The sequence below is a fragment of the Rothia santali genome (assembly GCF_024199905.1).
Classification (GTDB): Bacteria; Actinomycetota; Actinomycetes; order Actinomycetales; family Micrococcaceae; genus Rothia; species Rothia santali.
Genome location: NZ_JANAFB010000002.1, coordinates 57,672 through 170,719, shown reverse-complemented (window position 1 = coordinate 170,719; position 113,048 = coordinate 57,672). Strand labels below are relative to the sequence as shown.

Below are 113,048 nucleotides of genomic sequence, written 5' to 3'. Positions count from 1 at the left end.
CGGCGCGCTCCCGCCACGCCGAGGGCTCGCCGATGCGCGCCCCCGAGCAGATCACGGCCAGGCCGGCGAGGGCCTCGCCGTCGGCCAGCGCGAGCTCGAGGCCCACGGCACCGCCCACCGAGACGCCCGCGTAGTAGTACTGCGCGCTCGGGGTTCCGCGCTCGGCCTGGATGCGCCGCGCCAGCCCGGCCACGGCCTCCGCCAGGTCCGCGACCGAGAAGTTGTCCTCGGCCGGGGCGGCCCGCCCGTGGCCGGGCAGCTCCCAGCCCACGACCTCGTAGTTCTCGCCGAGGTCCTCCGCGGCCGCGGACCACAGCGCCGTGACCGAGGTCCCGAGCGAGGGCCCCACGATCAGCAGCGGGCGGTGCTCCTGGTGCGCGTGGTCGCCGGCCCGGCGCCCGGAGAGGGAGACTGCCAGGAGTGTGGGTGCTGTCATCGTTCATTCACCTCTCGGGTGGTCGAAGGGGTCGGTGAGCGGGTCTCGTGGTCTACGGCGCGGACGACCCGCCAGTCCCGCGCCGCGCGCCGGGCCATCGGGGCGGCCTCGCCGGGCCCGGGTCCCCGCCGGACGGGCCGTGGTCCGCGAGGTTCCGCCGCATCGCCTCGGGGTGCACCTCGAGGCCACCGGCCAGCTCGCGGGTCAGGCTCGCCGCGATCACGCCGTGCCGGGCCACCGAGCGCAGCGGCTCCCATTCCAGGTGCCACGCGAGGTCCGGCCGCTCCTCGACGGCGAGGGCCCCCGCCTGGGCCAGCGTCCCCAGCGCGGCGCCGGCGCTCACGCCCGAGCGCCGGATCAGCACCGACAGCACGGGATTGCGCTTGTGCGGCATCGCGGAGGACCCGCCCGGCCTCGCGCCGCCGGCTCGGACAGCTCGGCGATCTCCGCCCGCGCGGACAGCACGACGTCGCCGGCGATCCGCGCGCACGCCTGCGCGGCCTCCGCCAGCGCCTCGGCCAGGCGCTGCACCGGACCGCGCCGGGTGTGCCAGACCCCGAGCCCCTCGCCCGCCAGTCCCAGCTCCTCCCCAGGCGGCCCCCAGCCGCTCGGCGAGCTCCCGGGGCCGACGCCGTCGGGCCGCCCCACTCGCCGAGGGCCGCGAGGGTCCCGGCGGCCCCGCCCAGCGAGTACGGCGCCGCCGCGCGCCCTCCGGAGCCGGGGCACGCCGCCGGTGAGCCCCGCGAGCCACGTCCCCGCGCGGGCCCCGAAGCTCGTGGGCAGCGCCGGCTGGGCCAGGGTGCGGGCCAGCAGCGGCGTGCCCGCGTGCTCCTCGGCGAGCACCGCCAGGGCGTCCCCCGCCTCGAGCAGGTCCCCCAGCACGCGATCCAGCGCCCGGGCACACAGGCCCATGAGCGCTGTGTCCATGACGTCCTGGCTGGTCAGGCCCCGATGGACGAGCGGCCTCCAGGCGGGGTCGCCCCCGGCGGCGGCGTCCCCGACGCGCTCGCGCATCTCCTGGACCAGCCCGATCACGGGGTTGCCCCCGCCCTCGGCAGCGGCGGCCAGGCGCGCGGCGTCGTAGTCGCGGCCGGTTCCCAACCGGTCCGCGGCGGCGGCCGCCGTGCCCGGGTCGATCGCGCCGGCCGCCCCCTGGGCGCGGATCCACGCGGCCTCGGTCTCGACCAGGCGGTCGAGGAGGGCGGCCGGGCCCACGACGTCGTGCGCGCGCTGCCCGCCGGGCGTGAGCAGGTCGGTGAACGGCACCGCGCCTACCTCCCGAACCCGTAACGCGACTGGCCGGGGTAGGTCAGGAAGACGGTCTCGTCCTCGCCCTGCAGGCGCACGTCGAAGCGCAGCGAGCCGTCCGGCTCGCGCTCGGCCACCAGGGTGCGGCGCCGGTCCTCCGGCAGCCCGCTCAGGACCGGGTCCGCCCGCAGCGCCTCCGCGTCCCCGGGCAGGTAGATCCGCGTGAAGAGGCGGTCCAGCAGCCCGCGGGCGAAGACCGTGAGCAGGAGGTACGGGGCGCCGCCCGGCGCGGCGGGACCGGGCTCCAGGGTCGTGAAGTCGTAGCGGCCGGCCCGGTCCACGGCCGCCCGGCCGAAGCCGGTGAAGGTGTAGCCGTCCCGCAGCAGCGAGCCGGGGGCCTGGGGCACCCGCCCGTGCTCGTCGGCTTGCCAGATCTCGAGGAGGCAGTCCGGGACGGGGTCCCCGGCGCCGTCGTACACGACGCCGTGCAGCCGCACCGCCCGCGGGTCGGCGCGGTCCACCAGGGCCTCACCGCCCTCGTAGGGCAGGGCGTAGCCGTAGAACGGGCCGATGGTCTGGCCCGGGGTGGGCGTCAGGTCGGCGGGCGGGTCGGCCACGGGGCGGCCGGTGCTGACGGGGGTCGGGGCCTGCGCGCGGCTCATCGCTCCTCCTCGGGCTCGGTCCAGGTGCGGTTGCTGCCGCCGAGCACGATGTCCCAGCGGTAGCCCAGCAGCCACTCGTGCTCGGAGACGTCGTGGTCGTACTCCGCGACCAGGCGCCCGCGGGCGCTCTCGTCGACGATCGAGCGGTAGATGGGGTCCAGCGAGAACAGCGGGTCCCCGGGGAAGTACATCTGGGTGATGATCCGCTGCGTGAAGTCGGTCCCGAACAGCGAGAAGTGGATGTGCGCGGGCCGCCACGCGTTGCGGTGGTTCTTCCACGGATACGGCCCCGGCTTGATCGTGGTGAACTCGTAGGAGCCGTCCTGCCCGGTCAGGCAGCGTCCGACGCCGGTGAAGTTCGGGTCGATCGGCGCGGGGTGCTGGTCCCGCTTGTGGATGTAGCGGCCGGCGGCGTTGGCCTGCCACACCTCGACGAGCTGTCCGCGCACCGGGCGGCCGGCGGAGTCCAGGATGCGGCCGCGCACCTTGATGCGCTCGCCGATGGGCTCTCCCCCGCCCTGGATGGTCAGGTCCGCCTCGAGCTCCCCGACGTCGCGGTGCCCGAAGGCCGGCGAGGACAGCTCGATCAGCTCGGGGTCCACGTGGTGCGGGTCCTTGGTAGGGTGCCGCAGGACCGAGCTGCGGTAGGGGGCGTAGTCGAGGCGGGGACCGTCCTCGCGCCTCGCGGAGGCCGCGTACTCGCGCTGGACGCGGTCCATCTCCTCGCTCAGCCGCGCCTGCGAGTCGGCGGCGGCGTCGGACGAGGCGACGGGGCCCGACGCCGTCCCGGCCGGCGCTGCGGCCGGGCCCGGGCCCCGACCCTCGCCGAGGGTCTCGGTGGCGGATGACATGTGACGGCTCCTTCCGTGGGCCCTGCTCGCCGGGTGCGCCTGCGGGGAAGGTGCGATGCGGCCCTGCGTCGCTCGGTTCTGACTGCGTGAGGGGACACGCCGGATGTGACGTGGCCCATGTCGACCTTACCCACGGACATGTTCGCCTGTTGAATTCTTGTTCGGGATGCGAACCGGGGTGACGCGGGCGGCGCCTGTCGGGGCCGCCGGCGTCGGGCTTTAAACGCCGACGGGCCGGCTCCCCTCACCAGGAGGGGAGCCGGCCCGTCGGGGTCCGGCGTGTCAGCGGCAGGGTGCCGCCGGGACGCTAGTTGTTGCTGCCGAAGTCGTAGTCATCCAGCGGGATGGCCTGGAACTCGGCGGCCACGGAGGCGTCGTTCTCGGCCGCGTAGCTGAAGTCGCCGAACCCGGTGGTGTTGGCGTACAGCTTCTCGCGGGCCTCGTCCGTCGGCTCGACCTCGAGGTTGTTGTACCGATCGAGGCCGGTGCCGGCCGGGATGAGCTTGCCGATGATGACGTTCTCCTTGAGGCCCACCAGCGGGTCCGACTTGCCCTCCATCGCGGCCTGGGTCAGGACGCGGGTGGTCTCCTGGAAGGAGGCCGCGGAGAGCCACGAGTCGGTCGCGAGCGAGGCCTTGGTGATGCCCATGAGCTCCGGGCGTCCGGCGGCCGGGCGCTGCTGGGTGGTCAGCGCCTTCTTGTTGGCCTGCTGGAACTGCACGGTCTCCACGAGCTCGCCCGGGAGCAGCTCGGTGTCGCCCGACTCGATGACGGTGATCCGGCGCGTCATCTGACGCACGATGACCTCCACGTGCTTGTCGTGGATGCCCACGCCCTGCGAGCGGTAGACGGTCTGGACCTCGTCCACGAGGTGCTTCTGCGCCTCGCGGGGGCCGCGGATGCGCAGCACCTCCTTCGGGTCCACCGCGCCCGAGACCAGCTGCTGGCCGACCTCGACGGTGTCGCCGTCCTCCACCAGCAGACGCGAACGCCGCAGCACCTGGTAGGCGATGGGCTCGTCGTCCTTGTTGTCGGGGGTCACGACGACCTTGAGGGCCTTGTCGGTGTCCTCGATGCTGACCCGGCCGGCGATCTCCGAGATCGGCGCGACGCCCTTGGGCGTGCGGGCCTCGAAGAGCTCCTGGATACGGGGCAGACCCTGGGTGATGTCGTCCGCGGACGCCACACCGCCGGTGTGGAAGGTCCGCATGGTCAGCTGCGTGCCGGGCTCGCCGATGGACTGCGCGGCGATGATGCCCACGGCCTCGCCGATGTCCACCAGGTTGCCGGAGGCCATCGAGCGGCCGTAGCACTTGGCGCAGACGCCGACGGCGGACTCGCAGGTCAGGACCGAGCGGACCCGGACCTGGTGCACGCCGCCCTCGTACATGCGGCGGATCACGGCGTCGGAGACGTCCGTGCCGGCCTCGGCCAGCACGTTGCCCTCGGCGTCCTTGACGTCCACCGCGAGCACGCGACCGTGGATCGAGTTGTCCACGTCCTCGTGCATCGAGACCGTGCCGGTGTCGGCGTCGATCTGGACCAGGTCCAGGTTCAGGCCGCGGCGGGTCGCGCAGTCGAGCTCGCGCACGATCACGTCCTGCGAGACGTCCACCAGACGACGGGTCAGGTAGCCCGAGTTGGCGGTACGCAGCGCGGTGTCGGCCAGGCCCTTACGGGCACCGTGGGTCGCGATGAAGTACTCCAGCACCGACAGGCCCTCGCGGTAGGAGGACTTGATCGGGCGGGGCATGATCTCACCGCGGGTGTTGGCCACCAGGCCGCGGATGCCCGCGATCTGACGGACCTGCATCCAGTTGCCGCGGGCCCCCGAGGAGACCATGCGGTTGATGGTGTTCAGGTCGGTGAGGTTCTCGCGCATCGCCTCGGCCACCTCGTCGGTCGCCTTGGTCCAGATGTCGATCAGCTCGGAGCGGCGCTCCTCGTCGTCGATCAGGCCCAGCTCGTACTGGCCCTGGATCTCGGACGCCTGGTGCTCGTAGCCCTCCATGATGGCCGGCTTCTGCGGCGGGGTCGCGATGTCGGTGACCGCGACGGTCACGCCCGAGCGCGAGGCCCAGTAGAAGCCGGTGTCCTTGAGGTTGTCCAGGGTGCGGGCGACCTCGACCATGGGGTAGTTCTCCGCCAGGTCGTTGACCAGCGAGCCGAGGCCCTTCTTGTCCGCCACGCCGCCGTACCACGGGTAGTCCGCGGGCAGGGTCTGGTTGAACAGGACCTGGCCCAGGGTGCAGTCGACGAGCACCGGCTGGCCGGGCTCCCAGCCCTCCGGCGCCTCCCAGCCCGCGGGGGGCGTGAAGTCGTCGAGCTCGATCCGGACCTTGGCGTTCAGGTGGATTTCGCGGCGGTCGAGGGCCATGAGGGCCTCGGCCAGCGAGGAGAACGCCCGCCCCTCGCCGTCGGCGCCCTCGCGCACGGTGGTGAGGTGGTACAGGCCGATGATCATGTCCTGGGACGGGACCGCCACGGGGCGGCCGTCCGAGGGCTTGAGGATGTTGTTCGAGGACAGCATCAGCACGCGCGCCTCGGCCTGGGCCTCGGGGCTCAGGGGCAGGTGGACCGCCATCTGGTCGCCGTCGAAGTCGGCGTTGAACGCCGAGCAGACGAGCGGGTGCAGCTGGATGGCCTTGCCCTCGACGAGCTGCGGCTCGAAGGCCTGGATGCCCAGGCGGTGCAGGGTGGGCGCGCGGTTGAGCAGCACGGGGTGCTCCGTGATGATCTCCTCCAGCACGTCCCAGACCTGCGGGCGGAACCGCTCGACCATGCGCTTGGCCGACTTGATGTTCTGCGCATGGTTGAGGTCCACGAGGCGCTTCATCACGAACGGCTTGAACAGCTCCAGCGCCATCTGCTTGGGCAGGCCGCACTGGTGCATCTTCAGCTGGGGGCCGACGACGATCACGGAACGACCCGAGTAGTCGACGCGCTTGCCCAGCAGGTTCTGACGGAAGCGGCCCTGCTTGCCCTTGAGCATGTCGGACAGCGACTTCAGCGGGCGGTTGCCCGGACCGGTGACCGGGCGGCCGCGGCGGCCGTTGTCGAACAGCGAGTCCACGGCCTCCTGCAGCATCCGCTTCTCGTTGTTCACGATGATCTCGGGCGCGCCGAGGTCCAGCAGCCGCTTGAGGCGGTTGTTGCGGTTGATCACGCGGCGGTACAGGTCGTTGAGGTCCGACGTCGCGAAGCGGCCGCCGTCGAGCTGGACCATCGGGCGCAGCTCCGGCGGGATCACCGGGACGGCGTCGAGGACCATGCCCAGCGGCGAGTTGTCCGTGGTCAGGAACGCGTTGATGACCTTCAGGCGCTTCAGGGCGCGGGTCTTGCGCTGGCCCTTGCCGGTCTGGAGGACCTCCTTCAGCGACTCGGCCTCGGCGGCCATGTCGAAGTTCTCGAGGCGCCTCTTGATGGACTCCGCGCCCATCGAGCCCTCGAAGTACATGCCGAAGCGGTCGACCATGGAGCGGTACAGCGCCTCGTCGCCCTCGAGGTCGGAGACCTTGAGGTTCTTGAAGCGGTCGAAGACCTGGTCCAGGTGGGCGACCTCGGCGTCCACGCGCTTGCGCACCTGGGCCATCTGGCGCTCGGCCGAGTCGCGCAGCTTGCGCTTCTCCGCGGCCTTGCCGCCCTCGGACTCGATGCGCGCCAGCTCCTGCTCGGTCTCCCGGGCGATCGCGGCGATGTCGGCGTCGCGCTCCGACTCCAGGGAGCGCTTGTCCTTGTCGTGAGCGGCCTGCAGGTTCGGCAGGTCGTCGTGGCGCGCCTCCTCGTCGACCCACGTGATCATGTAGGCGGCGAAGTAGATGATCTTCTCGAGATCCTTGGGCGCGAGGTCCAGCAGGTAGCCCAGGCGCGAGGGGACGCCCTTGAAGTACCAGATGTGGGTCACGGGCGCGGCCAGCTCGATGTGGCCCATGCGCTCGCGGCGCACCTTGGCGCGGGTCACCTCGACGCCGCAGCGCTCGCAGATGATGCCCTTGAAGCGGACGCGCTTGTACTTGCCGCAGTAGCACTCCCAATCGCGAGTGGGTCCGAAGATCCGCTCGTCGAAGAGGCCTTCCTTCTCCGGCTTCAGGGTGCGGTAGTTGATGGTCTCAGGCTTCTTGACCTCGCCGTAGGACCAGTTACGGATGTCTTCAGCGGTGGCCAGGCCGATCCGCATCAATCCAAGTGAAGATTCGTTGGACATGGGGTCCTTTTCTCTTGAAAAAACGTATGAAGGATCTGGGGTGGACGAGGGGTTCAGACTTCCTCCACCGAGCTGGGCTCGGCGTGGGAGAGGTCGATCCCCAGCTCGTCGGCAGCCCGGAATCCTTCTTCATCCGAGTCGCGCATCTCGATCGCGTGCCCGTCGCTCGAGAGGACCTCGACGTTCAGGCAGAGCGACTGCATCTCCTTGATGAGCACCTTGAAGGACTCGGGGACACCCGGCTCGGGGATGTTGTCGCCCTTCACGATGGCCTCGTAGACCTTGACGCGTCCGTGGACGTCGTCGGACTTGATGGTCAGGATCTCCTGCAGGGTGTAGGCGGCGCCGTACGCCTCCAGGGCCCAGACCTCCATCTCGCCGAAGCGCTGACCGCCGAACTGCGCCTTACCGCCCAGCGGCTGCTGGGTGATCATCGAGTACGGGCCGGTCGAACGCGCGTGGATCTTGTCGTCGACCAGGTGGTGCAGCTTCAGGATGTACTGGTAGCCCACCGAGATCGGCTCGGGGAACGGCTCGCCGGAGCGGCCGTCGAACAGCTGGGCCTTGCCCGTGCTGTTGATCAGGCGCTCGTCGTCGCGGTTCAGGTTGGTGTGGTCCAGGAGGTCGAAGATCTCCTGCTCCTCGGCGCCGTCGAACACCGGGGTGGCGACCTTGGTGGGGCCGGACTCCTTCGGGAAGTTCGGGAGCTTGTCGAGCCACTCGGGCTCACCCTCGATCTTCCAGCCCTGCTTGGCCAGCCAGCCGGTGTGGACCTCGAGCACCTGCCCGATGTTCATGCGGCCGGGCACGCCCAGCGGGTTGAGGATGACGTCCACCGGGGTGCCGTCGGCCATGAAGGGCATGTCCTCGACCGGGAGGATCTTGGAGATGACGCCCTTGTTGCCGTGGCGGCCGGCGAGCTTGTCGCCGTCGGTGATCTTGCGCTTCTGGGCCACGTAGACGCGGACCAGCTGGTTCACGCCGGGGGGCATGTCCTCGTCGTCCTGCTCGCGGTCGAAGACGCGGACGCCGATGACGGTGCCGGACTCGCCGTGGGGAACCTTCAGGGAGGTGTCACGCACCTCGCGGGACTTCTCGCCGAAGATCGCGCGCAGCAAGCGCTCCTCCGGGGTCAGCTCGGTCTCGCCCTTGGGGGTGACCTTGCCGACCAGGATGTCCCCGGCCTCGACCTCGGCGCCGATGTGGATGATGCCGCGCTCGTCGAGGGCCGAGAGGACCTCCTCGGAGACGTTCGGGATGTCCCGGGTGATCTCCTCGGCGCCCAGCTTGGTGTCGCGGGCGTCGATCTCGTGCTCCTCGATGTGGATCGAGGTCAGCACGTCCTCGGAGACCATCCGCTGCGAGAGGATGATCGCGTCCTCGTAGTTGAGGCCCTCCCAGGACATGTACGCCACGAGGAGGTTCTTGCCCAGGGCCAGCTCGCCCTCGTCCGTGGACGGGCCGTCGGCCAGCAGGGAGCGGTCCTCGACGCGCTGCCCCTCGGAGACCACGACGCGGTGGTTGTAGCAGTTGCCCGGGTTGGAGCGCTGGAACTTGGCGATCGGGTACGAGGTGGTGGTGCCGTCGTCGTTGGCCACCACGACCAGGTCGGCCGAGACCTCGGTGACCACGCCGGCCTTGCGGGCCAGGACGGAGTCGCCGGAGTCCAGGGCGGCGTAGCCCTCCATGCCGGTGCCCACCACGGGGGACTCGGACTGGAGCAGCGGGACCGCCTGGCGCTGCATGTTGGCGCCCATGAGCGCGCGGTTGGCGTCGTCGTGCTCGAGGTACGGGATCAGCGAGGTCGCGACCGACACCATCTGGCGCGGGGAGACGTCCATGTACTGCACGTCGTCGGCGGCCTTGACCTCGGCCTCGCCGGAGCCGTCGGAGGCACGGCAGAGCACGCCGTCCTCCGCGAAGCGCTGGTCCTCGGTCAGCGGCGCGTTGGCCTGCGCGATGACCGAGCCCTTCTCGTCGTCGGCGGTCAGGTACACGACCTTGTCGGTGACCTTGCCGCCCTCGACGACCCGGTAGGGGGTCTCGATGAAGCCGAAGGGGTTGATGCGGCCGAAGGTCGCCAGCGAGCCGATGAGGCCGATGTTGGGGCCTTCGGGGGACTCGATGGGGCACATGCGGCCGTAGTGGGACGGGTGCACGTCGCGGACCTCCATGCCCGCGCGGTCGCGGGAGAGGCCGCCGGGGCCCAGCGCGGACAGGCGGCGCTTGTGCGTCAGCCCGGCCAGCGGGTTGTTCTGGTCCATGAACTGCGAGAGCTGCGAGGTCCCGAAGAACTCCTTGATCGACGCCACGACGGGGCGGATGTTGATCAGGGTCTGCGGGGTGATCGCCTCGACGTCCTGGGTGGTCATGCGCTCGCGCACGACGCGCTCCATGCGGGACAGGCCGGTGCGGATCTGGTTCTCGATCAGCTCACCCACCGCGCGGATGCGGCGGTTGCCGAAGTGGTCGATGTCGTCGGTGTCGACGCGGATGTCGGTCTCGACGCCGTCGCGCACGCCCTTGATGGACTCGCCGCCGGCGTGCAGGGTCACCAGGTAGCGGATCATCGCGACGATGTCCTCCTGCGTCAGCACGGAGGAGTCGTTGTCGCCGAGCGGCTTGTCGATGCCCAGCTTGCGGTTGATCTTGTACCGGCCGACCTTGGCCAGGTCGTAGCGCTTCGGGGTGAAGTACATGTTGTCGAGCAGCGCCTGCGCGGCGTCGACCGTCGGGGGCTCGCCCGGACGCAGCTTCTTGTAGATGTCGATCAGGGCGTCGTCGCGGGTCTCGACGGCGTCCTTCTCGAGGGTCGCGCGGACCGAGTCGAACTCGCCGAACTCCTCGAGGATCTTCGCCTCGGTCCAGCCCATGGCCTTGAGCAGCACGGTGACGGACTGCTTGCGCTTGCGGTCGAGGCGGACGCCGACCTGGTCGCGCTTGTCGATCTCGAGCTCGAACCACGCGCCGCGGGAGGGGATGATGCGCGCGGAGTAGATGTCCTTGTCCGAGGTGCGGTCGGCGGACTTCTCGAAGTATGCGCCCGGGGAGCGGACCAGCTGGGAGACGACGACGCGCTCGGAGCCGTTGATCACGAACGTGCCGGACTCGGTCATGAGCGGGAAGTCGCCCATGAACACGGTCTGCTGCTTGATCTCGCCGGTCTCGTTGTTCATGAACTCGGCCTTGACATACAGCGGGGCGGAGTAGGTCGCGTCGCGATCCTTGCACTCCTCCATCGTGTACTTCGGGTCCGCGAACTCGGGCTCGGAGAAGGACAGGGACATGGTGCCCTGGAAGTCCTCGATGGGCGAGATCTCCTCGAAGATCTCGGCGAGGCCGGCGACGGTGGACACGGAGGTGTCACCGGTCTCGGCGGCCTCGACCACCCGCTGGGCCCAGCGCTCGTTGCCGATCAGCCGATCGAAGCTGTCGGTCTGCAGCGCGAGCAGGTTGGGCACGCTCAGGGGCTCGTGAATCTTTGCGAATGAGATGCGGGACGCGGAACCCTCGGGGAGGTTTCCGGCCGCGCTAGCGGCGTCGTAATTAGAGGTGCTCGAGGCGACCAAGATATGGATCCTTCCACGTAACGTGTGTGTACACGGGCTAGCCCGGATCCGGTTGTCGACTCACGCCACGGCCGACCTCTCTTCAGCACGCACGGGGGCCGCGAGGGCGGGAGGGTGCGTGGGAGTCGGTGGTCTGCTGGCCTGGAAACGTGAGCTGGATCCATCAGTTGTACCCACCGCTATATGAAGGCACAAAGAGTTAGGGAAAGCGCAAATATTCACGGTACACCACCGGACGCGCGTTGTCCACAGGGCGCAGAGCAGGACGGGGCGTCCGTCGGAGCGCGGCCCGCGGCCTCAGCACTCGACGACGTTGACGGCCAGCCCGCCGCGTGAGGTCTCCTTGTAGCGGGAGGACATGTCCGCCCCGGTCTGCCTCATGGTCTCGATCACCTGGTCCAACGATACCCTATGCTCGCCGTCGCCGCGCAGCGCGATCTTCGCGGCGTTCACGGCCTTGGCGGCGGCCATCGCGTTGCGCTCGATGCACGGGATCTGCACGAGCCCGCCCACCGGGTCGCACGTGAGCCCCAGGTTGTGCTCCATCGCGATCTCCGCCGCGTTCTCGACCTGCTGGTTGCTCCCGCCCATGACCTGCGCGAGCCCGGCGGCCGCCATCGACGACGCGCTGCCCACCTCGCCCTGGCAGCCGACCTCCGCCCCGGAGATCGAGGCCCGCTTCTTGTAGAGCGCGCCCACCGCCGCCGAGGCGAGGAAGAAGTCGACGACGGCGCGCGCCTTGGCCACCCGCCCCGCCGTCCGCATGCCCGGGAGGTAGTTCATCGCGTAGTGCAGCACCGCCGGCAGGATCCCCGCCGCGCCGTTGGTCGGCGCGGTGACGACCCGGCCGCCGAACGCGTTCTCCTCGTTGACCGCGAGCGCGATGAGGTTGACCCAGTCGATCGCGTACTCGGCCGACTTCCCGGCGTCCTCCCGGAGCAGGTCGCGGTGCCACTGCCCGGCGCGGCAGCGGACCTTGAGCTCGCCGGGCAGGTAGCCGATCCGGTCCAGCGAGGAGCCGATGCACTCCCGCATGACCCGGTAGATGGTCAGGATCCCCTCCTCGACCTCCTGCTCGGAGCGGGCCGTGAGCTCGTTCTCGAGCTTGAGCCGGGCGATCGAGATGCCCGCCTCGGTGGCCCGGGAGACCAGCTGCTCGGCGGAGTCGTAGGGGTGCGGGACGTCGAGGAGGCTGTCGCCCGACGCCGCCTCCTCGCCCTCCTCGATGACGAACCCGCCGCCCACGGAATAGTAGGTCCGCTCGTCGAGGACCGCTCCCCCGGCGTCGAGGGCCCTGAACCTCACGGCGTTGGTGTGCCGCTCGAGCACGGTCAGGGGGCGCAGGGTCATGGAGGTCTCGCAGAGCTCGACCTCGGGGCCGGTGACCCCGGCCCCGGCCTCGGCGGTCCCGCCGGTGCGCGCCCGGCCGGCCAGGACGAGCCGCCCGGTGGCCTGGTTCCGCGCCATCTGACGCTCGGCCGCGGCCACGTCGATGGTCTCCGGCTCCCACCCGGCGAGGCCCTTGACGACGGCCGCCATGGTGCCGTGCCCGGCGCCCGTGGCGGCCAGCGAGCCGTAGAGGTCGACGCCGAGGTCGGCGACCCGCGCCAGCGACCCGGCCTCGATCAGCTCGGCGACGAAGCGGTTGGCGGCCCGCATGGGACCGACGGTGTGGGAGCTCGAGGGCCCCACGCCGATGCTGAACAGGTCGAAGACGCTGATGTCGGTGGCGTTCATGTCTCGGCCCTCCCGGGGAACGGTGGTGGCGTGGTGCGGTGTGCTGGAGGCGGGGCGTCGCGGTGGGGGTGGTGTGGGTGAGGGTGACGCGGCGGATCGAGAGCGGGGCCCCGGCCGATCTCGGGTGCGGTCCGGGGCCCCGGCGTCGTCAGCGCCCCGGCCGGTAGAACGGCAGGGGAACGACCTCGAACTCGGCGGCGCGACCGCGAATCTCGACGGGCAGCACGAGCCCCGGCTCGGCGAAGCGCCTCTCGACCAGCGCCATCGCGACGGGGTGCCCCAGCGTCGGCGAGGGGATCCCCGAGGTCACGACGCCGACCGCGCGCCGGCCACCCCGTTCCCCCGAGGGATCCGTGTCCGCCGGCTCCAGCAGCACCGCGCCGGCGCGAGCGGGCCGCTTGCCCAGCCCGCGCAGCCCGACCAGGGTCCGCGCGCCGGGATCCCCTGCGGCCTCCAGGGCGGCGGCCAGTGCCTCCCGCCCCACGAACGCCCCCTTGGCCTTCAGCGCGGCGCCCACCATGCGCTCGAGCCCCGCCTCGCACGGCGAGACGTCCGGGCCGAGCTCGTGCCCGTACAGCGGCATGCCCGCCTCGAGCCGCAGGGAGTCCCGGGCCGCGAGCCCCGCGGGCACGACGCCGTCGGCCTCGCCGGCCTCCGCGAGCGCCCGCCACAGCCCCTCGGCCTCCCCGGCGGGCAGGTACAGCTCGAAGCCGTCCTCGCCGGTGTAACCGGTGCGGGCCAGCAGGACCTCGTGGCCGGCGACCCGGGCGGGGGCCGCCGCGTAGTACCGCAGCCCGGACAGCTCGGAGCCGCCGTCCGCCAGGTGCAGCTCCTCGAGCACGCGGCCCAGGACCGCGGCCGCGACCGGGCCCTGCAGGGCGATCAGCGCCGTCGTCCCCGACTCGTCGCGGACCGAGGCCTCGAAGCCCCCGCCGCGCACGGTCAGCTCCCGGAGCACCGCCCCGGCGTTGGCGGCGTTGGGGACCACGAGGAACTCCCGCTCCCCGAGCCGGTAGGTGATGAGGTCGTCGACGATCCCGCCGCGGGCGTCGGCCATGACCGAGTACTTGGCCCGACCCACGGCCAGGCCGCCGAAGGAGGAGACCAGGGCGTGGTCCAGCAGGGCGCTCGCCTCGGGGCCCGTCACCCGGATCTCACCCATGTGGGACAGGTCGAACAGGCCCGCGGCGGAGCGCACCGCGCGGTGCTCGGCGACGTCGTTCCCGTACTTCAGCGGCATGTCCCAGCCGCCGAAGTCGGTGAAGACCGCGGCCAGCTCCTCGTGGACGCCGTGCAGGGACGTGCGGCGCGCCGCCGCGGTCTCGGTGGTCTCCGCGCTCATGCCCGGTCCTCGCTTCCGGCGGTCGCGCCCGCCTCGTTCTCGATGTCGAAGGCGGACAGGGGCGGGCACTCGCAGACGAGGTTCCGGTCCCCCGCCGTGCCGTCGATCCGTCCCACCGCGGGCCAGTACTTGGCGCGGCGCAGACCGGGCACGGGGTAGGCGGCCTGGGAGCGCGGGTAGGCCCGGTCCCACTCGTCGGCCGCGAGCACCTCCGCGGTGTGGGGGGCCCGCCGCAGGACGGACTCCTCGGCGGCGACCCTCCCCTCGGAGACCTCGGTCATCTCCGCGTGGATCGCGGCCATCGCCTCGACGAACCGGTCCAGCTCGGCCAGGTCCTCGGACTCGGTCGGCTCGACCATGAGGGTGCCCGGGACGGGGAAGGCCAGGGTCGGGGCGTGGAAGCCGAAGTCCATGAGCCGCTTGCATACGTCCTCGGCGGTGATGCCGGAGGCCTTGGTCAGCGGGCGCAGGTCCAGGATGCACTCGTGGGCCACGAGGCCCGAGGGCCCGGTGTAGAGGATCGGGAAGTACGGATCCAGGCGCGTGGCCAGGTAGTTCGCGTTGAGGATCGCGGTGCGCGAGGCCTGCGCGAGCCCCTCCGGGCCCATCATGGCGAGGTACATCCAGGTGATCGGGAGGACCCCGGCGGAGCCGAACATGGCCTGCGAGACCGCCCCCGTGCCCTCCGCCACCGGGTCGGCGGGGAGGTACGGGCGCAGGTGCTCCCCGACCGCCACGGGCCCGACGCCGGGGCCGCCGCCGCCGTGCGGGATGCAGAAGGTCTTGTGCAGGTTCAGGTGCGAGACGTCGCCGCCGAACTCGCCCGGCCGGGCGAGCCCCACGAGCGCGTTGAGGTTGGCCCCGTCCAGGTAGACCTGGCCGCCCGCCTCGTGGACCATGCGGCAGACCTCGGCGACGTCGCCCTCGAAGACGCCGTGCGTGGAGGGGTAGGTGATCATGATGCCGGCGACCTCCTCGCCGTACTTCTCGATCTTGGCGGCCAGGTCCTCCAGCAGGATCGACCCGTCCTCGGCGGTCGCGACCGCCACGACCTTCAGCGCCGCCAGGACCGCCGACGCCGCGTTGGTCCCGTGCGCGGAGGCCGGGATCAGCACGATCCGGCGCTGCTCGTCGCCGCGGTCCCGGTGGTAGTCCCGGATGGCCAGCAGGCCGGCGTACTCGCCCTGGGAGCCCGCGTTGGGCTGGAGCGAGACGGCGGCGTAGCCGGTGATCGCGGAGAGCCAGCCCTCGAGGTCCCCGATCAGCTCGGCCCAGCCCTCCGCCTGGTCCGCCGGGACCAGCGGGTGGATGCCGGCGAACTCGGGCCAGGAGATCGGCTCGAGCTCGGCCGCCGCGTTGAGCTTCATGGTGCATGAGCCCAGCGGGATCATGGTGCGGTCCAGGGCGAGGTCCTTATCCGAGAGCTCGCGGAGGTAGCGCATCATCGAGGTCTCGGAGCGGTGGGAGTGGAAGATCGGGTGGCTCAGGTACTCGTCCTCGCGCCGCAGCTCGGCGGGGATCGCGAAGCGCTCCGGGGCGGCGTCGGCGGCCTGGGCGGCGGTGTCGCCGGTGTGGGCGTCATCGTCGGCCGCCGGGGCCGCCTCGAAGGCCCGCAGCACCGCGGCCACGTGCTCGTCCGTGTGGGGCTCGCCGATCGAGACGCCGACCGTGTCCGCGTCCACCCGGCGCAGGTTGATGCCCTCCTCCAGCGCCCGGGCGAGCACCCGGTCCGCGCCGCCCGGCACCCGGACGGTCACGGTGTCGAAGAAGCGCTCGTGGAGCAGCTCGAGGCCGGCGTCGGCGAGGCCGGCCGCGAGGCGGGCGGCCCGGGCGTGGACGTCCTCGGCGATGCGCCGCAGCCCCTCCGGCCCGTGGTAGACCGCGTAGGCCCCGGCCACCACGGCCAGCAGGGCCTGGGCGGTGCAGATGTTCGACGTCGCCTTCTCGCGGCGGATGTGCTGCTCGCGGGTCTGCAGCGCCAGGCGGTAGGCGGGCCGGCCCGAGCTGTCGGTCGAGACGCCCACGAGGCGTCCGGGCAGCGAGCGCTCCATGCCCTGACGCACGGCGATGAACGCGGCGTGCGGGCCGCCGTAGAACAGCGGCACGCCGAAGCGCTGGGAGCTGCCGACCGCGACGTCGGCCCCCAGCGATCCCGGCGAGGGGATCAGGGTGAGCGCCAGGGGGTCGGTGGCCACGGTGACCAGCGCGCCCGCCTCCCGCGCGGCCTCGGCCACGGGGGCGACGTCGATCAGCTCGCCGTCCGCCCCGATCTGGGCCAGCAGGACGCCGAACAGCGGCTGCTCGGGCAGGCCCCCGGAGAAGTCGGTGACGACCGCCTCGAGGTCCAGCGCCGCGAGCCGGCCGCGGACGACGTTGAGCGTCTGCGGGAGCAGCCGGGAGTCGACCGCGACCGCGCCGCCCTTGACCTTGCGGTTGGAGCGGTGCATGAGCAGCACCGCCTCGGCGGCGCAGGTCGCCTCGTCGAGCATCGAGGCGTTGGCGATGTCCAGGCCGGTCAGGTCCATGATCGCGTTCTGGAAGTTCAGGAGGGCCTCGAGGCGGCCCTGGGAGATCTCCGGCTGGTAGGGCGTGTAGGAGGTGTACCAGCCCGGGGACTCGAGGATGTTGCGGCGCAGCACCGCCGGGGTGGCCGTCTCGTGGTAGCCCTGGCCGATCATCTGGACGGCGGGCCGGTTGCGGGCGGCGATCCGCCGGATCCGCTCGAGGGCCTCGCCCTCGGACAGGGCGCGGGGCAGGCCCCGGAACTCGGCCTGCTCGTGCGGCGTGATGGAGGCGGGCACCGCGGCGTCGACGAGCTCGGTCAGGCTCGGGTGGCCGATGGCCTCGAGCATGGCGGCGACGTCGTCGGGACGGGGACCGATGTGACGGTCGAGGAAGGGCATCTGTTCTCCGGCGAAGGTGGGCTGTCCTCCCCACTCTGTACGTGACCTGAGAGTTTCGGGAGCGGACGAACGGGTCCGCGCCCTTGCCCCTTCGGCGGGACCACGGGGCCCCTTTCCAGAGTCGCCTGGCGTGACGGTTCGTGGGCCTGAGAGTTTCCCGGGGAGGGTTTGCTCCTTCGGCGCCCGGCTGACCGGGGCTCTCCCGCCGCGCGTGATCGGCTGCACCTCTTAGTGTGCCACATCGCACGCCGGCGGTCTGCAGCCCGCACGACCCGGCCGCCCAGCCATCGGGACCCGGCCCGCTTGCCCCGGACGATGGCCGACCTGGCCCGGACGACGGGATGTGCAGGGGACCGCACCGATGTGACGCCGCGAAGACGTCACATGTCGACATATGACCGTTGAGGCCGGTGTCTCGTTATGTAACAGCAACACTTCCGGGGCGTCCGCCGTCCCCGTACCCTCGAGACGGCCATGTCCACCGCAGAAGCGAGAGCCACGATGACCACCCAGACCATCGGCGCGCACACCGCCCGCCTCCCCCGCGACTACGACGCCCTGCGCGAGCGCTTCGCCCCCCTCTTCGAGGAGGCGGCCGAGGGCGCGCTGCGGCGCGAGCTCGAGCGGGAGCTCCCCCACGCCGAGATCCGGGCGCTCGACGCCGCCGGGTTCGGCGCCCTCCGCGTCCCGGCCGATCACGGGGGCCCGGAGGTCAGCATCGAGACCTTCGCCCGCCTCCTGATCGACCTCGCCGAGGCCGACTCCAACATCGCCCACGTCTACCGCTCCCACTCCGGCTTCGTGGAGTCCCTGCGCTTCCAGCCGCGCGAGGTCCAGGAGGAGTGGTACCCCCGCGTGCTCGCGGGCGAGACCGTGGGCAACGCCTCGACCGAGCGGGGCGGCAACCGCCTCGGCACGCTCAACACCGTGCTGACCCGCGGCGAGGACGGCGGCTGGCGCATCACCGGCGAGAAGTACTACACGACCGGGACCATCTTCTGCGACCACACCCGCGTCTCCGCGGCCCTGGACGGGCAGGACGGGCGGCGCTTCGCCGTCGTCGCGGTCGACGCCCCCGGGGTGACCGTGGCCGACGACTGGGACGGCTTCGGCCAGAAGCTGACCGGCACCGGGACCACCACGTTCGAGGACGTCGCCGTCGGGCCCCGCGCGGTGCTCGACCGCGTGACCGGCTCCCCCGAGGCGATCCACGAGGCGGCGTTCTTCCAGCTCGTGCTGCTCGCGGTCATGGCCGGCATCGCCCGGGCCGCCCGGCGCGACGCCGCCGCGACCATCGCCCGCCGCGCGCGCACCTTCAACACCGGGTCGGGCCTGCCCTTCCGCGAGGACCCGCTGATCCAGGAGGCCACCGGCCGGATCGCCGCCAAGGCCTTCGCCGCCGAGGCGACGGTGCTCGCGGTCGCCCGCGCCCAGGACGCCGGGCTGCGCGCCGCGGTGGAGTCCGGCGCGGCGTCGTGGGACTTCCTCGCCGAGCCGGACTTCGCCGCCCGGATCCCCGAGGCCCTGCACCAGAGCGAGATCGCCGTGGAGCACGCCCAGGTCACGGTCCCGGACCTCGCCCTCGACGCCGCCCAGGAGCTCTTCCTGACCGTCGGCGCCTCCGCGGTGTCCCGGGGCAAGGCCCTGGACCGGCACTGGCGCAACGCCCAGACCGTGGCCACCCACAACCCCATCGCCTTCCGCGCCCGCGCGCTGGGCGACTACTGGATCAACGGCACGCTCCCCGAGGGCCTCAACGCCATCGGCGACGCGACGCCCTCCGCCCCCTCCTCACCCCGACAGGACGCCTGAGATGAGCGAGAACACCCTCACCGAGAACCGGCCGCCCGCCAACGCGGCCGAGGCGAAGCGCTCGAGCCCCGTCCGGGTCCTCGGCAGCGCCTTCGCCGGCACCACCATCGAGTGGTACGACTTCTACCTCTATGGGATCGCCGCCGCGATCATCTTCAACAACCAGTACTTCCACTCCTCCTCGCCGCTCGTGGCCCTGCTGGCCTCGTTCGCCACGCTGGCCGTGGGCGTCGTCGTGCGCCCGATCGGGGGCATCCTCGCCGGGCACATCGGCGACCGGGTGGGCCGCAAGGTGCTGCTGGTCGGCTCGCTGCTGACGATGGGGATCTCCTCGACCCTGATCGGGGCCCTGCCGAACTACGACGCGATCGGCATCCTGGCGCCCGTCGGGCTCGTCGTGCTGCGCGTGTTCCAGGGCCTGTCCGCCGGCGCGGAGTGGGGCGGCTCGGCCCTGCTGAGCGTGGAGCACGCCCCGCCCCGCCGCAGGGGCTTCTTCGGCTCCTTCACCCAGATCGGCTCCGCCGGCGGCATGCTGCTCGCGACCGGCTCCTACGCCATCGTCCAGGCGGCGTTCACCGACGAGCAGTTCGCGGCCTTCGGCTGGCGGCTGCCCTTCCTCGCCTCCGGCCTGCTCGTGGCGGTCGCCCTCGTCATCCGGCTGGGGGTGACCGACGCCCGGGAGTTCAAGGACGTCAAGGAGGCCGGGGCCGTCAAGCGCGCGCCCGTGATCAGCGTGATCAAGGACCACCCGCGGGCCCTGCTCGTCACGATCTTCCTGCGCGTGGCCCAGAACGGCATCTACTACCTCGTGACCGTGTACCTGCTGACCTACCTCAAGGAGACGCAGGGCGGCTCGGGGTCGGTGCTGACCGCCGTCATGATCGCCTCCGCGATCGGGCTGTTCTCGGGTCCCGTGTGGGGGCTGATCTCGGACAGGGTCGGGCGGCGCCCGGTCTCGCTGTTCGGGTACGTCGCGATCGGCGTGTTCGGCTGGCTGATCTTCATCGCCGCCGACGCCGGCGCGTTCTCGGTCATGCCGCTGATCATCGTCCTCGGCCTGGTCTTCGCCCACGACTCCGTGTACGGCCCGCAGGCCGCGTGGTTCGCCGAGCAGTTCCCGGTCGAGGTCCGCTACTCGGGCGTGAGCATGGGGTACCAGATCGGCACGCTCGTGGGCGGCGGCCTCATGCCCTTCATCGCGACCCTGCTGTACGCGTGGGGCGGGGAGACGCCGTGGCTCATCGTGGCCTACCTCTCCGTCCTGGTGGTGATCTCCGTGATCGCGGCGCTGCTCGCCGTGGACCCCGCCCGCGCCGAGGCGCGGGCCGCGGCGGCCACCCGGCCCGGTGCGGAGACCTCCCCGGCCGACGCCGCCGCTGCCGGACCCGTCGCCGCCGCGGCCGAGCCCGCCGGCGTCGCCACCGCGCCGTCCGACCAGACCGAACCGACCCCCCAGGAGAACCGATGACCCGCCCGATGCTGCTCAACGCCTTCGACATGCTCGTGCCCGTCCACCAGTCCCCCGGGCTGTGGCGGCACCCCGAGTCCGGCGTCGAGAGGTTCGACCGGCTCGACTACTGGATCGACCTCGCCGAGACGCTCGAGGACGGCGGCTTCGCCTCGCTCTTCCTCGCCGACATCCCCGGCATCTACGACGTCTACGGCGGCGACGAGGCGGCCTCCGCCCGGGGCGGGGTCCAGTTCCCGCTGCTGGACCCCCTGGTGGTCATCCCGGCGATGGCCCGGGCCACCCGCTCGCTCGGCTTCGGGGTCACGGCCTCGGTGACCTACGAGCAGCCCTACCTGCTCGCCCGCACGCTGAGCACCCTGGACCACTTCACCGAGGGCCGCGTGGCCTGGAACATCGTGACCAGCTACCAGGACTCGGCGGCCCGCAACCTCGGCATGTCGGGGCAGATCCCCCACGACGAGCGCTACGACCGCGCGGACGAGTACATGGAGGTCATGTACAAGCTGCTGGAGGGCTCGATCGACGACGACGCCGTGCGGGCCGACCGCGAGGCCAACGTCTTCGTCGACCCCGCCAAGGTCCGGCCGATCGAGCACGAGGGCCGCTGGTTCTCCGTCCCGGGCGCCGCCCTGACCCACCCCGGCCCGCAGCGCACCCCGCTGCTCTTCCAGGCCGGCGCGTCCAAGCGCGGCCAGCAGTTCGCGACCGACCACGCCGAGGCGATCTTCTTCTCCGGGGGCACCCCGGAGCTGGTGCGCCGCTGGGTGGACGGCGTCCGCGACTCCGTGGAGGCCGCGGGGCGCCCGCGCGATGCGGTCAAGATCTTTTCGCTGGCCACCGTGGTGGTCGCCGAGACCGACGAGGAGGCGCAGCGGCGCCTGGAGGAGTACCACGAGCTCGTGGACACCGAGTCGGCGCTGGCGCTGTTCGGCGGCTGGACCGGCATCGACCTCTCCGGCGCGGATCCGGACTCGACCCTGGAGTACGTGGCGACCGAGGCGAACCAGTCCGCGCTGGCGACCTTCACGACGCTCTCCGGCGGCAAGAAGTGGACCGTGCGCGACCTCGCGGAGTTCGTGGCCATCGGCGGCCGCGGACCGGTCATCGTCGGCTCGCCGGAGACCGTGGCCGACGAGCTCGAGCGCTGGCAGGAGGAGGCCGGCGTCGACGGCTTCAACCTCTCGGCCGCGGTGCGCCCGGCGGACCTCGAGCGCTTCGCCCGGCTGGTCTCCCCCGAGCTGCGCCGCCGCGGCCTGCTGCCCGAGGCCGAGGAAGGCACGACGCTGCGCGAGCGGCTGACCGGCGCGGGGCCGCACCTGCCCGCCGACCACCGCGGCGCCTCCTACCGGCGCGCCGCGGCCGGCCGGCGCGGGCGCTAGGGGACGTCCCCCTCCCGCCGCAGGGTGCGCAAGGGCCCGCCTCGGATGATCCGGGGCGGGCCCTTTCGTCTGCGCCGGCTCCCTGCCGGCAGCGCGGTTCCGGGCGCCGCGGTTCCGGCTCAGTCAACCCGGGTCCGCGAACCCGGTGGCCGCGGACAACGGGTACGGCGAAGAATGGGCGCGGCGGTTCCGGGCGCCGTGGGCAACGTGACGCCGACGGCGTCGTGCGCCGCGGTACGGGCCGGGACCCCGCGGCGTCGTGCGCCTTAAACGGGAGGAGGCTCCCCCACCGACCGGTGGGAGAGCCTCCGAACCAAAGATTTCCGGAAGGGAAATTACTTGAGGTTGACGGTAGCGCCCGCGCCCTCGAGCTGCTCCTTGGCCTTCTCGGCGTCCTCCTTGGAGGCACCCTCGAGAACCGGCTTGGGAGCGCCGTCGACCAGGTCCTTGGCCTCCTTGAGGCCGAGGGAGGTGATGGCACGGACTTCCTTGATCACTGCGATCTTCTTGTCGCCGGCGGCCTCGAGGACGACGTCGAACTCGGTCTGCTCCTCCTCGGCGGCGGCCTCGCCACCACCGGCGGCGGGGGCGGCAGCGGCGGCAACCGGAGCGGCGGCGGTGACGTCGAAGGTCTCCTCGAAGGCCTTGACGAAGTCGGACAGCTCGATCAGGGACAGTTCCTTGAAGGCCTCGATCAGTTCATCGGTGGTCAGCTTAGCCATGTGCTTGGCTCCTTCTCATGTCTTGTTGCAGCGGTTGGTCCTGCAACGGATCTTGGTCTCCTGGCCCCGGGCGGGATCCAGGCGCAACGGTTGCCCGTTGCCGGCATCGAACGAGTCGAATGCCTTAGGCGGCGGATTCTCCACCCTGCTCCTCGACCTTCGCGCGCAGGGCCTCTGCGGTGCGGACGGTCTTGGACATGGGTGCCTGGAACAGCGATGCGGCCTTGGAGAGGGCGCCCTTTGCGGCACCCGCGACCTTGGACAGCAGCACTTCGCGAGATTCAAGATCCGCAAGCTTTTCGATGTCAGCTGCATTCAGGGGGCTGTCTCCGAAGAAACCGCTCTTGATGATCAGCTGGGGGTTCGCCTTGGCGAAGTCACGCAGGCTCTTGGCCGCCTCTACCGGCTCGCCGGTGATGAAGGCGACGGCCGAGGGGCCCTGGAGGTCGTCGAGGTTCAGGCCCTTGACGCCGGCTTCCCTGGCCGCGATAGCGGTCAGCGTGTTCTTCACCACGGCATATTCGGCGTTCTCACCGAGGGAACGGCGCAGCTCCATGAGCTTCGCCACGGTGAGACCACGATACTCAGTCAAAACAGCAGCGTTCGAGTTGGAGAAGAGATCCTTCAACTCGGCTACAGCGGCTGCCTTTTCCGGTGTCGCCATGGTACTCCTTCCGGTCTGATTGCCGGGCGCCCAGGAGGCCACAAAAAAGGCCCCGCGCAGGAGGCGGGGCACGTCTGGGCTCGACGCGCAGAAGATGCGCGGAGATGTCCCATGGGTGTCACGTTCGCCTGCGCTGGCCGTTCCTGAGGAACTCTTACGGCGGATCAGCACGACCCGAGGGACATGCGAAACCTACGACCGGCGGTCTTTGGTGACTCCAGTAAACCACACGGGCCCGGCCGGCCCCAAGTCCGCGGCCGGGAGTGGGAGGCGGATCACACGGGCTCGGCGGCTCGACCCGGCGCCGGAGGCTCGCGGGGGCGGCTCGCACCGCCCGGACCGCCGGGCGGCCCTCCCCCGCCCGGCCCCGAATCCCGGAGCCCCGGGGCCGCCCCGCTCGGACACGACGGAGCCCCCGCCCCGAGCCGCAGCTCGGGACGGGGGCTCCGCGCGCCGTGGGCGCGTGACTACTCCGCGGAGGCGGGGTCCATCGGGATGCCGGGGCCGAAGGTGGTGGCCAGGGTCATCTTCGAGATGTAGCGGCCCTTCGAGGACGAGGGCTTGAGGCGGACGATCTCCTCCACGGCGGCGCGGAAGTTCTCCTCGAGCTGTGCGGCGTCGAAGGAGGACTTGCCGATGATGAAGTGGAGGTTGGCGTTGCGGTCGACGCGGAAGTCGATCTTGCCGCCCTTGATGTCGCCCACGGCCTTGGTGACGTCCATGGTCACGGTGCCGGTCTTGGGGTTCGGCATGAGGTTGCGGGGGCCGAGGACCTTGCCCAGGCGGCCGACCTTGCCCATCATGTCCGGGGTGGCCACGGCGGCGTCGAAGTCGACCCAGCCGTCGGCGACCTTGGCGATGAGCTCGTCCGAGCCGACGTAGTCGGCGCCGGCGGCCTCGGCCGCGGCGGCCTTCTCACCCTGGGCGAAGACGACCACGCGGGCGGTCTTGCCGGTGCCGTTGGGCAGGTTCACGGTGCCGCGGACCATCTGGTCGGCCTTGCGGGGGTCCACCGAGAGTCGCAGGGCGACCTCGACGGTGGCGTCGGCCTTGGAGGCGTTGATCTCCTTCGCGAGGGCGATCGCCTCGGAGGCGCCGTAGAGGCGGTTCTCGTCGATCTTCTCTGCGGCTGCCCGGTACGCTTTGCTGCGCTGTGCCATCTGCTGATTTCTCCTTGTGCAGTTGTGGTCTGTCGGATCGCGCTGGATCCTGCCACGCACCCGCCGAAGGGCGGGAGGCCCGCTCGGTGCGGGACTTGTACGGAATGTGCTGGTTGCGAGGGGCCCCGGGGCTACTCGCTGATGGTGATGCCCATGGACCGGACGGTGCCGGCGATGATCTTGGAGGCGGCCTCGACGCTGTTGGAGTTGAGGTCCGGCATCTTGGTCTCGGCGATCTCGCGGATCTGGTCTGGCGTGATGGAGCCGACCTTCTGGGTGTGGGGAACGCCCGAGCCCTTGGCGACGCCGGCGGCCTTCTTGATCAGCTCCGCGGCGGGCGGGGTCTTGGTGATGAAGGTGAAGGAACGGTCCTCGTAGACGGTGATCTCGACGGGGACGACGTTGCCGCGCATGGACTCGGTGGCCGCGTTGTAGGCCTTGCAGAACTCCATGATGTTGACGCCGTGCTGACCGAGCGCGGGGCCGACGGGCGGGGCCGGGTTAGCGGCACCTGCCTGGATCTGCAGCTTGATGAGGCCTGAGACCTTTTTCTTCTTGGGAGCCAATGTGGGTCCTTTTCGTGACGGTGCTGACCGTCGCACAGGAGCGTGCGACGGCGGGTGGCCACCGTGGCGCGGTGGCCGCGCGAGTGCCCGCCAAAGCTGAGCGAGCACACGCGACGTCCATCTTAGTCCCCCGGCCGGGCACGCCGCCACCCGAGGGGATCAACCTCACGCCCGGGCCGGGCGGCGAAGGGCCGGGGGGGGTCGATCTCGCCCTCGGGCCGTGCGGGCGAAGGGCCCCGAGGAACGGCGAACGGCGCGCCGGACCGAGGGGTCCGGCGCGCCGTGCGTGGCGGGGTCCCGGGCACGCGCCCGGGAGCCCGTCAGATCTTGGTGACCTGGTTGAAGCTCAGGGTCACGGGCGTCTCACGCTCGAAGAGCGAGACGAGCACGACCAGCTGCTGGGCCTCGGGCTTGATCTCGGAGATCGTGGCGGGGAGGGTCTCGAACGGGCCCTCCTTGACGATCACGGACTCGCCGATCTCGAAGCCGACGTTGAGCTGCGGGGCGACGGCCTCGGGGATCGGCTCGCCGGCCTCCTTGGCGGCTTCAACCTGCTCGGCCTCGAAGACCGGGGCGAGCATGTCCACGACCTCGTCGAGGCGCAGCGGGACCGGGTTGTAGGCGTCCTGCCCCACGAAGCCGGTGACGCCCGGCGTGTGGCGAACGACGCCCCACGACTCGTCGGTCAGGTTCATCCGGACCAGCACGTAGCCGGGGATGCGGACGCGGCGCACGGTCTTGCGCTGCGCGTTCTTGATCTCCACGACCTCCTCCATGGGGACCTGGATCTCGAAGAGGTCGTCCTCCATGTTCATCGACTGCGCGCGCGTCTGGAGGTTGGTCTTCACCCGGTTCTCGTAGCCGGCGTAGGTGTGGATGACGTACCAGTCACCCTCCTGGCGACGCAGCTTGGAGCGGAACTCCTGGAGGGGGTCGACCTCCTCCTCGGGCTCCGCGGGGGTGCCCTCGGAAGCTTCGTCCGAGTCCTCGGCGTCCTCGTCCGAGTCCTCGGACTCTTCATCCGACGCCTCGGCGGAGGCCTGGACCTCCTCGAGGGTCTCCTCCACCGTGTCCTCGAAGCCCGCGTCGTCGCCGATCTCGGACTGCTCGGAGTCCTCCTGGGCGGAGGAGACGAGCTCGGACTCGGTCTGCTCGAAGCCGGACCCGGCGGTCCGCTCGGCGGCCTCGGCCTGTGCGATCTGCTCGGAGTCGTCCGCGGGGATCTCCACGACCTGCTCGGAATCGTCGGAGGGGAGCTGCGCGTCGTGGTTCTCGAGTTCCTGCTCGGGCACTGTTCCTGCTTTCTCGTGGCATCGACGTCGGCGGGCCGACGACGTGCTCACGCGGAGATCGGTTGGATGACGTGGGCGGGTCCCGCTACTGCGGCCCCGCGGTTCCGTTGCCGAAGAGCCAGAAGGCGCCCTGCCCGAAGACGAAGTCGAGGGCGGAGATCAGCAGCAGCATGAACGCCACGAACACCAGGACGATGATCACGTAGTTGGTGAGCTCGCGTCGGGTGGGGGTGACGACCTTCTTGAGCTCGCCGATCACCTCGCGCAGGAAGGTGAGGATCCGACCGAAGAAGCCCTTCTCGCGAGCTGCCCGCTCGCCGGCGGCTTCCGGTACTGCGGCTCTTGCCATCTCGGTTCCGCCCCTTTCCTCGACGATCGACGAGCACCTCGACTGCTGTTCACGGGCCCGGGGGCGCCGTGAGGGGAAATTCTGCAGGGCAGACAGGACTCGAACCTGCAACCTGCGGTTTTGGAGACCGCTGCGCTACCAATTGCGCCACTGCCCTTCGGCAACCTGTGAGTCGCCGCCCCACTGTTCAGATCCCGAGCCGCTTCAAGGCGCACTCGATCACTGGGTTGTGAGCACCGGGAACTACTGTAGCGGCTCCGCTCGCACGACGCAACGCGACGCCCGGGAGGGAGCCGGGAGCGTCCGCGCCCTCTCTCCGGGAGCGGGCCGAGGACCCCCGCCCCCGGCGATCCGTCCTAGGCTTCCGAGACCTCCGCCACCTAGGATTGACCGGGGGGCCAGCTCCCCCGCCGCCCACCGCCCGAGACGCCCCAGAGAAGAGAGACCATGACCTCCCACGAGCGCATCTCCGCCCGCATCGCAGCCATCGCCCCCTCGGCCACCCTGGCCGTCGACTCCAAGGCCAAGGCCCTCAAGGCGGCGGGGCGCCCCGTGATCGGGTTCGGCGCCGGCGAGCCGGACTTCTCGACCCCCGGCTACATCGTCGACGCCGCCCGCGAGGCGCTCGAGGACCCCGCCAACTTCCGCTACACCCCGGCCGCGGGCCTGCCCGAGCTGCGCGCCGCCATCGCCGAGAAGACCCGTCGGGACTCCGGCTACGACGTCGAGCCCTCGCAGGTCCTGGTGACCAACGGCGGCAAGCAGGCGGTCTACGAGGCGTTCGCGACCGTCATCGACGAGGGCGACGAGGTCCTCCTGCCCGCCCCCTACTGGACCACCTACCCCGAGGCGATCCGGTTGGCCGGCGGCGTCCCGGTCGAGGTCTTCGCCGGGTCCGAGCTGGAGTACAAGGTGACCGTGGACCTGCTGGAGGAGGCCTTCACGGAGCGGACCAAGGCCCTGATCTTCGTCTCCCCCTCCAATCCCACCGGCGCCGTCTACTCGCCCGAGGAGACCGCGGCCATCGGCCGGTGGGCCGCGGAGAAGGGCGTCTTCGTCATCACCGACGAGATCTACGAGCACCTGACCTACGACGGCACGCCCTTCACCTCGATCGCCACGGCCGTGCCCGAGCTGGGCGATCGGGTGATCGTGCTCAACGGCGTCGCCAAGACCTACGCGATGACCGGGTGGCGCGTGGGCTGGATGATCGCCGCGGCCGACGTCCTGAAGGCCGCCGCCAACCTGCAGTCGCACCTGAGCTCCAACGTCAACAACGTCGCCCAGCGCGCGGCGATCGCGGCCGTCTCCGGCTCCATGGACGCCGTCGAGGAGATGAAGGTCGCCTTCGACCGGCGCCGCCGCGCCATCGTCGAGGGGCTCAACGCGATCGAGGGCGTGCACTGCCCGACGCCGGAGGGCGCCTTCTACGTCTACCCGGACGTGACCGGGCTGATCGGCAGCACCGTCTCGGGCCGCCGCATCGACTCCTCCCAGGACCTCGCCGAGGTGATCCTGGAGGAGGCCGAGGTCGCGGTGGTCCCGGGCGAGGCCTTCGGCCCCTCGGGCTACCTCCGGCTCTCCTACGCGCTGGCCGACGACGACCTGCGGGAGGGCGTCGAGCGGATCCAGCGCCTGCTCGCGACGGCGCAGCGCTGACGGACGAAACCCTCGGGAACACACACGATCCCACGGCCCCGCAGGGTAGGATGGGAACCCAGATTCCCGCCCGACCAGACCACCGTGATCAAGCTAGGAGAAGGCCGAGATGAAGATCGGACTGCTGACCAGTGGGGGCGACTGCCCCGGGCTCAACGCCGTCATCCGGGGCGCCGTGCTCAACGGCGTCAAGACCTACGATGACGAGTTCGTCGGCTTCCGGGACGGGTGGCGCGGCGTCGTCGAGGGCGACGTCATGGACCTCCCCCGCACCAAGGTGCGCGGCCTCGCCCGGACCGGGGGGACGATCCTGGGCACCTCCCGGACCAATCCCTTCGACGGGCCGCACGGCGGGCCGGAGAACATCTCGATCGTGCTGGAGCGCCACCACATCGACGCGATCGTCGCGATCGGCGGCGAGGGCACGCTGGCCGGGGCCAAGCGGCTCGCCGACGCCGGCCTGCCGGTCGTGGGCGTGCCCAAGACCATCGACAACGACCTCCAGGCCACCGACTACACCTTCGGCTTCGACACCGCGGTCTCGATCGCGACCGACGCGATGGACCGCCTGCGCACCACGGGCGAGTCCCACCACCGCTGCATGGTCGCCGAAGTCATGGGGCGGCACGTCGGCTGGATCGCGCTGCACTCGGGGATGTCGGCCGGCGCGCACGCCGTGCTGATCCCGGAGCAGAGGGTCCCGATGAGCCAGGTCGCCGAGTGGGTCAAGGAGGTGCACGACCGCGGGCGCGCGCCGCTGGTGGTCGTCGCGGAGGGGTTCATCCCCGAGGGGTTCGACGAGGTGCTGCACGAGAAGGGCACCGAGAAGGACGGCCGGCCCCGGCTCGGCGGGATCGGTGAGTACGTGACCGAGGAGATCGAGCGGCTGACCGGCATCGAGACCCGCAACACCACGCTGGGGCACATCCAGCGCGGCGGGGCCCCCACGGGGTTCGACCGCGTGCTGGCCACCCGCTTCGGCATGGCCGTGGTGGACATGATCCACGACAAGGAGTGGGGCCGGATGGTCGCGCTGAAGGGCACCGACGTCGTGCGCGTGGACTTCTCCGAGGCGCTGAACAACCTGAAGCAGGTCCCGCAGCACCGCTGGGACGAGGCCAAGGTCCTCTTCGGCCGCTGACCGGGGCGGTTCCCGCGGCGGGCCCAGCCCCGGACGGTGGCGGGCCAGCGCGGCCGGGAGCCCAGATCCGGCGGGGAGGGCCCGCAGGACCTCTCCCCGCCCGCCCCTTCCGGCTCAGCGCAGGAAGTCCGCCCGGTTCCGGCGGCCCGCGGCCTGCCCGGCGTCGGGCTCCACGATCACGGTCTGCGCCGCGGCATACTCGATCGCTGCGGGGGCGCCCTCGGCGTCACGGGTCTCGGCCTGCGCGGAGTCCCCGCCGTCGTCGAGGACGGTGAGCTGGGCACCGGGGTCCACCGAGCGCTTGACGACCGCGAGCGCGATGGGACCGGCCTCGTGGTGCTGGGCCACGCTGGTCACCCGCCCGACCGTCCGCTCCCCGAGCCGCACGGCCGAGCCGCGGGCCGGGATCGTGTGCTCCGAGCCGTCGAGGTCCAGGAAGACCAGGCGGCGCGGCGGGTGCCCGAGGTTGTGCACGCGGGCCACCGTCTCCTGCCCCTTGTAGCAGCCCTTGGCCAGGTGCACCGCCGTGCGCAGCAGGTCCAGCTCGTGGGGGATGGTGCGCTCGTCGACCTCGGTCGCGACGCGCGGGCGCCACGCCTCGATGCGCAGGGCCTCCGCGGCCCACACGCCCGACCAGCGCAGCCCGAGCCCGGGCAGCCGGTCCCGGGGCACGACCGCCTCGAACCAGGCGTGGCCCTCCCCCGGATGATCCGGCCCCGAGTAGGCGATTCCCCCCTCGACGACCCCCGGCCACGGGTCGCGCCACACCGGGCACGCCAGGTCCGGGCCCAGCGCCTCGGCGAGGTCCCGGCCGGAGCCGATCACCGCGAACTCGTCGCTGACGTTGGCCACCTCGACCCGGAGCATGAAGCGCATGGAGTCGAGGAACGCCGCGAGCGGCTCCGCCTGCCCGGCCTCGACGATCAGCCACAGCCGGTCCTCCCCCACGATCACGTGCGGGGCGTAGTCGATCCGCCCCTGCACGGTCAGCAGGGTGGTCTCGGCCGAGGCGCCGGCGGGCAGCCCGGTGATCACCTGCGAGGAGAGCGTGGTGAGCCAGGACGCGCGGTCCTCCCCGGCGATGGTCACGATCTCCCGGTGCGAGAGGTCCACGGCCGCGGGGGCGCCGCCGTCGTCGCGGGCCAGGGCGCGCTGCTCCTTGACCGGGTCGCCGTAGTGCGCGGCCACGCCGGCGTCGGGCGCAGCGGCCTCGACCGCGCCGTGCAGGCCCAGCAGCGGGGAGCGGCGGCTCACGAGCCCTCCACCCTCCGCAGGCGCGCCGAGGCGTGGGAGCCCATGCCCTGGCCCATGGCCGACATGTCCCAGGCCCACATGAGCTCGCCGTTGACGAGGCCGTACATGCGCGAGGCGGCCGCGTACTCCTTGGCGCCCGAGCTGCGCATCACGGCGTCGGTGGCCATCTGGATCCGGGGCCCCTCGATGACGCCGACGTACATCTCGCTGATGCCGCCGGGGTGGTCGATGTTCGCGATCATCTCGAAGCCGCCCTCCTCGCGGCGCAGCTTCTCGACGTCCTCCGCGGAGGTCATGACGGGCACGACGTCGGCGGGCAGCAGCCCCGGCCCCGGGTCGCCGTCCTCGAGCGGGCGGTCTAGCTGCCAGAACCCGGTCTCCACGGAGAGCGGGCGGGTCTGGTTGCCCTCCTCGTCGAGGAGGTACGACTCGGCGCGGTACTCGAGGTACGGGAGGCCGTTCTGGCGGAAGGAGACGATCTGGCCGAACTGGCGCTCCTCCTGCTCGCCGTAGCCGAGCACGCCCACCCCCTCCCACTCGCCGAGCAGCCAGGCGAAGGGCACGAGTTCGGGGGTCAGGTTCGCGGGGATCTCAATAGGCATGACCCCATCTTAAAACACCGAGAGCCCGGGCATCCATGCCCAGGCTCTCGGCGAACGGTCGATGAGGCTACTTCTGACCCTTGAACAGACGCGCCACGACCACGGCCGCGGACCCCGCGATGGCCAGGCTGGCGATGCCCAGCAGGGACAGGTAGAAGATTTCCAGAGCGATGATCATGGCCTTAACGTAGCACGGCCAGGAGGAAGAACGTCCCCGCGTAGCCGAGGGTCCCGAAAAAGGCCACGGGCGTGACGCCGAGGGTGATCGCGCCCCGTCGCGGACCGTCCCGCGGGCCGGCCCAGATCATCCGCCCGCCCACGAACCCGATGCACGCGGCGATGATCAGGCCGGTCCCCCACACCACGGCGTCGGCGCTGGTCTCGGAGTGCACGACGGCCATGCCGATCCACCCCGAGGAGCTCACGGAGGCCAGCACGCCGGCGGTCGCGGCGATGACCGACTCGAGCCGCCCCCGCGCGCCCTCCCCGCGCGCCAGCTCGACGATGAAGCACAGCAGCACGCCCACGGCCACCACCGCCGGCAGCAGGTACAGCAGCCGGTCGATGGAGAAGACGTACACGACGACGCAGCTCAGCAGCCCGCAGCCGGCGATGAGGCAGGTGTGGGACACGACCCGCTTCTGGTCCCGCAGCGCGGCCGCGCCCGACGCCGCGGGCCACCCCCAGGCGATCGTCAGGACCATGACCACGGTGACGACCAGCGAGACCTCGGGCGAGAGGACGGCCCCGGTCAGCGAGAGCACGAGCGCGACGACGCTCGAGAGCGCCACGAGCGCGTAGCGCTCCCTCCCGTGCGTCCCGACGCGGCTCAGCGCGCGTTCGCGGCCCTCCCCTGGGGTGGCTTCCATGTTCCTCCGTGCGATCGGCTGCCCCGCCGGTGCCCGGCGCGTCCCGGCGCGTCGTCTCCGCGGCCTGATCCTGTCAGTCTAACCGGGCGGGCCCGGAGCGCGGATCTCGCTGCGCCGGCGTGCCCCGGCCTCCCCGGCCCCGGGTGCCGCACGCCATATACTGTCCCTCAGGCACCGGCGCCGCCCGAATACAGCACGCCCGTGCCCGTCATGGGCCGGCCGGCACGCCACACCCCGGAGGTAGTACGTGGTCCACATCCTGATGCTCAGCGACACCGCCGACGAGGCTGCCGAGGTGCTGCCCTCGCTCGAGCTGCTGACGCATCGGATCAGCGCGCAGCCCGCCGCGATCAAGGCGGAGGCCGTGCGGGCGCTGGAGGCCGACGTCGTGCTCCTCGACGCCCGCCAGGCCCTCGTGACCGCCAAGAACACCGCCCAGCTGCTGCGCGCCGCGGGCGTCCACCTGCCGCTGATCGCGGTCGTGGGCGAGGGCGGGCTGGCCGCCGTCTCGGCCCACTGGTCGATCACCGACTTCATCCTGAGCACCGCCGGGCCGGCCGAGCTGGACGCCCGGCTGCGCTTCGCGGGCGAGCGCACCGAGGACGAGCCGGAACGCGAGGCCGTCATCCGCTCCGGCGCCGTGAGCATCGACGAGGCCTCCTACGTCGCGCGGGTCAACGGGAACCCGCTGAACCTCACCTTCAAGGAGTTCGAGCTGCTGAAGTTCCTCGCCCAGAACTCGGGCCGGGTCTTCACGCGGGTCCAGCTGCTCTCGGAGGTCTGGGGGTACGACTACTACGGCGGCACGCGCACGGTCGATGTGCACATCCGGCGGCTGCGGGCCAAGCTCGGCAACGACCACGAGCAGCTCATCACGACCGTCCGCAACGTCGGCTACAGCTTCGCCGCCGGCTCCTCTTGAGGCTCCGGCGCCGCGGCCCGTGCCTCGCGGCCCGCGGACGACGCCGGCCGGTCGCGCAGGCTGTGGACGGCGGGGCGGGTCCGCGCCCGTCGTCCACCGCCATGCCCCGCGCCGGCCTCGCACGGGGTCGGGCGGGCCGCGCGGATTGTTAGAGTGTGGGAGAGGTGCGCGGGGCGCTGTCAGGCCCCGCTCCGGTGAGAGGAGACGGACATGACGGTGGAGCAGACGCAGCACGACTCCTCGACGCGCTTCCACGTGGAGGAGTCCCGGCCGACCCCGGGGCTCGTCGAGCGCGTGGAGCGGATCGCGCGGGCGGCCCAGTCGCACGACGGCGCGGCCCCGCTGTCCGAGCAGAGCCTCGTGGAGCTGCGCCGCGCCGCGGGCGAGGAGGGCACCGGGCTCCTCCTGGTGACCGCGTCCGAGGAGGGCGAGCTGGTCGGCGCCGCGGTCGCCACCGCGCCGCCGTCGGAGGAGGCCGCCGGGACGCTCGAGGCGGTCGTGGCCCCCGGGGCCCGCGGCCACGGCGTCGGGCGGGCCCTGCTGGGGTTCGCGCTGGGCGAGCACGGCCTGGGGGCCGAGCTGCCCCGGTACCGGGCGTGGGTGCACGGCACCGGCGTCGTCGGGGACAGCGACGAGTACTCGGCGCCGCTGGCCGCCGTCGCGCTGGCCCGGGACTTCCGCTTCACCTCGGTCCGCGAGCTCTGGAAGATGCGGCTGGAGCTGACCAACCAGGCCCGGGAGGAGCTCGCCCGCCAGGCCGCGCAGCACTCCCCCAAGGGCCCGGTGCGCCTGCGCACCTTCGAGGAGGCCGACGCCGGGGCCTGGATCGCCCTGAACGCCGAGGCCTTCGCCGACCACCCCGAGCAGGGGCAGCTGACGCTGGAGGACCTCTCCGCCCGCCGCGCCGAGGACTGGTTCCGGCCCGAGGGGTTCTTCCTGGCGGAGTCCGAGCGGGACTCCACCGGCAAGCCCGCGCTGCTGGGGTTCCACTGGACCAAGATCGAGGCCGAGCAGCCCGCCGGCGAGCGCGAGGGCGAGGTCTACGCCGTCGGCGTCTCCCCGGACGCCCAGGGCACGGGTCTGGGCCGGTCCCTCACGCTCACGGGCATGGACTACCTGGCGCGCCTGGGCCTGGACGGCTCGGAGGACCCGCTGCGGGCGATCGTGCTCTACGTCGACGCGGACAACAGCGCCGCGGTGGGCCTGTACCGTTCGCTGGGCTTCAAGCCCTGGGACGTCGACACCATGTACGCCCCCTCCCCCGAGAACGCGGCGGAGGAGGCCGACCGGCAGTCCCAGCAGCAGCACAACCTGACCCAGCCCGCCGTGACCACCAGCATCGCCAAGATCGAGCGGGCCGACACCCGCGGCGACCGCATCGAGGCCCCGGAGAAGGTCCAGACCCCGCTGCTGCAGGGCGACTTCGGCCCCGAGCGGTTCCTGGACCGCGAGTCCTCGTGGCTCGACTTCAACACCCGCGTCCTGGAGCTGGCCGAGGACCCTGACCAGTACCTGCTGGAGCGCCTGAACTTCCTCTCGATCGTGGCCTCCAACCTCGACGAGTTCTTCATGGTCCGGGTGGCCGGCCTGAAGCGGCGCATCGCGACCGGCATCGCGGTCCCCTCCGCCTCGGGGCTGACGCCCGAGGAGCAGATGGACCTCATCAGCTCCTCGGCCCACCGGCTGCAGGAGCGCCACGCGCGCGTCTTCCACGACCAGGTCCGGCCGGCCCTCGCAGAGGAGGGGCTGCTGATGGTCGAGTGGGGCGACCTCGAGGCCGAGGCCCGAGAGCGGCTGTCCGAGCAGTTCACCCGCGAGCTGTTCCCCGTGCTGACCCCGCTGGCGGTGGACCCCGCGCACCCCTTCCCGTACATCTCGGGGCTGTCGCTGAACCTCGCGGTCATCGTCCGCAACCCGCAGTCGGGCAAGGAGCTTTTCGCCCGCATCAAGGTCCCGGACCAGCTTGACCGGATGGTCTCGGTGGACGGGAGCCGCGCGACCAACTCGCCCTCCCGCACGGCCCGCTTCATCCCGCTCGAGGAGATCATCTCCCAGCACCTGCACCTGCTCTTCCCGGGCATGGACGTCGTCGAGCACCACCTCTTCCGGGTCACCCGCAACGAGGACCTGGAGGTGGAGGAGGACGACGCCGAGAACCTCCTCCAGGCGCTCGAGAAGGAGCTGCTGCGGCGCCGGTTCGGCCCCCCGGTGCGGCTCGAGGTCGAGGACACCATCAACCCGGCGATCCTGGACCTGCTGGTCTCGGAGCTGCGCATCCACGAGGACGAGGTCTACCGGCTCCCCGCCCCGCTGGACCTGCGCGGCATGTCCAACATCGTCGACGCCAACCGGCCCCGGCTGCACTTCCGGAAGTTCGTGGCCCACACCTCCCGCTTCCTGAACTCGGCCGAGACCGCCAATGCCGCCGACGTCTTCGGCGCGACCCGCGAGCGCGACGTCCTGCTGCACCACCCGTACGACTCCTTCGCGACCAGCGTCCTGGCGTTCCTGGAGCAGGCGGCCGCGGACCCCGCGGTGCAGGCCATCAAGCAGACCCTGTACCGCACCTCGGGCGACTCCCCGATCGTGGACGCGCTGATCGAGGCGGCCGAGTCCGGCAAGCAGGTGCTGGCCGTCGTGGAGATCAAGGCCCGCTTCGACGAGCAGGCGAACATCTCCTGGGCGCGCAAGCTCGAGGAGGCCGGGGTGCACGTGGTCTACGGCATCGTGGGCCTGAAGACGCACTGCAAGATCTCGCTCGTGGTCCGCCGCGAGGCCGACGGGCTGCGGCGCTACTGCCACCTGGGCACGGGCAACTACCACCCCTCGACCGCGCGCTTCTACGAGGACCTGGGCCTGCTGACCTGTGACCCGGTCATCGCCGAGGACGTCTCGCGGCTGTTCAACCAGCTCTCCGGGTACGCCCCGAAGACGAACTACGAGACGCTGCTGGTCGCCCCGCGCTCGCTGCGCTCCGGACTGATCGACCGGATCAACCGGGAGATCGCGCACCAGCGCGCGGGGCTCGACGCCCGCATCCAGATCAAGTGCAACTCGATGGTCGACGAGGCGATCATCGACTCGCTGTACCGGGCCTCGCAGTCGGGGGTCGAGGTCAACGTCGTCGTGCGCGGGATCTGCGCGCTGCGGCCCGGGATCCCCGGGCTGTCGGAGAACATCACGGTCCGCTCCGTGCTGGGGCGCTTCCTCGAGCACTCGCGGGCGTTCACGTTCGAGAACGGGGGCAAGCCCGTGGCCTACATCGGCTCGGCGGACATGATGCACCGCAACCTTGACCGGCGGGTCGAGGCGCTGGTGCGCATCAAGGACCCGGTGCACATCGACTACCTGCGCCGGATGTTCGACCTGTACGTCTCCGACGAGTCCTCCACCTGGCACCTCGCGAGCGACGGCGAGTGGAAGCGCCACTCCCGGGCCGCCGACGGCTCCCCGCTGCGCGACGTCCAGTCCTCCTACCTCGCCGCCCGCGCGCAGACCAGCTCCTCCTCCCGCTCCTGATCCGTCCGCGCCCCGCCGCCCCGACCCGGGCGCCGGTGCGCGTGCGCCGCCTCTTCCCCGCTCCCGTCCCCGCTCCTCCTGCGTCGAAGGATCCCACGCCCATGTCTCACTCTCAGGACGCCCGGCCGCCCATCGTGGCCGCCGGCGCGATCTGCTGGCGCGAACGCGACGGCGGGATCGAGGTGCTGATCATCCACCGCCCCAAGTACGACGACTGGTCCTGGCCCAAGGGCAAGCAGGATCGCGGCGAGTCGGTCCCGGAGACGGCCGTGCGCGAGCTCCAGGAGGAGGTGGGGCTCCGCGTGACGCTCGGCCCGCCCCTGGCCACGACCACCTACTCGATCTCGCGGCGGCGCAAGGACGTCTATTACTGGGCCGCCCACGTGGACCCCCTCGCGGAGGCCGAACCCGACGGCGGCGAGGTGGACCGCCTGGAGTGGGTCAAGCCCTCTCGCGCCCGGGCCCTGCTCACCAATCCCACGGACGCGGCGCCGCTGGATCGCCTGCTCGAGCTGCGGGAGGCCAAGGACCTGCGCACCCGGCAGATCATCGTGGTGCGCCACGCCAAGGCCAAGCCGCGCTCCTCGTGGTCCCGCGCCGAGGGCGAGCGTCCCCTCGCCGCGACCGGCAAGCGGCAGGCGGTCGCCGTGGGTCGGCTGCTCGCGTGCTGGCGGCCCGCCCGCGTCATCTCCAGCCCGTGGATCCGGTGCATGCAGACCGTGGCCGGCTACGCCCAGAAGTACTCCGTGCCGGTCAAGGAGAAGAACCGGCTCACGGAGGCCGCGCACGGCCGGAAGCCGGAGAAGGTCGCCCGGCTCGTCCACTCGCTCTTCGACTCGAGCCACTCGGTGGTGCTGTGCACCCACCGCCCCGTCCTGCCCACGGTCCTGGAGGCCCTAGGGCGGCACTGCCCCAAGCAGCTGCGCGCCCAGCTGCCCTCGAAGGACCCGTACCTCAGCCCCGGTGAGATGATCGTCCTGAACGTGAGTCTCAAGCACCGGGACCGCGTCATCTCGATAGAACAGGTCAAGCCCTTTGACGACTGAACCGATCCCCACCCCGTACGAGGACCTGCTGCGCGACATCCTGGCCACCGGCCACCGGCGCACCGACCGCACCGGCACCGGCACCGTGGGCGTGTTCGGGCGGCAGCTGCGCTTCGACCTGTCCTCCTCCTTCCCCCTGCTGACGACCAAGCGCGTGCACTTCAAGTCCGTCGCGATCGAGCTGCTGTGGTTCCTCCGCGGCGGCTCCAACGTGCGCTGGCTCCAGGAGCGCGGCGTGAGCATCTGGGACGAGTGGGCGGACGAGAACGGCGACCTGGGGCCGGTCTACGGGGTCCAGTGGCGCTCCTGGCCGCGGCCCGAGGGGGGCAGCATCGACCAGCTCGCCCGCGTCATCGACTCGCTGCGCGAGCGGCCCGACTCCCGTCGGCACATCGTGACCGCCTGGAACCCTGCGGAGGTCGAGCAGATGGCGCTGCCGCCCTGCCACGCCCTGTTCCAGTTCCACGTCGAGCCCGTCGAGGACGGCCCGGACCGCCTCTCCTGCCAGCTCTACCAGCGCTCGGCCGACATGTTCCTCGGGGTTCCCTTCAACATCGCCTCTTACGCGCTGCTCACGACGCTGGTGGCCGACCAGGTGGGCATGGTCCCCGGCGAGTTCGTGTGGACCGGCGGGGACTGCCATATCTACGAGAACCACCTGGAACAGGTCCGCCTGCAGCTGAGCCGCGAGCCGAGGCCGTACCCCTCGCTGCGGGTCGCGCACCGGGACTCCATCGACGCCTACGAGTACGAGGACTTCGAGGTCCTCGGCTACGACCCCCACCCCACGATCAAGGCGCCGATCGCGGTATGAGCGGCGCACGGGACGAGGAGACGGCCGGGACCGCTATCGGCGCCGACCGGGACGAGCGGAGCGGCGGCGTCGGCCCCCACGGGGGCACCGCGGGCGCGGCCTCCAGCGACCCCGGTGACCGCGGTCCCGAGCTAGCGGCCATCTGGGCCGAGGCCCGGGACCGCGTCATCGGCTCCGAGGGGACGATGCCGTGGCACGTCCCCGAGGACATGGCGCTGTTCAAGCGCGAGACCACGGGCTTCCCGGTCGTCATGGGCCGCGCGACGTGGGAGTCCTTCCCCGAGCGGTTCCGCCCGCTCCCCCACCGGACCAACATCGTGCTCAGCCGCGGCGCCCCGGAGGAGGGCGAGGAGCGCGGGGGCGCGTGGTGGTTCCGGTCGCTCGACGCCGCCCTGGAGCTGGCGGCCCGCTCGCCCGGCGGAACCGAGCGGATCTGGATCATCGGCGGGGCGAGTCTGTACGAGAGGGTGCTCGACGCCGTCGGCCTCCCCGCGGTGCGCGGCGGCCGGCTCTCCCGCGTGCTGCTCACCCGGCTCGACGCCGCCGTGCCCGGCGACCGGAGGGCGCCCGCCCTGGGCGAGGAGTGGTCAGCGCGCCCGGTGGGCTCCGGCGTGGACGAGCGGGCGCGCCTCGCCGGCGACGACGGCGCCCTGACGCCGCACCCCGTCCCCTACCGCTTCCTGGACGTCCGCCGGGGCCGCTGAGACCCGCGCGGCGCCGGCCCCGGGCCCGGCCGCCGGCAACGGACTCGGCCGTCCGCTTCGCGCCCGGTAGACTGACGCGTATGACTTTCAGCCGTTCAGATGCAGTGGGTTTTGTCGGTTGGCGCGGCATGGTGGGCTCCGTGCTCATGAAGCGCCTCGAGGACGAGGGCGACTTCTCGGGGATCACCCCCGTGTTCTTCTCGACCTCCAACGCCGGCGGCGAGGCCCCGACCTTCGCGGGCGTCGAGGCGGGCGGCACGCTGAAGGACGCCCACGACCTCGACGCGCTCTGCGAGCTGCCCATCATCGTCACCACCCAGGGCGGCGACTACACCCAGGCGGTGCACCCCGAGCTGCGCCGCCGGGGCTGGGACGGCCTCTGGATCGACGCCGCCTCCACCCTCCGCCAGAACGACGACGCCCTGATCGTCCTCGACCCGGTCAACCGCGACGTCATCGACCGCGGCCTCGAGGCGGGCGTCAAGGACTTCGTGGGCGGCAACTGCACCGTCTCCTGCCTGCTGATGGGCCTGGGCGGCCTGTTCCGCCGCGGCCTGGTCGAATGGGGCACGGCCATGACCTATCAGGCGGCCTCCGGCGGCGGCGCCCGGCACATGCGCGAGGTCCTCAAGGGCTTCCGCGACATCTCCGGCGGCGTCTCCACCGAGCTGCAGGACCCCGCCTCCGCGATCCTGGAGATCGACCGCAAGGTCCTGGAGCTCCAGCGCTCCGGGGACCTGGACACCGCGCAGTTCGAGGTGCCCCTGGCCGGCTCGCTGATCCCCTGGATCGACTCCGACCTCGGCAACGGCCAGTCCCGCGAGGAGTGGAAGGCCGACGCGGAGACCAACAAGATCCTGGGCCTCGAGGGCGCCGATCGTGTGATCATGGACGGCCTGTGCGTGCGCATCGCGACCATGCGCTCGCACGCCCAGGCGCTGACGCTGAAGCTCACCGAGGACCTGCCGGTCGAGGAGATCGAGCGGATCATCGACGAGGACAACGAGTGGGCCACCGTGGTGCCCAACACCAAGGAGGCCACCGCCCGGGGGCTGACGCCGGTGGCGTCGTCGGGAAGCCTGCAGATCCCGGTGGGGCGCATCCGCAAGCTCGCCATGGGGCCCGAGTACATCTCGGCCTTCACCGTCGGCGACCAGCTGCTGTGGGGCGCCGCCGAGCCGGTGCGCCGCATGCTCAAGATTGCGACCGGGACGCTCTAGGGGCCCCCGATGACCGAGCAGAGCCCCCGGCCGCTTCCCGTCGACCTCACGGAGGAGGGAGCGGTGCGGGGGTTCTTCGCCGTCGACCCGCGCTCCGACGTCCCGCCGTACTCGCAGCTGCGGCGCCGGGTCATCGAGGCCAGGGGGCGGGGGACGCTCGCCCCCGGCACCCGGCTCCCGCCGGTGCGCCGCCTGGCCATCTGGCTGGACCTGGCGCCCAACACGGTGGCGAAGGCCTACCGGGAGCTCGAGGCGGCCGGCGTGATCGAGACGCGGGGCCGCTCCGGAAGCTTCGTGCGCGCCGCCTCCGACGCCGAGGAGCGGGCCCTGGCGCTGACCCGCGAGTACCTGAAGACGCTGCGCGGGCTGGGCCTGACCGCCCGGGAGGGCCGATCCCTGCTGGACCGCGTGCTCGAGGAGGACGCCCCGGGATGACCCGGGACGGGGCGACGGCTGGCGCCCCGGAGTGGGCCGGCCACCGGCCTCTGGAAGGGCTGCCCGCCGGCCTCTGCAGGGTTCCCCGCCGCGCTCCGGACGGGCTGCCGCCGCACCGCGACAGCCCAGCCGTCGGCCTACGCGCGCCAGCCGCCCGGCCCCGGCGACGCACGCGCTGCGGGGCAGGACCAGGACCCTGCCGCGGGGGCGGTGCGGGGCGCAGCTGTGCCTGCTGTGGAAGCGCGCCTTGAGGAGGTCGTGGTGCTGGCGCCGGGCGATGCGGGCCCCCGCGCGCTCGGCCCTCAGGCACGCCTTGCGCTCCCGGCGCCCCTGCCGCCGGCGCCGGTAGGCGTGCCACACCGCGAGCACCCGGCCCTTGGCCCACTGGTTGAAGCGGTGGACCAGCGGATACTCGGTGGCCAGGACGCCCAGCCCGAGGAAGATCGCGAGCCAGCCCGGCCCCGGCGTCACCAGCATGACGACGCCGGCCAGCACGATCACGCCCCCGACGAGCGTCACGAGGACCTTGTGGATCACGCGCAGGACGGGATGACGGTGGGTGAACGCCTTGAACCGGCCCAGGAGGCGGTGCAGCCGCCCCTCGCGCTGGCCCTCTTCGATCTCGGCCTGTAGGCCCACCGGCACCTCCATCTGCCCTCGCGGCGTCACGTGTCCTGCCATTCTACGGGCCGACGGACGGCGCGTATATGGCCTGCCCCACGCGCGGGCGGGACCCGCAGGGAATTGCCAGCTAGAGCTCCGTGCCCAGCAGCACGGGCTCGGCCTCGAGGCGCACGCCGAAGGCCTCCTGCACGCCGTCGCGCACGGTGCGGGCGATTGCGAGCACGTCCCCCGCACTCGCTCCCCCGCGGTTGGTCACCGCCAGGGTGTGCTTGGTCGACAGCGAGGACCGCCCGCCCGCGATCCGGCTCGACTCGCCCCCGAGGCCGAAGCCCTTGGTGAAGCCGGCGTGCTGGATCAGCCACGCCGCCGAGAGCTTGATCTTCGAGGCGTCCACCTCGCCCGTCGGGTCCAGCACCGGGTAGCGCGGGGCGTCCTCGGGCACGGAGCCGGCCTCCTCGGCCGGGATGATCGGGTTGGTGAAGAAGGAGCCGGTGCTGAAGGTGTCCCGGTCGCCCGGGTCCAGGACCATCCCCTTGCCCGCCCGGAGCCCGAGCACCGCGCGGCGCACCTCGGCGGCCGGGGCCCGCTCGCCCACCTCGACGCCCAGGGTGCGGGCCAGCTCGGCGTAGCGCACGGGGGCGGAGTCGGCCCGGCGGGCCAGCGCGAACTCGACCTCGAGCACGACGAAGCGCGGGGAGGAGCCCAGGGACTCCCGCTTCAGGAGCGAGTCCCGGTAGGAGAACTCGAGGTCCTCGCGCCCGAGCTCGACCCGGCGCCCCTCGCGGCGGTCGAAGGCGATGACGCGGGTCAGCAGCTGGGAGACCTCGGTGCCGTACGCGCCGACGTTCTGGACCGGCGTCGCACCCGTGGTCCCCGGGATGCCGGAGAGGGTCTCCAAGCCGGAGAGGCCCGACTCGACGGCGCGCGCCACCAGCTCGTCCCACGGCTCGCCGGCCGCGACCCGCATCAGGGCCTCCCGCCCGCCGGGGCGGTCGGCGACCTCGACGCCGCGCGAGAGCACGTGCACCACGGTCCCGGCGAAGCCCTCGTCGCCGATCAGGAGGTTGGAGCCGCCGCCCAGCACGAGGAGGGGCTCGCCCGCGGCGTCGGCGCGGGCGACGGCGTCCACGACGGCGTCGGAGCTCTCCGCGGCCACGTAGGAGGCGGCGGGGCCGCCCACGCCGAGGGTGGTCAGGTCGCTCAGAAGGGTCTCAGTCACGGCATCCAGTGTACGGGAGCGCGCGGGGGCCTCTCCACGCGGCTCAGGCGCCCGCGCGGGGCGGCGGGGCCGGTTCAGACCTCTTCGCCGGGCAGCGGCCCCCGCAGGTTCGGCTCGCCGCCGTCCCGCTCCGCGGAGCGCGGCCGGCGCTTCGGCGCGGCCAGCTGCGGCACGAGGAACAGCGACGAGACCACCAGCACCAGGACCACCGCCAGGCCGTTCCGGACCCCCAGCGCCTCCCCGAGCAGCCCCAGCAGCGGCGGCCCGCCGAGGAACGCGCCGTAGCCGATGGTCGAGACCACCGAGACGCGCGCGGAGGCGCGCACGGGATCGTCCGCGGCGGCCGACATCCCGACCGGGAAGCCCAGCGCCGCGCCCACGCCCCAGACGAAGACCGCGATCAGGCCGAGCCACAGCCACGGCGAGAGCACGAACACCGCGAGCCCCACGATGGCCAGCGAGCAGGCGACGCGCATGACCGCGACCCGCCCGTAGGCGTTCAGCACCCCGGTGCCCAGCAACCGGCCCGTGGTCATGGCCGTGACGAACAGCCCGTAGCCGATGGCGCCCACCGAGGCGGGAGCGTCGTAGCCGTCGGTCAGGGCCAGGGCGACCCAGTCGTTCGCGGCGCCCTCGGCGAGCGCCATGCCCAGCACGAAGAGGCCGATGAGCACGGTCCGCCGCTCCCGCCAGGCGTGGCGCACCGAGTACGGCCCGCCGCCCTGGTCCACGATGGCCAGCAGGCCGGTGGTGGTGGTCCGGACGTCCCCGCCCTCGTGCCGGGTGAACCGCATGGACACCACGACCAGCGCGATGACGACGACGTACACCCCGGCCATGTGGGCGAACACCGAGACGCCGAGCGCGGTCATGACCGTGCCCACCACCGAGCCCAGCACGGTCCCCACCGAGAAGCAGCCGTGCATCAGCGGCATGCGCTGCTTCCCCAGGGCCCGCTCGACGCCGGCGCCCTGGACGTTGGCCGCCACGGAGTAGGTGGCCTGGCCCAGGCCGAACAGGCCCAGCCCGACACCTGAGACCACCACCGAGTGCAGCAGCGTGACCCCGGCGGCGAGGCCGAAGCCGCCCGCCATCATGAACGCGAAGGTCACCCAGATCGTCCGCTGCGCGCCGAGCCGCATGACCACCGGCCCGGAGGCGGAGACGGAGAGGAACGCGCCGACCGTCTGGGCCAGCAGCAGCAGGCCGAGCGGGCCGGCGGAGAGCCCCAGCTCCCCCGCGATGGCCGGCACCCGGACCAGCCACGCGGAGATGGACAGGCCGCTGGCCAGGTAGATGCCCAGGACGGCGAGCAGCCAGGCGCGGTCGGAGATGCGCGAGGTCTTCATGGGGTCTCGTTTCGGCTCGGCGGCGGGTGCGGGGTGCGAGTGGGCGGGGCCGCCGGGGCCCCTCACGACGACGTGCCGACCTCCCGGACCCCGCCGGCCGGGGTCGCGCTGGAGATCGGCACGTCGTCGCGTCGTCTCGGTCTCCGCGAGGCAGCGCCCTGCGCCGCGGTGGGTCCCTCAGGGGTGAGGGCCGATGCTCACATTCTTCCGCAGATCCCTCAGATCCGCACCACCGCCTGGGCCTTGACGAGCACCTTCTGGTCCTTGCCGGACTCGTCGGGGGCGGTGACGGCCAGGTCCACGCGCACCGTGGACGCCTCGGCGTCGAGGGCCCCGATCGTGCCGGTGACCGTGATCGCGGTGCCGCCGGTGTCCGGGGCGGCGTCGTCCTGCGCGTCCGGGACGGGCACGGGCTTGGTGAAGCGCGTCTGGTAGTCCAGGATCGCGCCGGGGTCCCCGATCCAGTCGGTCACGAGCTGGACCGCCGCGCCCATCGTGAACATGCCGTGAGCGATGACGCCCGGCAGTCCGACGGCGCGGGCGAACCGCTCGTTCCAGTGGATGGGGTTGAAGTCCCCGCTGGCGCCGGCGTAGCGCACCAGGTCGGCCCGGGTCACCTCGATGCGGCGGGTGCCGATGCCCTGGCCCTTCTCGAGCTCTGCGAAGGTCACGGTCATGGCTACTCCTCCCCCCGCACGAGCAGGGACGACACGGCGGTGGCGACGGGCTCCCCGGCGGCGTCCGCGATCTCCTCGCGGGTGGTGATCATGGCGCCGGCGCCCAGGGCGCGGACGGCGTCAACGTGGACGACGGCGGTGAGCTCGTCGCCGGCCACGATGGGGCGGTGGTGGGTGAAGCGCTGGTCCGCGTGGACCACGCGCGAGAAGTCGATCCCGGCCGTGGGGTCCTGGATCAGCTCCGCGTCGGCGGCCTGCGCGACGACGATCGCGAAGGTGGGCGGGGCGACCAGGTCCGCGTGGCCGAGCGCGCGGGCGGCGTCGACGTCGTGGTGCGCGGGCGCCTGGGCCTTGACGGCGCGGGCGAACTCGCGGATCTTCTCGCGGGAGACGACGTAGACCGGGGCGCCCTCGTACAGGCGCCCGGCCAGGTCCTCCGCGACGCTCTGGGATGCTGTCATGGCTCTCCTTGGCAGGTGGAAGGTGGCTGCGGCGGGTCGGGCTCCGCGCGCGGCGGGGCCCGACGCCGTCCCCAGCCTACCGGCGGACGGGCGGCTCGCCGGCGCGCTCGATCGCGCGGGCGGACCGGCTGTACAGGGCGATCCCGGCCGCGACCGAGACGTTGAGCGACTCCGCGCCCGGGATCATCGGGATCGCGGCGGTGCGCCCGACGGTCGAGGCGATCTCCTCGGACAGGCCGGTCTTCTCGGCGCCGAACACCAGGGCCAGGTCGGCGGGTTCCGCCGAGACGTCCCGGACCTCGCGCTCCCCTCGCCGTCGAGCGCCACGACGCCGCGCCCCCCGCCGGCCAGGAGGTTCTTGGCCTGCTCGCGGGTCGCGAGCGCGATCGGCAGGGAGAAGACGTACCCGCGGCTGGCGCGGACGAGCCTGCGGTCGGCGATGCTGGTCAGGCCGCTGTCCACGAGGATCAGGCCGGCCGCGCCGAAGGCGTAGGCGCTGCGGACGATCGCGCCGATGTTGCCGACGATCGTGACGCCGTCGAGCACGACGACGTCGCCCTCCCGCCCGTACACCCCGCCGGGCCGCAGCGGCCGGGGCGCCCGCGCGATCCCGAAGAGCCGGGGGCGCTTCTCGCTCTTGAAGACCTCCGAGGCCAGCGAGGTGCCGAGCAGGCGCACCGGGACGCCCTTCTCGCGGCACAGCCGCGCGACCTCGTCCGGGACCGGGGCTGTCTCCAGGGCGTAGACCTCGAGGAGCTCGACGCCGGCGCGCAGGCTCTGCAGGACCGGCTCCTCGTCCTCCACCAGGATGGTGCGCGGGGCCGTCCGCGAGGGCTTCGCGACGTCGACGATGCGCTGCACGCCGGGGTCCCCGCGGTCGGTGATCGTTTCGTAGGTTTCCATCTGCGCATCCTATCAACGAGGGGCGGGGCGGCCTGCGGGTCCCGGCGGCTCCGGGGAGGCCGTGAGCGGGCGGCTGAGCGCCTCGCCGGGGGCTGGGCGCGGCGGGGAGCTGCGCGACGTCCCGGAGGTCCTCCAGCGGCCTCTGCCGGGCCGCAGCGCGGACCGTGGACGAGGCCGCGGCCTGGGGATCGGAGGTCACTCCCCCGGGAGTCGGGCCCCGGGGATCGGAGGTCACTCCCCCGGGAATCGGGCCCCGGGAACCGGAGGCCACACCCCCGGGAATCGGGCCCCGGGAACCAAATCCCACGGCCCGGGCCCCCGGGCCGAGACCCGGTCTTAAACGAGAAATCCCGCCTGACGGGCCGGGCCCATCAGACGGGATGTTCGGTAGCGGTGGACGGGCTCGATCCGTCGACCTCACGATTATGAGTCGTGCGCTCTAACCAGCTGAGCTACACCGCCGTGACATGGAGGGCCCGCATCAGGAGTGAACCTGACACGGACCCTCAGCATGAGAGCCCCGACCGGGAATCGATCCCGGGACCTCCATCTTACCAAGATGGCGCTCTACCACTGAGCTATCGGGGCAACGACATAAAACTATACAGACCCTTGCCGGAACCGACAAATCCGCACAGCGTGTCGCTGATCACTCGCGTGATCGGGGGCGGAGCGGGGTCCTAGAACTTCCGGAACCCGCCGCCGCGACCACCCCGGGGACCCCGGTCGTCGCGGTTGCCGCGGTAGCCGCCGCGGTCTCCCCCGCGGTCGTCGCGGAAGCCCCCACGGTCACCGCGGTCGTCGCGGTTGCCCCGGAAGCCTCCACGGCCGCCCTGGCCGCCGCGGAAGCCCCCGCGGTCGTCACGGCCGCCGCGGTCGCGGTCGCCGCCCCGGTAGCCGCCGCCGCGGCCGCCCTGGTAGCCCCCGCGCCCTGGCCGCCGCTGCGCCCGCCGCGGTCGGCCTCGATGCGGATCGGCGAGCCGTTGATCTGGATGTCGCGCAGCGCGCCCAGGTCGAGGCCCTCCGGGAGGTCCACGAGCGAGAACCCGCCGCGGATGTCGATGTTGCCGACCTCGGAGCCGTTCAGGCCGCCCTCGTTGGTCAGCGCGCCGACGATCGAGCCCGGGGAGACCCGCTGGTCGTGGCCCACCTGGATCTTGTAGGTCGACAGGCCCTCGTCCTGGCGCTTGCGGCCGCCGCGGCCGCGGTCGTCACGGCCCCGGTCGTCCCGCCCGCGGTCGTCGCGGTCGCGGGTGCGCTTGGGCTTCTCCGGCAGCTCCTCCGCGAGGAACGAGCGGCCGTCCTGGGCGATCACGGCGATGGCCGCGGCGATGTCCTCGGCCGGCACGTTGTGCTCGGTCTGGTACTCCTCGACCAGGCCCTTGAACAGCGAGAGGTCGTGGCTCTCGATGGTCTCGGTGATCTGCTCCGCGAACTTCTGCAGGCGCGTGGTGTTCACGTCGTCGGCGGTGGGCATGTGCATCTGCTCGACCTGCTGGCGCGTGGCCTTCTCGATCTGGCGCAGCATGTACTTCTCGCGCGGGGTCATGAACAGGATGGCCTCGCCGTCGCGGCCCGCGCGGCCGGTGCGGCCGATGCGGTGGACGTAGGACTCGGTGTCGTGCGGGATGTCGAAGTTCACGACCAGGGAGATGCGCTCGACGTCGAGGCCGCGGGCGGCGACGTCGGTCGCGACGAGGATGTCGATGCGGCCCTCGCGGAGCGACTCGACGGTGCGCTCGCGCAGGTTCTGCGGGATGTCGCCGTTGATGGCCGCCGCGGTGAAGCCGCGGGCGCGCAGCTTCTCGGCGATCTCCTCGGTCTCCTTCTTGGTCCGCACGAAGGCGATGACGCCGTCGTACTGCTCGACCTCGAGGACGCGGGTCATGGCCTCCAGCTTGTGCGAGTGCATGACCTGCATGTAGCGCTGCCGGATGTTCGACGCCGTGGTCGTCTTGGACTTCACGCGCACCTCGACCGGGTCGTTGAGGTACTGCTCGGCCAGGTGGCGGATGGACTTGGGCATGGTCGCCGAGAACAGCGCGACCTGCTTGTCGCCGGGGGTCTGGGCGAGGATCTGCTCGACGTCCTCGGCGAAGCCCATGCGCAGCATCTCGTCGGCCTCGTCCAGCACCAGGTGCTTCAGCTGGGACAGGTCCAGCGAGCCGCGCTTGAGGTGGTCGATGACGCGCCCGGGGGTGCCGACGACGACCTGGGCGCCGCGGCGCAGGCCGGCCAGCTGCGGGCCGTAGGGCGAGCCGCCGTAGACGGGCAGCACGGTGAAGTCGTCCATGTGCTTGGCGTACGAGGAGAACGCCTCGCCGACCTGCAGGGCCAGCTCGCGGGTCGGGGCCAGCACGAGGACCTGGGTGGTCTGGGAGACGCCGTGGACGTCCGCGAGCTCGGCGAGCTGGGACAGGGCGGGCACCGCGAAGGCCGCGGTCTTGCCGGTGCCGGTCTGGGCGAGGCCGACGACGTCGCGCCCCTCCAGCAGCAGCGGGATGGTCTCGGCCTGGATGGGGGACGGCTTCTCGTAGCCGATCTCCTGCAGGGCGGACAGCACGCGGCCGTCGATGCCGAGATCGGTGAACTTGGGGCCCTCCTCGGTCTCCGAGGGGGCGTTTTCGGGCAGGGCGGAGTTGGTTTCGGTCACCATGGGTCCTTTGCACATCGGGGTGATCACGCGCCGAGTGTTCTCGGCGGCGGACGCCGGTGTATCCCCTGTGAACTGCCCGCTATGCGGCCCGTCGGGACGGGCCTTCATCTCCTCTGTGGGCGCACCCCTCCCGCGGATCGATCCGGTGGGAGGTTGAAAGGCGGTGGTGCGCGCTGCGGCGAGCTCGACACTTCTGATGTAACGGCCGGGTCCCTGAGGCGGGACTGACTCGGCACAAAACGGGGAATCCCGGTGACAGCCATCCTACCGCACGCGACCCGGGATTCCGGGCCGACGTGATGCACTCCTCAGCCGCCCGACGCCGCGCGGCCCGCGGCACGGGGCCCGGGACGGCCGCTCACCCCTCGCGCGCCAGCACCGTCATGCCGCCCTCGCGGAAGCGCAGTGCGTAGTCCGCGCCGTACTTGCGCTGGGCGTACGCGGCCGGGTCGGCCGGCCCGCTGCCGCCCCAGGTGGACCCGTCGACGTCGAGGACGACGTAGTCGGGCGCGGGGTCGCCGTCGTTGCCGATCCACAGCACGCGGTGCTCCGGCACCAGGTCGGTGATGAGGGAGAGGTCGCTGGCCACCAGCGTCCCGGCCGGCACCTGGGCCAGGGCGCGTCGCTGCGCCTCGACGCCGGCGGGCAGGGGCCGGCCGGTCTGGGCCAGCGTCCCGGGCAGCGGGGAGCTCGGCAAGAGGACGAGGGCCACGGCGAGGGCGAGCAGGGGCCCCGCCGCGGTCAGGGAGTTCCAGGCCCGGGCCGCCCTCGCGGCCGCGCCGCTCCCCCGCGTCCCCCGCACCCGGCGGGCTGCCCCGCGGGCCTCGGAGCGCCGCGCGCGCAGCACGGCGTCGAACACGGCCGCGAAGACGACCGGCATGACCACGAGATTGTAGTGCCAGGTGGGCTCCCAGTACCCCGGCTCCCCCGAGAGGAACCGCCAGGCGACGGTGGGCAGCGCCGCGAGGACCAGCGGCGAGCGCAGCAGCACCCCGGCCCCCGTCGCGACGATCAGGCCGAGGGTCTGGGCCTTCTGCCACGGGTAGAGCATCAGCGCCAGCGAGCGCAGCGGGTCCGCGAGCGCCGCGCCGAGGTCCACGCGGTCGCCGTAGTCGAAGGTCCCGCCCGGATTCAGCGCGGGGAGCACGAGCAGGATGGCCACCAGCGTCCACCCCACGCCCCACAGGCCCAGCAGCAGCCCGGGCACGACGCCGGGCCGCCCCGCCTCCCAGCGCCGGCCGGGCCCGCCCCGGGCGGCGGTGCACGCGATCAGGAGCCCGATGAGGGCGGCGGTCACCCCGAGGTCCTCCTTGACGAACACGAGCGGCGCGGCCCACAGCGCGGCCGCCCGGAAGCGCCGCAGCGCGAGCAGGCACAGGGAGGCGGCCAGCAGCGGCACCGCGAAGGCCACCTCGTGGAACTGGACCCGCACCGCCTCGAGCACGCCGAAGCTCAGCGCGCAGGCCAGCCCCAGCGCGGCCCCGCGCACCGGGCCGACCCAGCGGGAGCCGAACCAGGCCAGAATGCCCGCCCCCGCGCCCAGCAGGAGGTCTTGCACGGCCATGACCGCCAGCGGCGAGGGCCAGACGGCGTACACCGGGCCCAGCAGGACCAGGATCGGGTGGAAGTGGTCCCCCAGCAGGTTGAACCCGTAGCCCTTGACGTCCACGACGGGCGCCGAGAGGCTCGCGTACGCCTTGGCCAGCTGGGTGAAGATCGCCAGGTCCCAGGAGGGGGTCTCCATGCGGTTCAGCTGCACGGCGGAGAACCAGAGGTAGACGGCCGCGGCCGCGGCGCCCACCGCGAGCGCGATGAGGGCGGCCGGGCGGCGGCCGAGCACCGGGCGGGGCGAGGCGTCCTCGGCGGCGGCGCTCCGTCCGCTGTCCGCGGGGGCGGTGACTGGCATGGGGGCCTCTCGTCGGTCTCTGGGGCGGGCGCCGGGGTCCGCGGGCGGGCCCTGGGCCTCGCGGCGGGCACGGCCGGCCCGCGCGCGGGCGTGAGACGATGGGGCCATGCCCTCGTCGTACCTGGCGGAACGCGTCCTGGAGCCGCAGGAGCCCCTCGACCTCGCGCTGACCCTCTCCGTGGTCCAGCGGGGTGCGTCCGACCCCACCCTACGCATCGAATCGGTCGGCGCGGCGACGCGCGTGCACGTCGCGGCGCGCGTCGGCGAGGTCTCGGGCGGCGGCGTCGCGGCCGTGCTGGAGCAGCGCGGCGCCTCGGGCATCTCTGGTCCGGCGGGCTCCCGCTTCCGGGCCCCCATCCGGGTGCGCGCCTGGGGCCCGGAGGCGGCCGACGTCGAGGCCTTCCTCCGCGCCGTCCCCGCCCTGGTGGGGCTGCACGACGACTGGGCGCCCTTCACCGGCTCGGAGGCCTACCAGCTGATCCCCGCCGGCGCCCGGGCCGGGTTCCGACGCCGCCCGGGCCTGCGGCTGCCCTCCACCGGACAGATCATCAAGCAGACCATCAGCGCGATCTTCGAGCAGCGCGTCACGGTCGGCGAGGCCATCGGCGCCTGGCAGCGCCTGTCCCGCCGCCACGGCGACCCGGTCCCCGAGCCGCCCGCCGGGATGCCCGGCCTGCCGGAGGACATGCGGGTGTTTCCCCGCCCCGAGGCGTGGCTGTCCATCCCCTCGTGGGAGTGGCACCGGCACGGCGTCGACATCCACCGGACGACCTCGGTGCGGCGGCTGACGGAGCTCGCCCCCTCGCTGAGCCGCTACGGGGAGGGGGCCTCCCCCGCCGAGCTGGCGCGGGCGCTCGCGGGGGTGCCCGGCGTCGGGCCCTGGACCATCGCCGAGGCGATGCAGCGCTCCCACGGGCTGCCGGACGCGGTGAGCGTGGGCGACTACCACCTGGCCCACCGCATCTGCGTGGCCCTGGAGGGCCGGCGGGGCGACGACGACCGGATGCTGGAGCTCCTGGCCCCCTGGCGCGGCAACCGCCAGCGCGTGGTCCGGATCCTGCTGCTCGCGGGGGCCCGGGACCAACGCAAAGGACCGCGGCTGGCCCCCAGGGCGCACCGGCTCATCTGAGCGGTGCGTCCCTCGGGGGTCGGCCGCGGCCCTGGGGTCCGCGTGCGGCGAGGCGCCGCTGGTGCGCGGGGCCGGGGTCGGCCCCGCCCGGGGTGCCGGGCTAGGCCTGGCCGGGGGCGGGAGCCTCGCCGTCCTCTGCCTTGGCCTTGGCCTCCGCCTCGGCCTGGGCGATCTGCTCGCGCACCTCGTCCATGTCCAGCGCCTTGACGGCGTCGATGACCTGGTCCAGCTGCTCGCCGTTGAGGGCGCCCGGCTGGGCGAAGACCAGGGTCTGCTCGCGGAAGGCCATGAGCGTGGGGATCGAGGAGATCCCTGCGGCGGCCGCGAGCTGCTGCTGGTCCTCGGTGTCGACCTTGCCGAAGACGACGTTCTCGTGCTTCTCGGAGGCCTCCTCGAAGACCGGCCCGAACTGCTTGCACGGTCCGCACCACTCGGCCCAGAAGTCGACGAGGACGACGTCGTTGCTCTCGATCGTTTGGTTCAGGTTCTCTTGGGTCAGTTCCAGAGTTGACATGCACCACACCTTACCGAGCGCGCCCGCGGCGTCCCAAGGTTTTTCACGCTCAGCTCAGAGGGCGGACGCTGCCGGCTCCTCCGTGGGATGCTTCCGCAGCCTCGGCACGATGAAGATCGGCAGCAGCGCCAGCGCCCCGGCGAAGAGGAAGGCGTAGCGCGCACCCGTTCCCGCGGTCCCGGTCACGGCGATGCCGATCGAGAACGCGGTCAGCAACAGCGCCGTCCCGGTCGCGCCCGCCAGCTGCATCACGGTGTTGACGATCGCCGAGCCGTGCGAGTAGAGGCGCTGCGGCAGGGCGCCGAGCGAGTGGGTCATGAGGGCCGTCATGAGCATGGCCATGCCGGTGCAGAAGGTCATGTGCCAGCCGATCATGCCCGCGAGGGGGGTCTCCCCCGTCATCGAGGCGAAGCCGAACAGCGCCGTGGGCAGGAGGATCGCCCCCGGGATCACCAGCGGGCGCGGCCCGAAGCGGTCGTAGACCCGGCCGAAGATCGAGGAGAGCGTCGCCTGCAGGAGACCGCCCGGCAGCAGGGCCAGGCCCACCGCCAGGACCTCGAAGCCCCGCCCGTTCTGCAGGTAGAGGGGCAGGACCACGATCGAGCCGAGCGCGGTGGCCATCCCGATCGCCAGGACGAGCACGCCGCGGCGGAAGACCGGGATGCCCAGCGGCTCGAGGCTCAGCAGCGGCCCGCGACCCTCGCGGTCCAGCCGGTTCTGGCGGCGGATGAACAGCACGAGGAAGACGACGCCCGCCACGAGCCCCACGGCCGGCACGAGGTTCCCCTCGGCCAGCTGGGAGGCGCTCGAGAGCCCGTAGACGAGGCTGCCGAAGCCGACGACGGACAGCGGGATGCTCACGACGTCGAGCCTCCCGCTCCCCGCGGCCTCGGAGCGGCCCAGGCCGACGTAGCCGATCACCAGCGTCAGCACGGCCAGCGGCAGGATCACGCCGAAGACCATCCGCCAGCTGAAGGAGTGCATGACGACGCCGGAGACGGTGGGCCCGATCGCGGGCGCGACCGATATGACGACGCCGATCAGGCCCATGACCGACCCGCGGTGGGAGACGGGCACCAGGTTGAGCGTGGTGGTCATGAGCAGCGGCAGCACGATCGCCGTCCCGCTGGCCTGGATCACCCGGGCGAGCAGCAGCACCACGAACCCGGGCGCGACGGCGGCCAGGCCGGTCCCGACGATGAACAGCAGCAGGGCCGTGACGAACAGGGTGCGGGCGCTGAAGCGTCGGAGCAGGTACCCGGTGGTCGGGATGACCACCGCCATGGTGAGGAGGAAGCCGGTGGTCAGCCAGCCGCCGGTGGTCTCGTCGATCTCGAAGTCCGCCAGGATGGAGGGCAGCGCGACGGAGAGCACGGTCTCGTTGAGGATCATGATCAGCCCGGCGAAGGCCAGCGAGCCGATGATCGCGGTGAGCCGCCCGCGGGTCGGTGCGGCGGGGGCCGCGGGCCGGGCCGCGGCGGGCGGGGGGGGTCGGGGTCACGGGGCGGGTACCTCCTGGGGTCGGGGCCGGCGAGGCCGGCGTGGCGGGGCGTTCCTCCGCGGGCACGTGCGGGGTCATCCCGGTGCGAATAGAAAAATGCCGCGGGACCTGATCGGTCCCGCGGCATGTGCTCGGTGGCAGATGAGGGATTCGAACCCCCGTAGGCAGTGCCAGCTGATTTACAGTCAGCCCCCTTTGGCCGCTCGGGTAATCTGCCGAGCGTCCCGCCGGACCCTCGTGAGAGACGGTCCCGACAGAACTTCGCCCCCGCGAACGGGAGCGGGTTCAACAGTACCCAAGACCCGCCGCAAAGTACAAACCATGCCCGCGCACGGGGGCCGGATGTGGCCAAGCCCACCTCGGAAGGGACTGCGGTCCGGCGATCACCCCGCCTGCTCCGCGAGCAGCCGCGCCTCGATCCGCTCGAGGAAGCGCTGCAGCTGCTCCTCGCTGATCTCGCCGCGGTCCAGCGCCCCCTGGAGGTCGCCGCGGACGCCGTCCCGGCGCGCGACGAGGTCCGGCCGCACCAGCTCGTCCGCCTCCGCGGGCGCCGCGGCGGGCGGCGTCGGGAGCGTGGAGGACTGCAGCATCATCAGATCGGCGTCGGCACGGAAGTCACCAGCGGGAAGAGTGGTGTTGGTCTTCATGGTTCCCATCTTGGTCGGCCCACCTGGGAAGCGGGAGAGAATGAGGTCACATTTCCATTAAGATTTCGCGGCGAGACGTCGACGCCGCCCGCCCGGCCGAGCGGCCGCGCGTGCCCTAAGCTGAGGAGCGATCCAGCACCACGAACGACCCGAAGGGAGAGCACAATGGCCAGCGAATCGTCATTCGACATCGTGAGCAAGGTGGACAAGCAGGAGGTCTCCAACGCCCTGAACCAGGCGTCCAAGGAGGTCGAGCAGCGCTACGACTTCCGCGGCGTCGGGGCCTCGATCGACTACTCCGGGGAGAAGATCCTCATCAAGGCCAACTCGGAGGAGAGGGCCCGGGCCGTCCTGGACGTCTTCGAGTCCAAGCTCGTCAAGCGCGGCATCTCGCTGAAGTCCCTCGACGCCGGGGACCCCTACGCCTCCGGCAAGGAGTACCGGATCGAGTCCTCCATCAAGGAGGGCATCGAGCAGGACCAGGCGAAGAAGATCTCCAAGCTGATCCGCGACGAGGCGGGCAAGGGCGTCAAGGCCACCATCCAGGGCGACGAGCTGCGGGTCTCCTCGAAGTCCCGCGACGACCTGCAGGACGTCATCGCCCTGCTCAAGGGCGCCGACCTCGAGGTCGACCTGCAGTTCGTCAACTACCGCTAGGAGGGGCCCCCGGGGGCACGGCGGTCCGCTCGCGCGGGCCGGCGGTCCCGGTGGCGCTCCGGGCAGTCCCCGGCGTCGTCCGCCGAGGGACGCGAGAGGCGAGGCACGCGGCAGGGCCCGCACCCGGGGGCCGGGTGCGGGCCCTGCCGCGTGGTGGGGGCGTCCCGCGGACGTTCCGCCGGCGGTCGGGGCCCTCCGGCGAGCGCGTCCCGCGGACGGGCGGCGGTCCGGTCAGTAGGCGCCGGGCTCCGGGGCGTTGCCGCCGTAGCCGGCCATGCTCTCCAGCCGCGCGATCCGCTTCTCCATCGGCGGGTGGGTGGAGAACAGGCTCTTGAGCTGCCCCGCCCGGAACGGGCTGGCGATCATCATGTGCGAGGCGTTGACGACCTTCTGGTTCTCGGGGTTCATGGGCGCCTGCTGGGTGCCCATCTGCAGCTTGCGCAGGGCGGAGGCGAGGGCCAGCGGGTCGTCGGTGAGCTGGGCGCCGTCCTGGTCGGCGTCGTACTCGCGGGTGCGGCTGATCGCGAACTGGATGATCATGGCGGCGAACGGGGCCAGCAGGGCCACCAGGATGGCCGCGAAGGGGTTGCCGCCGCGGTCGCGGGAGCCGCCGAAGAAGAACGCGAACTGGGCGACCGAGGTGATGACGCCCGCGATCGCGGCGGAGACCGAGGAGGTCAGGATGTCGCGGTTGTAGACGTGCATCAGCTCGTGGCCGAGGACCCCCCGCAGCTCGCGCTCGTTGAGCAGCTGGAGGATGCCCTCGGTGCAGCACACCGCGGCGTTCTGGGGGTTGCGCCCGGTCGCGAAGGCGTTGGGCGACATCGTGGGGGCGATGTAGAGGCGGGGCATGGGCTTGCCGGCCTTCGCGGAGAGCTCCTCGACGATGCGGTACATGCCGGGGGCCTGCTCGCGGGAGACCGGCTGGGCGTTCATCGCGCGGATCGCGATCTTGTCGCTGTTCCAGTACCCGTAGGCCGTGGAGACGATGCCGATGATCGCGAAGATCCACAGGAACGCGCTGCTCCGGCTGCCGGCGGCCAGGACGCCGCCGATCGCGAGCAGGACGGCCCACATCCCACCGAACAGCAGCACGGTCTTGAGCCCGTTGTAGTGGTTGTGCATAGTCGGTGCATCTCTCCTCGTGCCCTGAGCAGGGCGCAGCATTCTCGCGGGCGGACCGGCGGGACACCGGAAGCGCCGTTGCCTCCACTGTAAAGTAACAGGATCACGGGACGATCTCGATGCCCTTTCAGCAGACTGAGAGGAGCCTCGGAACATACCGGGCGACGGGATCTCGCCGAGCCGGGCCCACTCGCGACCGCCGTCCGCGGAGCCGGTCCGACGAGCGGCGGGACGCCGCGCCGACGGAATCGGGGCCTGCGGATATGGAGACCTGAATCTTACCATTTACCCCTCCCGCGGATCCGGAACGTCGCGCCGGACGGGGACACCGGGGTGAGGCGCGGGGCCCCGCCTCCCGAACGTTATTGTGAATACCTCAGAATAACTGTACGATGTTAGGCATGACTTCCCTGACTCCAGAGACGACGAATCCGCACGGGGGCCCCTCCCTCGAGGCGATGTCTGCCGTCTGGTCCGGAGAGCTCCGCTCGCACGGCCGGCGGGTGACCAAGCAGCGCCTCGCGGTGCTGGCCGCCGTGCACGGGCACCAGCACTCGACCGCCGAGGAGATCGTGCGGCACGTCCGCGAGGACCTGCCGACCATCACGGTGCAGTCGATCTACGTGGTCCTCGCCGACCTCACCGCCATTGAGATGCTGCGCAAGTTCCAGCCCCCGGGCACCCCGGGCCTGTACGAGACGCGCACGGACGACAACCACCACCACGCCTTCTGCATCCGCTGCGGCCGCGTGGAGGACGTCGACTGCTCGGTGGGAGAGGCCCCCTGCCTCACCCCCAGCGAGTCCCACGGCATGACGGTGCTGAGCGCGGACATCGTCTACCGGGCCATCTGTGCCGAGTGCGCGGCCCGGGAGGGCGGTGCGGCGCAGGACGCCCCCGGATCGGCCGTCGGCGCCCCCTAGCGGGCCGCCCCCAGATTCCCGGCCCCCTCGCGGGCCGGGCCATCCCCAGTAGTCACACATCACACGACTAAGGAGACACCCATGACCGAGTTCGACCCGAAGCGGCCGTCGACCACCGAGGTCGGCGCACCCCGCGAGTCCGACGCCCACTCGCTGTCGCTGGGCCCCAACGGCCCGCTCATGCTGCACGACGTCGCCCTCGTCCAGAAGCTCGCGCGCTTCGACCGCGAGCGCATCCCCGAGCGCTCCCCGCACGCCAAGGGCTCCGGCGCCTTCGGCGAGTTCGAGGTCACCGAGGACGTCAGCAAGTACACCAAGGCCAAGCTGTTCCAGCCGGGCACCAAGACCCCGATGCTGGCCCGCTTCTCCACCGTCGCCGGCGAGCTCGGCTCCCCCGACACCTGGCGCGACGTCCGCGGCTTCTCGCTGAAGTTCTACACCCAGGACGGCAACTTCGACGTCGTCGGCAACAACACCCCGGTGTTCTTCGTCCGCGACCCCATGAAGTTCGCCGACTTCATCCACTCGCAGAAGCGCACCCCGGACTCCGGCCTGCGCGACGCCAACATGCAGTGGGACTTCTGGACCCTCTCCCCCGAGTCCTCGCACCAGGTCTCCTACCTCATGGGCGACCGCGGCTTGCCGAAGACCTGGCGGAACATGAACGGCTACTCCTCGCACACCTACCAGTGGGACAACGAGGACGGCGAGCGCTTCTGGGTGAAGTACCACTTCATCACCGAGCAGGGCATGGAGTACCTGACCAACGACGAGGCCGAGCAGCTGGCCGGCTCCGACGGGGACTACCACCGCCGCGACCTCTTCGACTCGATCAAGAAGGGCGACTTCCCCTCCTGGAGCGTCGAGGTCCAGATCATGCCCTACGAGGACGCGAAGGACTACCGCTTCAACCCCTTCGACCTCACCAAGGTCTGGTCCAAGAAGGACTACCCGCGGATCAAGGTCGGCCGGTTCACCCTGAACCAGAACCCGGTCAACCACTTCGCGCAGATCGAGCAGGCGGCCTTCAGCCCCTCGAACACCGTGCCCGGCACGGGCGTATCCCCGGACAAGATGCTGCTGAGCCGCGTCTTCTCCTACCCGGACGCGCAGCGCAACCGCATCGGCACCAACTACAACCAGCTGCCGGTCAACGCGCCCGTCGTGCCCATGAACTCCTACGACAAGGAGGGGCAGATGGAGTTCAACCACAGCGGTGACGCTCCGGTCTACGCCCCCAACTCCTACGGCCGCGCCTACCAGGACACCCAGGGCCCGGTGGACAACGGCTGGGAGGCCGACGGCGAGCTCGTCCGCTCGGCGTACACCCTGCACGCCGAGGATGACGACTTCGGCCAGGCCCACACCCTGGTCCGCGACGTCTTCGACGACGCCGCCCGCGAGCGCCTCGTCGCGACCGTGGCCGGCATGATGGGCGACGTCGAGGAGCCCGTCCTCTCGCGCGTCTTCCAGTACTGGAAGAACATCGACCAGGAGGTCGGCGAGTGCATCGAGAAGGCGGCGAAGGAGAACCGGGGCGACGACGTCCCCGGCGCCTGATCCGTCCCGGGCCAGCGAGCCCGACCGCCGAGAGGCCGCGAAGGGGCCCCTCCCGATCCCAGCAGGGATCGGGAGGGGCCCCTTTCGTCGTGCGGGCGGCGGCGCCGCGAGGGTCACTCCGGGGCGGGCTGGCCCGCCTCCCTGGCCTCGGCGATCTCGACCAGCTCCCGGACCTGCCCCGGCTCCAGGCGGGCCGTGGGCCCGAGCGCGTTGATCGAGACGCCCCCGGCCCCGATCCCGAGCGCGTACCGCAGCGCGGCCACGGCCGGGGCCGAGCGGATCTGCAGCTCCGGGTCCATGGCCGCGACCTCGGGCGCGGAGGTGAACAGCACGATGGTGTCCGGGTCCCGCCCCTCCTCCGCGCGGAGGAAGACCGGGCGCTGCTGGGGGTCGTCGGGCCGGACGCCCATCAGCAGCGTCGCGGTGGGCGCCATGAAGCTGCCCAGCAGCTGCTGCATGCTGCCGGCCAGCAGGGCGCGCTTGGCGGCGTCGTTGCGCGGGGTCCCCAGGGCCCACTCGACCAGCCGGCGCTCGATGCGGCAGCTGACCTCGCCGTTGGGCTCGACGACGACGTCCTGGCACGAGTCGTTGGCGAGGAACCCCTCAAGGATCCGAATCCCGCTGCGCCGCTCCAGGCGCATCGGCCCGGGGTGGCCCGCCGCCTCGAAGACCGTCCGGGCCGTGGCGGCCCGGGCGTAGACCGCCAGCAGGGTGGCGCCGTCGGGGGCCCGCACCGTCTGCAGGTGCGTCCCCCTGCCCGCGTCCCCGCCCGTTCCCGCGTCCCCGCCGGCTGGCCCCGACGCGGACCGGCAGGCCCACGCGCCCCACGGCCGCCGCTACCGCTACCGCCTCCGCCCCGGCACGGGCAACTGGGACGGCTGCCTCGCGATGTACAAGACCGCCGGGGTCACCCTGCCCGGCGGCTCGTGCTACTCCGTGGGCGCGGGCGGGCACATCTGCGGCGGCGGGTACGGGCTGCTGTCCCGCATGCACGGGCTGACCACGGACCACCTGGCCGGCGTCGACGTCGTGCTGGTCCCCGACGGCCGGAACCCCGTCCTGGCCCACGCCTCGCCCCAGCTCAACCCCGAGCTGTTCCGGCTGTGCCGCGGCGCCGGCGGCGGGACGGTCGGGATCATCACCGCCTACTACTTCGACCGGCTGCCCGCCCCGCCGCGCGACGCCGTCCTGCTCTTCCTCACCGTCCCCTGGGCGCAGTTCCTGGGCGCCGGGGGCCGCGAGCGGTTCGCGGCCTGGCTCGGCCGCTACGGCGAGCACTCCCGGCGGATCCAGGACGATCCCCGCAGCGACGGCCTGTTCACCCTCCTCCACGTGACCCACCGCAGCGCGGACATGGCGCTCACCGTGCAGTTCTGCGCCCGGGAGGACGACCTGCCGCCGGGCCGGAACGTCGCGACGGAGGCCGACCGGGTGCTGCGCCACCTCCTCGACGCCGTCTTCCTCGCCCCGGGCGCGGAGGGGGCCGTCGAGTACGAGCTCGCCTCGACGTCGTTCGGGGTCGGGCACGCGATCGTCTCCGAGCCGGCGACGGTGTCCTCCCGCGCGTACGACCGCGACCTGAAGGTGCCGGGCGCCGTCGTCATGAACTGGCTCGACGCCGTGCAGTACCTCGACGGCAGCGGCGCCAACCAGCGCGGCAAGTACAAGAGCGCGTACCTGAAGGACGTGCCGGCCGCCTACGCCGAGGGCCTGTACGACGCGCTGACCTCCCCGCCGGAGGAGCTGCTGGGGGACGAGCTCCCGGAGGAGGGGCTGCCGGAGGGGTTCGACACCACCTCCCTGATCGTGCAGATGGACTCCTACGGCGGGACGATCAACCGGTGGGCGAACGACGCCGACGCGGTCTGGCAGCGGGACTCGCAGGTCAAGGTCCAGTACCAGGTCTACTGGCACGACCCGGAACAGGATCCGCTGTACCTCGCCTGGCTGCGGAAGGTCTACGCTGCGGGCTTCGGCGGGAGTGCCGGCCCCGGGCTGCCCTGGGACCCCGAGGGCGCGCACTACCAGGGCTGCTACATCAACTACCCCGACGTGGACATGCTGGAGGCCGCCTCCGGCGGTGCTGGCGGTGCCGGTGGTGAGGCCAGCGACGGCGGCGCCGGTGCTCCCGCCGACCCTGCCACCCCCGCCTCCTGGCTGGAGCTCTACTTCGGCCCGGCCCTGCCCGCCCGGCTCGTCGCGGCGAAGGCGGCCTACGACCCGCATGACGTCTTCCGCCACGCCATGTCCATCCCCACCCGGGAGCCCGGGCGCTGACGCGGCAGAATGGGAGCGAGACCTCCCGGGGCACGCCCCCGCCGCCAGAGGAGCCCGCCATGACCGCCACGCCCCTGCCCGTCCCGACCCTCGACGAGACCCTGCGGCGCCTGCTGCGCGCGGCCTCGGCGATCGTCGACGCCGGGACCCTCGCCGCGACCGAGCGGGCCGCCGCCCGCTTCCGGGAGGGCAACGGTCCGTGGCTGCAGGCCGCGCTCGAGGATTTCGCCCGCCAGGAGCACGACGCCGGCCGCAGTTGGCTCTCCGAGGCGTGGTTCTCCGGGTACTTCCGCGGGCGCGGGCCGCTCGCGCTGGGCAGCAACGTCTCGTTCCAGCTCGCCTTCCCGGCGGGACCGGGCGACGACGCCCCGCCGTCCGACGCCCCGCCGCCCGGGACCGCGTCGGACGCCGCCGCGCTGTCCGCCACCCCGCCGCCCGGCGTCGACCGCGCCGCCCGGATCCTCCACCGCATCGCCGCGGTCCACCTCGCGCAGGCCGGCGGCCGGACCGCTCCCGAGGTCGACGCCCGGGACAACGCCCTCTCGATGGACCAGTGGGCCGCCCTCAACGGCGGGCTCCGCCACCCGCGGGAGGACGCGGACGCCTTCCTGCCGTGCGAGCTCGACGCCGCCAGCCGCGAGGTCGGCATCCTGCACCGCGGCCGCCTCTTCGCCGTGCCCGTCAGCGATGATGCCGGCCGGCAGCTCCCCGCGCGCCGGCTCGCGGAGCTGCTGGGCGACGTCGTCGGCACGGCGGGCGGCGCACCCCGCGGGGTCGGGCCGAGGAGACGCTCCGGGACCTCACGGCCCCGCTGACCGTCGGCGGCGGGGGCCCGCCGAGCTGGGCTTCGCCGACCTCTCCTCCCTCGGCAGCGAGGACCTCGCCGCCCCGATGGAGCGGCTCCTGGCCGACCCGCACAACGCCGCGACCTACCGGCGGCTCGCCGACCTGCTGTTCGTGGCGGGCCTCGCGGAGGAGACGGCCGACGACGCCGAGCACCTCCGCGCCTTCGCCTTCGACGCCGGCCGCGCGTGGGCCCGGAAGCCGCTCAGCTACGAGATCGGCCTGGCGGACGAGTGGGCCTGCGTCCACGTCGAGCACTCGATCATCGACGGGGCGACCCTCCTCGAGGCGGTCCGCCGGATGCAGGAGGCGGACCCGGAGGCGCCGTCGGAGCGACCCGCGGAGCCCGCCGCGCAGCCCCCCGCGGGCCCCTCCGCGGCCGCAGTCACAGCCGCCGACGTCGACGCCGGGCCCCCTGCCCCAGACGCCTCCGACGGCGCGCGGCAAGAGGACGGATCCGACCCGGTCCGCTCGGAGGAGTCTCCCGCCCCCGCCGAGCTGACCTGGCGCCTGGCCCCCGAGGTGCTCACGGCCCTGCGCGGCCCCCTGGAGGACTACCGCCGGCGGGCCGCCCGGCTCCGCGTGGCGCTGGTCCGGGTCCCGCGGGTCCCCGAGGAGCGCCTGCCGTTCCCGATGAGCGCCGACGGCCTACAGCAGCTGATCATGACCGTGGCCCAGCTGCTGACCTACGGCAGGGTCCGCAGCGTCTACGAGTCGGTGGACACGCGCGCGTTCCAAGCCGGGCGCACCGAGTGCCTGCGCCCGGTCACGCCCGAGGCGATCGCCTTCGCCCGCTCGCTCCTGGCCGGCCGGGCCGAGCGGGACGGGCTCGCCGAGGCCCTGGCGGCCCACCGCGACTGGGTCAAGGCGTGCAAGACGGGCCGCGGCGTCGACCGCCACCTCACCGGGCTCGAGGAGGCCGCCCGCCGCCTGGACATCGAGGACGCCTTCTTCGCCGACGAGTCGCTCGCCCGCCTGCGCGCCGACTTCCTCTCCACGACGTCACTGGGCACGGCGGACCGGATCGTGCGGTACGCCTTCGCGCCGAGCCTCCCGCACGGCTTCGGCGTCTCCTACACCCGGTACCCGGAGAGCTTCGAGTACTGCCTCGCCTACGACGCCGAGGAAGCCGAGCGCCCGCGGCTCTTCCGGAGCAACCTGGCCGAGGCCGCGGGACTGCTGGCGCGCTTCATCGCGGCGGTCGCGCCGTACTGAGGGCCCGCGTGCCCCGATGGCCCGCATGCCCCGGCACCCCGTACGCTCCAGCACCCCGCACGCCCCGGCATCGCGGGTGCCCCGGCGCCCGCACGCCGGGCGGCGCGCGAGTCGACTCGCATAGCCTCATGATGTATACGTAGATGCATGCATCAACAGGATCCGAGTCCCGTCGTCGGCCTCCCCTGGACGGGGGAGGACCGCCCGCGCTCCCACGCCGAGCGCATCGCCCGGGAGACCGCCCAGCGGATCGTGCGCGGCGAGCTCGAGGCGGGGTCCCTCCTGACCGAGGCCGAGATCGCCGCCGCGCACGGCGTGAGCCGCACCCCAGCCCGCGAGGCGATGCTCCAGCTGGAGCGCTGGGGCCTGGTCGCCATCGCGCCGAAGAAGGGCGCCGCGGTCACCGTCCCCACGGCCCGCGAGCGCCGCGAGCTGCTCGACGTCCGCTCCATGCTGGAGACCCACATCGTCCGCGGGCTGGCCGGGGACGACGTCGCCCGCTCAGCCCTGGGCGCCCGCCTCCGGGGGATCCTCTCCCGCCAGGAGGCCGCGCTGGGGGACCCCGCCGCCTTCGCGCTGCAGGACTACGCCTTCCATGCCGCGATCATGCTCCACGGCGGGAGCCGGGCGGTCGAGGAGATCGCGGTCGTCTTCGGCCCGCGCCTGGTCCGCCTGACGCACCTGGCCGTGGCCTCCCGGGCCGGGCGGCTCGGCACGTTCGTGGAGGAGCACGCCGCGCTCGCCGACGCCGTGGAGGCCGGCGACGCCGCGAGCTTCGAGGCGCTCATCGGCCCCCACCTGTCCGCGGGCCACGGCGACTACGAGGTCGCCCCGTGAGGCTCGCGCCGGCGCCCCGCGCCTGGCTCCTGGTGGTGCCCAGCGTCTTCCTCCTCGCCTGGGGCGGCAACCACTTCACCCCGCTGCTGCACCTCTACGAGACCGTGGGCGGCTACGCGCCGTGGCAGGCGAACCTGCTGCTCGGCATGTACGTCTTCGGCCTCGTCCCCGGTCTGCTCGTCGCGGCCGCGCTCTCGGACCGGCACGGCCGCAAGCCGGTCACCGCGGCGGGGATGGCCGCGTCGATCCTCGGCAGCGTCGTCCTGGCCTGCAGCCTGCACTCCTTCCTCCTGCTGTGCCTGGGGCGGCTGCTGGCCGGGGTCGGCGTCGGGGTGGGGATGTCGGTCGGCTCCAGCTGGATCAAGGAGCTCTCCTTCCCGCCCTGGGATCCCGGCGCCGGCGTCGCGGCGGGTGCCAAGCGGTCCTCGCTGACGCTGACCCTCGGGTTCGCGCTGGGGGCGGGGGTGACCGGCGTCGTCGCGCAGTGGGCGCCGTGGCCGGGGCAGTCGCCCTACGTCGTGCACCTGGTGCTGTGCGTCGTGGCGCTGGCGCTGCTGGCGCGGGCGCCCGAGAGCCTCGCCTCGGAGCGGCGCGTCCGGCAGGCGTGGTGGCGGGCCCTGCGGGTGCCCTCGGCCGGGCAGCGCGACTTCCGGTGGCTGATCCTGCCCGCCGCGCCGTGGGTCTTCGCGGCGGCCGGGGTCGCGTACGCGGTCATGCCCGCGGTCGTGGAGTCCTCGCTGGGGGAGTGGGCGACGCTGTACGCGACCGCGCTCGCCGTGGTCACGCTGGGGGTCGGGGCGGTCGCGCAGACCGCCGTCGGGTTCCTCAACCGGGTGACGGGCGGGCACGCCCTGATCGTGGGGCTGGCGGGGATGACCGCGGGCATGGTGCTCGCGGCGGTGGCCGCGCGGGTCGCGGACCCGGTGCTCGCCTTCGCGGTCGCGGTGGTGCTGGGCGCGTCCTACGGCGTGTGCGTGGTAGCGGGGCTGCTGCTCGTCCAGGGCATGGCCGCCCCCGGCGACCTGGCCGGGATGACGGGGATCTACTACTCGCTCGCGTACCTGGGGTTCCTGCTGCCCGCCGTGCTCGCTGCCCTGCACCCGGTGCTGGCGTACCCGCCGGGGCTGGTCGTCGTGGCGGTGGTGTGCGCGGGGTCGCTGGCGGCCGTGACGGCGGCCTTCCGGCGCCGCCGGATATGATCACCGGACACACGCCCCGCCGCCGCGTCGCCCCTCCGGCCCTACGCGCGGCCCGTCCGCAGGAGTTCCCATGCCCCCTCGTGACCGCACGCCGCCCGGGCGGCTCGTGGCCGTCCCGTTCGACGCCGCCGCGCCCCCGGCGCCACTGATCCGGATCGCGCCCCCGGAGGTGCTCTCCCGGTGGGGCGCGGCCGACCGCGCGCCGCACGCCCCGCGGGTCCTCGCGCTCGTCGAGGACGGCGGCGTTGAGAGCGTCGGCGGTTTCGATGGCGCCGACAACGCCGACAACGCCGACAGCTCCGGCAATCCCGACGGCACCGGCAGTCCCGACGGCGCAGATAGTCCCGACGGTGCCGGGGAATCGGAGGGGCTGGGGGAGCGGTGGGTCGGCGCGACCCTCGTGACGGCCCGCCCCGGCACGTCCTACGCCAAGATCGTCGACGCTGTCGGTGACGTGCCGGCGGTCGTCGGAGCCGTGGTCGAGGACGCCCGCGCCGCGGGTCTAGCGCAGGTCAAGTGGGAGGGCTGGACCGTCGACGACGCCGGCGCCGCCGCGCTGGGCTTCTCCCGGCTGCGGGCGCCCGTCCGGGCGGCCGACGTCGTTCCCCCGGTTGTCCCCGCCCCCGCCGGCGAGGACTCGTTACTCGCGTCGGACCCGGGTGGGGCTGGCGACTCGTCACTGGGGCCGGATCCGGCCGAGACTGACGACTCGTCGGTCGCCGGGCCCGGCACCCGGGGCGACGAGTCGTCGTCGCGCCGGGAGGATGCGGGGGTCCCGTCGCCGCCCGCGGGGTACGTGCGGTGGCTGGTGGACGGCGTCGTGCGGGAGCCCGGTTACTACCGGCAGAGCACCGACTTCAGCTGCGGGGCCGCCGCCTCCCTGATCGCCCGGGCGCAGACCGGGGCGCTCGGGCCCGGGGGCATCACCCGGGAGGCCGAGCTCGGGCTGTGGCGCCGGGCCACCAACTTCCCCGCCTGCGAGCCCGTGGGCCTCGGGGTGGCGGTGCGGCAGGCCTGGCCGGGCTCCGACGTCGAGGTCTTCCTCGACACGGAGCGGCCCGTCCTGCTCGGCTACTACGAGCGGCCCGAGCAGGAGTGGCGGGCCGTGCTGCAGCGCAGCTCGCGGGCCGAGGCCGGGCGGATCGGGCTTCCCCTCGAGGGGCGCCGTCTCGGCATCGGGGACGTGCGCGCCGCCGTCGGGCGCGGCGAGCACCTCCTGCTGCTGGTCTCCGCGGCCCGGATGCAGGGGTTCGACGTGCCCCACTGGATCCTGTGCCACGGCGCGGTGCCGGGCGCCGTCGTCGTCGAGGACACCTGGACCCACGACGCCGCGGGGGAGACCTGGGTGGACGCGCACCTGCTGCCCATCCCGGACGACTCCCTGGATGCGATGTCCGCGCTGGAGGAGGACGGGTTCCGCGGCGCGGTGCGGATCGCCGCCGGACGATGACGCCCGACTCCGCGAGCATGGGCGCCTGGCGCCGGGAGCCGGAGACGCGGGTGGTGCGGGCCCTCCCCCTGCCCGACGCCGCCGCCGCGCCCTTCGTCATCTACGCGGAGGCCCACGTGGCGGGCGTCCCCACCGAGTGGGAGCCGCACTCGCACCCCATGCACGAGCTGGTGTGGGTCCGCGACGGGACCATGACGGCCCGGGTGGGCGACCGCGTCTACACGGTGGCGCAGGGGAGCGGGCTGTGGCTGCCCGCCGGGCAGGTGCACGCGGGCCGGCTGACGGCCGGCGCCGGGCTCTACGACGCCTTCTTCGCCCCCGAGCACACGCCGGAGGGCTTCGGCGAGCCGATGGCGATCGAGATGACCCCGGTCCTCGAGTCGCTGCTGGTCCGCCTGGCCCGGAGGGATCTCGACGCCGGCGCGCGCGCCCGCTCGGAGGCGGTCGTCTTCGACGTCCTCCAGCCCTCCGGCCGGCAGCTCGCCCTGCGCCTGCCGGGCGACCCTCGGATCGACGCCGTCGCCGAGGCCCTCCTGGCGGACCCCGCCGACCGCCGCTCCCTGGAGGAGTGGGCGCAGTCCCGCGGCCTGAGCGTCCGCACGGTCGCGCGGGCGTTCCGCTCCGCGACGGGCCTGTCCTTCGCCCAGTGGCGCCAGTCGCTGCGCATCCACCACGCCCTGGTGCTGCTCGCCGAGGGGTGCGAGGTGCGGGAGGCCTCCGACCTGCTCGGCTACGCGCAGCCCAGCACGTTCATCGACGCCTTCCGGCGCGTCATGGGGACCACCCCCGGGGCCTACCTGGAGGGGCTCGGCGCGCCCGCCTGACCGGAAAGGCGTATTCCCTGGCGGCAAATCCTGATTGCGGCCAGGGGAAGCCGCCTCTATTCTGACGGAGTGAAGGTAAACCTAACCTATCCTGCCGCGCTCGGGTCGGCGTCGAGCCCTCGGCGCAGGCCCGCGTTCCGATACCCGGCGACGCGGCCCGCGCACCCCGCCAGACTGGCGCTTCCGACCTCGCCGCGGATCGGGGCCTGACGCATTGCGCCACTCGTCTGTGCCCGAAAAGACCGCGCCCCGCGATGTCGCATCCCGCGACTCCGTGCCCCGCGATGGGGAGCCCCGCGATGCCGAAGAGCCCCGCCATGTCGATGCGCGCGACGTCGAGCCCTCCGCCGGAGCCGCCGACGCCGCCCTCAGTGGCGAGGGCCTGGTGCTGCGCTACGGCCGCTCGACCGTCGTCGACGGCGTCCGCCTGGAGCTGCGTCCCGGGCGGGTCACGGCCCTGGTGGGCCCCAACGGCAGCGGGAAGTCCACGCTGCTGCGCTCGCTGGCCCGGTTGCACCGCGTCGACGAGGGGCGGGTGTTGCTCGGCGCCGCGCGCGGCCAGCGCGATACGCCCGGTTCGCACCGGGACCTGCCCAGCCCCCGCCACGACGCACCCGGCTCGCACCGGGACCTGCCCAGACCCCGCCACGGCGCACCCGGCTCGCACCGGGTCACGGCCGGTCAGCGCGACACGACCGGACCCCGCCGCGATGCCACCGCCCTCACCTCGAGCGAGTTCGCCCGCGAGGTCACGCTCTTCGCCCAGTCGCGGAACGCCCCGGACGGGCTCACCGTCCGGGAGGTCGTCTCGTTCGGGCGCCACCCGTACCGCCGGCGGTTCGCGGGGCTCTCCGCGCGGGACCGCGACGTCGTCGAGCGGTCCATGCGGCTGACCGGCGTCCTCGAGATGGCCGACCGGGCGGCGGGCGAGCTCTCCGGCGGCGAGGTGCAGCGGGTCTGGCTGGCCGCGTGCCTGGCGCAGGAGACCGGCGTCGTGCTCCTGGACGAGCCGACCAACCACCTGGACCTGCGCTACCAGGTCGAGACGCTGGACCTGGTCCGGGACCTCGCGGAGGACCACGGCGTCGCGGTCGGGGTGGTGCTGCACGACCTCGACCACGCCGCCCGCGTCGCCGACGAGCTGCTGCTCCTGCACGCAGGCCGCATCCACGCCGCGGGCGCGCCGGCCGAGGTCCTCACCGCCGGGAACATCGGGCACGTGTACGGCATCCGGGTCGAGGTCGAGGCGGACCCGCGCTCGGGGCGCCTGCGGATCGACCCCGTCGGGCGGCACTCCGCCCGGGATCGCCGCACCGCACCCGCCCGTGCCTGACCGCGTCTTCACCCCCTGATTTTTCCCCCCATCAATCAACACCCCACCAGAAGGAACCCCCCATGACCCGATTCCCCCGCCTCGCGGCCGCCGCCGCGACCACCCTCGCGGTCGCGCTGACCGTCGCGGGCTGCGGCACCACCAGCGTCGAGGACTCCGGCGAGGACACCGCCGCCTCGACCTCGCAGGGCTGCTCCGAGGACGTCACGACCTCGACCGATCCGGTCTCCCTGACCGACGGCGTCGGCCGCCAGGTCGAGCTGGACCGGCCCGCCGAGCGCATCGCCGTGATGGAGTGGCAGCAGGTCGAGGACGCGCTGACCCTGTGCGTGACCCCGGCGGCCGTCTCCGACGCGGAGGGGTACAGCACCTGGGTCAGCGCCGAGGAGCTGCCCGAGGGCGTGACCGACATCGGCAACCGCGAGGAGCCGGACCTCGACACGCTCTACGCCGCGGACCCGGACCTCATCGTCGTGGAGGCCTACAGCGCCGACGACGAGATGGTGAAGCGGCTCGAGGAGCGCGACGTCCCCGTCCTGGTCACCAAGGGCGCCGACCCGGCCGACCCGATCGGCAACATGAAGGACGTCTTCGAGATGATCGGCGAGGCCACCGGCCGCTCCGAGCGGGCCGACGAGGTCGTGAAGGAGTTCGACGACCACCTGGCCGAGGCCAAGGGCAAGGTCGAGGACGCCGACCTGCCGACCAAGGAGTTCCTGTTCTTCGACGGCTGGCTCGAGGGCGGCAACCTCACCGTCCGCCCCTACGGCCAGGGCTCGCTGTTCAACGCCCTCGGCGAGGAGCTCGGCATGACCTCCGCGTGGACCGACGAGGTCAACGAGGCCTACGGCGACGGCGGGGTGGACCCCTCCTACGGGCTGGCCCAGACCGACGTCGAGGGCCTGACCGCCGTGGGCGAGGCGAACCTGTTCTACGCCAACGACGAGGGCGCGGGCGGCTACGTCGAGGCCCTCGAGCAGAGCCCGATCTGGACCTCGCTGCCCGCCGTGAAGGAGGGCCGCGCGCACTCCTTCCCGCCGCGCGTGTGGGGCGCCGGCGGGCCGCGCTCCACCGAGCAGGCGATCGACGCCTACGTCGACGTGCTCGACCAGTAGTGAGCCAGCGGGTGAGCGAGCGGCAGGGGGCCGTCCGCGCGGGCCTGTCCGGCGCGGCCGTCCTCCTCCTGATCCTCGCCGCGATCCTGCTGGTCGGCGCGTGGCACCTGACCCAGGGCACCTCGGGCGCCGGGGTCGGGGACCTGCTGCGCTACCTCGGCGGGGCGCGCGAGGACGTCGGCGGCGTGCCCGTCGGGGAGGTGCTCGCGGGCTCGCGCCTGCCGCGCCTGCTCGCCGGCGTCGCCGTCGGGTTCGCGCTCGGCGCGGCCGGGGCGCTGCTGCAGTCCGTCACCCGCAACGCGCTGGCCTCCCCGGACACGCTCGCGGTCACCGCGGGCGCCTACTTCGCCCTGACCCTGGCCGCGGCGTTCGGGATCGCGGTGCCGCTGTGGGCCTCCGGGCTGGTCGCGGTCGTCGGCGGGCTGCTCGCCGCGGCCGTGGTCCTGGCGCTCGCGGGCCGGGCGACCGGGACCGGCACCACCCGCCTCATCCTGGCCGGCTCCGCGATGGCCATGGCGCTGGACGCCGGCACCGGCATGCTGCTCATCCTCTTCAAGGAGAACACCACCGGGCTGTACGCGTGGGGCAGCGGCTCGCTCGCGCAGCTGAACATCGACGCCTCGCTGCGGGCCGCGCCCGTCGTCGTCCTGATCCTGCTGGTCGCGCTCCTGCTCTCCCGGCGGCTGGACGTGCTGGGCCTGGGTGACGACGCCGCCTCCTCCCTGGGCGTGCCCATCCGCTCGACCCGGGTCGTCGCCGTGCTGTGCGCGGTCCTGCTGACCGGGACGGCGGTGACGCTGGCCGGCCCCATCGGCTTCGTCGGCCTGGGCGCCCCGGTCCTGGCCCGGCTGCTGGCCGGCCGGGTCGGGGCGCTGCGCCGGCACCTGCTCCTGGTGGGCGTCTCGGGCCTGCTCGGCGCGCTGCTGGTGCTCCTGGCCGACGCCGCCCTGCGCGGCCTGCTGGGCGCCGAGGGCGCGGCGTCGATCCCCACGGGCGTGCCGACGGCGCTGCTCGGCGGCGTGCTCATCGTGGTGCTCGCCCTGCGGCTGCGCGACGCCGGCCCCGTCCGGCGCCCGCCCGGGCCCGGACGCCCGCGCTCCCGCCGGCGGTTCACCGGGGTGCTCCTCGCCGCGGGGTCCTGCTGGCCGCGGCGGCCGTGCTCGGCCTGCTCGCGGGAAGCCTGTGGCTGCGGACCGGCGACCTCCCGGCGTGGCTCCAGGGCGGCGCACCGGACCTCGTGGCCCGGGCGCTGGACGAGCGCGCCCCGCGCGTGGCCGCCGCGATCCTCGCGGGCGCGGCCCTCGGGCTGGCGGGCACGGTCGTGCAGGGCACGGTGCGCAACCCGCTCGCCGAGCCCGGCCTGCTGGGCATCACCGCCGGCGCAGGGCTGGGCGCGGTGGCCGTGGTGACCTCGGTGGCCGGGGGCGGCCGCGGGCTGCTCATCGCGGCGGCCCTCACGGCGGGGCTGGCGACCTTCGGCGTCGTCGCGCTGCTGGCCTGGCGCGGCGGGCTGCTGCCGGACCGGTTCGTGCTGGTCGGCATCGGCTGCGGGTACGCCCTGAGCGCGCTCAGCACGTTCCTGCTGCTGCGCGCCGACCCGTGGCAGACCCCGCGCATCTTCACCTGGCTCTCCGGCACGACCTACGGGCGCACGTTCCCCGACGTCGCGTGGGTCGCCGCGGCCCTCGTCCTGGCGGCGCCGCTGCTGTGGGCGCTGAGCCGGCACCTCGACCTGGTCGCGGTGGACGAGGACACCCCGCGGATCCTCGGCATGCGGCTCGAGCGGACCCGGCTGGGGCTGCTGGCCCTCGCCGCGGCGCTGGCGGCCGTGAGCGTCGTCGCGGTGGGGGTCGTGGGCTTCGTGGGGCTGATCGCGCCGCACCTGGCCCGCGCGCTGGTCGGCGCGCGGCACGGGCGGATCATCCCGGTCGCGATGCTGCTGGGCGGGCTGCTCGTGTGCGTCGCGGACCTGCTGGGCCGCTCGCTCATCGCGCCGTCCCAGCTGCCGGCCGGGCTCATGATCGCCCTGGTCGGGGCGCCGTACTTCGTGTGGCTGCTGCGGCGCTCGCGGGGCTGAGGGCGGCGGGCTGCCTCGGACGCGGCGTGCGGCGAGGGCGGCGGCCGGCCTCGTGCGCCGGCCGCTGCCCTCGCCGTGCTCCAAGCTCGCGCTAGAAGGTGAGGACGATGCGCCCGCGCTGCCCGCCGGCCTCCAGGAGCCGGTGGGCCTCGGGGGCCTGCTCGGCGGGCATGCTCCGGCCGTAGTCGGGGACCAGCCGGCCGGACTCGACCGCCGCGACGACGTCGTCGAGCTTCCCGCCGTGGTGGTAGTCGTCGAACACGAAGATCTTGTGCAGCGCCACGTCCGCGTCCTCCGGGGCGTCCCAGCCGCGCACGGTCGCGAAGCCGCCGCCCGCGCGCACGGCCGGGAGGGCGGCGTCGTTCTGCACCGCCGCGTCCAGCAGGCCGTCGACGCCGTCCGGGGCGATCTCGCGGATGCGCTCGGCGACGTCGTCCCCGCGCGGCACCACGTGGTCCGCACCGGCGGCGAGCACGCGCTCCCGGTCCTTCCCGGCGGCCTCGGCGATCACGGTCAGGCCGCGCAGCTTGGCCAGGGCCACGGCGTAGACCCCCAGGGTGCCCGCCGCGCCGGTCACGGCGAAGACGCCGCCCTCGGGCAGGTCCAGCCGGTCCAGGGCCTGGAGGGCGGTCAGCGCGTTCATCGGCAGCGTGCTCGCCTCCTCGAGCGAGACGCCCTCCGGGACGCGGGAGAGCGAGTCGGCGTCGGCGACCAGGTACTCGACGTAGGCGCCGCCGTGCTCGCCCGAGGGCAGGGCCATGGCCATGACCTCGTCCCCGACGCTCCAGGCGGAGGTGTCCAGGCCGTCCGCGGGGTCCCCGACCTCGTCGACCACCCCGGCGGCGTCCATGCCCGGGGCCAGCGGCTCGGTGGGCTCCGGGCCGCCGTAGCCGCCGGTGCGGACGCCGGTGTCGGTGGGGCTCACGGCGGCGGCGCGCACGCGGATGCGCACCTGGCCGGGGCCGGCGTGCGGCTCGGCGACGTCGTGGGCGGCGAGGACCTCGGGTCCTCCGAATGCTGTCAGTCCGATGAGCTTCATGACCGGCACAACCGCGCCGAGAGGGGCGGCATTCCGGGATCAGCCGGGGGCTGAATCGGCGGGGTGGCCGGGTTTCGTCTCCTCAGCCCGCGGGGAACAGCAGGCCGGTGTGCTCGGCCAGGGCGTCCAGCAGGTCGTGCTGGAACTCCTCGTCGCGCACGGCGGGATGCGGAGTCTCGGTGCGGAGGTGGTGCCAGTAGCCGCCGGACTCCAGGGCCGCCGGGTCTTCGGTGGTCGCGAGCCACGCCTGCGTGACGTGCCCGAGCGCCAGGTCGTCGCTGGCCCCGGGCCCGCCCATCCTCGTCGGCACCCACCCAGGGTCGACGGCGTGGGTCGGCACGTCCGGCCAGAGCCGGGCCACCGCGGCCATCAGGGCCGTGACGTAGAGCTTGCTGTCCGAGTAGGAGCGGGTCTCGGAGTGGCCCGACCAGTCGACGCCGTCAAGGTCCGGCTGCCCGCCCCGGTGCATGCTGCTGCTGAGGTACACCAGCCGGCCGGGGTGCTCCATCGCGGCCGTCAGCACGTAGGGGGCGACGACGTTGACCGGCAGCACCGCCGAGCCGCCGATGACGCCGGCGTTGTGGATCACGGTGTCGAAGGGCCCCGCCGCCGAGGCGCGCTCGGCCAGCTCCCACACCTCGTCGAGGCGCGCGAGGTCGCCGGCCAGGTCCCCCGCCGCGCGATCCCTCAGGCCGGCCACCTCCGCGAGCCGCTCCTCGCTGCGGGCGTGGAGGACGACGTCGTGCCCCTCCTCTAGCAGCGACTCCGCGGCGGCGCGGCCCAGGCCGTCGGCGGATCCGGTGATCATGATGCGTGCCATGCGGTGCTTCCTCGTTCTCGGTTCCTTTGTCCAGTGTTCCGGTGATGTCAAGGCATCCGACGGTGTACGGATCTCCCGGCCCCGTTCCGAGATGGGACGAAGCGCACTCGTGGCGCGGCCGATCCGGTGGTCTTCCGGCAACTTAAGATGATGCGTGGCCCGCGCGCCGGAAGCATTCCTGATCGGTGCCGCGGAGGCCATCTTTCACACGCGCATCCTCGGCGAGTTCGCCGTGCGCATCTCCTATGAGACGGGAACATGACGTACAACCCTCACGGCGGCGACGGTCCGCACGGCTCCTTTCCCCCTGGACAGAACCCCTACAGCGCCCGGGACTACTACCGGTCGAAGCCGACGACGTCCAAGACCTTGGGGATCGTGGCGCTCAGCATGTGCGGGGCGTCGCTGCTCTTCTTCTGGATTCCCTTCCTAGGGGTCGGGGCGGGGATCGCGGGCGTCATCCTGGCGTCGCTCGCCCTCGTGAAGGGCCAGTTCAAGCCCTTCAACATCGCCGGAGTCACGGTCGCCGGCATCTTCACCCTGGTGTCGCTGGTGGTGACGTTCGGATTCATCGTGAATGCCTTCGTGGGCGCCTCCGCGGTGGCCGGGAGGGGGAGCCCCACGAGTTCGGGGGCCGGTGCGACGGACACGAACCCCAGCCCGAGCGCCTCGGCGACGAGGCCCGCTCCGACCACCACGACCTCGAGTCACCCGACGCCTTCTGCTTCCCCGACGCCCTCCGCCTCTCCATCACCGACGCCGATGATCGCGGCGAGCGTCAGCCCGGACGAGTTCTCCGACGTCGACGAGCGCGCGCTCGCGCTGCTCGTGAAGTCCCCCAAGGACCACATGGGAGAGCACGTCGTCATCTACGGTCGGATCACTCAGCTGGACTCTGCCACCGGTCCGTGCGCGATGCGGTTCGACATCTCGTTCGCGCCTCAGCTGAACTCCTACGACTATGGAGAGAACTCGAGAGCCTACAGCGGTGACGGCAAGTCCGACTGCCCGGCGTTCGACCCGCTCGTGGCGGACGACGAGGTGCGGATGCTGGCTACCGTCCTGGGCAGCGAAACCTACAGCACCCAGATCGGCGGAAGCACCACGGTGCCCGCCTTCTTCGTCTCCGAGGTCGAGATCCTCGAGTAGTGCGTAAGGCGGCCTCCCGAGGCTCCGCGACACTCTGCGCACGAGATCCGCAGGTCGGAGGGGACGGTTCCCCGAGGGCCGTCCTCTTCCTCGACCCGGGGCCCTGGAGGGGGTACTCCCGGTGACTGCCCCGGCGCCGGCCGGCCGTCTACCCTGTGGATATGGACAACCGAGCCGAGGTCCGCGCGTTCCTCACCACCCGCCGCGAGAAGGTGACCCCGGGGGAGGTCGGGCTGCCTCCGGGCATGAACCGCCGGGTCAAGGGGCTGCGCCGCAGCGAGGTCGCGACGCTGGCGGGGGTGAGCGTCGAGTACTACATCCGCATCGAGCGCGGTGCGATCGGCGGCGCCTCCCCCGAGGTCCTGGACAGCATCGCCCGTGCCCTGCGCCTGGACGACGCCGAGCGCGCGCACCTGTTCGACCTGGCCCACGCCGCGGGTCCCGTCGGCCGGCCGCCCCGGCGTCGGAATCCGGCCACGTGGGCCCCGCACCGGAGCCTGCAATGGGTGCTCGACGCCGTGACGGCCGGCCCCGCCTTCGTCCGCAACGGCCGCATGGACCTCCTGGCAGTGAACCCGCTGGCCAGGGCCTTCTACCACGAGCTCTACGAGATGCCCGGGCAGCCGCCGAACATCGCCCGGCACGCCTTCCTCGACGAGCGCGCCCGCGACTTCTACCCGGACTGGGACGGGCTCGCCGACATCACGGTCGCCATCCTCCGGACGGAGGCCGCCCGGGACCCCCGCAACAGGGAGCTGCACGACCTCGTTGGGGAGCTGTCGACGCGCAGCGAGGAGTTCCGACGTCGGTGGGGCGCCCACGACGTGCGGCACCACGGCAGCGGGTCCAAGAGCTTCCACCACCGGGTCGCGGGGCCGCTGACCCTCGCCTACGAGGGCATGGAGATGGAGGCCGAGCCCGGCCTGACCCTCACGATCTACGCGGCGGAGCCCGGCTCCGAGTCCGAGGAGCGAATGCGGCTGCTCGCCTCCTGGGCGGCGAGCGAGTTCCGCGCGGACGGCACGGCGCCCGAGCGCCCCCGGCGCCCCGTGTAGCGTGGTGGCCACGGGGAGGTGTGACCGCGCTCATCCCCACGCCGTCGAAGGAGGATCCATGCGAACCGTTCCCCTGGGAGCCACCGAGGCCCGCGTCTCGAACGTCGTCGCGGGCATGATGCGCATCGCCGAGAAGCCCGACGCCGAGATCCGCGCCCTGTACGAGGCGGCCCGGGAGGAGGGCATCGACTTCTTCGACCACGCGGACATCTACGGCGGCAGCCCCCACCGCTGCGAGGAGCGCTTCGGCTCGGCGCTCCGGCTCGACGCCGCGGAGCGGGAGCGGATCAGGATCCAGACCAAGACCGGGATCGTGCCGGGGGAGTGGCACTACGACTCCTCCTACGAGCACATCGTCTCCTCGGTCGACGCCTCGCTGCGGGCGCTGGGGACCGACTACGTCGACGTCCTGCTCATCCACCGCCCGGACGCGCTGGTGGAGCCGGAAGAGGTCGCGCAGGCCTTCGAGGCGCTCGAGGCCGCCGGGAAGGTACGGGCCTTCGGGGTCTCCAACCACACGCCGCGGCAGATCGAGCTGCTCCGGTCCGCGGTGACCCAGCCCCTCGTGGTCAACCAGCTGCAGCTGTCGATCACGCACTCCGCGATCGTGGCGCAGGGCCTCGCCGCCAACATGGCCGGCGAGGAGGACGCGGTGACGCGCGACGGCGGCGGCGTCGTCGACTACTGCCGCCTCCACGACATCACGATCCAGGCCTGGTCGCCGTTCCAGAAGGGCTTCCAGGACGGCGTCTTCTTCGGCGCCGAGGAGTACCCCGAGCTCAACGCCGAGCTGGACCGGCTGGCCTCCAAGTACGGCGTGACCCCCACGGCCATCGCGACGGCGTGGATCACCCGGCACCCCGCGGGCATGCAGGTGGTGCTGGGGACGACGACGCCGCGGCGCGTCCAGGAGGCGGCCGAGGGCTCGGACCTCCCGCTGACCCGCGGCGAGTGGTACGGGCTCCTCCAGGCGGCGGGGCACCGGGTGCCCTGAGCCTAGCCCGGGCGGCACCGGCGGGATCGCGCCGGACGGGCGACGTCGGCGGGACCGCACCGGGCGGGCGAGGTCAACGGGTCGCGCCGGGCGCGGCCGACGGCGCCCTCTCGCCTCACGCGGCCGTCGTCCCGTCCCGGCGCTCCCGCCGCAGCAGCAGGCCCAGCGGCAGGAAGTACAGCGCCGCGATGCAGGCGCCGACGGCGACGGGCCCGGTCGCCCCGAGCGAGGAGGCGATGGCGAAGCCGGCGAGCCACGAGCCCACCGCCGTGCCGACGTTGAAGGCCGAGGTGGCCAGGGCCGAGGCCAGCGTCGGGGCGTGGCTGGCGAAGCCCACTGCCTTGCCGATGAGGATCGGGTTGGTCGACATCCCGAACAGGCCGAGCAGCCCGACGAGGACCACCGTGATCGCGGGCCGATGCGAGAAGGCGACCAGGCCGGCCAGGACGAGGAAGGTCATCGCGGCCGAGGTGAACAGCACGGCGTAGGGCCGCCGCCCGCCGAGGGCCCCGCCCGCGTTGGAGCCGATGAGCGCCCCCACCCCGTAGGTCAGCAGGACCAGCGGGATCGCCGATGCCGGCAGCCCGGTGTTCTGCGTCAGCAGCGGGGAGATGAAGCTGTACGCGGCGAGCGAGGACCCGCACACGACGGCAGCCCCGGCCAGGACCAGCCACACCCGCCCGTCCCGGAGTGCCGCGACCTCGGCGCGGACGGAGGGGATCGGTCCGGTGCCGGGGTCCGCGGCGACCATCCGGTGGACCAGCCCCGCGGCGAGGATCGCGAGGACCGCCAGCCCCCAGAACGGCCCGCGCCAGCCGACGACCTGGCCCGCGAAGGAGCCGAGGGGCACGCCGAGCGCGTTGGCGAGCATTCCCCCGCCCAGGATCACGCCCAGCGCCTTGGAGGCGAGCGCGGGCCCGGCGGCCTTGGCCGCCACGACGGCGGCCACCGCCCAGAACGCGCCCGTGGCCAGGGCGGTGAGGAAGCGCGCCCCGAGGACCAGCCCGACGTTCGAGGTCAGGGCCACCACGACGTGCCCGAGCGCGAAGACGAGCAGGGCGAGGGTCAGCGTGAGCCGCCGCGGGAGCCGGAGCGTGAGGATCGCCATGAGCGGCGTCCCGACGATCATCCCGATCGCGAAGACCGTGATCATCAGGCCCGCCTGGGAGACGGGGAGCGCGAGGTCGCCGGCGATCTCCGGCAGGATGCCGGCGACGACGAACTCCGTGGTTCCCATGAGGAAGACGCCCGCGGCGAGGATCCAGGTGACGAGGGGGAGCCGGCCGGTGGCGGGGGTGGTGTGCTGGGTGTCGGTGGGCATGTCTGCGGAAGGAACGCTCTCTGCGGGGGTGCTGGGAAGGAGGCGGCCGTGCCGCGGGGCCGGACCGCCTTGCGGTGCGGGCCGTGACGACGCGGCACGGGATCGCCAGCGTTCATGCAACCACCCCGGGTGGTTCAGAGGGAGGCCGGGGCGATGGGGGTACCGCCGGTGCCCCTTAGGCGGGCGCCCCGCGGCGGGGTCGGCTCAGGAGGCCCATCCGATGGCCCAGAGGCCCGCGCACATCGCCACGGTCGCGAGCGGGATCAGCAGGGAGTAGATCCGGACCGCTGTCTGCGCGCTCGCCTCACCCCGCGCGTCACCCGCCACCTCGCCACGCTCCACCCGGCCCGGGGCGTCCTCCTCCGGGTCGACGAGGGGGTCGGGCCCCTCGCGCAGCGCCACGGCCCGGCCCCAGGCCGCTCCGGCGCCGACCACCGCGAACCCCGCGAGCAGCACCGGCCCCGCGGGCAGGGCCAGCACCGGGGCGTCGAGGAGCCAGCCGATAATACCCATCGCCAGGGAGGCCGCAACGACGCCGAGCACGATCACCACCCAGCTGACCACCGGCCGGCGCATCGCGAACCGCAGGAGGGGCGTGGCCGCGAAGACCAGCAGCAGGTCGACGACCGCGACCAGCGCGAGCGCGGACAGCCAGAGGGCCGTGAGCTCCGCGGGCTCGCCCCGGCCGAGCGGCATGGCCGCGAGGGTCGCGATCATCAGGCCGAGCGACTGCAGCGCCATGGGCGCCACCGTGCGCGCCATCGCCCCCGGGTCCCGCGGGCCGGGCGCCGCCCACGACGCCGCGTACCCGGCCGCGTCGCCGAAGGCCTCCTCGGCGTCCTCGCCGCTGTCCACGCAGTGGCCGTCGACCTCCCGCAGCGCGTCGCCGATGCGCCGCCCGCTCACCTCGCGCAGCCGCGCCTCCAGGATGAAGCGGTGGGACCAGGCGGGGTCGACGTGCGGTGCGAGCCGCCGTTCTTCGGTCATCCGGGGCATCACGAGTCCTCTCGTTCGGCGGTGACGGGGTGGGGCTGGGCGGGGCGGCCGGGGGCGGGGTGTCCGGCCGCAGGTGGTGCGGCGGTAGGTAGTGCGGCGGCGGAATGCCCGGCGTCGGGGCGCCCGGCGGCATCCGGACCGCCCAGGACGCCGTCGACGACGCCGGCGAATCGCCGCCACCGCCCGGTCTGCTCCTCGAGGCTCCGGCGTCCCTCCTCGGTGAGGGAGTAGTACTTCCGCCCGGGCCCGCCCTGACCGGCGCGCCACTCCACCGCGACGGCCCCGGCCGCCTCCAGCCGGCCCAGCAGCGGGTACAGCGTGCCGCCCTTGATCGCGCCGAAGCCGGCCTCCTCCAGGCGCGCGGCGATCGCGTAGCCGTAGGTGGGGCCGTCCACGAGCATCCGCAGCACGGCGAACCCGAGGACGCCGCGCAGCCACTCGCCGGGCCACTCCGAGGTCTGCTTCATGGCTAGACAGTAACGCGATCTAGTCAGGCGCGCAATATAGGTGGCGGGGCCGTACTCCACGCCGGGTGCGTGGACGTCCGCACCATCCGTCTCACGTGCATCACATGTGCCTCAGCGTGAACTCCGCCGAGCCCAGCGCCCCGGCCTGCGGCTCGTCCCGGGGCGGCGCGACGTCGTGCCCCAGGATGCGCGCGGCGTCGTCCTGCGGCTCGTAGCCGATGGCCCGGCCGGGCTCCAAGGACCAGAAGCGGTGCTCGTTGGCCGAGACCGCGTAGAAGACGCAGTAGTCCTCCCGGGTGGTCATCGCGGCCTCGAAGGCCCGCCAGGCGTCGGCGTGGCTGAGCCAGGTGGCGGCCTCCCGGGGGTTCTCGGGGGCCTCCTTGAAGGTGCCGATGCACAGGCTCGCCACGCGCAGCCCGAACTTGTCCGCGTACATACGGGCCAGCGCCTCGCACGCGGCCTTGCTGGCGCCGTAGAGCCCGTCCGGCCTGATCGTGCTCGTCTCGTCCAGCGTGGCGCTCGCCGGGTGCAGGCCCGTGGCGCGGTTGCTGGAGGCGTACACGAGGTGCCGCACGCCGGCCGCGCGCATCGACTCCAGCAGGTGGTACAGGCCCAGGGCGTTGACCTGGAGGAGGTCGGCGTAGGGCGCCTCGTCGGGGATCCCGGCCAGGTGCACGACGCCGTCCACGCCGTCCAGGAGGGGCGGGATCGTGGCGGGGTCGCGCAGGTCGAAGGCGCGGCAGGTCTCGTTGACCTCGCCCGCCTCCGGGGCCTCCAGGTCCGCGACCACGAGGTGGCCGACGCGGGGCTGCAGGTGCCGGCGCAGCCCCCGCCCGATCTTGCCGTTCGCTCCCGTGATCAGCCAGCTCTCGTCCTGCAGCGTCATCGGTGTCCTCCTCGAGGGGTCGGCGTGGCGGCGGCCGGGCCGGTCCGTGCCCGGTCCGTTCGGGGCCGGGTCGCACCTCCCGGCGCCCACCGGCCGCTGCGCCCCAGCCTAGCGAGGCCGGTCGCCGGGACGGGGGGAGGGTCACCCGGCGGTTCGGGCGCCGCCCCGGCCGTTCTCGGGGACGACGTCACGGAGTCGTGCCTCGTGGGGCCGGTGTGATCGGGTGGGAGGAGGGCAGGCGACGCATCGATCCCGCGACGGGTCCCCCCAAGGAGCAAGGAGGTGCAGTGGTGGCGGACGAACTTCCGCGTCATCGAGATCTGGAGGAGTCGGCGGTCGACGATCGCACCCGGCCGCCCCGCAATCCATACGGAGCGCAGAGATCGGTGGACGGTCTGCAGGCGCTGGGCCGGTTTCCGGTGTTCTTCTGCGCATTCGTGATCATGCAGTTCATGCCCCGGTGGTTCGACCGCTGGCCGGGCGCGGCACCGTTCCTGGCCGTCGGTGTGCCGCTGCTGCTGCTCGTGGCCGGCGGGTGGTTCTTGTGTCGGATCGATCGCGCGGCACGGGTCCGGCAGGGGTACGCGCCGCAACAGCGGGTGATCTCCCGGCCGTGGTGGGTCGTCTCGATCATCTCCGTGGTCCTCGGTGCGGGTGTAGTCGTCGCGTTCCTGCTCGCCTTCCGGCGCGACGGCGAGTGGATCACGGTCTCGGGCGCGGTGGTCTTCGCGGCGCTGACGCTCATCGGGGCGTTGCGTCTTCGACGTCGCTGGGTGGTTCCGTGAATCGCGCGATGCTCAGCGCATCAGGTTCCCGGCGAGGACGTCATGGCGAGGGGATGGGAGGATGGCTCCCGATACGATGCGCGGGTGCTGTGAGCAGCGCGAACTGGAGGAGATGTGCATGACTGATGGGACTCCACGGCACCGGGGCATGGACGAGGGGCCGGATCTTGACCGTCGGGATTGGCGGAAGGACCTCTACGGGCCGGAGCACGCCGTCGACGGATGGCAGCTCGGCGGGCAATGCGTGGCGACAGACCGCATGCCCGTGCACCGGGACCGTGACGAGTTCCGCGAGGAGCCCCGCGGGGAGCAGCGAGCGACCGACGGCTGGGACTTCCTCGGCGGCCTCGCGCTGCTGGTCTCCCTCTTCGGCGGTTCCTACGCGCTGGACGTCTGGATACGGCGCTGGCCCGAGGCGGCGCCCTTCATCGCGGTGCTCGGTGCCGTGGCCATGGTGGCCGTGATCGGCGGCCTGCTCCGCTGGATGGACCGGGCCTCCCGCGCCCGGCAGGGGATGACCCGCCGCCAGGAGCTGATCTCGGCGCGGGCGTGGACGTTCGACGTCGTCGGCACGGTGGCACTGGCGATGGCGAGCATCCCTTACCTTGCGCTCTTCATCCGGCAGGACAACTGGACGGATCTGGGCACCGCGGTGGCCTGTCTCCTGACCTCCGGTCTGTGGCTCCGGAAGGTGCTGAGGCTGAGGGGTCACCGGGTGCCGGATCCCCGAAGGCGCCGCCCAGGTGCGGCGGGCTCGGAGGGTCCCCGGTGAGGATGGTGCTCCCCGCCACCACCTCGGCCGCCGCACATCGCGGACATCGCCCTGGACCTCGGCGGAGGGTGGCGGGTTTCACCAAGACTCGACACCCCGTGTCCTAAGCTGAGCCTGAGCGCCGTCGTCTTCCGGCGCATCCACCCCTACGCAGCGGAGGCCCTCCCATGCCCCTCATTCAGATCAGCCAGGTCGCCGGGCTGAGCGACGCCCAGAAGGCCGAGGCCATCGAGGCCGTCACGCGCGCCTACGCGGACTCCACGGGCAAGAGTGCCTCATCCGTGTGGGTCGTGATGAACGACGTGCCGGCTTCTTCCTGGGGTGTCGGGGGCTCGCCGCTGGGGTGACGCCGGAACGTCACGGGCCCCGCGATCTGGCGCCTGACCTGGAAGGCCGGTCGCCATGGCCACGCGGGAGCCCCGGGGCGTCCAGTGCCCACCGCGCCGAGTCCGCAGGGCCGCCCGGTGCGCTCCCCCGGTCAGGACCAGCTGGCCACCGGCGCGCCGAGCACCTCCTCGTCGATCTCGAGCCCCAAGCCTGGTGACTCCGGCGGCAGGACGCCGCCTTCGGACTCGATGGGTTCGAAGGCGGCCGTGGTCAGGGTGACCATGTCCGAGGTCTTGAGCACGCAGCGCAGCAGCTCGGGCGGGACGGTCGCGCCGAGATGCACGATCGCAGCGTACGAGATGTCCGAGCCGACAGTGTCCTGCACGGTCATGATCAGGCCCGCGGCCCGGGCGATGTCGCGCTGGCGTCGGCTTGGGGTGAGTCCGCCCGCAGGGGTGACCTTCAGACCGAAGCCGTCGGCGGCGTCGAGCTCGATCGCGTGGATGAGATCGTCGTCGTTCGTCGCCAGCTCGTCGAGGATGAGGGGGTACGGCGACGCCTTGCGGACCGCCAGCGTCTCGCGCCACGTCGGACAGGGCGATTCGAGGACAAAGTCGAGGCCGTCGGGGAGCAGGCTGAAGAGTCTGCGCGCGGTCTCGCTGGTGAGCCCGGCGTTGGCGTCGACGAGGAACCACTCTCCGGGGCGCCTGTCCGCGAGGCAGGCGACGATGCGCTCGGCGTCGACCGCCGGCCCGCCGTCGCGGTCGTGGGTGCCGATCTTGATCGAGTGGCCCAGGTAGCCGCGCGCCCGGTGGTCCGCGACGCGGGCGCGCATCTCCTCGGGATCACCGGTGTGGATCGAGGAGATCAGTGGCATCGGGACGTTGGTCCTGCCACCCAGCAGCTCGCTCACGGGCAGGCCCGTCGACTTGCCGAAGAGGTCCCAGCAGGCGATGTCCAGCGCCGCCTTGGCGTCGTTGTGACCCAGGAGCGTCTCGTCCATCAGGCTGCTGATCCGGTCGACCTGACGCGGGTCCATCCCCAGCAGTGCCGGGGCGAGCATCTCGATGGCGGCCCGCGTGCCGGCGGGATGGGCCGCGACGTAGGTGGAGCCGAAGGGAGTGCTCTCACCCCATCCCGTGGTCCCGTCGTCGGCGGTGATGCGCACGATCGAGGCGGTGAACGTCTCGTAGGTGCGGCCGCGCGAGAGGCGGTAGGTGCCGCCCGAATAGGGCAGGGCGACCTGGAAGAGGTCGATGCTGGCGATTTTCATGACGGGCGGAACCTCTCGTTCACTCACGATGGGGGGATGGTCGATGCGGGCGCGGGCGCGGATGAGGGCGCGGCGAGGCGGAGCCTAGCCTTCGACGTCGTGCGGCGGGATCAGCACGAGCTTGCCGGGGTACTTCTTGGCGATGAAGTCCTCCTGGGCCTGGTGGATCTCGCTCAGCGGGTAGGTCTTCGAGACCAGTGGGTGCAGCCTGCCCTCGTTGATGTAGCGCACGACGTTCTCGATGACCGCGTCCTCCTGGAAGGTGCAGCCGAACAGCGAGAGGTCGTTGAGGTAGACGATGCGCAGGTCGATCTCGGCCAGCGGGCCGCCGATGGCGCCCGCGATGGCGTAGCGGCCGCCCCGGCGCAGCACGCTGAGGAGGTCGTTCACGCCCTCGCCGCCGATGACGTCCACGACGACGTCGACCGAGCGGGCGCCGAGCTCGGCGACGACGTCCGCATCGCGGTCGATCACGCGATCCGCCCCCGCCGCGCGCACCGCATCGGTCTTGCCGGCCGAGCAGACCGCGATGACCTCGGCGCCGCGCAGCTTGGCGAGCTCCACGGCCGCCAGGCCGACCCCGCCCGAGGCGCCGGTGATGAGGACCCGCTCGGCGCCGACCCCGGCCCGGTAGAGCATTCCCTCGGCGGTGGTGAAGGCGATCGAGATGGTGCCGAGCTCGGCCGGCGAGAGGTCGGAGCGGACCGCGAAGCTCTCGCTGGAGGGGGCGACCGCGTACTGGGCGAACCCGCCGTCGCAGTCGCTGCCGTAGGTCCAGCACTCGTAGGACCGGCGGTCGACGTAGTGGCGCATGAGGTTGCGGACCACCACCGCCTCGCCGAGGCGATCGCCGTCGACGTCGTCGCCGACCGCGACGATCCTGCCGTAGACGTCCCCTCCCTGAATGCGGGGAAAGCTCAGGGGGACCCCCGACCACGAGGCGTCGTCGTCGTCGGCCTGACCGGGGCCGGCCGCCGTGGAGTTGGTGTCCCCGTGGACGGCCTTGGAGTACCAGCCGATGCGCGTGTTGACGTCGGTGTTGTTCATGCCCGCGGCCTCGACCCGGATCAGCACCTCGTCGGCGCGCGGCTGGGGCACCGGCACGTCGGTGCGGTACTCCAGCTTCTCGGGCCCGCCGTGTCCGGTCAGCAGCACCGCCGCCATCGTCTTCGGTACAGCGTTCATCGTTCCGCCACCCTTCTGCTCGTTCGCGGTCCGGCCGGCCGGCCAGGACATCTGCGCTATTGTCCACTAGTCGGACATCTTGTCCGAAAAGCTACCAGTGGCGGTCGATCACGGCAAGAGCCTGAGCCCGTTTCGCTAGGATGAAGCAGACCTAGGAGGGGATCCCATCGACGAGAACGCAGCGACCGAGGGCAGCACGGGCCACGACGAGACGGTGGCGGAGGCGGCCCCGGAGCAGATGAACCGCTCGGCATTGCGTGCCTCGATGCTGCTCATCGCCGCGGGGGACCACCCCGGCGGCGCCACGGCCGCCGAACTGGCGGCGGAGACCGGGATACCCCGTCCCACCGCGTTCCGGTTGCTGCTCAGCCTCGTCCACACCGGGCTCCTCGTCCGCGAAGGGGGAAGCTTCGCGCTCGGCTGGCGCATCGCCCAGCTCGGACGGGCCGCCGACCCCTATCGCGGTCTGCTCCCACGAATTCAGGCGATCCTCGACAGGCTGGCGGCCGATGTCAACGAATCGGTCGAATACACGGTCTTCGACGGCCTGGGGTCGCAGGAGACCATTGCTCAGTCCGCCAGCGCCCGCCTGCTCGCGCCCTCGCAGCAGTACGTCGGCCGGAGCTTCCCGCTGCACGCGAGCGCCACCGGGAAGCTCCTGCTCGCAGAACTCGGGGACGAGGACGTCCGCGCCCTCGTCCCCGACCGCCTCGAGGCGTTCACGCCCCAGACGATCGTGGATCGCGCCGAGCTGCTGTCCGAGCTCGACGGCGTGCGCGCCCGGGGGTTCGTGACCCTCGACAACGAGCTCGAGGAGGGGCTCTTCGTCGTCGCGGTGCCCGTGCGCGACGGCGCGGGGACGGCCCTCGGGGGCCTTGCGGCCTCGGGTCTGGACCAGCGGATGAAGTCGACGGGCGTCAGGGTCTACGTGGAGAAGCTGGAGGCGGCGTCCCGGGAGATCGCGCGCTCCATCACCGGGTCGTGAGCACGGCGAGTCGTCCAGCCGTCTGAGGGGCAGGTCAGGGGCTCCGGGGGTTGACGAGTCGCCAGGCATCCCGGCGCGCAGGCGGCCCTCGGGCTCTCGGAGGCGAGGCTCCGGAACCTCTGAAGTCGACGACAAGGTGCCTCGCCCTGATCGCGTCGCCTCTCGACAGCGCCTCCTCGGGCGTTAGAGTGAGCGTCGACACCCGTTCCTTCACAGCCCCGCGAGCGTTCCCCTCGTTCCGCCGCATCGACCCACGACGACGACGTCGTGGCACCTCGACCCCTCAGGAGCCCCGCATGATCTCAGCCGGCCACGCCATCGTCCGCTCCCTCGAGCAGCACGGCATCGACCGCGTCTACACCGTCCCCGGGGAGAGCTTCCTCGATGTCCTGGACGGCCTCCACGACTCCTCGATCCAGACCGTGGTCTGCCGCCACGAGGGCGGGGCCGCCTACATGGCCGAGGCCGAGGGCAAGCTCACCGACCTGCCCGGCGTCGCCATGGTCACCCGCGGGCCCGGCGCCGCCAACGCCCACGTGGGGCTGCACACCGCGTGGCAGGACTCCACCGCGATGGTCCTGTTCGTGGGCCTGATCCCCTTCGAGCACCGCGAGAAGGAGGCCTTCCAGGAGTTCGACCCCAAGGCCTGGTTCCAGACCGGCGCCAAGCGCGTCATGGTCCTGGACCACGCGGAGCGCGCCAGCGAGGTCGTGGCCGAGGCGCTGTTCTCCGCCCGCTCGGGGCGCCCGGGCCCGGTGGTCGTGGGGCTGCCGGAGGACATCATCCAGCAGCAGGTCTCCCCCGAGCTGCACCCGCAGATCCCGATCGCCACCGGCGGCATGACCGTCAGCGACTGGAAGGAGCTCAAGGGCGCGCTGCTGGAGGCGGAGAAGCCGCTGTTCGTCTTCGGCGGCAACGACTGGTCCCGGCAGGCGGCCGAGGACTTCACCGGCTGGCTCGAGGCGCACGAGCTGCCCGCGGCCGCCGAGTGGCGCTGCGAGGGCACGGTACCGTTCTCCTCGCCCAGCTACATCGGCCCGCTGGGGTACGGGCGGCCGAAGCACTCGGGCCGGATCCTGGACGAGGCGGACCTGATGGTCTTCGTCGGGACCGTCCCGGGCGACGTCATCACCGGCGGGTTCACCGCCCGCCAGGACTGGGACAAGCGGAACTTCCTGGTCACCATCGACCCGGGCCTGCGCGGACGCTCCGGCCCGGTGACGCACCAGATCGTGGCCAAGCCGGACGTCTTCGTCCGGGACCTGCTGCGGATCGACCTGCCGGTCAAGGACTCGTGGAGCTCCTGGCGGGAGCGGCTGCGGGCCAAGCAGGTGGAGTTCTCGACGCCGCCCGAGCCCGCCGCGAGCGGGAAGGCCGGCATGGACGCGGTCATGGGGCACCTGATCCCGCGCCTGCCCGAGGACTGCATGGTCACCTTCGGCGCCGGCGAGCACACCAACTGGGCCCACCGGTACTTCCCCACCCACGGCTACGCCCGGATGATCTCGGCCCGCAACGGCTCGATGGGCTACTCGGTGCCCTCGGCGGTCGCGGCCTCGCTGCGCCACCCGGAGCGGCTGGTGGTCTCGATCGCCGGGGACGGGGAGTTCCTCATGAACGGCCAGGAGCTGGCCACCGCGGCGCAGTACGGGGCGAACCCGCTGATCATCGTCGCGGACAACCGGGAGTACGGGACGATCCGCACCCACCAGGAGCGGGACTACCCGGGGCGGATCAGCGGCACGCAGCTGAAGAACCCCGACTTCGCGGGGCTGGCCCGGGCCTACGGCGGGCACGGGGCGTGCGTGGAGGAGAACGGCGAGCTGGGTCCGGCCCTGGACGAGGCCCTGGAGGCGGTGCGGGGCGGCAGCTTCGCGGTGATCCACGTGGTGGTGTCGCAGCGGCAGAAGGCGTACTGACGGGGCTGTCGCGCCCGTGACGTTGCCATCGTGCAGCCCCGCGGCTCGCCACATGGCCGACCGCAGCATCCACGGAGAAGGCCACCCCGCAGGCTGACGCAGCGGGGTGGCCTTCCAGTGACGTGACCACGGCCCGTATGGTCATGGTGGTGCGGAACCGTCTGACGGACTCAGGGCACCTTTCAACCCCTCCTAGGATGTTGCCGATAGGGTCCGATTCCGGGTTTCCGGTGCGATTGCCCAGCAGGCGAGGCCCCCGATGATCAGTACCACCACGCAGGCGGCTAGGGCGGTGTTGATTCCGTACCCGGCGACCACCAGCGGAAGGAGGAAGGTGCTGCCGGCTGATCCCAGGCGGCTGGCCGCAGTTGCCACGCCCACGCCGGACGCCCGCACCTCGGTGTTGAAAAGCTCCGGCGGATAGACGAACTCGAGGTTGGCGGCTGCGGAGAGGATCAGTGCGAAGCAGGCGAAGAGGATCACCGAGATGATGGGGCTCATCGATGAGAAGACGATGAGACAGGTCAGGGCCAGGGCCCCGGCGAAGAAACTGCCGATCAGGAACGTTCGACGCGAGATCCGATCCACGATGAGCATTCCGACCACCGCGCCTACCAGAAGGAACACGTTGTAGACCGCTCCGGCCGCCAATTTCGACTCCACACCGAGGGCTTGCATGACCTGCGGGGCGAAGGTTCCCAGGGCGAAGTACGGAATGACCTGACAGACGTAGAAGATCGCACCGATGGCGGTTCTGCGCCGGTACTTCGGGGAGAAGAGCAGGCTCATCTTGCTCTGTTTCGATGATCCGAGGCCGATAGGCGCAGGCGGCACGACTCCCGGACCGGCGTGTTCGCGGACGACCTGCGCCGCCCGCTCGGTGTGCCCGTGCTCGACCAGCCAGAGCGGGGACTCGGGGATGGTGACACGGAAGAGCAGGACCACCAGTGCGGGAAGAGCGCTGATCAGCAGCATGGTCCGCCAAGCGTCCGGACCGGTGCCCGAGATCAGGAATCCGATCAGGTAGGCCATGGCGTACCCGGTGGCCCAGGCAACGGCCATGAAACTCAGAAGCCGGCCTCTGATGCGACGCGGTGAATGCTCGGTGACCATGGACTTGCTGACCACGTAGTCGGCGCCCAAGGTCAAGCCGATCAGAAGCCGGAGAGCGAGCAATTGCCAAGCCTCCTGGACCATGAACTGTGCGGCCGAGAGAACGGCGAAGATCAGCATGTCCCAGCGGAAGATGGCCTGTCGCCCGAAGCGATCGGCGATGGGGCCGGTGAATATTGCACCGATGAACAGGCCGATCAGAGAAGCGGCTCCGAGGAGTCCGATCTCCAAGGGCGTCAGCTGGAGGGCGGTGGTGGCCGAGGCGAGCACGATCCCGGTGATGCCCAGGACCACGCCATCGCTGAACTGGCCACCGGTGCCCGCGATGGCGACGCGGAGGTGGAACTTGCTGGTCGGTGCGTCCTCGTAGGCGATGGCCTGGGTGGTGTGATCAGTCATGGTTGGCCCCTCCTCGTGAGGCGCGTACAGCGCGGGTGGCTACGTCATAGCCTTCCTCGGCGGCGAGAGCCACCCAGCGGCCGAAGTCGCCCTGAGCATTGCTGTTCAGTCGATCACCGTCCCAAACGAGACCCCGAACGCAGAGTTCCGTGAAGGCATGGGCGCTGTTGGACAGGTCCTGGAGGATGCGGGTCAGCGCGTCGACGATGACCGGCTCCATGATGTTCAGCTCGAGTTCCCCGGCAGCCACGGCAGCCTCCACAGTGTGGGCGTTGCCACGAACCCGGTAGCTCAACTGCATGACGTACTCGGGGATGGCGGGGTTGACCTTCCCGGGCATGATCGAGGACCCTGCTTGCACTGTCGGCAAGGTGACTTCGGCAATCCCACCGACTGGTCCAGAAGACAGGAAGCGCAGATCGGCTGAGATCTTGGCCATCGCGATCGCCACACGGGCTCCCGACCCGGCCACCTCCGCATAGGGGTCTAGGTTGGAGAGAGACTCGAATAGATCCTCCGAGGCCTTCACGGGGTGGCCGGTCAAACGGGCGAGTTCCTGCAGGGCGAGTGCCTGGTAACCGTCGGGGGCGCCCACTCCCGTGCCCAGCACGGTGGCGCCCAAGGGGACGTTCAAGAGGCCTTCTGCCGCAGCGTTCAGGACGCGGGCGGCCTTCCGTATCGACAGGGCATGTGCTCGATGTGTCTGGCCCACCGTGAGGGTGACCGCGTCCTGCAAACAGGTCCGTCCTAGTCGCACGGTGTCATTGAATTCCTTGGCTTTGGTCTCGAAGGCTTCGGCGAGGAGATGCAGCTCCCGAACGGGTGTGTTGATCAGCTCGTGAACGGCCAAAGCCATGGCCGTGGGGTAGGTGTCGTTGGTCGACTGCGAGGCATTGATGTGGTCATTGGGATGAAGTGGGATTCCGCCGATCTGAGTGGCGCGTCGGGCGATGACCTCGTTGACGTTCATGTTCGTCGAGGTGCCCCCGCCGCCTAGTACGAGCGCGGAGGGGAAGGCATCGTCGAGCAGGCCCTCCGCCATCTCGGCGCATGCAGCCTGAATGGCGCGGACCTGGGGGGCGGTGAGGACCTCCAGCTCTCCGTTGGCCCATGCCGCGGCTGATTTCACATAGGCATAGGAACGCACCAGCTGCGGTACGTCTCGAAGCTTTCTCTCCTCGCCGGCGAAGTTGCGGACGGCAAGTTCGGTCTGAAGGCCATACAGGGTCTCGTCCTGGGTGGTCTCGACGTCGATGTCGGTCATGGCGTAGGCCTTTCTTGTGATGCATGGCACAGATGCGGGTGTGACTCTACGCCGCTCATCGAAGGATAAATTTCATTGTTGCCAGTAGAGCAACAACTTGGAGGGCCCTTGAAGCTGCCTGATCATGATCACTTGAGAATTTTCGTTCTTGATTTATCGACTCAGTATTGCTCTAGTAGCAACATGAGCACTCCGACAGCCCGATCATCCAGCGCCGCTCGTGTAGCAGCCCTTCTTCTGGCCTTCGAGGATCCGACGCGGGGGGACCCTGAGAGATCGGTCAGCGAATTGGCGCGTCACGTGGGGCGGGAGAAGAGTCAGGTTTCTCGGATGCTCAAGGAGCTTGCCAAGGCCGGACTGGTCGAGCAGTCACCTCAGACGCGCAGGTATCGGCTCGGGTGGAACCTGAGGGTTCTGGCAGCTGGCTCCGGGGACACGTTGCTCGTGCAGGCAGCGAAGCCGATGCTGCAGCAGCTGGTGGCCAGCACGGGAGAGGTGGCACTTCTGTCGGTGCAGGAGGGCCGACACTGTCTGACGGTTCTGCGCGAGGAATCCGCGCACTCTCTGCGGGCAGGAGGATGGGTGGGGCGTCGCTCTCCCCTGCACTGCACTGCATCCGGGCGGGCGCTGCTGTATGCCAGCAGCGATGACCATGTAGAGCTCATGACCGCTGAAGATCTCGACTCCAGCCGAATGAACCCGAGGGGACCGGAGAACCTCGACAGTCTTCTCGAGACGCTGCGTGTGGAACGGGCGCGAGGCTACTCCATCGCCTCCGAGGAGGTCGAGGTCGGCCTCACCTCTGTTGCAGCTCCGGTACGCAGCCCGGCTGGTGATCTGGTGGGGGTCATCAACGTCTCCGCACCGACCTCCCGGATCATCAGCAAGTGCGACAAGATCGGCAAACTGCTGGTCTCGACGTCAGGCGTCATCACGAGAAGGATGTCATTTCAATAGGACCGCACGGATAGCAGCCGATGAACTCGTGATGGCGTCGACCCCGTCTCGAGCGCCTGGCGCTTTCAGCCGGAGACCTTCCAGAACTGCGTTTCTGAAGTCGTCCCGCATGAGCGGAGTTGGTCGTCATCCCAGCCTCTTGGTGACAGTCCTCCTTGGCCTGTCATGGGCTTATCCTACGGAGGAGGGTCAGCGCTGCAGCGGGGCGATTCGGGCTACCTCTTCCTCTGCCCCAGAGGGGCGCGAGCCCGAAGGGTGGTGCCCCTGACCAACTCCGGCACCTGGGTTCGCCTCGGCCGCCCACCGCCGCGAAGGGTAAGGCCTCCACCTGGAAGCTGCTCAGCGGTCGACGCGGTGCCTAGCGGGGACCGCGGGCCGATCCGCGGTGGTGTCACGTGTCCCCGCGTGGGATCCCTCGGGCCTCTGCTGCGGGCGGTGGCGCTGGCCGGGCAGGACGCGCATCGCCGTCAGGCGGTGGTCTCCTCGGCCAGCGGGCGGCGGTAGAACCAGCAGGGGGCCTGAGGGTTCGGCGAGACCATGATCTTGCCGCCGGGAAGGCGCAGCGGCTCGTGGGGCCGGCTGATCTCGTATCCGGCCTGCTGGTAGTGCTGGGCGTCCAGGGAGGAGCAGGCGCCGAAGAGCATTCCTCCGGTGAACCCGCGCTGGGCGAGGAAGCGCTCCAGCAGGATCAGCCCGGCCAGCTCCAGGCCGGTGCCTCCCCAGCTCGGGTGCGCCGCGACGGTCAGGAACAGGTTGGGATGCTCCGCGAAGGAGCGGCCGCGCGTGGCAAGCACGGCGGCCACCAGCGACCCGCTGCGTGAGTACGCGGCCATGCCGTGGGTGCCGGGCTGCAGGGACCAGGAGTCGGCGCCCCGGACCTGCCGGCGCACCAGGTGTTCGACGGCGGGGACGTCGTGGCGCTGGATGACCCGCCAGGCGATGCCCTTGAGTGTCTGGGAGTTGTGCACGCGCTGAAAGTGCAGGCGCACGGCGGCAGGCGTGGCGGTGGAAGACATGGTCGCTCCTCCTCCGGGAATGTCGCTGACGGTGGGGCAGGAGCCCATCGCCTGCCCTCGGCGGCGAGGGCAGCGTCCCGAGGACGGTGCGACCGTCCTCCGGGCGTGAGGGGCATTTACAGTGTAAGCCGCACTCGCCTGGAAGCGTGCATCTGGGGATGGAAGGAGCGTGGCCCAACCCGGGAGATGTCCTCCCCGCCCGGGAGGCGTCCGCGGGCGGCTCGTTCCATCGACGGCGGCAGCGGTCCGTGTGGCACGATGGTGGCCACGGACGACGCCGGCCGGCTGGAGACGACGCGCAGGCCGGAGACGGATGAAGGGGCGGCCATGGAGGGAACCCCGGAGGGCACGACGCCGGAGGCGCTGGCCCGGCGATTCAGGAACATGTGCGCCCTGTACTCGGCGTTGAGCGCGCTGTGGGCGGTCATCCTGAGCACGAGCCCCGCCTGGTGGCGCCTGGGCATCCTGGGCGTCATGGTCGCCGGCGCGGTCTACTTCGGCGTTCAGGCGCGGCGCGCCGCGGCGCGCGCCCGGCGCGAGCGGGAGGACGGCGTCGCCGGCTGACGGCGTCCCTACACGGCGAACCCGGCCGGGAACGGATCGGTCGGGTCGAGCGTGTACTGGGCCGTGCCGGTGATCCAGGCGCTGCCGGTGATGACGGGGACGACGGCGTCGCGCCCGGCCACCGCGGCCCGCTCGACGAGCCGCCCGGTGAAGGTGGTGCCGATGTAGGACTCGTTGACGAAGTCCTCCTCCAGGCCCAGCTCCCCGCGCGCGTGCAGGGCCGCCATGAGCGCGCTGGTCCCCGTCCCGCCGGGGGAGCGGTCGATCCACCCCGGGTGGTTGACCAGCACGTGCCGCCCGCCGCGCGCGGTGGCCCCGGGCGCCCGGAAGTAGACGTGCTCGCACCCCGCGTTGGCCGGGTCCTCCGGGTGGACGGGGAGCGCCTGATCGTCGACGGCGGCCATGATGGCGGATCCGGCGTCGAGCAGTCGCTGCTGTGACGAGTGGTCGTCCGGGATCCCCAGGTCCTCCAGGTCGACGACGGCGTAGAAGTTGCCGCCGTAGGCGATGTCGCACCGCACCGTGCCCAGGCCGGGGACGTCGACTCGCCGATCGAGCTCGACCGGGAACGAGGGGACGTTGCGGATCGTCACCGACTCCGCTCGCCCGCCGTCCACGCGGACCTCCGCGACGATCAGCCCGGCGGGGGTGTCCAGCCGCACCCGGGTGACGGGCTCGGCCACCGCGACCATCCCCGTCTCGACCAGCGCGGTCGCCACCGCCATGGTCCCGGCCCCGCACATCGGCAGGACGCCGGTGACCTCGATGAACAGCACGCCCCAGTCGGCGTCGCCGCGGGTCGGCGGCTGCAGGATCGCCCCGGAGAGCGAGCCGTGGCCGCGCGGCTCGCACATCAGCAGCGTGCGCAGATGGTCCGAGTGGTCGATGAACCACCGCCGTCGCTCGGCCATCGTCTTCCCGGGGAAGACGCCGACGCCGCCGGTGACGACTCGCACGGGAAGCCCCTCGATGTGCGTCTCGACGGTCTGGATGAGTCGATCGGTCCTCATGCGTTCACGCTCCTTGACGAGTCGTCACTAGGGGAGGGGTGTCCCGGGCACGGAGATTCACCCGCGCCGGCAGGCTCAGGCGGACGGACCCGCCTGCCCCGGCTCGGCGGCCCTGCCCGCCTGATCCACGGCGAAGATCGGCATGGTGCTGGTGTCGATCCGCTCGTCGGAGTCCTGGACGCGGGCCAGCTTCCGTGCCTCCTCGCGGGTCTCCACCACCGGCACGGAGCCGATCAGCGGCCGCCCCGCGCTCTCCTTCATGAAGAACAGGGCCAGCAGGGCGAGCAGCGAGAAGAACATCGCGTAGAAGGCCGGTGAGTAGGGGCTCCCGGTCAGCTGCATGATGAGCTGGCTGAAGAACGGCGCCGTCCCGCCGAAGGCCGAGAGCGCCACGTTGTGGGTCAGCCCCATGTCGCCGTAGCGCGACGCCGTTGGGAACAGGGCCGGCAGCGCGCTCGCGGTTAGGGCGAGGAAGCAGGTCGCCGGGATGGCGATCATGAACATGGCCAGGTAGACCGACCACTCGGTGCCGATGTGGACCACCGCGAAGGCGGGGATCATCAGCAGCAGCGAGGAGGCGATGCCGATGCCGTAGACCGGCCGGCGCCCGATGTTGTCCGAGAGTCGCGCCATGAACGGGATGGCGATCGCGACGACCACCAGCACCGGCACCGTGGCCACCGCGGCCCCGGTCGAGGACACCCCTACCTCCGTCTCGAGGTAGGTGGGCATGTAGCTGGTGAGGATGTAGGAGATCGAGCTGTCCGCGGCGGTCAGCGCGCAGCCGATCAGCACGGCGGGCCAGTAGTTGCGGATGATGCCGGCCAGCCCGTACCGCTTGAACAGCGAGCCGTCGGGGATCCGCAGGATGACGTCCTGCTCGCCCTCGAAGGCGGGCGTCTCGGGGGTCCGGGTGCGGAACCAGATCACCACCGCGCCCAGCGGGATCGCGATCAGGAACGGGATGCGCCACCCGCCGTCGAGCATCGCGTCCTCGCCCCAGACGCTGGTGGTGACCGCGGTGGTGATGGCCACGGTGCCGGCGCCGGCCGCGAAGCCGAGCATCGACTGGCTGTTGAGGAACGACGTCGCCCACCCGCGCTTCTTGTCCGGCGAGAACTCGGAGACGTAGGTCGCGACGCCGGAGAACTCGCCGCCGGTCGAGAAGCCCTGGATCATCTTGAGAAGATACAGCGGGATCAGCGCCCAGAGCCCGATAGTGTGCGAGGTCGGCAGCAGCCCGATCAGCGCGGTCGAGATCGCCATCATCGAGATGGTCAGGAAGAGGATCTTCTGGCGTCCGAGCTTGTCGCCCAGGGGCCCGAGGATCATGCCGCCCAGGGGCCGCATGATGAACGAGACCGCGAAGCCGGCGAGGGTCACCAGCAGGCCGATGCTCTCGTCCATCCCGTGGGTGAACACCGCGGTGATGGTCACCGCGAGGTAGCCGTAGATGCCGAAGTCGTACCACTCCATGAAGTTGCCGACGCCGGCGCCGATTTGTGCGCGCCGCATCTGCTTCTTGTCGACGACGACGCAGTCCTCGGCCTCCAGCGGCCGCCCCTCCAATGAGGGCTCGGTCGTGTCTTGCACACTCTTGGTCATGCTTCTCAGTCCTCCGGTCGGTCGCCCGCCGCGAAAATGGGCGGGCGGGGCCGGGGTGCGATGCGACGCGGCGGCCGCGTCACACCCACCCCGTCCCAGCCCTGTTCATCTAGCGAACATAGGTGGTCAATAGGGATCGCATGCAATCGTAAGGGAGCTGATGAGATATTCCGAGTTCGGGCTGGGTGCGGACCACTCCAGTCGTCACCCGTTCCATTGGGCCACCCGTCCGCCGTTCAGCGGAGAACGGCCCACCTCCCCCGCATCACCCCGGGCGGAGTCGCGCCATCGGCATGTGAGCGAACACACGAAGATTGCATGTCGTGGAGAGGCTGAATTCCGGGTGGAGATTCAGCGTCGGCGCACGGTAAAGATCGGCATGGTCGTGGTGTCCACGCGGTCGTCGGCGTCCTGCCGATCTACGAGCTCCTGGGCCTCATCGCGGGTCTCCACCACCGGCACCGAGCCGAGCAGCGGCCGCCCCGCGCTCTCCTTCATGCAGAATATGGCCACGATCGCCAGGAGGGAGAAAAACATCGCGTAGAAAGCCGGCGAGTACGGGCTGCCGGTCAGCTGCATGATGAACTGGCTGAAGAACGGCGCGGTCCCGCCGAAGGCGGAGAGGGCGACGTTGTGCGTCAGCCCCATGCCGCCGTAGCGCGACGCCGTCGGGAACAGGGCCGGCAGGACGCTGGCCGTGAGGGCCAGGAAGCACGTGGCGGGAATGGCGATCATGAACATGGCCAGATAGACCGACCATTCGGTGCCTATCTGGACCACCGTGAAGGCCGGGACCATCAGCAGCAGGGCCGAGGCGACGGCGATCCCGTACACGGCCCGTCGTCCGATCCTGTCGGACAACCGGCCGACGAAGGGAATGGCGATCGCGACGGCCACCAACACCGGCACCGTGGCCACCGCCGCTCCCAGATTGGAGATCCCTACCTCGGTTTCGAGGTAGGTGGGCATGTAGCTGGTGAGGATGTAGGCAATCGAGCTGTCCGCAGCGGTGAGCGAGCATCCGATGAGCACGGCGGGCCAGTAGTTCTTGAGAATTCCGAGAATCCCGTAGCGCTGGAAGAGCGAACCCTTCGGCAGCCGGCGGGCGAGTGACTGGTCACCGCTGAAGGCGGGGGTCTCGGGGGTGCGCAGGCGGAACCAGATCACGACGGCGCCGAGCGGGATCGCGATCAGGAAGGGGATGCGCCATGCGCCGTCGAGCATGGCGTTCTCACCCCAGATGCTGGTGGCCACCGCGTTGGTGACGGCGACGGTTCCAGCACCGGCGGCGAAGCCGAGCATGGATTGGCTGTTGAGGAACGACGTCGACCATCCACGCTTCTTATCGGGTGAGAACTCGGAGACGTAGGTCGCGACGCCGGAGAACTCGCCCCCGGTCGAGAAGCCCTGCACCATCTTCAGAAGGTACAGCGGGATCAGCGCCCACAGCCCGATGGTGTGCGAGGTCGGCAGCAGCCCGATAAGGGCGGTGGCCACGGCCATCATCGAGATGGTCAGGAAGAGGATCTTCTGACGTCCGATCTTGTCGCCCAGAGGTCCGAGAATGACACCACCGAGGGGTCGGACGATGAAGGAGACGGCGAAGCCGGCCAGCGTGACCAGGAGCCCAACGCTTTCGTCCATCCCGTGAGTGAACACCGCGGTGATCGTGACGGCAAGGTAGCCGTAGATGCCGAAGTCGTACCACTCCATGAAGTTGCCGACGCCGGCGCCGATCTGGGCGCGCCGCATCTTCTTCTTGTCGACGACGACGCAGTCCTCGACCTCCAGCCTTCGTCCGACGGGTTCGTCGTCGAGGGTCGACTTTTTCATCTCTGTCACGGTGGTTTAATCCTTCTGCTTGGGTCTTGACATCATGTGCATGGTTCACGGTGGTGAGGGCATGCCTCGTGCCGTTCCGTGGCGGTGCATTTCTTGGCGGGCATCGTGGGCCGCGGGCACGGTGGTTCGGTGACGCCGGGATCCGGCGTGGACGCACGAGAGCTGAGCTCGGTGAACGAGCTCAGCTCTCGGCGGCCTGAGGTGTTCTTAGATCCGCCTCATGGTGCGGATCCAGGGCGATCGGGCGCGAGGGGCTCGCGTCACGTCACCGCTTGCCGTCGACCACGAAGATCGGCATGGTGCTCGTGTCGACCTTCTCGTCGTGGTGCTGTTCCCGGGCCAGGCGCTCCGCCTCTTCCCGGGTCTCCACCACCGGCACCGAGCCGAGCAGCGGCCGCCCAGCGCTCTCCTTCATGAAGAACAGCGCCACGATCGCCACCAGGGAGAAGAACATCACGTAGAACGCCGGGGCGTATGCGTTGCCTGTCAGGTTGAGCAGGAACTGGCTGAAGAACGGTGCGGTGCCGCCGAACGCGGACAGGGCCACATTGTGTGTGATGCCCATGCCGCCGTAGCGCGACGCGGTCGGGAACAGGGCCGGCAGCGCACTGGCTGTCAAGGCGAGGAAGCACGTGGCGGGGATGGCGATCATGAACATGGCCAGGTAGACCGACCACTCGGTGCCGATGTGGACCACCGCGAAGGCGGGGATCATGAGCAACAGCGAGGACGTGATTCCGATGCCGTAGACCGGCCGGCGCCCGATCTTGTCCGAGAGTCGCGCCATGAACGGGATTCCGACCGCTACCAAGATCAGGATCGGGACGGTGGCCACCGCTGCTCCCATGGTGGAGACCCCTACCTCGGTCTCGAGGTAGGCGGGCATGTAACTGGTGAGGATGTAGGAGATCGAGCTGTCCGCGGCGGTCAGGGAACCCCCGATCAGCACGGCCGGCCAGTAGTTCCTGAGGATCCCCAGGACCCCGTAGCGGCGGAACAGCGAGCCCTCGGGGTGCCTGATGTGATCCTCGAGTTCCTCTTCGAAGGCGGGCGTCTCGGGGGTCCGGGTGCGGAACCAGATCACCACCGCGCCCAGCGGGATCGCGATCAGGAACGGGATGCGCCAGCCGCCGTCGAGCATGGCGTTCTCGCCCCAGATGCTGGTGGTGACCGCGGTGGTGATGGCCACGGTGCCGGCGCCGGCGGCGAAGCCGATCATCGACTGGCTGTTGAGGAACGATGTGGAGAGCCCCCTCTTCTTGTCGGAGGAGAACTCGGAGACGTAGGTCGCGACGCCGGAGAACTCACCGCCGGTCGAGAAGCCCTGCACCATCTTCAGAAGGTACAGCGGGATCAGCGCCCACAGCCCGATCGTGTGCGAGGTGGGCAGCAGGCCGATGAGGGCCGTGGCGATCGCCATCATCGAGATGGTCAGGAAGAGGATCTTCTGACGGCCCACCTTGTCGCCCAGGGGACCGAGGATCATGCCGCCCAGCGGTCTGACGACGAACGAAACGGCGAAACCGGCCAAGGTGACCAGGAGTCCGACGCTCTCGTCCATGCCGTGGGTGAACACGGCGGTGATCGTGACGGCGAGGTAGCCGTAGATGCCGAAGTCGTACCACTCCATGAAGTTGCCGACGCCGGCGCCGATTTGTGCGCGCCGCATCTGCTTCTTGTTGACGATCACGCAATCGTCAGCCTCTAGGGGCCGCCCTTGAGGGTCGGAGGCGAGACCCGTACGCGTGTCTTTGTGCATGGTCGATCAGTCCTTCTGGATCATCCCTGGGACAGGGTGTGACCACCGGGGCCGATGACATCGATGGCATCGGCACATGAATCTACCCGTGTGACCACTGAATGAACGAAGCGTTTGTTGAGTGACTACAGAGTAGAGTGTCCTGCATCACGCGTCAACGACGCGGAACACCTCTTCCCGCAGTTCGCCCGTTCGGTGGCCGAGAGAGTGGGGTGGCGGTCCAGAGGGCTCGATGACCCGTTGAAACAGGGGCCCGTGGGCCCGTGTCCATCAGTGAGCGGTTTGATGACGAGCGTCCTTGACGGCCACTATGATCTGGATTACGGTCTACTCACTAGATAACTACCTTGATCGCTAGATGAACAGACAGGAGTGACATCATGACACAGCAGATGCGGGTCTTCGCCTTCGACTTCAACGGGCCCGCGCACCTCTCCGCCGGCCTGTGGAGGCACCCGGACGACCGCTCGGCGGAGTACACCTCGATCCGGTACTGGGTCGAGTACGCGCAGCTGCTCGAGCGGGCGTGCTTCGACGGGATCTTCTTCGCCGACAACGTCGGTTACCACGACGTCTACCGCGGCAGCGTGGCCGACGCACTCAAGGATGCCGCCCAGATCCCGGCCAACGACCCGGCCTACGCGATCCCCGCGATGGCCGCCGCGACCAGCCACCTCGGCTTCGGCGTCACCTCGTCCACGGCGTACGACCACCCCTACGCCACCGCGCGCAAGTTCGCGACGCTGGACCACCTGACCGGCGGCCGCATCGGCTGGAACGTCGTCACCTCCTACGCCGAGAGCGCCGCCAAGAACCTCGGCACCGGATCCCAGCTCGCCCACGATGACCGCTACGGCCGCGCCGCCGAGTTCATCGACGTCGCGCTCAAGCTCTGGGAGGGTTCCTGGGAGGACGACGCCGTCCGCCGCGACGCCGCTTCCTCGACCTACGTGGACCCTGAGAAGGTCCACGAGATCAACCATTCGGGAGAGCACTTCTCCGTGCCCGGCATCTTCCTCTGCGAGCCCTCGACGCAGCGAACCCCCGTGGTCTTCCAAGCCGGCGGGTCCAGCCGCGGCGTGGCCTTGGCCGCAGAGACCGCGGAGGCCGTGTTCATGAACGCCACCTCCAAGGCCGGCCTGAAGAAGCAGGTGGACAACCTGCGTCAGAAGACCGTCGAGGCCGGGCGGGATCCGGAGCACGTCGCCGTGCTGCAGATGATCACCGTCATCAGCGCCCCCACCGACGCCGAGGCGCAGAAGAAGTACGAGGAGTACCTCGAGCTCGTCTCCTACGATGGCGCGATGGCGCGCTACAGCGGCTGGGCCGGGCTGGACATGGACACCTTCGACCCCGACGTGCCGCTCAAGCACGTCAACACCAACGCCGGCCAGACGATGGTGGACATCTTCTCGAAGATGGACCCCACCAAGGAATGGACCCCGCGGGACATCGCCGAGTACATCGGCCTCGGGGGGACCGCACCGGTGATCGTGGGCGGTCCCGAGACCGTGGCGGACGAACTGCAGTCGTGGATGGACGAGACCGGGATCGACGGCTTCAACGTGGCCCACGCGGTCAAGTACCAGGACGTCAAGGACTTCGCCGACTACGTGGTCCCGGAGCTGCAGCGTCGCGGCCTGATGCGGACCGCCTACGAGGGCGAGACGCTCCGCGAGAACCTGTTCGGCGCGGGCAGCAAGCGCCTCCACCCGGACCACCCGGGCACCGCCCACGGCCGCCACCTCGTGGCCGCCGGAGACCAGTGAGGGAGAAGGACATGAACACCTCCATCAAGACTCCGCCCCAGGAGATCACCAAAGAGGACTACCGCAAGGTCTTCGGGACCCTGCCCACCGGCGTCACGGCCATCACCGGCCGCACGGAGGACGGGAAGCCCATGGGATTCGTCGTCGGGACCTTCGCGTCCCTGTCACTCGCGCCGCCGCTGGTGACGTTCTGCGTGGACAAGTCCTCCAGCACGTGGCCGACCCTGCGGTCCCTGAAGCGGTTCACCGCCAACATCCTGTCTACCGAGCAGGTGCCCGTGTGCCGGGCGCTGTCCCGCAAGGGCGTCGACAAGTTCCAGGGCGTCGACTACTCCGAGAGCGCGCTCGGCACGCCGAGGATCGACGGCTCGGTGGCCTACATCGACTGTGAGGTCCTCTCGGAGGTTGTCGCGGGGGATCACTACGTCATCGTCGGCTCCGTGCAGACCATGGAGGCCGCGCCGGGCAAGGCCCTGATGTTCCGCGGCGGAACCTTCGGCGAGTACGACGAGTGGCCGCCCCCGACCCCCGCCCCGGAGAAGCAGAACCAAGGAGGAGCGAAATGAGCCAGATGCTGGACCGCATCACCGACGCGTGGATCCGCGCGTGGGGACACGGCGAGACCACCGCGTTCGAGGAGCTGACCGCGGAGAGCTACCGCCGTCACTCCAAGACCGGGGACGAGGCTCTGGAGGAGGTGGTCCGCCAGATCAACGAGTCCTTCGGGGCCTTCACCAACTTCAACGTCGAGGTCATCCACGCCATCGAGGACGACGATCTGATCGCCATCCACTGGCGCAGCACCGGCAAGCACACGGGCGAGTTCATGGGGGTTCCCCCGACCGAGCAGACCGTCACCGTCACGGGGGCCTCGTTCCTGCAGCATCGCGACGGGAAGATCATCGAGGAGTCGGTGGTCTGGGACCCCCGCGAGATGCTCTCGGCCATGCAGATCTGGCACCTGGGGGACTTCCTCCGGGAGAACGCCTGAACCAAGGAGAGTCCATTTCATGAGCATCAACGTCGAGTCGGTCGCGCAGCGGCTGATCGAGGCCACCGACCAGAGGGCTCCTCTCGAGGAGATCTTCGGCACGGAGCCGTCCATGAGCGTCGCGGACTCCTTCCGCGTGCAGCAGGAGGTCGTCCGCCGCCGCGTGGCCGCGGGCGACCAGGTGGCCGGGTTCAAGCTCGGCAACATCGCCAAGGCCATGCAGAGCAAGTTCGGGGTGGACCAGCCCGACTACGGCTACCTCCTAGCCAGCCAGTTCGTGCCGGAGAACTTGGCCGTCTCCGCCCAGAGCTACATCCAACCCTTCGTGGAGTTGGAGCCGGCCTTCATCCTGAAGGGCGACCTGGGCGGCGAGCACACCACCGTCGCGGACGTCATCCGGGCCACCGACTACGTGGTCCCCTCGCTCGAGATCATCGACTCGCGGGTGAGGGACTGGAAGATCGGCATCTTCGACACCCTCGCCGACTCCGGGTCCAGCGGCGCGGTGATCCTCGGATCGCAGCCGCGGCGGCTCACCGAGGTGAACCTCGCGGACATGCCCGGGCACGTCGTCGTCGACGGCGAGGTGGCGGCCTCCGGCAACACCTCCGCGATCTATGGAAGCCCGCTCTCGGCCATCGTGTGGCTGTGCCGCCGGGTCGCCGAGTACGGCATCTCCTTCCGGGAGGGCGACGTCGTCATCCCCGGCAGCTGCCTCGAGGCCGTGAGCCTCACCCCGGGCACCTCGGTCACGGGGACGTTCGAGGGCTGGGGGGAGGTGAGCTTCGACTACACCCCGTAGCGGCTAGGCTGAAGGGACCGATCCGAAAGAAAGGTCCCTGAGCATCGTGACAGAAACAGGTCATCAGTCGACAGCGGCAACCAGCGGCAACCGGTCCGTCTCTCGGGCCGTGCAGGTGCTGAGAGCCGTCGCCGGCAGCCCCGTCCCGCTGAACGTGAGTGAGGTGTCGCGGGAGATCGGCCTCCCGCGGGCCACTACCTTCAGGCTCCTCCTCACGCTTGAGGAAGAGGGGTTCGTGGATCGGCAGGGCAACACCTACTCCCTGGGCTGGGACCTCGCCCGCATCGCGCGGGACGTGGATCCCACGATCGGATTGGCCAATCGGGCCAGGCCGTTCGTGGCCTCGCTCGCCGACCAGCTCGGGGAGACCGTCACGATGAGCCTGCGGCAGGGGCAGCACGACCTGGAGATCATCCTCCAGGAGTCCCCCCGGACCTTCGCGGTGACCGTTTCGGACCTGACCGGTCTGAAGTGGCCCCATCACGCGTCCGCCACGGGGAAGCTGCTGCTCGCCCAGCTCGAACCGCACCAGGTCAGGCAGATCACCGGCGACTCGCTGGAGGAGATGACGCCCCGCACCATCACCGATCACGAGACCCTCGCCCGCGAGATCGAGAAGATCAAGCGTCAAGGCTGGGCCGAGACCGACGAGGAGCTCGAGGACGACATCTACTCGGTGGCCGTCCCGATCACGAACAGCCTGGGGCACATGGTGGCCGCGCTGGCTCTGGTGGTTCCGAAGCACCGGATCACCGACGCCCGCACCCAGGAACAGAAACTCAACGTACTACTGAACGGCGCCGCTGTTCTGAGAGATCGGTTCTTCTCAGCGACGCCCGAGGAACGGTGATCCCCGTCCACGCCCGCTAGCCTGGGCGCCGGGTCCCACCCCTCGGCGTCGCCCCTTCCGGTCCTCACCGATCACGAGACACCCGTCTCGGGACGGCGGCACATCGAAGGGAGCTGAATATGGTGGAGACCTCGGTCAACACTCTGGACCCGCTGGTCAACGGCGGCGCACTCGCAGGCGAGGGCGGCACCGTCCGGGGCGTGGACCCGGCGCGCAACGCGGAGACCGGCCCCGAATACACGCTGCTCGCGGAGCAGCAGGTCGAACAGGCCACCCGAGCCGCCGCGGAGGCCTTCGAGAGCTACCGGCGGACGGACCCCGAGACTCGCGCCGCCTTCCTGCGGACCGCCGCCGACCGCCTCGAGGAGGCCGGCGAGGCCATCGTCGAGACGGTGCAGACGGAGACCGGTCTCCCCGAGGCGCGGGCGCGAGGCGAGCTCGCGCGCACCGTCGGCCAGCTGCGGCTCTTCGCCCGCGTCGCGGAGGCGGGGGACTACCTGGGGGTGCGCATCGAGCCGGCCCTGCCGGAGCGGAAGCCGCTGCCCCGTCCGGACCTGCGGCAGCGCAAGCTCCCGCTGGGCCCGGTCGCCGTCTTCGGCGCCTCGAACTTCCCGCTGGCCTTCTCGGTGGGCGGCGGGGACACCGCCTCGGCGCTGGCGGCCGGCTGCCCCGTGGTCTTCAAGGCCCACAACGCCCATCCGGGCACCGGCCAGCTCGTCGGCCAGGCGATCACCCAGGCGGTGCGCGAGCACGACCTGCACCCGGGCACGTTCTCGCTGCTCTACGGGCGCGGTTCCGGTGTGGGGCAGGCGCTCGTGGCGGACCCCCGGATCAAGGCCGTCGGCTTCACGGGCTCCCGCTCCGGTGGCACCGCGCTCATGGCCACGGCCGCGGCCCGCGAGGTGCCGATCCCGGTCTACGCCGAGATGAGCTCGATCAACCCGATCTTCCTCCTTCCTTCCGCACTGCGGCAGGACCGGCGTAAGCTCGCCGCCGACTTCGTCGCCTCGCTCAACGGATCCGCTGGCCAGCTGTGCACCGCGCCCGGCCTGCTCCTGGTCCCCGCGGGCGAGGACGGCGACGATCTCGTGCGGCAGGTCGTCGAGGAGCTGTCCTCGACGAGTGGCCTGACCATGCTCACCCGCGGCATCTGCTCGGCCCGCGTCGAGGGCGAGGAGCGGCTGCGGGGCGTCTCCGGCGTCGAGGCCGCGGCCCAGGGGAAGGCGGGCTCGACGGAGAACGCGCCCGCGCCGGCCGTCTACACCACCGACGTCGAGACCTTCCTGAGCACGCCCGAGCTCTCCGACGAGATCTTCGGGGCCGTCTGCCTGGTCATCCGGTACGACTCGGAGGCGCGCCTGCTCGACCTCATCGATGGGCTGGAGGGTCAGCTCACGGCAACCCTGCACCTGGACGCCGAGGACGGCGCCGACCGGGAGACGGCCGGCCGGATGCTCGAGAAGCTCGAGCTGACCGTGGGCCGTGTCCTGTTCAACGGGTGGCCGACCGGGGTCGACGTCGGGGACGCGATCGTCCACGGCGGGCCGTTCCCGGCGACCTCGGACGGGCGCTCCACCTCGGTGGGCACCCTGGCGATCGAGCGCTTCCTGCGCCCGGTAGCGTACCAGAACGTGCCCGAGGCGCTGCAGCCCGCCGCGCTTCGGGACGGCAACCCGTGGGGCCTGGTCCGCCGGGTCGACGGTCACTACGAGGTGCCCGAGGGCCGCTGACCGGACCCCATGGCCGCTGACCGGACCCCGGAACGTGGCCGCGAGGCCTCGGGCCGCGCCCGGCGGTGGGCCGCCGGAGCTGCCCGCAGGTCCTGGACTCCTGCGGCGGCGCCCCGACCGGGGCGTCGCCGCGACTCACCATAGGGAAGGGCACCGCCCTCCCACCCACCCAGAGAGGGGAGCAGACACATGGAAACCGCAGACGTCGTCATCGTCGGGGGAGGGATCGCCGGACTCGTCGCCGCGCGCGAGCTGGCCGAGGAGGGCCGTTCGATCGTGGTCCTCGAGGCCGGGGAGCGGCTCGGCGGCCGCACCTGGACCGACCGCCGCCTGGGCCGCGACCTGGAGATGGGCGGCACCTGGATGCACTGGACCCAGCCGCACTCCTGGGCCGAGGTCACCCGCTACGGCCTGGAGGTCACGCGCGGTCCCCGCGCCGAGGAGACCTACTGGCTCGCCGGCGACGAGGTCCGCCGGGGCAACCTGGAGGACTTCATGGGCCTCATCGACCCCGGGATGACCCGGCTGCTGGAGGAGACCCGCACCTGGATCCCGCGCCCGGACGACCCGCTCGCCGTCGAGGGCCTGGAGCGCGTGGACGAGCTGAACATCCAGCAGGCCCTCGACGCGCTGGACCTCTCGGAGGACGAGCGCAATGCCAACGAGGCGGCCTGGGTGGGGCACTTCAACGGCCCCCTCGACCAGTGCGGCTTCGTCAGCGCCCTGCGCTGGACCGCCGCCGCGGCCGGATCCTGGCACCTGATGCACGAGGCCTCGGCGATCTACCGCCTCAAGCACGGGACGGGCGGGCTGGTGGCCTCGATCGCCGAGGACTCCGGCGCGGACATCCGCACGTCGGCCCGCGTGAGCCGCATCGAGCACGACGACGACGGCGCGGTGCTCACCTACGGTGAAGGTCGGCAGATCCGGGCGGGGCACGTGATCGTCACGCTGCCGCAGAACGTGATCGGCCAGCTCCCCGTGGAGCCGCCGCTGGACGAGCGGAAGACCCTGCCCAGCGAGGAGAAGACCGGCTCGCAGGGCGTCAAGGCGTGGATCCGGGTCAAGGGACCGATCAAACCGTTCTTCGCCTACTCGAGCCAGCACCACCCGCTGTCCGTGGTGCGCACCGAGTACCTGGGGGAGGACGACGCCGTCCTCGTGGCCTTCGGCGCCGACGCCGGGCGGATCGACGTCAACGACGTCGAGCAGGTCACCGAGGCCCTGCGGACCTGGCGGGACGACCTCGAGGTGCTCGAGACCACCGGGCACGACTGGATGAGCGACGAGCTGGCCCAGGAGACCTGGCTGATCCAGCGCCCCGGGCAGTTCACCCGGTACCACGCGGCGCAGCAGCGGCCCGAGGGGCGCCTGCACTTCGCCAGCGGGGACCACGCGAACATCTGGGCCGGGTTCATCGACGGTGCCATCGAGAGCGGGATGCGCGCGGCGCGCGAGATCGCGGGCCCGGTCCGCTGACCGTTGGAGCACGATCCCTGGGACCCCACGGGGCGCCGCCGGTGAGCAGCCGGCGGCGCCCCGTGGGCTTCCGAGGACAGCCCACGGCTCGCCCCGAGCCGTGGGCGTTAGGTCCTCCGCACGAGAGAAGGAGACGAGAGCAATGATCACCATCACCGGAACGGTCGCCTCCGGCGACCAGCGCGGGCGCGTCCTGGGCTTCCCCACGGCCAACATCGCGCTCGAGGACCGGGAGGACCTCGACGGCGTCTGGGCCGGACTGGTCGAGCTCGAGGACGGTTCCGCGCAGCTCGCGGCGGTCTCCATCGGGCGCCGCCGCACGTTCTACGCCGAGGACAGCGAGCTCCTGCTCGAGGCGCACCTCATCGGCTTCTCGGGGGATCTCTACGGCCAGACCCTGCGGGTGACGCTGCGGGAGCGCCTGCGCGGGCAGGTCGAGTTCGCCAGCGTCCGGGAGCTCACGGACCAGATGCACCGCGACGTCTCCCGGGTGCTCCGCGCCCAGGCGCCCGGCGGCAGCACGCCAGGCGGGGAGGCGGCCGCGGGCGGAGGCGGGGACGCGAGGCGCGCCGGCGTCGAAGGCCCCTCTGCGCGCCGGCGCACCGCCGGAGCGGCACGATGAGCGCGCCGGCCCTCGAGCGTCAGCCGCAGGGCGCACCGCGCTGGGCCGTCCAGAGGGTCGTCTCCGTCGTGCGCTCGGACGAGCGGGGAGCGGCGGGCATGCCGGTCCCCGACGTCGCGCGCCGTGCGGGCATCAGCAAGAGCCTCGCGCGGCGGTGCCTGCGGCAGCTCGACCGCACCCGCCAGGCCGGCCCCCTCCGCGTCCCGGGGAGTGTCTGAGGCCCTGGCACGGGCCGCTCGGGGGCCGGTGTCGGCACCGGTGGTCGTACTGGTCTTCCGGCATACCGGGTGCCTCAGAAGGTGCCGGGGTAGGCCCCGCCGTCGATCAGCAGGTTCTGGCCCGTGACGTACCCGGCCTGGGCCGAGCAGAGGAACGCGCAGGCCGCGCCGAACTCCTCCGGGGTGCCGAACCGGCCGGCCGGGATCTCTTGCCTCGCCTCCCGGGCGAGCTCCTCGACGTCGCGCCCCGAGTCCCGGGATCCGGCCTCCAGGCTGTCGGTGAGACGCCGGGTGGCGAAGGATCCCGGGAGCAGGTTGTTGATCGTGACGTTCCGCGAGGCCAGCCGCGGCTGCCGCGCGATGCCGGCGACGAAGCCGGTGAGGCCGCTCCGGGCGCCGTTGGAGAGCCCCAGGGCGGCGATCGGCGCCTTGACGGAGGATGAGGTAATGTTCACGATCCGGCCGAAGCCGCGCTCGGCCATGCTGTCCACGGTCGCCTTGATGAGCTCGACCGGGGTGAGCATGTTCTGCCGCAGCGCCGAGGACCACGCCTCGGACCCCCAGTCGCGGAAGTCCCCCGCGGGCGGCCCGCCGGCGTTGTTGACCAGGATGTCGACCTGCGGGCACGCCTCGAGGAGCTCCCCCTGGACCTCGCCGGTGCCGATGTCGCCCGGCACGGTGCGGACCTCGACGCCGGGGGCGGACCGGCGCAGGGCCTCGGCCGCTGTCTCGAGGGCCTCCGGGGTCCGTGCGTTGATGACCAGGTTCACGCCCTGGGCGGCGAGGGCCTCGGCGCAGCCGTAGCCCAGGCCGCGGCTTGCGGCGCAGACGACGGCCCAGCGGCCGGCGATGTCGTAGTCCATGAGGGCTCTCCTTGACGGTGGGGGAGGTGAGTGACGATGGGCGATATCCATAGATGCGATTTACACGCGTGATCACTGGATGAAACAGATAGTCACTAGAAGATGACGCTACTTTCGCGTATTCAGGGCGTCAATGGTGACATCGTCACGGTGGAGGTTGAAAACGAGTGGCCGTATGAAGGGGAGGCCACTTCAAGAACTGATGCCAGAAGGGTTGACTAGTGATCTGGGACACCCTAGCGTAGTATTCACTAAGTAAACAAAGCGTTCACTCAGTAAACACAGCAAGGGTGAGGCAACGGATGCCGACGACGTCGTCCACTCACCGATCACCAACCGCGGGCCGCTCGTCCGTTCCCGCAAAACATCAGGAGGAACCATGTCCGTCATCGACTTGCTTGTCCCCGCTTCCCGCAAGGGCCGGTCCGCCGGCCGCGCCTCCACCGTCCTGTACGCCGAGCAGTCGGCCTACGGTCGGGTGCAGGCGCTGCCGTGGGAGGGTCTGAGCCCCTGCGCCGACCCCGTCCAAACCGGCCGGGGGCGCTGAGCGGCCCGCCCGACGTCGTCCGGGAGCCCGGGCGGGCCCGCCTCTCGCGCCCGCCCAGCCTCCCGGAGCCGGACGAAGGGGTGTGATGCCCCCTTCATCCCCGATCCCCCTGCGGGCCCTCCGATAGGCTCGCAGGGGGATCGTCTGCGTCGGGGTGCGGAATCCTCAGCCGGCGCTGCGGCGCCCGGCTCGTAGGGCGAATGCGTCGATCGCCGAGAGGACCGCGGGGGCGCGCCAGACCGTGGGCCCCCGGTGCTCTTTCTTGACGGCGAGCACTCCGGCCGTCTCCAGCTCCCGTAGATAGCGGTAGACGTTGGTCGCGGCGACCTCGAGTTCGCGGGCCGCCTGCTCGGCGGTGAAGGCGGGATGCTCGAGCGCGAAGCCCAGCAGGCGCTTCTTGACGCTCGTCCGCCGGGGTCGGACGGTCTCGGTCCACTCCTGGAGGATCGCGTCGAGATCGTCGAGCAGTTGCCGGCCGTTGGGCACCGCGCGCAGCGAGGCCGCCGCGAACTGCTCCACGATCGGCGAGACCTCGCCCTCGCGAAAGCTGGTGAGGGCGTCGTGGTAGGCGGGGACGTCCGTCAGGAGGCCGGCGGAGACGGGCACGGCGACGTTGGTGGTCAGTCCGCTGCGTCGCAGCATCGCCTGGGCCAGGGCCCGCCCGCTGCGCCCATTGCCGTCGGTGAACGGGTGGATGGTCTCGAACTGGGCGTGGGCGGTGGCCGTATGGGCGAGGGGTGTGACGTCGGTCCGCGCCGCGTAGCGTGCGAGGTCCTCCATCAGCTCGGGCACCAGCTCGAACCGGGGCGCCACGTAGCCGGCACCGACGGGGCTGATACGGCTGGCGCCGATCCAGACGGGCTGGGTGCGGTATTCCCCGGGCGTGTGCCGCTCCTGCCCCGCCATGAGGACGCCGTGCATCCTGCGCATCGACGACGTGCCGAGGTCGCCGGACAGTTCGAGGGCGGCGATCATGGCGCGGGTGTTGGCCACGATCTCCGCGGCGTTCCGCGCCGGCTTGCCACCGATCTCGGCCGTGAAGATCTGGCGGGCGGACGCCGTGAGGTCCTCGATCTGGGAGGAGGAGGCCGCCTCGGACCGGAGGAGGATGGGGGCGAAGGCCGCCAGGCGGTGCCCGGACTCCCTGTCGAATCGGGACAGCTCGTGCTCCGCCTCGCGGGCCAGGGCCGACGTCGCGTCGTCCACACGAGGCGTCAGCCCGGAGATCATCGGGGGGACGGCGGAGCGGTAGCGCGCTCCGCGATGGAAGTAGCGGGTCGCCTCGGGGCCCATGGACGCGTGATGCGACCCTTCCCAGAGTTGCTCCTCGTAGGAGAGGGCGGGCCATGCTCCGGGGACGGATGCCCGGGGGCTCGCCTCTCGGTCATGTGCCGGGGTGTCCGGGTGGTTCTCCTGCGGGCGGTCCATCGGTGCCCCCTCTTCTGATAATCTCACGGTCAATTATTATCAAGTAACGCTCTACTTGATAATAATCGATGGTTCCGTGATCGAGAGCGGTCTCTGAGGGGACCGCGCGGCTGCGCGCCTTCCAGCCACGCATCAGACCCGCCTGGAGCCCTCGTTCACGACCACGTCGTCAGCCGCCCCCACAGGTCCCGGTCGAAGGACGTGGGGGAGAGTGCCGTCATGTGGCGGACGGCGTTGTCCAGCTTCGCGCGCCACTGGGCCACGGCGTCGTCGGGCCGGTTCTCGAGCAGGGCGGACAGGATCCGCCGGTCGTCGGCCACGATGCGGTCCACGGCGGGGCTGTAGTCGAGCTGCAGCACCGAGATGAACATGCGCACGCGCAGCGTCAGGGCGTGGAAGGTCCGGGCCGACTGGCTCAGGCCGCTGGCGTCGGCGAGCTCCTGCTGAAAGTGCAGGTCGGCCTGGTCGACGTCGGCGCTGGTGCCCTCCGCGGCCGCCGCCTCCACCGCGCGCAGCGCCAGCCGCGAGGCGAGCAGCCGGTGCCGGGGCTGCGCGGCGCACCCCCGCAGCAGCACCGACCCCACGTGGAGGCGGGAGGCGTAGAGGTCGACGACGTCCTGGCCCGTCACCTCGGGCACCGCGAAGTGGCCGGCGTCGACGGCGAGGAGGCCGTCGTCGACCAGTCGCCGCATCGCCGCGCGCACCGTGGGCAGCGTGAGCCCCAACCGGGAGGCCAGGACCGCCGGGGAGAGCCGGTCTCCCGGGTGGAAGCCGGCGTTCATGATCTCCTTGCGCAGCGCGATCGCGATCTGCTCGGTGATCGACAGCTCGTCCTGCGGGAGCCACCGGGAGCCGCCCGAGCGGCCCCTCCGCGGGGCGGGGAACTCGGGGACCGTCATCGTCTTCGATTCAAAAGTCTCCTCGATTTCCTGCCACGCCCGCCCTGGCGCCGCCGCGTCCCGGCGGTGCCAGCGCACCCCCAGCAGCCCCCGCCCCACCCGCGCGGCGACCCGGCTCAGCAGATCCCCGGGGATCGAGTCGTCGGCCGGGGCGCACGCGTCCAGCGCGGCCGAGACCCGCGCCAGGAACTCCTCCCACGGCTGGGCCCACGGCTCCCAGACCAGGCGCAGCCGGCCCGCGGGCAGGGCGACCTCCTCGACGGGCGGGGCGGCCTCGCTCGGCCACTCCCGCGCCCCGGAGACCCGCAGCGCGGCCATGAGCGCCGCCGCCCGCCGGGCGAAGGACTGGGCCTGGCCCGCCGGCGCCTCCCCGCCCGGCTCGACGACGATGACGATCCGCGGGAACTCGACGCGGAACTCGACCAGCCGCATCGCGCGCGCCTCGCCGGGCGGCCCCTCCGCCCGGGAGGAGCCGCGGATCCGGGACACGGCCCGGCTCACGACCGGCTGGCTGAGCCCGGTCAGCAGCGCGATGCGGCGCGTCGACAAGTCCCGGGTGCCGACCCGCGGCCCGGCCGTGGCGAGGACGCTGGCCACGATCTCGTCCGCGGCCTCCTGGACGCGTGGCCGGCCGCGCCGAGGTGCGTCCGCGGATTCGCCGGACGGCGGCGGCCCGGCGGCGGGGGAGAGGGGCTCCATGATCTCATTCTGACTCAAAGCTGTCTCCGGGGCGAGCGAGCTCCTTTCCCAGGGGTTGAGGGAGATCACACACTGGCCCTAGAGCGCGACTCGACGACGCGTCGCCCTCGACCCTCCGCTCCCCGGCACCGCCGTCCGGCACCCGGCACCCAGCGCGGAGGCGACCCCCGGGAACCGCCCCGACCACATCCTGACGAAGGAGGAGCGCATGGACACCTCGACCCACCCCCGCCTCACGACCGCCCACGGGGTCCGCCTCGAGTCCGCCGCCGGGGAGGACCACGCCGTCGGCGACCTCTCCCGCCTGGCCGACGCCGCCGCGGCCAAGGTGACCCGCTGGCTCGAGCGCGGCGAGGGCCGGGCCAAGCCCAACCCCTCTGCCGAGCGCCTCTCCGCCGTGCTCTCCGACCCCCGCGGCCTGGACTTCACCGTCGGCTTCGTCGACCGCGTCATCCGCACCGAGGACTCGAGGGCCGCCGCCGAGGCGCTCGCCGAGCTCGGCGCGATCGCCCCCGCCACGCTCTCCGCGCTGGACCGCGCGCAGATCAAGGCCGGCTCCGCGCTCGCGAAGTACCTGCCGCAGGTGGTGGTCCCCGCGGCCCGCACCCGGATCCGCTCGATGGTCGGCCACATGATCGTCGACGCCCGCGACGAGCCGCTCGGCAAGGCCGTCGCGACCCTGACCGAGGACGGGCACCGCCTGAACATCAACCTCCTCGGCGAGGCCGTGCTGGGCGAGGAGGAGGCCGACCGCCACCTCGCCGAGACCCGCCGGCTGCTCGCCCGCGAGGACGTCGACTACGTCTCGATCAAGGTCTCCTCGATCGCCTCGCGGATCTCCATGTGGGGCTTCGACGAGACGGTCGACTACGTCGTCGAGCGCCTCACCCCGCTCTACCGGGAGGCCGCCGCGGCCCCGGCCGGCTCCAAGTTCATCAACCTGGACATGGAGGAGTACCGGGACCTGCGCCTGACCATCGAGGTCTTCACCCGGCTGCTCTCCCTCCCGGGGATCGAGGGCCTCGAGGCCGGCATCGTGCTGCAGGCCTACCTGCCCGACGCGCTGGGGGCGATGC

The 113,048-nt window shown here is 71.8% G+C and carries 94 protein-coding genes, 4 tRNA genes, 7 pseudogenes and 2 riboswitches (1 of these 107 only partly in view); of the genes and pseudogenes, 50 read left to right on the top strand and 55 right to left on the bottom strand.

What is annotated here, in order from left to right; genetic code table 11:
- The 10 genes from NBM05_RS01730 to gcvP form a co-directional block, all read right to left on the bottom strand.
- The coding region (locus NBM05_RS01730) for an alpha/beta fold hydrolase (RefSeq protein WP_254164654.1) at positions 1–436 on the bottom strand (436 nt) is incomplete at its 3' end.
- Between the two features lie 52 nt (positions 437–488).
- Positions 489–830: a hypothetical protein gene (locus NBM05_RS01725; RefSeq protein WP_254164652.1), complete on the bottom strand. Its 342-nt coding sequence runs from the start codon at positions 828–830 to the stop codon at positions 489–491.
- A complete protein-coding gene (locus NBM05_RS01720; protein WP_254164650.1) occupies positions 794–1,702 on the bottom strand; it encodes a lyase family protein in 909 nt (302 codons plus the stop codon). Before NBM05_RS01720 ends, NBM05_RS01725 begins: the two co-directional genes overlap by 37 nt.
- A 5-nt stretch (positions 1,703–1,707) precedes the next feature.
- Positions 1,708–2,346, bottom strand: a complete 639-nt coding sequence (pcaG, locus tag NBM05_RS01715; RefSeq protein ID WP_254164648.1) for a protocatechuate 3,4-dioxygenase subunit alpha — start codon at positions 2,344–2,346, stop codon at positions 1,708–1,710.
- The gene (gene pcaH, locus NBM05_RS01710; protein WP_254164646.1) at positions 2,343–3,197 is read right to left on the bottom strand and encodes a protocatechuate 3,4-dioxygenase subunit beta; all 855 of its coding nucleotides are present in this window, start codon (positions 3,195–3,197) and stop codon (positions 2,343–2,345) included. Before pcaH ends, pcaG begins: the two co-directional genes overlap by 4 nt.
- A gap of 307 nt (positions 3,198–3,504) precedes the next feature.
- The gene (locus NBM05_RS01705; protein WP_254164644.1) at positions 3,505–7,401 is read right to left on the bottom strand and encodes a DNA-directed RNA polymerase subunit beta'; all 3,897 of its coding nucleotides are present in this window, start codon (positions 7,399–7,401) and stop codon (positions 3,505–3,507) included.
- 53 nt (positions 7,402–7,454) lie between these two features.
- Entirely contained in the window at positions 7,455–10,970 is a 3,516-nt protein-coding gene (rpoB, locus tag NBM05_RS01700) for a DNA-directed RNA polymerase subunit beta (RefSeq protein WP_254164642.1), read from the bottom strand.
- A gap of 297 nt (positions 10,971–11,267) precedes the next feature.
- Positions 11,268–12,707 (bottom strand): L-serine ammonia-lyase, encoded by a 1,440-nt coding sequence (locus NBM05_RS01695; RefSeq protein WP_254164640.1) that lies wholly within the window; start codon positions 12,705–12,707, stop codon positions 11,268–11,270.
- A gap of 148 nt (positions 12,708–12,855) precedes the next feature.
- Positions 12,856–14,049, bottom strand: coding sequence for a glycine cleavage system aminomethyltransferase GcvT (gcvT, locus tag NBM05_RS01690; RefSeq protein WP_254164638.1), 1,194 nt, complete (start codon positions 14,047–14,049; stop codon positions 12,856–12,858).
- Positions 14,046–16,952, bottom strand: coding sequence for an aminomethyl-transferring glycine dehydrogenase (gene gcvP / locus NBM05_RS01685; RefSeq protein WP_254164636.1), 2,907 nt, complete (start codon positions 16,950–16,952; stop codon positions 14,046–14,048). Before gcvP ends, gcvT begins: the two co-directional genes overlap by 4 nt.
- A 25-nt stretch (positions 16,953–16,977) precedes the next feature.
- A riboswitch (glycine riboswitch) is annotated at positions 16,978–17,076 on the bottom strand.
- Positions 17,077–17,167: riboswitch (glycine riboswitch) on the bottom strand.
- Between the two features lie 259 nt (positions 17,168–17,426).
- Here gcvP and NBM05_RS01680 point away from each other — a divergent pair.
- The 3 genes from NBM05_RS01680 to NBM05_RS01670 are packed head-to-tail and all read left to right on the top strand — an operon-like array spanning position 17,427 to position 21,614.
- Positions 17,427–18,764 carry an acyl-CoA dehydrogenase family protein gene (locus tag NBM05_RS01680; protein ID WP_373689256.1) on the top strand — a complete coding sequence of 446 codons (1,338 nt, stop codon included), beginning with the start codon at positions 17,427–17,429 and terminating at the stop codon, positions 18,762–18,764.
- A gap of 1 nt (position 18,765) precedes the next feature.
- Positions 18,766–20,232 carry an MFS transporter gene (locus NBM05_RS01675; protein ID WP_254164634.1) on the top strand — a complete coding sequence of 489 codons (1,467 nt, stop codon included), beginning with the start codon at positions 18,766–18,768 and terminating at the stop codon, positions 20,230–20,232.
- On the top strand, positions 20,229–21,614 hold the full coding sequence (locus NBM05_RS01670; RefSeq protein WP_254164631.1) for an LLM class flavin-dependent oxidoreductase: 1,386 nt from the start codon (positions 20,229–20,231) through the stop codon (positions 21,612–21,614). The genes NBM05_RS01675 and NBM05_RS01670 overlap by 4 nt, the downstream gene beginning before the upstream one ends.
- Before the next feature lie 335 nt (positions 21,615–21,949).
- Here NBM05_RS01670 and rplL read toward each other — a convergent pair whose 3' ends face one another.
- From rplL to NBM05_RS01635, 7 genes are all read right to left on the bottom strand, one after another.
- Positions 21,950–22,336 carry a 50S ribosomal protein L7/L12 gene (gene rplL / locus NBM05_RS01665; RefSeq protein WP_254164629.1) on the bottom strand — a complete coding sequence of 129 codons (387 nt, stop codon included), beginning with the start codon at positions 22,334–22,336 and terminating at the stop codon, positions 21,950–21,952.
- 124 nt (positions 22,337–22,460) lie between these two features.
- The gene (rplJ, locus tag NBM05_RS01660; RefSeq protein WP_254164627.1) at positions 22,461–23,000 is read right to left on the bottom strand and encodes a 50S ribosomal protein L10; all 540 of its coding nucleotides are present in this window, start codon (positions 22,998–23,000) and stop codon (positions 22,461–22,463) included.
- A 467-nt stretch (positions 23,001–23,467) separates the two neighbouring features.
- Positions 23,468–24,160: a 50S ribosomal protein L1 gene (rplA, locus tag NBM05_RS01655; protein ID WP_254164625.1), complete on the bottom strand. Its 693-nt coding sequence runs from the start codon at positions 24,158–24,160 to the stop codon at positions 23,468–23,470.
- A 131-nt stretch (positions 24,161–24,291) separates the two neighbouring features.
- Entirely contained in the window at positions 24,292–24,726 is a 435-nt protein-coding gene (gene rplK, locus NBM05_RS01650) for a 50S ribosomal protein L11 (RefSeq protein WP_254164623.1), read from the bottom strand.
- A 320-nt stretch (positions 24,727–25,046) separates the two neighbouring features.
- Positions 25,047–25,925 carry a transcription termination/antitermination protein NusG gene (gene nusG, locus NBM05_RS01645; RefSeq protein ID WP_373689260.1) on the bottom strand — a complete coding sequence of 293 codons (879 nt, stop codon included), beginning with the start codon at positions 25,923–25,925 and terminating at the stop codon, positions 25,047–25,049.
- 178 nt (positions 25,926–26,103) lie between these two features.
- Entirely contained in the window at positions 26,104–26,367 is a 264-nt protein-coding gene (gene secE / locus NBM05_RS01640) for a preprotein translocase subunit SecE (RefSeq protein ID WP_254164621.1), read from the bottom strand.
- 84 nt (positions 26,368–26,451) lie between these two features.
- Positions 26,452–26,524 (bottom strand) — tRNA-Trp (locus NBM05_RS01635).
- A gap of 290 nt (positions 26,525–26,814) precedes the next feature.
- Here NBM05_RS01635 and NBM05_RS01630 point away from each other — a divergent pair.
- Together NBM05_RS01630 and NBM05_RS01625 are read left to right on the top strand one after the other, a co-directional pair.
- Positions 26,815–28,026, top strand: a complete 1,212-nt coding sequence (locus tag NBM05_RS01630; RefSeq protein WP_254164619.1) for a pyridoxal phosphate-dependent aminotransferase — start codon at positions 26,815–26,817, stop codon at positions 28,024–28,026.
- A 109-nt stretch (positions 28,027–28,135) separates the two neighbouring features.
- A complete protein-coding gene (locus NBM05_RS01625; protein ID WP_254164617.1) occupies positions 28,136–29,167 on the top strand; it encodes a 6-phosphofructokinase in 1,032 nt (343 codons plus the stop codon).
- A gap of 114 nt (positions 29,168–29,281) precedes the next feature.
- Here NBM05_RS01625 and ygfZ read toward each other — a convergent pair whose 3' ends face one another.
- The 3 genes from ygfZ to NBM05_RS01610 all read right to left on the bottom strand — a co-directional run bounded on the left by ygfZ (position 29,282) and on the right by NBM05_RS01610 (position 31,892).
- On the bottom strand, positions 29,282–30,421 hold the full coding sequence (ygfZ, locus tag NBM05_RS01620; protein ID WP_254164615.1) for a CAF17-like 4Fe-4S cluster assembly/insertion protein YgfZ: 1,140 nt from the start codon (positions 30,419–30,421) through the stop codon (positions 29,282–29,284).
- Entirely contained in the window at positions 30,418–31,023 is a 606-nt protein-coding gene (locus NBM05_RS01615; RefSeq protein WP_254164613.1) for a heme-binding beta-barrel domain-containing protein, read from the bottom strand. Before NBM05_RS01615 ends, ygfZ begins: the two co-directional genes overlap by 4 nt.
- 182 nt (positions 31,024–31,205) lie before the next feature.
- On the bottom strand, positions 31,206–31,892 hold the full coding sequence (locus NBM05_RS01610; RefSeq protein ID WP_254164611.1) for a hypothetical protein: 687 nt from the start codon (positions 31,890–31,892) through the stop codon (positions 31,206–31,208).
- Between the two features lie 247 nt (positions 31,893–32,139).
- Between NBM05_RS01610 and NBM05_RS01605 the strand changes: the two genes are divergently transcribed.
- The 8 genes and pseudogenes from NBM05_RS01605 to NBM05_RS01570 all read left to right on the top strand — a co-directional run bounded on the left by NBM05_RS01605 (position 32,140) and on the right by NBM05_RS01570 (position 40,552).
- A complete protein-coding gene (locus tag NBM05_RS01605) occupies positions 32,140–32,814 on the top strand; it encodes a winged helix-turn-helix transcriptional regulator (protein ID WP_254164609.1) in 675 nt (224 codons plus the stop codon).
- Positions 32,815–33,024: 210 nt separating this feature from the next.
- Positions 33,025–34,005 (top strand): annotated as a pseudogene (gene mshD, locus NBM05_RS01600) (mycothiol synthase); the annotation flags it as partial.
- Between the two features lie 54 nt (positions 34,006–34,059).
- The gene (locus NBM05_RS01595; RefSeq protein WP_254164666.1) at positions 34,060–36,333 is read left to right on the top strand and encodes an RNA degradosome polyphosphate kinase; all 2,274 of its coding nucleotides are present in this window, start codon (positions 34,060–34,062) and stop codon (positions 36,331–36,333) included.
- A gap of 101 nt (positions 36,334–36,434) precedes the next feature.
- Positions 36,435–37,379, top strand: coding sequence for an NUDIX hydrolase (locus tag NBM05_RS01590; RefSeq protein WP_254164606.1), 945 nt, complete (start codon positions 36,435–36,437; stop codon positions 37,377–37,379).
- Positions 37,369–38,193 (top strand): thymidylate synthase, encoded by an 825-nt coding sequence (locus NBM05_RS01585; protein ID WP_254164604.1) that lies wholly within the window; start codon positions 37,369–37,371, stop codon positions 38,191–38,193. The genes NBM05_RS01590 and NBM05_RS01585 overlap by 11 nt, the downstream gene beginning before the upstream one ends.
- Positions 38,190–38,897, top strand: coding sequence for a dihydrofolate reductase (locus NBM05_RS01580; protein WP_254164602.1), 708 nt, complete (start codon positions 38,190–38,192; stop codon positions 38,895–38,897). Before NBM05_RS01585 ends, NBM05_RS01580 begins: the two co-directional genes overlap by 4 nt.
- Positions 38,898–38,977: 80 nt before the next feature.
- Entirely contained in the window at positions 38,978–40,117 is a 1,140-nt protein-coding gene (gene asd / locus NBM05_RS01575; RefSeq protein WP_254164600.1) for an aspartate-semialdehyde dehydrogenase, read from the top strand.
- 9 nt (positions 40,118–40,126) lie between these two features.
- Entirely contained in the window at positions 40,127–40,552 is a 426-nt protein-coding gene (locus NBM05_RS01570) for a GntR family transcriptional regulator (RefSeq protein ID WP_254164598.1), read from the top strand.
- Between the two features lie 432 nt (positions 40,553–40,984).
- Here the strand turns inward: NBM05_RS01570 and NBM05_RS01565 are convergent.
- The 11 genes and pseudogenes from NBM05_RS01565 to NBM05_RS01515 all read right to left on the bottom strand — a co-directional run.
- Positions 40,985–41,029 (bottom strand): annotated as a pseudogene (locus NBM05_RS01565) (TIGR02611 family protein); the annotation flags it as partial.
- Between the two features lie 274 nt (positions 41,030–41,303).
- Positions 41,304–42,404: a UDP-N-acetylmuramate dehydrogenase gene (locus tag NBM05_RS01560; protein WP_302183611.1), complete on the bottom strand. Its 1,101-nt coding sequence runs from the start codon at positions 42,402–42,404 to the stop codon at positions 41,304–41,306.
- A 65-nt stretch (positions 42,405–42,469) separates the two neighbouring features.
- The gene (locus NBM05_RS01555) at positions 42,470–43,744 is read right to left on the bottom strand and encodes an MFS transporter (RefSeq protein WP_254164594.1); all 1,275 of its coding nucleotides are present in this window, start codon (positions 43,742–43,744) and stop codon (positions 42,470–42,472) included.
- 218 nt (positions 43,745–43,962) lie between these two features.
- Positions 43,963–44,421 carry a MaoC family dehydratase gene (locus tag NBM05_RS01550; protein WP_254164592.1) on the bottom strand — a complete coding sequence of 153 codons (459 nt, stop codon included), beginning with the start codon at positions 44,419–44,421 and terminating at the stop codon, positions 43,963–43,965.
- A 2-nt stretch (positions 44,422–44,423) separates the two neighbouring features.
- Positions 44,424–44,882, bottom strand: a complete 459-nt coding sequence (locus NBM05_RS01545) for an FAS1-like dehydratase domain-containing protein (protein ID WP_254164590.1) — start codon at positions 44,880–44,882, stop codon at positions 44,424–44,426.
- 76 nt (positions 44,883–44,958) lie between these two features.
- Positions 44,959–45,141 (bottom strand): TrmH family RNA methyltransferase, encoded by a 183-nt coding sequence (locus tag NBM05_RS01540; RefSeq protein WP_254164588.1) that lies wholly within the window; start codon positions 45,139–45,141, stop codon positions 44,959–44,961.
- A complete protein-coding gene (locus tag NBM05_RS01535) occupies positions 45,066–45,785 on the bottom strand; it encodes a TrmH family RNA methyltransferase (protein WP_254164586.1) in 720 nt (239 codons plus the stop codon). Before NBM05_RS01535 ends, NBM05_RS01540 begins: the two co-directional genes overlap by 76 nt.
- Positions 45,786–46,173: 388 nt before the next feature.
- Positions 46,174–46,247 (bottom strand) — tRNA-Met (locus tag NBM05_RS01530).
- 54 nt (positions 46,248–46,301) lie between these two features.
- Positions 46,302–46,373, bottom strand: a tRNA-Thr gene (locus NBM05_RS01525).
- A gap of 92 nt (positions 46,374–46,465) precedes the next feature.
- Positions 46,466–48,549: pseudogene (locus NBM05_RS01520) on the bottom strand (DEAD/DEAH box helicase).
- 250 nt (positions 48,550–48,799) lie between these two features.
- Positions 48,800–50,347, bottom strand: coding sequence for a DUF2079 domain-containing protein (locus NBM05_RS01515; RefSeq protein ID WP_254164584.1), 1,548 nt, complete (start codon positions 50,345–50,347; stop codon positions 48,800–48,802).
- A 106-nt stretch (positions 50,348–50,453) separates the two neighbouring features.
- On the opposite strand from NBM05_RS01515, the gene NBM05_RS01510 reads away from it, so the two are divergent.
- On the top strand, positions 50,454–51,476 hold the full coding sequence (locus tag NBM05_RS01510; protein WP_254164582.1) for a DNA-3-methyladenine glycosylase family protein: 1,023 nt from the start codon (positions 50,454–50,456) through the stop codon (positions 51,474–51,476).
- A gap of 100 nt (positions 51,477–51,576) precedes the next feature.
- Here the strand turns inward: NBM05_RS01510 and trxA are convergent, their stop codons facing one another.
- From trxA to NBM05_RS01490, 4 genes are all read right to left on the bottom strand, one after another.
- Positions 51,577–51,990, bottom strand: coding sequence for a thioredoxin (gene trxA, locus NBM05_RS01505; protein ID WP_254164580.1), 414 nt, complete (start codon positions 51,988–51,990; stop codon positions 51,577–51,579).
- Between the two features lie 54 nt (positions 51,991–52,044).
- Positions 52,045–53,403: a DHA2 family efflux MFS transporter permease subunit gene (locus tag NBM05_RS01500; protein WP_302183609.1), complete on the bottom strand. Its 1,359-nt coding sequence runs from the start codon at positions 53,401–53,403 to the stop codon at positions 52,045–52,047.
- 223 nt (positions 53,404–53,626) lie between these two features.
- Positions 53,627–53,708, bottom strand: a tRNA-Tyr gene (locus tag NBM05_RS01495).
- A gap of 166 nt (positions 53,709–53,874) precedes the next feature.
- On the bottom strand, positions 53,875–54,138 hold the full coding sequence (locus NBM05_RS01490) for a hypothetical protein (protein ID WP_254164576.1): 264 nt from the start codon (positions 54,136–54,138) through the stop codon (positions 53,875–53,877).
- A gap of 165 nt (positions 54,139–54,303) precedes the next feature.
- Here NBM05_RS01490 and NBM05_RS01485 point away from each other — a divergent pair, with 165 nt between their 5' ends.
- Positions 54,304–54,795, top strand: a complete 492-nt coding sequence (locus NBM05_RS01485) for a YajQ family cyclic di-GMP-binding protein (RefSeq protein ID WP_254164574.1) — start codon at positions 54,304–54,306, stop codon at positions 54,793–54,795.
- A gap of 231 nt (positions 54,796–55,026) precedes the next feature.
- Here the strand turns inward: NBM05_RS01485 and htpX are convergent, their stop codons facing one another.
- Positions 55,027–55,920, bottom strand: coding sequence for a zinc metalloprotease HtpX (htpX, locus tag NBM05_RS01480; RefSeq protein WP_254164572.1), 894 nt, complete (start codon positions 55,918–55,920; stop codon positions 55,027–55,029).
- A 458-nt stretch (positions 55,921–56,378) separates the two neighbouring features.
- On the opposite strand from htpX, the gene NBM05_RS01475 reads away from it, so the two are divergent.
- Both NBM05_RS01475 and NBM05_RS01470 read left to right on the top strand, forming a co-directional pair.
- The gene (locus NBM05_RS01475) at positions 56,379–56,843 is read left to right on the top strand and encodes a Fur family transcriptional regulator (RefSeq protein ID WP_254164664.1); all 465 of its coding nucleotides are present in this window, start codon (positions 56,379–56,381) and stop codon (positions 56,841–56,843) included.
- Positions 56,844–56,924: 81 nt separating this feature from the next.
- A complete protein-coding gene (locus tag NBM05_RS01470) occupies positions 56,925–58,403 on the top strand; it encodes a catalase (protein ID WP_254164570.1) in 1,479 nt (492 codons plus the stop codon).
- A gap of 113 nt (positions 58,404–58,516) precedes the next feature.
- On the opposite strand, the pseudogene NBM05_RS01465 reads toward NBM05_RS01470, so the two are convergent.
- Positions 58,517–59,158, bottom strand: a pseudogene (locus NBM05_RS01465) (hypothetical protein); the annotation flags it as partial.
- 133 nt (positions 59,159–59,291) lie between these two features.
- Between NBM05_RS01465 and NBM05_RS01460 the strand changes: the two are divergent.
- From NBM05_RS01460 to NBM05_RS01410, 11 genes and pseudogenes are all read left to right on the top strand, one after another.
- Positions 59,292–60,680, top strand: coding sequence for a BBE domain-containing protein (locus tag NBM05_RS01460; RefSeq protein WP_254164566.1), 1,389 nt, complete (start codon positions 59,292–59,294; stop codon positions 60,678–60,680).
- 59 nt (positions 60,681–60,739) lie between these two features.
- Entirely contained in the window at positions 60,740–61,495 is a 756-nt protein-coding gene (locus NBM05_RS01455) for a choline/carnitine O-acyltransferase (protein ID WP_254164564.1), read from the top strand.
- 25 nt (positions 61,496–61,520) lie between these two features.
- Complete coding sequence (locus NBM05_RS01450) at positions 61,521–62,738, top strand: choline/carnitine O-acyltransferase (RefSeq protein WP_302183608.1); 1,218 nt, start codon at positions 61,521–61,523, stop codon at positions 62,736–62,738.
- A gap of 147 nt (positions 62,739–62,885) precedes the next feature.
- On the top strand, positions 62,886–63,575 hold the full coding sequence (locus NBM05_RS01445) for a GntR family transcriptional regulator (protein WP_254164561.1): 690 nt from the start codon (positions 62,886–62,888) through the stop codon (positions 63,573–63,575).
- Positions 63,572–64,774 carry an MFS transporter gene (locus NBM05_RS01440; protein WP_254164559.1) on the top strand — a complete coding sequence of 401 codons (1,203 nt, stop codon included), beginning with the start codon at positions 63,572–63,574 and terminating at the stop codon, positions 64,772–64,774. The genes NBM05_RS01445 and NBM05_RS01440 overlap by 4 nt, the downstream gene beginning before the upstream one ends.
- 70 nt (positions 64,775–64,844) lie before the next feature.
- Positions 64,845–66,224, top strand: a complete 1,380-nt coding sequence (locus NBM05_RS01435; RefSeq protein WP_254164558.1) for a peptidase C39 family protein — start codon at positions 64,845–64,847, stop codon at positions 66,222–66,224.
- Positions 66,221–67,048, top strand: coding sequence for a helix-turn-helix domain-containing protein (locus NBM05_RS01430; RefSeq protein ID WP_254164557.1), 828 nt, complete (start codon positions 66,221–66,223; stop codon positions 67,046–67,048). Before NBM05_RS01435 ends, NBM05_RS01430 begins: the two co-directional genes overlap by 4 nt.
- A 382-nt stretch (positions 67,049–67,430) precedes the next feature.
- On the top strand, positions 67,431–68,381 hold the full coding sequence (locus tag NBM05_RS01425; protein WP_254164662.1) for an ABC transporter ATP-binding protein: 951 nt from the start codon (positions 67,431–67,433) through the stop codon (positions 68,379–68,381).
- Between the two features lie 62 nt (positions 68,382–68,443).
- A complete protein-coding gene (locus NBM05_RS01420) occupies positions 68,444–69,496 on the top strand; it encodes an iron-siderophore ABC transporter substrate-binding protein (RefSeq protein WP_254164555.1) in 1,053 nt (350 codons plus the stop codon).
- Positions 69,427–70,482, top strand: a pseudogene (locus NBM05_RS01415) (iron chelate uptake ABC transporter family permease subunit); the annotation flags it as partial. The gene NBM05_RS01420 and the pseudogene NBM05_RS01415, both read left to right, overlap by 70 nt.
- A 170-nt stretch (positions 70,483–70,652) precedes the next feature.
- Positions 70,653–71,573, top strand: a complete 921-nt coding sequence (locus tag NBM05_RS01410) for an iron chelate uptake ABC transporter family permease subunit (protein ID WP_254164553.1) — start codon at positions 70,653–70,655, stop codon at positions 71,571–71,573.
- Between the two features lie 91 nt (positions 71,574–71,664).
- Here the strand turns inward: NBM05_RS01410 and NBM05_RS01405 are convergent, their stop codons facing one another.
- The gene (locus NBM05_RS01405) at positions 71,665–72,612 is read right to left on the bottom strand and encodes a quinone oxidoreductase family protein (protein WP_254164551.1); all 948 of its coding nucleotides are present in this window, start codon (positions 72,610–72,612) and stop codon (positions 71,665–71,667) included.
- A gap of 82 nt (positions 72,613–72,694) precedes the next feature.
- Positions 72,695–73,432 carry an SDR family NAD(P)-dependent oxidoreductase gene (locus tag NBM05_RS01400; RefSeq protein WP_254164549.1) on the bottom strand — a complete coding sequence of 246 codons (738 nt, stop codon included), beginning with the start codon at positions 73,430–73,432 and terminating at the stop codon, positions 72,695–72,697.
- A 258-nt stretch (positions 73,433–73,690) separates the two neighbouring features.
- On the opposite strand from NBM05_RS01400, the gene NBM05_RS01395 reads away from it, so the two are divergent.
- The 3 genes from NBM05_RS01395 (at position 73,691) to NBM05_RS01385 (ending at position 76,630) form a co-directional block, all read left to right on the top strand.
- Positions 73,691–74,581: a hypothetical protein gene (locus NBM05_RS01395; RefSeq protein ID WP_254164547.1), complete on the top strand. Its 891-nt coding sequence runs from the start codon at positions 73,691–73,693 to the stop codon at positions 74,579–74,581.
- 161 nt (positions 74,582–74,742) lie between these two features.
- The gene (locus NBM05_RS01390; RefSeq protein ID WP_254164545.1) at positions 74,743–75,636 is read left to right on the top strand and encodes a helix-turn-helix transcriptional regulator; all 894 of its coding nucleotides are present in this window, start codon (positions 74,743–74,745) and stop codon (positions 75,634–75,636) included.
- A 58-nt stretch (positions 75,637–75,694) separates the two neighbouring features.
- Positions 75,695–76,630: an aldo/keto reductase gene (locus tag NBM05_RS01385; RefSeq protein ID WP_254164543.1), complete on the top strand. Its 936-nt coding sequence runs from the start codon at positions 75,695–75,697 to the stop codon at positions 76,628–76,630.
- Positions 76,631–76,745: 115 nt separating this feature from the next.
- Here NBM05_RS01385 and NBM05_RS01380 read toward each other — a convergent pair whose 3' ends face one another.
- The 4 genes from NBM05_RS01380 to NBM05_RS01365 all read right to left on the bottom strand — a co-directional run bounded on the left by NBM05_RS01380 (position 76,746) and on the right by NBM05_RS01365 (position 80,300).
- On the bottom strand, positions 76,746–77,951 hold the full coding sequence (locus tag NBM05_RS01380) for an MFS transporter (RefSeq protein WP_254164541.1): 1,206 nt from the start codon (positions 77,949–77,951) through the stop codon (positions 76,746–76,748).
- A 204-nt stretch (positions 77,952–78,155) separates the two neighbouring features.
- Positions 78,156–78,947, bottom strand: a complete 792-nt coding sequence (locus NBM05_RS01375) for a hypothetical protein (protein WP_254164539.1) — start codon at positions 78,945–78,947, stop codon at positions 78,156–78,158.
- On the bottom strand, positions 78,947–79,414 hold the full coding sequence (locus NBM05_RS15770) for a PadR family transcriptional regulator (RefSeq protein ID WP_373689255.1): 468 nt from the start codon (positions 79,412–79,414) through the stop codon (positions 78,947–78,949). The genes NBM05_RS01375 and NBM05_RS15770 overlap by 1 nt, the downstream gene beginning before the upstream one ends.
- Before the next feature lie 100 nt (positions 79,415–79,514).
- Complete coding sequence (locus tag NBM05_RS01365) at positions 79,515–80,300, bottom strand: NAD-dependent epimerase/dehydratase family protein (RefSeq protein WP_254164537.1); 786 nt, start codon at positions 80,298–80,300, stop codon at positions 79,515–79,517.
- 386 nt (positions 80,301–80,686) lie between these two features.
- Here NBM05_RS01365 and NBM05_RS01360 point away from each other — a divergent pair, with 386 nt between their 5' ends.
- The 3 genes from NBM05_RS01360 to NBM05_RS01350 all read left to right on the top strand — a co-directional run bounded on the left by NBM05_RS01360 (position 80,687) and on the right by NBM05_RS01350 (position 82,204).
- Entirely contained in the window at positions 80,687–81,085 is a 399-nt protein-coding gene (locus NBM05_RS01360; RefSeq protein WP_254164535.1) for a hypothetical protein, read from the top strand.
- A 118-nt stretch (positions 81,086–81,203) separates the two neighbouring features.
- Positions 81,204–81,857 (top strand): hypothetical protein, encoded by a 654-nt coding sequence (locus NBM05_RS01355; protein WP_254164533.1) that lies wholly within the window; start codon positions 81,204–81,206, stop codon positions 81,855–81,857.
- 167 nt (positions 81,858–82,024) lie between these two features.
- A complete protein-coding gene (locus NBM05_RS01350) occupies positions 82,025–82,204 on the top strand; it encodes a tautomerase family protein (protein ID WP_254164531.1) in 180 nt (59 codons plus the stop codon).
- 131 nt (positions 82,205–82,335) lie between these two features.
- On the opposite strand, the gene NBM05_RS01345 is transcribed toward NBM05_RS01350, so the two are convergent.
- Positions 82,336–83,457 (bottom strand): mandelate racemase/muconate lactonizing enzyme family protein, encoded by a 1,122-nt coding sequence (locus NBM05_RS01345; protein ID WP_254164529.1) that lies wholly within the window; start codon positions 83,455–83,457, stop codon positions 82,336–82,338.
- An 84-nt stretch (positions 83,458–83,541) separates the two neighbouring features.
- A complete protein-coding gene (locus NBM05_RS01340) occupies positions 83,542–84,642 on the bottom strand; it encodes an alcohol dehydrogenase family protein (RefSeq protein WP_254164527.1) in 1,101 nt (366 codons plus the stop codon).
- A gap of 238 nt (positions 84,643–84,880) precedes the next feature.
- Between NBM05_RS01340 and NBM05_RS01335 the strand changes: the two genes are divergently transcribed.
- Both NBM05_RS01335 and NBM05_RS01330 read left to right on the top strand, forming a co-directional pair.
- Complete coding sequence (locus NBM05_RS01335) at positions 84,881–85,627, top strand: IclR family transcriptional regulator (protein WP_254164525.1); 747 nt, start codon at positions 84,881–84,883, stop codon at positions 85,625–85,627.
- Positions 85,628–85,923: 296 nt separating this feature from the next.
- The gene (locus NBM05_RS01330) at positions 85,924–87,546 is read left to right on the top strand and encodes a thiamine pyrophosphate-dependent enzyme (RefSeq protein ID WP_254164523.1); all 1,623 of its coding nucleotides are present in this window, start codon (positions 85,924–85,926) and stop codon (positions 87,544–87,546) included.
- A gap of 192 nt (positions 87,547–87,738) precedes the next feature.
- Here the strand turns inward: NBM05_RS01330 and NBM05_RS01325 are convergent, their stop codons facing one another.
- A complete protein-coding gene (locus tag NBM05_RS01325) occupies positions 87,739–89,058 on the bottom strand; it encodes an MFS transporter (RefSeq protein ID WP_254164521.1) in 1,320 nt (439 codons plus the stop codon).
- On the bottom strand, positions 89,051–90,322 hold the full coding sequence (locus NBM05_RS01320; RefSeq protein WP_254164519.1) for a lyase family protein: 1,272 nt from the start codon (positions 90,320–90,322) through the stop codon (positions 89,051–89,053). Before NBM05_RS01320 ends, NBM05_RS01325 begins: the two co-directional genes overlap by 8 nt.
- A gap of 183 nt (positions 90,323–90,505) precedes the next feature.
- On the opposite strand from NBM05_RS01320, the gene NBM05_RS01315 reads away from it, so the two are divergent.
- Complete coding sequence (locus NBM05_RS01315; RefSeq protein WP_302183592.1) at positions 90,506–91,279, top strand: IclR family transcriptional regulator; 774 nt, start codon at positions 90,506–90,508, stop codon at positions 91,277–91,279.
- A 467-nt stretch (positions 91,280–91,746) separates the two neighbouring features.
- Here the strand turns inward: NBM05_RS01315 and NBM05_RS01310 are convergent, their stop codons facing one another.
- Entirely contained in the window at positions 91,747–92,295 is a 549-nt protein-coding gene (locus NBM05_RS01310) for a hypothetical protein (RefSeq protein ID WP_254164515.1), read from the bottom strand.
- A gap of 327 nt (positions 92,296–92,622) precedes the next feature.
- Here NBM05_RS01310 and NBM05_RS01305 point away from each other — a divergent pair, with 327 nt between their 5' ends.
- Entirely contained in the window at positions 92,623–92,859 is a 237-nt protein-coding gene (locus NBM05_RS01305) for a hypothetical protein (protein WP_254164513.1), read from the top strand.
- Positions 92,860–92,867: 8 nt separating this feature from the next.
- On the opposite strand, the gene NBM05_RS01300 is transcribed toward NBM05_RS01305, so the two are convergent.
- The 4 genes from NBM05_RS01300 to NBM05_RS01285 form a co-directional block, all read right to left on the bottom strand.
- Positions 92,868–93,869 carry a proline racemase family protein gene (locus tag NBM05_RS01300; protein WP_254164511.1) on the bottom strand — a complete coding sequence of 334 codons (1,002 nt, stop codon included), beginning with the start codon at positions 93,867–93,869 and terminating at the stop codon, positions 92,868–92,870.
- Positions 93,870–93,944: 75 nt separating this feature from the next.
- Complete coding sequence (locus tag NBM05_RS01295) at positions 93,945–95,474, bottom strand: MFS transporter (protein ID WP_254164509.1); 1,530 nt, start codon at positions 95,472–95,474, stop codon at positions 93,945–93,947.
- Positions 95,475–95,825: 351 nt separating this feature from the next.
- Positions 95,826–97,307, bottom strand: coding sequence for an MFS transporter (locus tag NBM05_RS01290; RefSeq protein ID WP_254164660.1), 1,482 nt, complete (start codon positions 97,305–97,307; stop codon positions 95,826–95,828).
- 274 nt (positions 97,308–97,581) lie between these two features.
- The gene (locus tag NBM05_RS01285; protein WP_254164507.1) at positions 97,582–99,006 is read right to left on the bottom strand and encodes an MFS transporter; all 1,425 of its coding nucleotides are present in this window, start codon (positions 99,004–99,006) and stop codon (positions 97,582–97,584) included.
- 449 nt (positions 99,007–99,455) lie between these two features.
- Here NBM05_RS01285 and NBM05_RS01280 point away from each other — a divergent pair, with 449 nt between their 5' ends.
- The 10 genes and pseudogenes from NBM05_RS01280 to NBM05_RS01240 all read left to right on the top strand — a co-directional run bounded on the left by NBM05_RS01280 (position 99,456) and on the right by NBM05_RS01240 (position 107,536).
- On the top strand, positions 99,456–100,844 hold the full coding sequence (locus tag NBM05_RS01280) for an LLM class flavin-dependent oxidoreductase (RefSeq protein WP_254164505.1): 1,389 nt from the start codon (positions 99,456–99,458) through the stop codon (positions 100,842–100,844).
- A gap of 11 nt (positions 100,845–100,855) precedes the next feature.
- Positions 100,856–101,410, top strand: a complete 555-nt coding sequence (locus NBM05_RS01275) for a flavin reductase family protein (protein ID WP_254164503.1) — start codon at positions 100,856–100,858, stop codon at positions 101,408–101,410.
- Entirely contained in the window at positions 101,407–101,835 is a 429-nt protein-coding gene (locus tag NBM05_RS01270; RefSeq protein ID WP_254164501.1) for an ester cyclase, read from the top strand. Before NBM05_RS01275 ends, NBM05_RS01270 begins: the two co-directional genes overlap by 4 nt.
- A 19-nt stretch (positions 101,836–101,854) precedes the next feature.
- A complete protein-coding gene (locus NBM05_RS01265; protein WP_254164499.1) occupies positions 101,855–102,637 on the top strand; it encodes a 2-keto-4-pentenoate hydratase in 783 nt (260 codons plus the stop codon).
- 46 nt (positions 102,638–102,683) lie between these two features.
- Positions 102,684–102,872 (top strand): annotated as a pseudogene (locus NBM05_RS15765) (helix-turn-helix domain-containing protein); the annotation flags it as partial.
- On the top strand, positions 102,873–103,487 hold the full coding sequence (locus NBM05_RS01260) for an IclR family transcriptional regulator (RefSeq protein WP_254164497.1): 615 nt from the start codon (positions 102,873–102,875) through the stop codon (positions 103,485–103,487). It begins immediately after the preceding pseudogene.
- Between the two features lie 119 nt (positions 103,488–103,606).
- A complete protein-coding gene (locus tag NBM05_RS01255; protein WP_254164495.1) occupies positions 103,607–105,217 on the top strand; it encodes an aldehyde dehydrogenase (NADP(+)) in 1,611 nt (536 codons plus the stop codon).
- A gap of 189 nt (positions 105,218–105,406) precedes the next feature.
- The gene (locus NBM05_RS01250; protein WP_254164493.1) at positions 105,407–106,696 is read left to right on the top strand and encodes a flavin monoamine oxidase family protein; all 1,290 of its coding nucleotides are present in this window, start codon (positions 105,407–105,409) and stop codon (positions 106,694–106,696) included.
- Between the two features lie 142 nt (positions 106,697–106,838).
- Positions 106,839–107,318: a riboflavin kinase gene (locus NBM05_RS01245; protein WP_254164491.1), complete on the top strand. Its 480-nt coding sequence runs from the start codon at positions 106,839–106,841 to the stop codon at positions 107,316–107,318.
- Positions 107,315–107,536, top strand: a complete 222-nt coding sequence (locus NBM05_RS01240; RefSeq protein ID WP_254164489.1) for a helix-turn-helix domain-containing protein — start codon at positions 107,315–107,317, stop codon at positions 107,534–107,536. The genes NBM05_RS01245 and NBM05_RS01240 overlap by 4 nt, the downstream gene beginning before the upstream one ends.
- A 74-nt stretch (positions 107,537–107,610) precedes the next feature.
- Here the strand turns inward: NBM05_RS01240 and NBM05_RS01235 are convergent, their stop codons facing one another.
- The gene (locus NBM05_RS01235; protein WP_254164487.1) at positions 107,611–108,399 is read right to left on the bottom strand and encodes an SDR family oxidoreductase; all 789 of its coding nucleotides are present in this window, start codon (positions 108,397–108,399) and stop codon (positions 107,611–107,613) included.
- Between the two features lie 379 nt (positions 108,400–108,778).
- On the opposite strand from NBM05_RS01235, the gene NBM05_RS01230 reads away from it, so the two are divergent.
- Positions 108,779–108,946, top strand: coding sequence for a hypothetical protein (locus NBM05_RS01230; RefSeq protein ID WP_254164485.1), 168 nt, complete (start codon positions 108,779–108,781; stop codon positions 108,944–108,946).
- A gap of 165 nt (positions 108,947–109,111) precedes the next feature.
- Here the strand turns inward: NBM05_RS01230 and NBM05_RS01225 are convergent, their stop codons facing one another.
- Together NBM05_RS01225 and NBM05_RS01220 are read right to left on the bottom strand one after the other, a co-directional pair.
- Entirely contained in the window at positions 109,112–110,239 is a 1,128-nt protein-coding gene (locus NBM05_RS01225; RefSeq protein WP_302183591.1) for a Fic family protein, read from the bottom strand.
- 290 nt (positions 110,240–110,529) lie between these two features.
- Positions 110,530–111,972: a GntR family transcriptional regulator gene (locus NBM05_RS01220; protein ID WP_254164483.1), complete on the bottom strand. Its 1,443-nt coding sequence runs from the start codon at positions 111,970–111,972 to the stop codon at positions 110,530–110,532.
- A 208-nt stretch (positions 111,973–112,180) separates the two neighbouring features.
- Between NBM05_RS01220 and NBM05_RS01215 the strand changes: the two are divergent.
- Positions 112,181–113,048: pseudogene (locus NBM05_RS01215) on the top strand (proline dehydrogenase family protein); it runs 2,815 nt beyond the window's last position.

Excerpts from the sequence above, each read along its gene's own strand:
- gcvP (WP_254164636.1), bottom strand. The coding sequence starts at position 16,952 with ATGCCCTTCCTCGACCGTCACATCGGTCCCCGTCCCGACGACGTCGCC.
- NBM05_RS01290 (WP_254164660.1), bottom strand. The coding sequence starts at position 97,307 with ATGAAAAAGTCGACCCTCGACGACGAACCCGTCGGACGAAGGCTGGAG.
- NBM05_RS15770 (WP_373689255.1), bottom strand. The coding sequence starts at position 79,414 with ATGAAGCAGACCTCGGAGTGGCCCGGCGAGTGGCTGCGCGGCGTCCTC.
- NBM05_RS01420 (WP_254164555.1), top strand. The coding sequence starts at position 68,444 with ATGACCCGATTCCCCCGCCTCGCGGCCGCCGCCGCGACCACCCTCGCG.
- NBM05_RS01470 (WP_254164570.1), top strand. The coding sequence starts at position 56,925 with ATGACCGAGTTCGACCCGAAGCGGCCGTCGACCACCGAGGTCGGCGCA.
- NBM05_RS01475 (WP_254164664.1), top strand. The coding sequence starts at position 56,379 with ATGTCTGCCGTCTGGTCCGGAGAGCTCCGCTCGCACGGCCGGCGGGTG.
- rplL (WP_254164629.1), bottom strand. The coding sequence starts at position 22,336 with ATGGCTAAGCTGACCACCGATGAACTGATCGAGGCCTTCAAGGAACTG.
- gcvT (WP_254164638.1), bottom strand. The coding sequence starts at position 14,049 with ATGAGCGCGGAGACCACCGAGACCGCGGCGGCGCGCCGCACGTCCCTG.
- NBM05_RS01395 (WP_254164547.1), top strand. The coding sequence starts at position 73,691 with ATGACGTACAACCCTCACGGCGGCGACGGTCCGCACGGCTCCTTTCCC.
- NBM05_RS01295 (WP_254164509.1), bottom strand. The coding sequence starts at position 95,474 with ATGACCAAGAGTGTGCAAGACACGACCGAGCCCTCATTGGAGGGGCGG.
- NBM05_RS01695 (WP_254164640.1), bottom strand. The coding sequence starts at position 12,707 with ATGAACGCCACCGACATCAGCGTCTTCGACCTGTTCAGCATCGGCGTG.
- NBM05_RS01455 (WP_254164564.1), top strand. The coding sequence starts at position 60,740 with ATGACCGCCACGCCCCTGCCCGTCCCGACCCTCGACGAGACCCTGCGG.
- NBM05_RS01380 (WP_254164541.1), bottom strand. The coding sequence starts at position 77,951 with ATGCCCACCGACACCCAGCACACCACCCCCGCCACCGGCCGGCTCCCC.
- NBM05_RS01330 (WP_254164523.1), top strand. The coding sequence starts at position 85,924 with ATGATCTCAGCCGGCCACGCCATCGTCCGCTCCCTCGAGCAGCACGGC.
- NBM05_RS01555 (WP_254164594.1), bottom strand. The coding sequence starts at position 43,744 with ATGAAGACCTCGCGCATCTCCGACCGCGCCTGGCTGCTCGCCGTCCTG.
- NBM05_RS01335 (WP_254164525.1), top strand. The coding sequence starts at position 84,881 with ATGAACCGCTCGGCATTGCGTGCCTCGATGCTGCTCATCGCCGCGGGG.
- NBM05_RS01220 (WP_254164483.1), bottom strand. The coding sequence starts at position 111,972 with ATGGAGCCCCTCTCCCCCGCCGCCGGGCCGCCGCCGTCCGGCGAATCC.
- NBM05_RS01445 (WP_254164561.1), top strand. The coding sequence starts at position 62,886 with ATGCATCAACAGGATCCGAGTCCCGTCGTCGGCCTCCCCTGGACGGGG.
- NBM05_RS01325 (WP_254164521.1), bottom strand. The coding sequence starts at position 89,058 with ATGACTGATCACACCACCCAGGCCATCGCCTACGAGGACGCACCGACC.
- NBM05_RS01610 (WP_254164611.1), bottom strand. The coding sequence starts at position 31,892 with ATGGAAGCCACCCCAGGGGAGGGCCGCGAACGCGCGCTGAGCCGCGTC.
- NBM05_RS01590 (WP_254164606.1), top strand. The coding sequence starts at position 36,435 with ATGTCTCACTCTCAGGACGCCCGGCCGCCCATCGTGGCCGCCGGCGCG.
- NBM05_RS01615 (WP_254164613.1), bottom strand. The coding sequence starts at position 31,023 with ATGCCTATTGAGATCCCCGCGAACCTGACCCCCGAACTCGTGCCCTTC.
- NBM05_RS01250 (WP_254164493.1), top strand. The coding sequence starts at position 105,407 with ATGGAAACCGCAGACGTCGTCATCGTCGGGGGAGGGATCGCCGGACTC.
- NBM05_RS01240 (WP_254164489.1), top strand. The coding sequence starts at position 107,315 with ATGAGCGCGCCGGCCCTCGAGCGTCAGCCGCAGGGCGCACCGCGCTGG.
- NBM05_RS01675 (WP_254164634.1), top strand. The coding sequence starts at position 18,766 with ATGAGCGAGAACACCCTCACCGAGAACCGGCCGCCCGCCAACGCGGCC.
- NBM05_RS01570 (WP_254164598.1), top strand. The coding sequence starts at position 40,127 with ATGACCGAGCAGAGCCCCCGGCCGCTTCCCGTCGACCTCACGGAGGAG.
- NBM05_RS01580 (WP_254164602.1), top strand. The coding sequence starts at position 38,190 with ATGAGCGGCGCACGGGACGAGGAGACGGCCGGGACCGCTATCGGCGCC.
- trxA (WP_254164580.1), bottom strand. The coding sequence starts at position 51,990 with ATGTCAACTCTGGAACTGACCCAAGAGAACCTGAACCAAACGATCGAG.
- NBM05_RS01345 (WP_254164529.1), bottom strand. The coding sequence starts at position 83,457 with ATGAAAATCGCCAGCATCGACCTCTTCCAGGTCGCCCTGCCCTATTCG.
- NBM05_RS01305 (WP_254164513.1), top strand. The coding sequence starts at position 92,623 with ATGGAGGGAACCCCGGAGGGCACGACGCCGGAGGCGCTGGCCCGGCGA.
- NBM05_RS01405 (WP_254164551.1), bottom strand. The coding sequence starts at position 72,612 with ATGAAGCTCATCGGACTGACAGCATTCGGAGGACCCGAGGTCCTCGCC.
- NBM05_RS01430 (WP_254164557.1), top strand. The coding sequence starts at position 66,221 with ATGACGCCCGACTCCGCGAGCATGGGCGCCTGGCGCCGGGAGCCGGAG.
- NBM05_RS01625 (WP_254164617.1), top strand. The coding sequence starts at position 28,136 with ATGAAGATCGGACTGCTGACCAGTGGGGGCGACTGCCCCGGGCTCAAC.
- NBM05_RS01490 (WP_254164576.1), bottom strand. The coding sequence starts at position 54,138 with ATGAAGACCAACACCACTCTTCCCGCTGGTGACTTCCGTGCCGACGCC.
- NBM05_RS01595 (WP_254164666.1), top strand. The coding sequence starts at position 34,060 with ATGTACGCCCCCTCCCCCGAGAACGCGGCGGAGGAGGCCGACCGGCAG.
- NBM05_RS01630 (WP_254164619.1), top strand. The coding sequence starts at position 26,815 with ATGACCTCCCACGAGCGCATCTCCGCCCGCATCGCAGCCATCGCCCCC.
- secE (WP_254164621.1), bottom strand. The coding sequence starts at position 26,367 with ATGGCAAGAGCCGCAGTACCGGAAGCCGCCGGCGAGCGGGCAGCTCGC.
- NBM05_RS01515 (WP_254164584.1), bottom strand. The coding sequence starts at position 50,347 with ATGCCAGTCACCGCCCCCGCGGACAGCGGACGGAGCGCCGCCGCCGAG.
- NBM05_RS01225 (WP_302183591.1), bottom strand. The coding sequence starts at position 110,239 with ATGGGCCCCGAGGCGACCCGCTACTTCCATCGCGGAGCGCGCTACCGC.
- NBM05_RS01385 (WP_254164543.1), top strand. The coding sequence starts at position 75,695 with ATGCGAACCGTTCCCCTGGGAGCCACCGAGGCCCGCGTCTCGAACGTC.
- NBM05_RS01545 (WP_254164590.1), bottom strand. The coding sequence starts at position 44,882 with ATGACAGCATCCCAGAGCGTCGCGGAGGACCTGGCCGGGCGCCTGTAC.
- NBM05_RS01235 (WP_254164487.1), bottom strand. The coding sequence starts at position 108,399 with ATGGACTACGACATCGCCGGCCGCTGGGCCGTCGTCTGCGCCGCAAGC.
- htpX (WP_254164572.1), bottom strand. The coding sequence starts at position 55,920 with ATGCACAACCACTACAACGGGCTCAAGACCGTGCTGCTGTTCGGTGGG.
- NBM05_RS01365 (WP_254164537.1), bottom strand. The coding sequence starts at position 80,300 with ATGACGCTGCAGGACGAGAGCTGGCTGATCACGGGAGCGAACGGCAAG.
- NBM05_RS01320 (WP_254164519.1), bottom strand. The coding sequence starts at position 90,322 with ATGACCGACATCGACGTCGAGACCACCCAGGACGAGACCCTGTATGGC.
- NBM05_RS01510 (WP_254164582.1), top strand. The coding sequence starts at position 50,454 with ATGCCCTCGTCGTACCTGGCGGAACGCGTCCTGGAGCCGCAGGAGCCC.
- pcaG (WP_254164648.1), bottom strand. The coding sequence starts at position 2,346 with ATGAGCCGCGCGCAGGCCCCGACCCCCGTCAGCACCGGCCGCCCCGTG.
- NBM05_RS01725 (WP_254164652.1), bottom strand. The coding sequence starts at position 830 with ATGCCGCACAAGCGCAATCCCGTGCTGTCGGTGCTGATCCGGCGCTCG.
- NBM05_RS01275 (WP_254164503.1), top strand. The coding sequence starts at position 100,856 with ATGAACACCTCCATCAAGACTCCGCCCCAGGAGATCACCAAAGAGGAC.
- NBM05_RS01245 (WP_254164491.1), top strand. The coding sequence starts at position 106,839 with ATGATCACCATCACCGGAACGGTCGCCTCCGGCGACCAGCGCGGGCGC.
- pcaH (WP_254164646.1), bottom strand. The coding sequence starts at position 3,197 with ATGTCATCCGCCACCGAGACCCTCGGCGAGGGTCGGGGCCCGGGCCCG.
- NBM05_RS01300 (WP_254164511.1), bottom strand. The coding sequence starts at position 93,869 with ATGAGGACCGATCGACTCATCCAGACCGTCGAGACGCACATCGAGGGG.
- NBM05_RS01280 (WP_254164505.1), top strand. The coding sequence starts at position 99,456 with ATGACACAGCAGATGCGGGTCTTCGCCTTCGACTTCAACGGGCCCGCG.
- NBM05_RS01355 (WP_254164533.1), top strand. The coding sequence starts at position 81,204 with ATGACTGATGGGACTCCACGGCACCGGGGCATGGACGAGGGGCCGGAT.
- NBM05_RS01265 (WP_254164499.1), top strand. The coding sequence starts at position 101,855 with ATGAGCATCAACGTCGAGTCGGTCGCGCAGCGGCTGATCGAGGCCACC.
- NBM05_RS01400 (WP_254164549.1), bottom strand. The coding sequence starts at position 73,432 with ATGGCACGCATCATGATCACCGGATCCGCCGACGGCCTGGGCCGCGCC.
- NBM05_RS01350 (WP_254164531.1), top strand. The coding sequence starts at position 82,025 with ATGCCCCTCATTCAGATCAGCCAGGTCGCCGGGCTGAGCGACGCCCAG.
- NBM05_RS01485 (WP_254164574.1), top strand. The coding sequence starts at position 54,304 with ATGGCCAGCGAATCGTCATTCGACATCGTGAGCAAGGTGGACAAGCAG.
- NBM05_RS01460 (WP_254164566.1), top strand. The coding sequence starts at position 59,292 with ATGTACAAGACCGCCGGGGTCACCCTGCCCGGCGGCTCGTGCTACTCC.
- NBM05_RS01550 (WP_254164592.1), bottom strand. The coding sequence starts at position 44,421 with ATGACCGTGACCTTCGCAGAGCTCGAGAAGGGCCAGGGCATCGGCACC.
- NBM05_RS01680 (WP_373689256.1), top strand. The coding sequence starts at position 17,427 with ATGTCCACCGCAGAAGCGAGAGCCACGATGACCACCCAGACCATCGGC.
- NBM05_RS01270 (WP_254164501.1), top strand. The coding sequence starts at position 101,407 with ATGAGCCAGATGCTGGACCGCATCACCGACGCGTGGATCCGCGCGTGG.
- NBM05_RS01340 (WP_254164527.1), bottom strand. The coding sequence starts at position 84,642 with ATGAACGCTGTACCGAAGACGATGGCGGCGGTGCTGCTGACCGGACAC.
- NBM05_RS01435 (WP_254164558.1), top strand. The coding sequence starts at position 64,845 with ATGCCCCCTCGTGACCGCACGCCGCCCGGGCGGCTCGTGGCCGTCCCG.
- rplA (WP_254164625.1), bottom strand. The coding sequence starts at position 24,160 with ATGGCACAGCGCAGCAAAGCGTACCGGGCAGCCGCAGAGAAGATCGAC.
- NBM05_RS01310 (WP_254164515.1), bottom strand. The coding sequence starts at position 92,295 with ATGTCTTCCACCGCCACGCCTGCCGCCGTGCGCCTGCACTTTCAGCGC.
- NBM05_RS01705 (WP_254164644.1), bottom strand. The coding sequence starts at position 7,401 with ATGTCCAACGAATCTTCACTTGGATTGATGCGGATCGGCCTGGCCACC.
- rplJ (WP_254164627.1), bottom strand. The coding sequence starts at position 23,000 with ATGGCGACACCGGAAAAGGCAGCCGCTGTAGCCGAGTTGAAGGATCTC.
- asd (WP_254164600.1), top strand. The coding sequence starts at position 38,978 with ATGACTTTCAGCCGTTCAGATGCAGTGGGTTTTGTCGGTTGGCGCGGC.
- NBM05_RS01315 (WP_302183592.1), top strand. The coding sequence starts at position 90,506 with ATGAGCACTCCGACAGCCCGATCATCCAGCGCCGCTCGTGTAGCAGCC.
- NBM05_RS01230 (WP_254164485.1), top strand. The coding sequence starts at position 108,779 with ATGTCCGTCATCGACTTGCTTGTCCCCGCTTCCCGCAAGGGCCGGTCC.
- NBM05_RS01375 (WP_254164539.1), bottom strand. The coding sequence starts at position 78,947 with ATGCCCCGGATGACCGAAGAACGGCGGCTCGCACCGCACGTCGACCCC.
- NBM05_RS01535 (WP_254164586.1), bottom strand. The coding sequence starts at position 45,785 with ATGGAAACCTACGAAACGATCACCGACCGCGGGGACCCCGGCGTGCAG.
- NBM05_RS01390 (WP_254164545.1), top strand. The coding sequence starts at position 74,743 with ATGGACAACCGAGCCGAGGTCCGCGCGTTCCTCACCACCCGCCGCGAG.
- NBM05_RS01255 (WP_254164495.1), top strand. The coding sequence starts at position 103,607 with ATGGTGGAGACCTCGGTCAACACTCTGGACCCGCTGGTCAACGGCGGC.
- NBM05_RS01670 (WP_254164631.1), top strand. The coding sequence starts at position 20,229 with ATGACCCGCCCGATGCTGCTCAACGCCTTCGACATGCTCGTGCCCGTC.